General features: G+C 71.4%; 82 protein-coding genes and 1 pseudogene (1 of these 83 running past the window's edge). 49 read left to right on the top strand and 34 right to left on the bottom strand.

The annotated features are described in order from the left end of the window. The 16 genes from WME76_RS44725 to WME76_RS44650 all read left to right on the top strand — a co-directional run. On the top strand, positions 1-527 hold the 3' portion of the coding sequence (locus WME76_RS44725; protein WP_437962326.1) for a FecR domain-containing protein. Its footprint begins 1906 nt before the window's first position; 527 of the gene's 2433 nt are visible here — the last part of the coding sequence; the start codon falls outside the window, past its left edge; its stop codon occupies positions 525-527. Then, entirely contained in the window at positions 524-2053 is a 1530-nt protein-coding gene (locus tag WME76_RS44720; protein ID WP_437962325.1) for a protein kinase domain-containing protein, read from the top strand. The genes WME76_RS44725 and WME76_RS44720 overlap by 4 nt, the downstream gene beginning before the upstream one ends. 426 nt (positions 2054-2479) lie before the next feature. Continuing rightward, positions 2480-3556 carry a glycosyltransferase family 2 protein gene (locus tag WME76_RS44715; protein WP_437962324.1) on the top strand — a complete coding sequence of 359 codons (1077 nt, stop codon included), beginning with the start codon at positions 2480-2482 and terminating at the stop codon, positions 3554-3556. Between the two features lie 103 nt (positions 3557-3659). Next, entirely contained in the window at positions 3660-4298 is a 639-nt protein-coding gene (locus tag WME76_RS44710; RefSeq protein WP_437962323.1) for a methylthioribulose 1-phosphate dehydratase, read from the top strand. Further along, a complete protein-coding gene (locus WME76_RS44705; protein ID WP_437962322.1) occupies positions 4295-4837 on the top strand; it encodes a 1,2-dihydroxy-3-keto-5-methylthiopentene dioxygenase in 543 nt (180 codons plus the stop codon). The genes WME76_RS44710 and WME76_RS44705 overlap by 4 nt, the downstream gene beginning before the upstream one ends. Before the next feature lie 13 nt (positions 4838-4850). Further along, on the top strand, positions 4851-5552 hold the full coding sequence (mtnC, locus tag WME76_RS44700) for an acireductone synthase (RefSeq protein ID WP_437962321.1): 702 nt from the start codon (positions 4851-4853) through the stop codon (positions 5550-5552). A gap of 1174 nt (positions 5553-6726) precedes the next feature. Further along, positions 6727-7911 carry a fatty acid desaturase gene (locus WME76_RS44695; RefSeq protein WP_437962320.1) on the top strand — a complete coding sequence of 395 codons (1185 nt, stop codon included), beginning with the start codon at positions 6727-6729 and terminating at the stop codon, positions 7909-7911. 131 nt (positions 7912-8042) lie between these two features. Beyond that, the gene (locus WME76_RS44690; protein ID WP_061619694.1) at positions 8043-8306 is read left to right on the top strand and encodes a phosphopantetheine-binding protein; all 264 of its coding nucleotides are present in this window, start codon (positions 8043-8045) and stop codon (positions 8304-8306) included. 11 nt (positions 8307-8317) lie between these two features. After that, on the top strand, positions 8318-8998 hold the full coding sequence (locus WME76_RS44685) for an RraA family protein (RefSeq protein ID WP_437962319.1): 681 nt from the start codon (positions 8318-8320) through the stop codon (positions 8996-8998). Further along, on the top strand, positions 8995-10773 hold the full coding sequence (locus tag WME76_RS44680; RefSeq protein ID WP_437962318.1) for an ABC transporter ATP-binding protein: 1779 nt from the start codon (positions 8995-8997) through the stop codon (positions 10771-10773). The genes WME76_RS44685 and WME76_RS44680 overlap by 4 nt, the downstream gene beginning before the upstream one ends. After that, positions 10770-12548 (top strand): ABC transporter ATP-binding protein, encoded by a 1779-nt coding sequence (locus tag WME76_RS44675; protein WP_437962317.1) that lies wholly within the window; start codon positions 10770-10772, stop codon positions 12546-12548. The genes WME76_RS44680 and WME76_RS44675 overlap by 4 nt, the downstream gene beginning before the upstream one ends. Positions 12549-12561: 13 nt before the next feature. Beyond that, positions 12562-13821 (top strand): cytochrome P450, encoded by a 1260-nt coding sequence (locus WME76_RS44670; RefSeq protein ID WP_437962316.1) that lies wholly within the window; start codon positions 12562-12564, stop codon positions 13819-13821. A gap of 1 nt (position 13822) precedes the next feature. After that, positions 13823-14986, top strand: a complete 1164-nt coding sequence (locus WME76_RS44665) for a hypothetical protein (RefSeq protein ID WP_437962315.1) — start codon at positions 13823-13825, stop codon at positions 14984-14986. A gap of 36 nt (positions 14987-15022) precedes the next feature. After that, on the top strand, positions 15023-15607 hold the full coding sequence (locus WME76_RS44660) for an O-methyltransferase (RefSeq protein ID WP_437962314.1): 585 nt from the start codon (positions 15023-15025) through the stop codon (positions 15605-15607). Between the two features lie 30 nt (positions 15608-15637). Beyond that, positions 15638-16066 carry a DUF2000 domain-containing protein gene (locus WME76_RS44655; protein ID WP_437962313.1) on the top strand — a complete coding sequence of 143 codons (429 nt, stop codon included), beginning with the start codon at positions 15638-15640 and terminating at the stop codon, positions 16064-16066. Between the two features lie 83 nt (positions 16067-16149). Beyond that, positions 16150-17271, top strand: coding sequence for a hypothetical protein (locus WME76_RS44650; RefSeq protein WP_437962312.1), 1122 nt, complete (start codon positions 16150-16152; stop codon positions 17269-17271). A gap of 89 nt (positions 17272-17360) precedes the next feature. Here WME76_RS44650 and WME76_RS44645 read toward each other — a convergent pair whose 3' ends face one another. The 3 genes from WME76_RS44645 to WME76_RS44635 form a co-directional block, all read right to left on the bottom strand. Next, positions 17361-19256: a prolipoprotein diacylglyceryl transferase gene (locus WME76_RS44645; RefSeq protein ID WP_437962311.1), complete on the bottom strand. Its 1896-nt coding sequence runs from the start codon at positions 19254-19256 to the stop codon at positions 17361-17363. Then, a complete protein-coding gene (locus WME76_RS44640) occupies positions 19253-20677 on the bottom strand; it encodes a hypothetical protein (protein WP_437962310.1) in 1425 nt (474 codons plus the stop codon). Before WME76_RS44640 ends, WME76_RS44645 begins: the two co-directional genes overlap by 4 nt. Before the next feature lie 361 nt (positions 20678-21038). After that, complete coding sequence (locus tag WME76_RS44635) at positions 21039-21683, bottom strand: glutathione S-transferase family protein (RefSeq protein ID WP_437962309.1); 645 nt, start codon at positions 21681-21683, stop codon at positions 21039-21041. A 164-nt stretch (positions 21684-21847) separates the two neighbouring features. On the opposite strand from WME76_RS44635, the gene WME76_RS44630 reads away from it, so the two are divergent. The 4 genes from WME76_RS44630 (at position 21848) to WME76_RS44615 (ending at position 24258) form a co-directional block, all read left to right on the top strand. Continuing rightward, a complete protein-coding gene (locus WME76_RS44630) occupies positions 21848-22171 on the top strand; it encodes an ArsR/SmtB family transcription factor (RefSeq protein WP_437962308.1) in 324 nt (107 codons plus the stop codon). A gap of 71 nt (positions 22172-22242) precedes the next feature. Then, complete coding sequence (locus tag WME76_RS44625) at positions 22243-22734, top strand: SRPBCC family protein (RefSeq protein WP_437962307.1); 492 nt, start codon at positions 22243-22245, stop codon at positions 22732-22734. A gap of 88 nt (positions 22735-22822) precedes the next feature. Then, positions 22823-23407 (top strand): TetR/AcrR family transcriptional regulator, encoded by a 585-nt coding sequence (locus WME76_RS44620; RefSeq protein WP_437962306.1) that lies wholly within the window; start codon positions 22823-22825, stop codon positions 23405-23407. Between the two features lie 98 nt (positions 23408-23505). Next, positions 23506-24258 (top strand): SDR family oxidoreductase, encoded by a 753-nt coding sequence (locus WME76_RS44615; protein ID WP_437962305.1) that lies wholly within the window; start codon positions 23506-23508, stop codon positions 24256-24258. A gap of 225 nt (positions 24259-24483) precedes the next feature. On the opposite strand, the gene WME76_RS44610 is transcribed toward WME76_RS44615, so the two are convergent. Together WME76_RS44610 and WME76_RS44605 are read right to left on the bottom strand one after the other, a co-directional pair. Further along, positions 24484-25488, bottom strand: coding sequence for a hypothetical protein (locus WME76_RS44610; RefSeq protein WP_437962304.1), 1005 nt, complete (start codon positions 25486-25488; stop codon positions 24484-24486). A gap of 251 nt (positions 25489-25739) precedes the next feature. Then, entirely contained in the window at positions 25740-27362 is a 1623-nt protein-coding gene (locus WME76_RS44605) for a DUF1552 domain-containing protein (protein ID WP_437962303.1), read from the bottom strand. 579 nt (positions 27363-27941) lie between these two features. Between WME76_RS44605 and WME76_RS44600 the strand changes: the two genes are divergently transcribed. From WME76_RS44600 to WME76_RS44590, 3 genes are all read left to right on the top strand, one after another. Then, positions 27942-28352 carry a hypothetical protein gene (locus WME76_RS44600; protein ID WP_437962302.1) on the top strand — a complete coding sequence of 137 codons (411 nt, stop codon included), beginning with the start codon at positions 27942-27944 and terminating at the stop codon, positions 28350-28352. Positions 28353-28718: 366 nt separating this feature from the next. Then, the gene (locus tag WME76_RS44595) at positions 28719-29528 is read left to right on the top strand and encodes a hypothetical protein (protein ID WP_437962301.1); all 810 of its coding nucleotides are present in this window, start codon (positions 28719-28721) and stop codon (positions 29526-29528) included. Positions 29529-29680: 152 nt separating this feature from the next. Further along, entirely contained in the window at positions 29681-30352 is a 672-nt protein-coding gene (locus tag WME76_RS44590) for a hypothetical protein (protein ID WP_437962300.1), read from the top strand. A gap of 498 nt (positions 30353-30850) precedes the next feature. On the opposite strand, the gene WME76_RS44585 is transcribed toward WME76_RS44590, so the two are convergent. The 3 genes from WME76_RS44585 to WME76_RS44575 are packed head-to-tail and all read right to left on the bottom strand — an operon-like array spanning position 30851 to position 35200. Beyond that, positions 30851-32428, bottom strand: a complete 1578-nt coding sequence (locus tag WME76_RS44585; RefSeq protein WP_437962299.1) for a hypothetical protein — start codon at positions 32426-32428, stop codon at positions 30851-30853. Positions 32429-32462: 34 nt separating this feature from the next. Then, complete coding sequence (locus WME76_RS44580) at positions 32463-34076, bottom strand: hypothetical protein (RefSeq protein ID WP_437962298.1); 1614 nt, start codon at positions 34074-34076, stop codon at positions 32463-32465. 20 nt (positions 34077-34096) lie between these two features. Then, complete coding sequence (locus WME76_RS44575; protein WP_437962297.1) at positions 34097-35200, bottom strand: PEGA domain-containing protein; 1104 nt, start codon at positions 35198-35200, stop codon at positions 34097-34099. Positions 35201-35431: 231 nt separating this feature from the next. Between WME76_RS44575 and WME76_RS44570 the strand changes: the two genes are divergently transcribed. After that, entirely contained in the window at positions 35432-36577 is a 1146-nt protein-coding gene (locus tag WME76_RS44570; protein ID WP_437962296.1) for an RNA polymerase sigma factor, read from the top strand. Between the two features lie 245 nt (positions 36578-36822). Continuing rightward, positions 36823-37578 carry an RNA polymerase sigma factor gene (locus tag WME76_RS44565; protein ID WP_437962295.1) on the top strand — a complete coding sequence of 252 codons (756 nt, stop codon included), beginning with the start codon at positions 36823-36825 and terminating at the stop codon, positions 37576-37578. 398 nt (positions 37579-37976) lie between these two features. Here WME76_RS44565 and WME76_RS44560 read toward each other — a convergent pair whose 3' ends face one another. From WME76_RS44560 to WME76_RS44520, 9 genes are all read right to left on the bottom strand, one after another. Continuing rightward, positions 37977-43913, bottom strand: a complete 5937-nt coding sequence (locus WME76_RS44560; protein WP_437962294.1) for an FAD-dependent oxidoreductase — start codon at positions 43911-43913, stop codon at positions 37977-37979. A gap of 386 nt (positions 43914-44299) precedes the next feature. Beyond that, the gene (locus tag WME76_RS44555) at positions 44300-45886 is read right to left on the bottom strand and encodes a dihydrolipoamide acetyltransferase family protein (RefSeq protein WP_437962293.1); all 1587 of its coding nucleotides are present in this window, start codon (positions 45884-45886) and stop codon (positions 44300-44302) included. Between the two features lie 3 nt (positions 45887-45889). Next, the gene (locus tag WME76_RS44550) at positions 45890-46864 is read right to left on the bottom strand and encodes an alpha-ketoacid dehydrogenase subunit beta (RefSeq protein WP_437962292.1); all 975 of its coding nucleotides are present in this window, start codon (positions 46862-46864) and stop codon (positions 45890-45892) included. 172 nt (positions 46865-47036) lie between these two features. Continuing rightward, the gene (locus WME76_RS44545) at positions 47037-48227 is read right to left on the bottom strand and encodes a thiamine pyrophosphate-dependent dehydrogenase E1 component subunit alpha (RefSeq protein WP_437962291.1); all 1191 of its coding nucleotides are present in this window, start codon (positions 48225-48227) and stop codon (positions 47037-47039) included. A gap of 191 nt (positions 48228-48418) precedes the next feature. Further along, positions 48419-48988, bottom strand: coding sequence for a tellurite resistance TerB family protein (locus WME76_RS44540; protein ID WP_437962290.1), 570 nt, complete (start codon positions 48986-48988; stop codon positions 48419-48421). A 240-nt stretch (positions 48989-49228) separates the two neighbouring features. Beyond that, positions 49229-50374 carry a lipoyl synthase gene (gene lipA, locus WME76_RS44535; RefSeq protein WP_437962289.1) on the bottom strand — a complete coding sequence of 382 codons (1146 nt, stop codon included), beginning with the start codon at positions 50372-50374 and terminating at the stop codon, positions 49229-49231. Positions 50375-50610: 236 nt separating this feature from the next. Then, positions 50611-51747: an S-methyl-5-thioribose-1-phosphate isomerase gene (gene mtnA / locus WME76_RS44530; RefSeq protein ID WP_437962288.1), complete on the bottom strand. Its 1137-nt coding sequence runs from the start codon at positions 51745-51747 to the stop codon at positions 50611-50613. Continuing rightward, on the bottom strand, positions 51748-52080 hold the full coding sequence (locus WME76_RS44525; RefSeq protein WP_437962287.1) for a hypothetical protein: 333 nt from the start codon (positions 52078-52080) through the stop codon (positions 51748-51750). Positions 52081-52090: 10 nt separating this feature from the next. After that, entirely contained in the window at positions 52091-52930 is an 840-nt protein-coding gene (locus tag WME76_RS44520; RefSeq protein WP_437962286.1) for an SDR family oxidoreductase, read from the bottom strand. Positions 52931-53695: 765 nt separating this feature from the next. Between WME76_RS44520 and WME76_RS44515 the strand changes: the two genes are divergently transcribed. The 4 genes from WME76_RS44515 to WME76_RS44500 all read left to right on the top strand — a co-directional run bounded on the left by WME76_RS44515 (position 53696) and on the right by WME76_RS44500 (position 57481). Further along, on the top strand, positions 53696-54736 hold the full coding sequence (locus WME76_RS44515; RefSeq protein WP_437962285.1) for a CAP domain-containing protein: 1041 nt from the start codon (positions 53696-53698) through the stop codon (positions 54734-54736). A gap of 170 nt (positions 54737-54906) precedes the next feature. Further along, the gene (locus WME76_RS44510) at positions 54907-55716 is read left to right on the top strand and encodes an alpha/beta hydrolase (RefSeq protein WP_437962284.1); all 810 of its coding nucleotides are present in this window, start codon (positions 54907-54909) and stop codon (positions 55714-55716) included. A gap of 76 nt (positions 55717-55792) precedes the next feature. Continuing rightward, positions 55793-56926, top strand: a complete 1134-nt coding sequence (locus tag WME76_RS44505) for an AAA family ATPase (protein WP_437962283.1) — start codon at positions 55793-55795, stop codon at positions 56924-56926. A gap of 129 nt (positions 56927-57055) precedes the next feature. Then, positions 57056-57481 carry a hypothetical protein gene (locus WME76_RS44500; protein ID WP_437962282.1) on the top strand — a complete coding sequence of 142 codons (426 nt, stop codon included), beginning with the start codon at positions 57056-57058 and terminating at the stop codon, positions 57479-57481. Between the two features lie 59 nt (positions 57482-57540). Here WME76_RS44500 and WME76_RS44495 read toward each other — a convergent pair whose 3' ends face one another. Both WME76_RS44495 and WME76_RS44490 read right to left on the bottom strand, forming a co-directional pair. Next, positions 57541-58551 carry a hypothetical protein gene (locus tag WME76_RS44495; protein ID WP_437962281.1) on the bottom strand — a complete coding sequence of 337 codons (1011 nt, stop codon included), beginning with the start codon at positions 58549-58551 and terminating at the stop codon, positions 57541-57543. Continuing rightward, on the bottom strand, positions 58552-60213 hold the full coding sequence (locus WME76_RS44490) for a hypothetical protein (protein WP_437962280.1): 1662 nt from the start codon (positions 60211-60213) through the stop codon (positions 58552-58554). 585 nt (positions 60214-60798) lie between these two features. Here WME76_RS44490 and rlmN point away from each other — a divergent pair. Then, positions 60799-62001: a 23S rRNA (adenine(2503)-C(2))-methyltransferase RlmN gene (gene rlmN / locus WME76_RS44485; RefSeq protein ID WP_437962279.1), complete on the top strand. Its 1203-nt coding sequence runs from the start codon at positions 60799-60801 to the stop codon at positions 61999-62001. On the opposite strand, the gene WME76_RS44480 is transcribed toward rlmN, so the two are convergent. Continuing rightward, complete coding sequence (locus WME76_RS44480) at positions 61979-62884, bottom strand: DUF5995 family protein (protein ID WP_437962278.1); 906 nt, start codon at positions 62882-62884, stop codon at positions 61979-61981. The genes rlmN and WME76_RS44480 overlap by 23 nt on opposite strands. 565 nt (positions 62885-63449) lie before the next feature. Here WME76_RS44480 and WME76_RS44475 point away from each other — a divergent pair. From WME76_RS44475 to WME76_RS44465, 3 genes are all read left to right on the top strand, one after another. Next, on the top strand, positions 63450-66914 hold the full coding sequence (locus WME76_RS44475) for a nitric oxide synthase oxygenase (protein WP_437962277.1): 3465 nt from the start codon (positions 63450-63452) through the stop codon (positions 66912-66914). An 824-nt stretch (positions 66915-67738) separates the two neighbouring features. Then, entirely contained in the window at positions 67739-71605 is a 3867-nt protein-coding gene (locus tag WME76_RS44470; protein WP_437962276.1) for a hypothetical protein, read from the top strand. Positions 71606-71754: 149 nt separating this feature from the next. After that, positions 71755-72717 carry a serine/threonine-protein kinase gene (locus tag WME76_RS44465; protein ID WP_437962275.1) on the top strand — a complete coding sequence of 321 codons (963 nt, stop codon included), beginning with the start codon at positions 71755-71757 and terminating at the stop codon, positions 72715-72717. A 45-nt stretch (positions 72718-72762) separates the two neighbouring features. Here WME76_RS44465 and WME76_RS44460 read toward each other — a convergent pair whose 3' ends face one another. The 3 genes from WME76_RS44460 to WME76_RS44450 all read right to left on the bottom strand — a co-directional run bounded on the left by WME76_RS44460 (position 72763) and on the right by WME76_RS44450 (position 76063). Further along, positions 72763-73032, bottom strand: a complete 270-nt coding sequence (locus WME76_RS44460) for a hypothetical protein (protein ID WP_437962274.1) — start codon at positions 73030-73032, stop codon at positions 72763-72765. A 332-nt stretch (positions 73033-73364) separates the two neighbouring features. Further along, positions 73365-74819: a UdgX family uracil-DNA binding protein gene (locus WME76_RS44455; protein ID WP_437962273.1), complete on the bottom strand. Its 1455-nt coding sequence runs from the start codon at positions 74817-74819 to the stop codon at positions 73365-73367. Next, positions 74816-76063, bottom strand: a complete 1248-nt coding sequence (locus WME76_RS44450) for a putative DNA modification/repair radical SAM protein (protein WP_437962272.1) — start codon at positions 76061-76063, stop codon at positions 74816-74818. The genes WME76_RS44455 and WME76_RS44450 overlap by 4 nt, the downstream gene beginning before the upstream one ends. Before the next feature lie 255 nt (positions 76064-76318). Between WME76_RS44450 and WME76_RS44445 the strand changes: the two genes are divergently transcribed. The 3 genes from WME76_RS44445 (at position 76319) to WME76_RS44435 (ending at position 79332) form a co-directional block, all read left to right on the top strand. Then, complete coding sequence (locus WME76_RS44445) at positions 76319-77356, top strand: hypothetical protein (protein WP_437962271.1); 1038 nt, start codon at positions 76319-76321, stop codon at positions 77354-77356. A 320-nt stretch (positions 77357-77676) separates the two neighbouring features. Further along, on the top strand, positions 77677-78342 hold the full coding sequence (locus WME76_RS44440) for a hypothetical protein (RefSeq protein ID WP_437962270.1): 666 nt from the start codon (positions 77677-77679) through the stop codon (positions 78340-78342). Between the two features lie 135 nt (positions 78343-78477). Next, positions 78478-79332 (top strand): DMT family transporter, encoded by an 855-nt coding sequence (locus WME76_RS44435; RefSeq protein WP_437962269.1) that lies wholly within the window; start codon positions 78478-78480, stop codon positions 79330-79332. Positions 79333-79477: 145 nt separating this feature from the next. On the opposite strand, the gene WME76_RS44430 is transcribed toward WME76_RS44435, so the two are convergent. Then, on the bottom strand, positions 79478-80590 hold the full coding sequence (locus WME76_RS44430; protein ID WP_437962268.1) for a VWA domain-containing protein: 1113 nt from the start codon (positions 80588-80590) through the stop codon (positions 79478-79480). A 307-nt stretch (positions 80591-80897) separates the two neighbouring features. On the opposite strand from WME76_RS44430, the gene WME76_RS44425 reads away from it, so the two are divergent. The 8 genes from WME76_RS44425 (at position 80898) to WME76_RS44390 (ending at position 92241) form a co-directional block, all read left to right on the top strand. Further along, complete coding sequence (locus tag WME76_RS44425) at positions 80898-81443, top strand: response regulator (protein WP_437962267.1); 546 nt, start codon at positions 80898-80900, stop codon at positions 81441-81443. Continuing rightward, entirely contained in the window at positions 81443-83701 is a 2259-nt protein-coding gene (locus WME76_RS44420; protein ID WP_437289620.1) for a chemotaxis protein CheA, read from the top strand. The genes WME76_RS44425 and WME76_RS44420 overlap by 1 nt, the downstream gene beginning before the upstream one ends. Continuing rightward, positions 83694-84230, top strand: coding sequence for a chemotaxis protein CheW (locus WME76_RS44415; RefSeq protein WP_437962266.1), 537 nt, complete (start codon positions 83694-83696; stop codon positions 84228-84230). Before WME76_RS44420 ends, WME76_RS44415 begins: the two co-directional genes overlap by 8 nt. Before the next feature lie 56 nt (positions 84231-84286). Further along, positions 84287-84778 (top strand): chemotaxis protein CheW, encoded by a 492-nt coding sequence (locus WME76_RS44410; RefSeq protein ID WP_433934670.1) that lies wholly within the window; start codon positions 84287-84289, stop codon positions 84776-84778. Beyond that, on the top strand, positions 84775-86928 hold the full coding sequence (locus WME76_RS44405; protein WP_437962265.1) for a HEAT repeat domain-containing protein: 2154 nt from the start codon (positions 84775-84777) through the stop codon (positions 86926-86928). The genes WME76_RS44410 and WME76_RS44405 overlap by 4 nt, the downstream gene beginning before the upstream one ends. Continuing rightward, a complete protein-coding gene (locus tag WME76_RS44400; protein ID WP_437962264.1) occupies positions 86925-87866 on the top strand; it encodes a CheR family methyltransferase in 942 nt (313 codons plus the stop codon). Before WME76_RS44405 ends, WME76_RS44400 begins: the two co-directional genes overlap by 4 nt. Positions 87867-87959: 93 nt before the next feature. After that, entirely contained in the window at positions 87960-89042 is a 1083-nt protein-coding gene (gene cheB / locus WME76_RS44395) for a chemotaxis-specific protein-glutamate methyltransferase CheB (RefSeq protein ID WP_061605839.1), read from the top strand. A 346-nt stretch (positions 89043-89388) separates the two neighbouring features. Beyond that, the gene (locus tag WME76_RS44390) at positions 89389-92241 is read left to right on the top strand and encodes a transglycosylase SLT domain-containing protein (RefSeq protein ID WP_437962263.1); all 2853 of its coding nucleotides are present in this window, start codon (positions 89389-89391) and stop codon (positions 92239-92241) included. 110 nt (positions 92242-92351) lie between these two features. Here WME76_RS44390 and WME76_RS44385 read toward each other — a convergent pair whose 3' ends face one another. Further along, the gene (locus WME76_RS44385) at positions 92352-92693 is read right to left on the bottom strand and encodes a cupin domain-containing protein (protein ID WP_437962262.1); all 342 of its coding nucleotides are present in this window, start codon (positions 92691-92693) and stop codon (positions 92352-92354) included. 211 nt (positions 92694-92904) lie between these two features. On the opposite strand from WME76_RS44385, the gene WME76_RS44380 reads away from it, so the two are divergent. From WME76_RS44380 to WME76_RS44365, 4 genes are all read left to right on the top strand, one after another. Beyond that, positions 92905-93087 carry a hypothetical protein gene (locus WME76_RS44380; protein WP_437962261.1) on the top strand — a complete coding sequence of 61 codons (183 nt, stop codon included), beginning with the start codon at positions 92905-92907 and terminating at the stop codon, positions 93085-93087. A 23-nt stretch (positions 93088-93110) separates the two neighbouring features. Beyond that, positions 93111-95444: a protein kinase domain-containing protein gene (locus WME76_RS44375; protein ID WP_437962260.1), complete on the top strand. Its 2334-nt coding sequence runs from the start codon at positions 93111-93113 to the stop codon at positions 95442-95444. Positions 95445-95672: 228 nt separating this feature from the next. Next, positions 95673-97208 carry a serine/threonine-protein kinase gene (locus WME76_RS44370; RefSeq protein WP_437962259.1) on the top strand — a complete coding sequence of 512 codons (1536 nt, stop codon included), beginning with the start codon at positions 95673-95675 and terminating at the stop codon, positions 97206-97208. A 5-nt stretch (positions 97209-97213) separates the two neighbouring features. After that, the gene (locus WME76_RS44365) at positions 97214-99523 is read left to right on the top strand and encodes a protein kinase domain-containing protein (protein WP_437962258.1); all 2310 of its coding nucleotides are present in this window, start codon (positions 97214-97216) and stop codon (positions 99521-99523) included. Positions 99524-99676: 153 nt separating this feature from the next. Here WME76_RS44365 and WME76_RS44360 read toward each other — a convergent pair whose 3' ends face one another. Together WME76_RS44360 and WME76_RS44355 are read right to left on the bottom strand one after the other, a co-directional pair. After that, the gene (locus WME76_RS44360; protein ID WP_437962257.1) at positions 99677-101059 is read right to left on the bottom strand and encodes a hypothetical protein; all 1383 of its coding nucleotides are present in this window, start codon (positions 101057-101059) and stop codon (positions 99677-99679) included. A 342-nt stretch (positions 101060-101401) separates the two neighbouring features. After that, positions 101402-102442, bottom strand: coding sequence for a PEGA domain-containing protein (locus tag WME76_RS44355; protein ID WP_437962256.1), 1041 nt, complete (start codon positions 102440-102442; stop codon positions 101402-101404). 457 nt (positions 102443-102899) lie between these two features. Between WME76_RS44355 and WME76_RS44350 the strand changes: the two genes are divergently transcribed. Continuing rightward, a complete protein-coding gene (locus tag WME76_RS44350) occupies positions 102900-103088 on the top strand; it encodes a hypothetical protein (RefSeq protein WP_437962255.1) in 189 nt (62 codons plus the stop codon). A gap of 847 nt (positions 103089-103935) precedes the next feature. On the opposite strand, the gene tnpC is transcribed toward WME76_RS44350, so the two are convergent. The 7 genes and pseudogenes from tnpC to WME76_RS44315 form a co-directional block, all read right to left on the bottom strand. After that, positions 103936-105978: an IS66 family transposase gene (gene tnpC / locus WME76_RS44345; protein WP_437954404.1), complete on the bottom strand. Its 2043-nt coding sequence runs from the start codon at positions 105976-105978 to the stop codon at positions 103936-103938. A 271-nt stretch (positions 105979-106249) separates the two neighbouring features. Then, positions 106250-106573, bottom strand: a complete 324-nt coding sequence (gene tnpB / locus WME76_RS44340; protein WP_437954403.1) for an IS66 family insertion sequence element accessory protein TnpB — start codon at positions 106571-106573, stop codon at positions 106250-106252. Between the two features lie 222 nt (positions 106574-106795). After that, positions 106796-107956 (bottom strand): serine/threonine-protein kinase, encoded by a 1161-nt coding sequence (locus tag WME76_RS44335; RefSeq protein ID WP_437958957.1) that lies wholly within the window; start codon positions 107954-107956, stop codon positions 106796-106798. Positions 107957-110247: 2291 nt separating this feature from the next. Then, a complete protein-coding gene (locus tag WME76_RS44330; protein WP_437958958.1) occupies positions 110248-111345 on the bottom strand; it encodes a tetratricopeptide repeat protein in 1098 nt (365 codons plus the stop codon). Between the two features lie 148 nt (positions 111346-111493). After that, positions 111494-113080, bottom strand: a complete 1587-nt coding sequence (locus WME76_RS44325; protein ID WP_437958959.1) for a PGRS family protein — start codon at positions 113078-113080, stop codon at positions 111494-111496. A gap of 33 nt (positions 113081-113113) precedes the next feature. After that, complete coding sequence (locus WME76_RS44320) at positions 113114-114154, bottom strand: PEGA domain-containing protein (RefSeq protein ID WP_437958960.1); 1041 nt, start codon at positions 114152-114154, stop codon at positions 113114-113116. Positions 114155-114165: 11 nt separating this feature from the next. Then, positions 114166-115343, bottom strand: a pseudogene (locus WME76_RS44315) (hypothetical protein); the annotation flags it as partial.

Genomic DNA, 115343 nt, shown 5'->3' with positions numbered 1-115343 from the left:
GGCTCGGCGCGCGCTTCCGTGTCGTGCGCCTCGGCCGCTCGGCGTTCGAGCTCAGCCCCACGCTGCGCCTCGGCGTGCCGCTGGCCGACGCGGGCCCGCCCGTCCGGGTCGAGCCCGGGGTCGCGCTCGGCGGCGCGGCGGGCCGGCTCACGTGGGTGGTCGACGCCGGCGCCCGCATCCGCGTGGCCGACGGCGAGGGCAGCGCGGCCGGCGAGGGCAGCGCGGCGGGCGGCGAGGACAGCGCGGCGGGCGGCGCCGAGCTGGCCGCGCCGCCGGCGCAGGGCTTCCTGGTGGCGGGCGGCACGGCCGACGCGGCGCCGTGGCTCCGGCTGCACGGCGCGCTGGATCTGCACCTCGTGCACCGGGACGGCGGCGCGAACGACGTGCTCGGCGCGCTGTCGGCCGGCGCGGAGGCGGGCGGCGCGCTGTTCGGGGCGCTGTCGGTGCGGGTGAGCCCGTGGCGCGGGGCGGGCGAGGGGCCGGTGACCGCGCAGATCGCGGTCGGCCTCCGCGAGGCGCCGCCGTGAGCGAGGGCGACGGCGCGCGACGGCCGCCGGACGGGGGCGCGGGCGACGACCGCACCGCGCTGAAGGGCGCGCACACGCGCCTGCCGGGCACCGTGATGGTTCCGCCGCCAGGGGGGGCACCCGGGGGCGGCGCCGCGGCGGCGGAGACGCTCCCCTCGGACGAGCCCGGCGCGGGCTCGTCGTCGCGGGCGGGCGTCGGGCGGGTCCTTGGCGGCAAGTACAACCTCGTGCGGCTGCTCGGCGCGGGCGGCATGGGGGAGGTCTACGAGGCGGAGCACGTGCTCCTCGGCGTTCCGGTCGCGGTGAAGACGATGCACCCGTACATCGCGTCGCTGCCGGAGAGCCGGCGGAGGTTCCTCCGCGAGGCGCGCGCCGCGTCGCGGCTCGCGCACCGGAACGTGGTCAAGGTGCTCGACCTCGGGGGCGACGAGGACGACGACGACGGGGTGATCTACCTCGTGATGGAGCTGCTCAAGGGCCAGTCGCTCGCCGCGCGGCTCCGGGCGCCGCGCGAGCTCCCGGACCTCGCGGAGGTGGCGTCCATCTTCGCGGACATCCTCGACGGCGTGGGCGCCGCGCACGCGTGCGGCATCGTTCACCGCGACCTCAAGCCGGAGAACGTGCTGCTCGCGGAGCAGGACGGGCAGCGCGTCGCCAAGGTGGTCGATTTCGGCCTGGCGCACCTGGACGACCCGCTCGACGCGGGGCCGACGCTCACGTCGGAGGACATGATCGCGGGCACCCCGGAGTACATGAGCCCGGAGCAATGCCGCTCGCTCGCGGTGGGCCCGAGCTCCGACCTCTACGCGTGCGGCTGTATTCTTACGGTGTTGCTGCAAGGAAAGCCGCCGTTCTCCGGGCTGCCTGCGGTCGAGCTCATGGCGATGCACATGTTCTCGATCCCGCCGCCCCTGGTCCGGCCGCCCGGGGCGCCGCCGGTCCCGCCGCTCCTGGAGCGGCTCCGGCTGGATCTGCTGGCCAAGCTGCCGGAGCGTCGGCCGGAGAGCGCGGCGGCGGCGCGGTCGCGGCTCGACGAGGCGATGTCGCGGGACGCCGAGGCGCGGCGGCTCCCCGCGCGCAAGGGCGGCGTGCCTGTCGAGGGGCGGGGCGAGGGCGAGCCGGCGCGGACCGACGGCGAGGCGGCGCCGCACGAGCCCGCGCCGGAGCAAGCGGTCGCGCTGCTGCGGATCGCGCCGGCGGGGCAGGGGCTCAGCGAGGCGTGCGAGATCGGGCTCGACGCGCACCGGATCCACCTCGCCGAGGTGCCCGACGCCGCGGCGCTGGCCGAGCTGGGCCTCGGCGTCGTGGTGATCGACGCCGGCGCCGACGTGGACGCCGCGTGCGCGCTGCTCGAGGCGCTCGGCCGCGCGGCGCCCGGGGTGCGCGCTGTGGTGTGCGCGGCCGGGCTCTCCTCGGAGAGGATGAACGCGCTCGTCGCGGCGGGCGCGGCCGATGTGGCGCGCTATCCGGTCGCGCCGGACGTGCTGTCGCGCAAGATCGCGCGGGTGGTGCGCCGGGGACGGTAGCGCCAGTCGCACGGGTGCGTCCCTGGTTCATGAGAGAATTTGAACCACAGAGGCACAGAGGGCACAGAGGAAAGAAGAAGAAAGAAGAAGAGATTCATCTTCTCTCTCTCCCCTCTGTGCCCTCTGTGCCTCTGTGGTTCAAATCCTCTTCCATCACGGGGCCTGGGCCGGCCTCGGTGACACGGAAATGTCTGCGGCGTGGACGCTGGTCATGGGGTGAACCCCGGCCATCGACATCGATCCTCGCCGTCTCTCCCTCCTCGACATCGCTCGCTCGCTCTCCTCCTTGCTCCGGCGTGGGCCGTGGAGCGCAGTGCAGTTTGCTCCGGGCCGACCCATCGAGACCTGTTGGCCCCTCGCTTGTATCCACCTCCGCAGCCAGGCGTCGGGCCGATGCGGCCCGCGAGAGTCCCTGAGGGGGAGTCCATGAATCCAGCAGCGAGCGCGCCCCGGGGCGGGCGTCTCACGCTGCGGCCGCTCGCCGAGCGGCCGCGGTGCAGCATCGTCATTCCCTGTTACAACGAGGAGCGCTACATCGAGGACGTCCTCCGCGGCGCCCTCCGGCAACGTTATCCGGCGGATCTGCTCGAGATCTTCGTGGTCGACGGCGGCTCGCTCGACAGGACTCGGGAGATCGTCGCGCGCGTCGCGGCGGAGGACCCGCGGGTGACGCTCCTCCACAACCCCGCCCGGATCCAGGCCGCGGCGATGAACATCGGCATTCGCAGATCGCGAGGCGAGGTGATCGTCCGGATGGACGCGCACGCCGACTATGCAGACGACTACGTCGCTGCGTCGGTCGCGGCGCTCCGGAGGACGGGCGCGCTCAACGCGGGCGGCGCGGCGCGGCCGCGCCACCGGAACCGGTTTCAGCGGGCGCTCTGCGCGGCGCTCTCGAGCCCCCTCGGCGTGGGGGGCTCGGCCTACAGGGACCCGTCGCGCGAGGGGTTCGTCGAGTCCGTCTTCAACGGGGCGTTCCGTCGCGAGGCGTTCGAGATCGCCGGCCTCTACGACCCGGACGCGATCACCAACGAGGACGCCGAGCTGAACCAGCGCATCATCGAGGCCGGCGGCGCGGTCTACCTCTCCCGGGAGATCGTCGCCTACTACTACCCGCGGTCGTGCTTCGCGGCGCTCACGCGCCAGTACTTCGCCTACGGCGCGGGGCGCGCGCGCACGCTGCGCTGCCGACGGAGGCTCCTGTCGCTCCGGCCGATGCTGCCGTTCTTCATGGTGACGGCGTTCGCGCTGCTCGCGCTCGCCTCCGCGCTCCTGCCGCCCGTCCGCCCGGCCCTCGCGCTCGCCTCGCTCGCCTATGCGGCGCTCGTGATCGCCGAGTCGCTCCGGCTCGCGCTGCGCGGCTCGCCCCGCGATTTCCCGTTGCTCTGCGGCATCTTCCCCGCGCTGCACGCCGCGCACGGGCTCGGGTTCTGGGCCGGCCTGCTCCGCGGCGCGACGGACCGCGCTGGACGGCGCGAGGCCGAGCGCCTGCCGGCGCCGTGAGGGGCGCGGGCGGCGCGGACAGCGAGGCGCGCTCCGGACTCCGCGGCTCGAGCGGCCGGGCGGGCGCGTTGATCGGCCGCGGTGCGTTTGGTATCGTCGCGCGGTGAGCGCGCGCCGGACGTCGTTTGCCTCGTTCTCCTCGGTCGCGACCGAGCTCATCGAGCTGTCTCGCTGGTGCAGCGAGCGCGGCTGGACGCCGGCCACCAGCGGCAATTTCTCCGCCCGGCTCGGGGACGACACGCTCGCGATCACGGCGTCCGGGCGGCCCAAGGGCGCGCTCGGCCTGTCGGACATCGTCGTCGTCAACCTGGAAGGCCGCCTGACCGGGCCGTCCGCGGGGCGCCCGTCGGCCGAGACGGCGCTGCACTGCCAGCTCTACCGGCGCTCCCGCGCCATCGGCGCGGTCGCGCACACCCACTCGCGGGCGGCGACGGTGCTGTCGCGCCGGTGCGCGCACGAGGGATACGTGACCCTCGCGGGCTACGAGGTGGCGAAGGCGCTCTCCGGGATGACGACGCACGACGCCACGGTGCTCCTCCCCGTCTTCGTCAACACGCAGGACATCGGGAAGCTCGCCGAGGACGTCGAGGCGTTCATGTCGGCGCACCCGCCGGTGCACGGCTATCTCATCGCCGGCCACGGGCTCTACACGTGGGGAGCGGACACCACCGAGACGAGCCGCCATATCGAGGCGCTCGAGTTCATGCTCGACTGCGCGCTGCTGGAAGGGAGCATCTCATGAGCTTGCTGCGGGTCTACCGGGACAGCGATCCGACGAAGGCCGAGGAGTACACGACGCTCGCGGACATCGCCCGCGTCGCCGCCGCGTCGCAGATCCGCTTCGAGCGCTGGTCCGCCGAGCGCCCGCTGCCCGCGGGGACGCCGCCCGCGCAGGTGCTCGAGGCGTACGCCGGCCCGGTGAAGCAGCTCTCGGAGGCGTGCGGGTTCGTCACGGCGGACGTGATCTCGGTCTCGCCGGACACCCCGAACCACGCCGAGCTCCGGCGGAAGTTCCTGGACGAGCACATCCATACCGAGGACGAGGCGCGCTTCTTCGTCGAGGGGCGAGGGATGTTCTGCATCCACCAGGGGGAGCGCGTGCTCGCGTTCCTTGTCGAGAAGGGCGATCTCATCAGCGTTCCGGCCGGGACGCGGCACTGGTTCGACATGGGGCCGTCGCCGTCGTTCACCTGCATCCGGTGGTTCTCCGACCCGAAGGGGTGGGTCGCCGAGCACACGGGCTCCGATATCGCGTCGCGCTTCCCGCGGCTGGAGGCGTGAGGGAGGCGTGAGCGTGGCCGCGATCCCTGCGCGCGCGGTGCTGGTCGACATCGAGGGGACCACGACCGACGTGCGGTTCGTCCACGAGACGCTGTTCTCGGTGGCGCGGCGGGATCTGGCCGGGTACGTGTCCGCGCACGCCGGCTCCCCCGAGGTCGAGGCGGCGCGTGGGGCGGTCGCGCGCGAGCGGGGCGCGCGCGAGGAGGCCGTGAGCGACGGAGAGCTCGCGGCGGCGCTGCTGGCGTGGATCGACGAGGATCGCAAGGAGACGTCGCTGAAGGCGCTGCAGGGGAAGATCTGGCGCAGCGCTTACGAGTCGGGGGGGCTGCGGAGCCACGTTTACCCGGACGTGGAGCCGGCGCTGCGGCGGTGGCGAGGCCGCGGGGTGACGCTCGCGGTGTTCAGCTCCGGTTCGGTCGAGGCGCAGGAGCTCCTGTTCCGGCACACGACGGCGGGGGATCTGACCGGGCTGTTCACGCGGTTCTTCGACACGACGACCGGGCCCAAGCGCGAGGCGGGGGCCTACGAGAAGATCGCGGAGGCGCTCGGGGTGCATCCGGGCGAGGTGCTGTTCCTGTCGGACGTGGTGGCCGAGCTGGACGCGGCGGCGGCGGCAGGGATGCGCACGGCGCAGATCCTCCGGCCGGGGACGGCGCGGGACGCGGGGGGGCGCCACGCGGTCGCGGAGCGGTTCGACGAGATCGCGGTGGGGTAGGCCTCGCGGGCTGCAGCGGAGCCAGCGGGGGAGGGAGCGCGTCGCGGGGGGGGCGGCGGGGCGGTCCCACAAACTCGCGCCTTTTGGTGGCTATTGCCTCGTGAACGGGGGACGTGATCTGGGGGGGAGTCGCTGCGCTGCGGGCCGGCGCTCGGGTTTGTGGGGGCCTGCCCCGCCGCCCCCCCCGCGACGCGCTCCCTCCCCCGCTGGCTCTTTCTGGTGGGGAACGGGGGAGAAGGGGGGCGCGGGATGATGGCGTCGTGAAGGGGTATGAGTCCCGGTAGGCCGCTTTCGCGACGGCAGGCAGCGGAGAGGGCGGCGGGAATGACGTGGAGCGGGCATCGACTGATGGGGTCGACCTCGTGAATGGCATGACGCCGTGATGTGATGACCGTGCGCCAACGCACTGGCTGCTGGACGAGCGCCAGGAGATCAGCGATACATGGCTGCGTCGTGTATCCGCGTGATGGCACCATCGAGGTCAGGATGGGGGAGAGCTTCGACGAGCTTCCTCGCTGTCATGGGGAACCCGCCGTCGATCTGGGTGTCATGTCGACGCGTCTCAGGGGTACCAGGCGCGGGATGAGGACGCCCCTGCGCGACGTTATCGCCGCAACGTGGGACCGCGAGCGGTAGACCCGCGAGCCTGAGCGCGTATACGGACCGTCCGCGAACCGCTCGCGGACAGCTGAATAGAAGGGCGGAGCCGGCGTCCGTATCTCATCGAGCGAGCTGGAACCAACCGCTGGCACGTGGGCTGCATTGACACAGTCCCTGGCCGCGCCGGAAACCTGCTCAAAGGACTGAAGGAGCGCGTACCCGGAGGTCGTGCTCCGAGGCCGTCAGGCCCGAATCCTCATGAGATCGAGCGGTTGTTTCTTCCTCGTTGTTGAATGTTTCAATGATGCTGACGGGGGAGGCGGCTCAGGTACGCCGATGATGGCGGCCGGAGTCGATGGAAGCAGCGTTTCTCGGTCGAGCTGCGGCGCACTGTGCCGTGGCACAGCGTGACAGGAGGGTCGTGATCGTGAATTCGTCTCGAGACGTCGAAGGGAGGGTCGAACGAATCCGCACGATCGAATCGTCGAAAATTACACCTGATTCGTCTTCGGGAAAAGCATCTATGCCTGGGCGAGGACCGACCGATAGAGGGCGGGAGGACGGGCATCCCTCCGTGGCGGGGCCGGGATACCTGGAGAGAGATGCCCGCGAGTCCCTGGGGCGGCTGCCGGCCCTGATCCAGCCGCTGCTGACGTGGCTGACCGGGAAACCTCTGCGTCACCAGCAGCCGTTGTTTCGGATGACGCGGGCTGGCTTCCTCGCCTCGACGCTGCTCCAGCTCGCCTCGAGCATCGCCGTGAGCGCCCTGATCACCGGCGGCCCCTGGTGGTACTGGCCCGGCCTGCTGCTGTCGTGGATGCTGACGGCCGGCGCGGCCCGCAAGCTGCAGGTCACCGTGCTGCATCACTGCGTCCACGCCAATTTCTCCGGCTCCGGGCGGCTCGACCGCTGGATTGTAGAAGTCTTCTCCTCCGCCCTGCTGGTGATGAACTTCGAGTCGTACCGTCACGACCACGTGATCATTCATCACAGCAGGAAGCTCGCGACGCTGGACGACCCGGATCTCAAGTTCCTGCTGGCCCTCGGCTTCCTGCCGGGCGTGTCGCGCGAGGCGCTGTGGCGGCGGCTCGCGTGGACGCTCGTCTCACCGCGCTTTCACGCCATGTTCTTGATGGCGCGCCTCGAGTCCAACGTCACGCGCGCTGCGCCCTACCGCCGGCTCATGGCCCTGGGTCTGCACGCCGTCATCGTCGTGATCGTCGCCGCGAAGGGCGCGTGGCTCACCTGGCTGGTGGCCTGGGTATTTCCCCTGACGTTCCTTTACCATATCGCCGCGCTTCTACAGTTCATCTGCGAGCATCGCTGGCTGCGCGTCGCCGACCCCGGCCAGCCCGCCAAGATCGTGCTGGCTCGGCTGACCGCCGGACGCTTCATGGGCGAGCCGGCGCCGCCTCCGGGGCTGGCTGGCGTCCAGCGCGCCTGGGCCTGGGGCGGGTGGGCCGCCAGGATGCTCCTGGTCCATCTGCCATTCCGGCTCCTGGTCATGGTCGGCGACCTGCCGCAGCATGACTGGCATCATCGCCATATCCAGGCCCGCGACTGGCCCAACGCGGCCTATGCGCGCCAGCGAGATGTAGAGGCCGGCCACCCTGGCTGGCCGGAGCCGTACAGCGAAGTCTGGGGCCTGCTGCCGGCGGTCGACGCCGTCTTCGTCCTCTTGAGCTCCCTGCCTTCGCTCGCGCAGCCCTCGAAGCCGGCGCCCCCGGCCGACGCCGCCGACGTCGTCAGTGATGCGTAGCAGGAGATGCACTCATGGTGATGGGTTCGATCCTCGGTGTCTGACTCAACGATTCTGAATGAGCGTGCATGGGCGCCGTTTCATGGTATCAATCGTGACCTCGATGGAAAGGAATACAGGTGAATCGCTGTATGGACCGACAGAATTTTTACGCGAAGCTGCAGGGGTTTCTGCACGATCAGCATCGCCAGCGGCATCCGGACAAGGAGATCAAGCCGATCGCCGACACGGCCAACCTGTTCGACTCGGGCTACGTCGACTCGTTCGGGATGGTCAACCTCATCCTGTTCATCGAGGGCACGCTGGGCGTCGAGGTGCCGATCGAGAGCTACCAGCCGGAGATCTTCTTCAGCATGAAGACCATCTACGAGACCTTCTGCCCCGCGCCAGCATAGGAGATTGAGCGATGACGAGCGTCTTCCCCACGCTGGAGCGTGTCCGCGCAGTTCAGCAGAAGTTCCTGCAATTTGGCTGCGCGCAGCTCTACGATGCCGCGCCGGAGCACACCGTCGTCCTGGAGCTGCCGCTCATCGCCCGTACCCCGCGGAACCGCGTGGCGGGGCCGGTCTTCCCGGTGTCGACGGACAATGACATGCTGCCCTGCCTGCTCGGCCTCGCCGAGGCTCCGCCAGGGAGCGTGCTCTTCATCCACAACAGCGCCGAGAGGCCGCTGGCGGTGGCGGGCGACATCTACGTGATCTCGGCCCGCCAGCAAGGTCTCAACGGCCTGATCGTGGATGGGGCCGTGCGGGATGTCGATTTCCTTCAGGACCTCGACTTCCCGGTGTTCTCGCGGAGCGTCACCTATGTCGCGGCCAAGCAGACCGACCAGCGTCCGCCGGAGCTGCCCTGCGCCGTTCAGCTCGGGGACCTGCTCCTCGAGCCAGGCGACTGGATCTTCGGCGACAGCGATGGCCTGCTGCTGATCAAGAGGAAGAACCTCGGCGCCGTCTTCAACGGGGCGATCCTGGTCTCGCAGCGAGAGGAGAAGCTGAAGGCTGGCATCCTCGCCGGGTCGACGCTGGCCGAGCTGTCGGGGCTGCGCGAGTTCGTGTCGGGCACAGGGCAGCTGAGGTTCTCGAAGTGACGGAGTCCAGCCCTCGACAGGCGACCTGGCGCGAGATCGCGGCGTTCGAGCGGGGCGTCCTGACGCACAGCCGAGCGCAGCTGCTGGGCTGGCTGGGGATGCTGATCGCGGCGTCGATCGTGACGGTCGCGCCGCCGCTCCTGGTGGGCAAGCTCGTCGACGAGGCGCTGCCGGCCCACCACTTGCGCTTGGGCGTGGCGCTGGCCGCAGCCATCGCGCTGGCTGTGCTCGCGCGCGAGGGGGCCAAGGCCTCCGCGCTCTACTTCCTCGAGGCGCTGATCGTGGAGGGCATGTTCCAGCGGCGACGCGCGATCTTCGAGGCCATCCAGCGCAAGGAGATCAAGGCGCTGCGGACGCTCGGCGCCGACGACGTCTACCAGCGCATGACCGAGGGGACCACGAAGATCCTCGAGGCGATGCAGCTCTTCTTTGGCGAGTTTCTCTTCTACGTGATCGCCAGCGTCGTCGGCCTCTGGGTCGTCGTGCGCGTCGACCCCATCATCCTGGCCTTGTTGCTGGCCATCTACGTGCCGTACATCCTCGCTCGCAAGTACATCCTCTTCGCCAGGATGGGGCACCTCTTCGGCATCCACATCCCGAAGCAGGCGGGCATCATCCAGGCCGTGCGGGAGGCCCTGGAGGGGATCCGGCTGGTCAAGACGACCGACGCCGCGCACGTCGAGGTCGCGCGCCTCGAGGAGCGGCAAGGTGTCTACATGACGGCGCTGCGGGGGCATATCCGGGCCATGTCGGTGGGGGTCTTCCTCAACCAGATGATGTTCCTGCTGCCCGAGGGCATCGTCTATCTGTATGTCGGCAACAAGGTGCTCGACGGCGCCGCCACCATCGGCCAGCTGCTCGTCGTTATCGGCCTCTTCCCGCAGTTCCGGCAGCTCGTCTGGCATCTCTCGCGGATGTCGTTTCATCGCCAGGAGCATGGCCAGCACATCCAGCGCATCAACGAGGTCCTCGCGCTGCCGGACGAGGGGTACACCCTGGGGCGCTTCAACGCGCCGATCCGCGGCGAGCTCTCCTTCCAGGGTATCAGCTTCTCGTATGGGCCGAATGCGCCGATCCTGACCGACTTCTCGCTCACCATCCGGCCCGGCGAGAGCATCGGTGTCGTCGGCATCAGCGGCGCCGGCAAATCGACCCTGGCGAGCCTGATCGTCGGGCTCGAGGTGCCGGACTCCGGGCGTCTCTGTATCGACGACGTGCCGATCGAGGCGTGGGATATGGCCGGGCTGCGCAAGCAGATCGCCTATATCTCGCAGGATATCTACATGGTGAACGGGACCATCCGGCAGAACCTCGAGTATGGCCTCGGCGAGACCAGGGTCGAGGAGCTCGACGAGGCGCTGCGGGCGGCTGACCTGCAAGACCTGGTCGCCAGCCTTCCCGAGGGGCTGGACACGGTGATCGGCGAGCGCGGGCTGCAGCTCTCCGGGGGCCAGCGCCAGCGCCTCTCCATCGCCCGCGCCTACCTCCGGCAGCCGCGCGTCCTGCTCTTCGACGAGACGACCGCTTCGCTCGACCTGGAGTCGGAGGCGCGGGTCCAGGCAGCGCAGGCGAGGCTGCAGGGCGACCGTACCACCCTCGTGATCGCGCATCGGCTCGTCACGCTGCAAGGGATGGACCGGATCGTCGTGCTGCAAGACGGCCGCATCACCGAGGTGGGTAGCCACCGTGAGCTGATGCAGCGCGGGGGCCACTACGCGAGCCTGTATCAGGAGCAGTGGACGCCGGGCGAGCTGAAGGCGAGCGCCGCAACATGAAATGGACCCGGACGACGACGACGGTGCTTGTAGGGCTCCACGAGCTGGAGACCCTCGCCTATCCGTTCGTGGCGGGGCTCCTGGTCGAGCGCCTCGTCGAGCGCGACTGGCGCGGCTTCCTCGCCAGCACGCTCGTCCTGCTGACGCTGCCGATCCTGGAGAGCGCGCTCTACTGGGGGCGCGAGACGGGCTCCTTCCTGTGGAGCGAGTCGCGCGGCGCCCAGCTCCGGCGGCGGCTGCTGCAGCACCTCCTCCGCGTCCCGTACCTGCGCTTCCTGCAGTCCAGGACCGGCGACCTGCTCAACCGCTGCATCGAGGACGTCAGGCTGCTGACAGAGCAGGATCGGCTGAACCTCGAAGGGTTTCGCAGCGCGCTGGCGATCGCGGCCATGGCGGTCCTGCTCGCGACGCAGCACTGGCTGCTGGTGCTCACCGTCCTGGGCAACGGCGCGATCTACCTGCTCGAGTCCGCGGTGCTGACGCCCCATGTCCGGGCCCTCTTCGGCAGGAGCATTACCCAGCTCGACCGCTCCAACGAGTACCTGCGCGAGCGGCTCGAGATCTTGCCGCTCACCCGGTTCTCGGGCTCGATCGCCTGGGAGCTGCAGCAGTACGAGAAGATCCAGCGAGACGGCCTGGTCATCCAGCGGCGCCAGGCGCTGCTCAACCTGATCGTGCGCGCCGTCGCCGGCGCGACGCTCGCCCTGAACGCGCTGCTGGTCTACGCGGTCAGCGGCTTTCTGCTGGTGCGCGGCGAGATCTCGCTCGGCAGCCTCGTCATCTCGACCGCCTACATGTTGCGGATCGCGATGGCGAGCAGTCAGCTCTTCGAGTGGTACAGAAAGTCGGTCGCGGCGCGGCTGTGCCAGGAGCGGACCCAGGAGGTGCTCGACATGCCCGAGGAGGGCCAGCTCGACGCCGCCGGCGAGGTCGAGCGCCTGGAGACGCTCGAGCTGCAGTCGCTCGGCTTCGCGTACCCCGACCGCCCGCGCGTCCTGACCGACGTCTCCATGACGCTCGAGCGGGGTGAGATCGTGGCGCTGGTCGGCACCAGCGGGTCGGGCAAGAGCACCCTCGTCGACCTGATCCTGGGCCTGCACCCCGTCCAGGAGGGGCGGGTGATCATGAACGGCTCTGTCGCGCTGGAGGAATTGAACATCGGCGCCTGGCGTCGTCGTATCGCCTTTGCGTCCCAGTTCCCCTATTTCTTCTCCGACACCGTCGCCTACAACCTCTGCTATGGCCGCCCATCGCTGAGCCCCGCGGCGCTGGAGCAGATGGCGGAGCGCTTCGGGGTTCACGAGCTGATCCTGCGGCGCGCCGAGGGCTACCGCACGCGGATCGTGGCCCAGGCGGGCTTCTCCGGCGGGCAGCGCCAGCGGCTCGGCCTGGTGCGCACCTGCATGGTCGAAGATCCGCTGCTGATCATCCTCGACGAGCCGACGTCGGCCCTCGACAGCATGACGGAGCGGCGGGTGATGGAGATCATCGCCGAGCTGAAGGCCAGGGCGCCGGTATTGCTGATCGCGCACCGCCTGTCGACCGTCATGTACGCCGATCGCGTCGTGGTGTTGCACGAGGGGCGCGTCGTCGAGCAAGGCACTCACGTGGAGCTCATCCGCGCCAAGGGGCGCTATGCCGAGCTCTACGGCCGCGAGCTCGCCTATGCGCAGGGCCTCGCGGCGCGGGGCCTCGCGGCGCAGGAACGGAGCGCTCCTGTCGCCGAGGGGGCGCCCGGTGGCGCGGGGGTCGCAGCAGGTGGTCTGGCCAGGTAGCCAAGGAGCAGCAATGAGCATCGCCGCCATCGATCTGAACACCGAAGCATTCCAGACGAATCCATGGCCGGTCTACAGCGCCCTTCGCGCGCGGGATCCCATCCACTGGTCGGAGGAGAGCCGCACCTTCTACCTCTCGAAGTACAAGCACGTGCGCCAGGCCATGACCAGCCCCGACTTCACGGCCGAGTACCCCTTCCGCGCCAGCCGGATGGTCCTCGGCCGCACGGTGCTCGACCTCGAGGGGTCGCACCATCAACGCCTCCGCGGCCTGACGAGCGCCTGCTTCAAGCCGATCGCCGTCGATTCGTATGCGCGCGAGGTGATCGCGCCCGTCGTCGACGGGCTGCTGGAGCGGCTCGCGCGCCGGGAGCGGATCGAGCTGATGCAGGAGTTCGCCGTCCAGGTGCCCGTGCTCGTCATGTCGCGCATCCTGGGCATCCCCGACGAACATGCGGCGTGGATCCATGAGCAGCTCCGGCCGATCATCGGCTATCTCGAGGACCCGCGCACGAGCCTCGAGGGCGCTCGGGCGGCGCGACAGCAGCTGGAGGAAGCGCTCCAGCGCGTGATCGGGGACATCCAGAGGGACGGGGAGACGCGCAGCCTGATCGGCCGGCTCGCGCAGGCCCGCGCCGCCGATGCGCTGAGCCAGGCAGAGCTGCTCCAGTATCTGCTGCTCTTCCTCGCCGCTGGTACCGAGACGACGACCGCCGCGATCGGCAATCTGTTCGTCGCGATCCTGACCCACGAGGGAGGCTGGCAGCGGCTGCGCCGCGACCCGGGCGCCATCCCGGCCGTGGTCAAGGAGAGCCTGCGCTGGGAGCCGCCGCTTCACACGACGCTCCGCTTCACGACGAGGGAACTGCAGATCGACGGGGTCACGCTCCCGCGCGGCGCCCCGGTCCAGCTCTGCCTCGCGAGCGCGAACCGCGACGAGGACCAGTATGACGAGCCCGACCGCTGGCGGCCCGGGCGGCCGGAGCAGACGCTGCTGTCGTTCGGCGCCGGCAGCCACATCTGCATGGGGTTCAGCCTGGCGCAGAAGGAGCTCGAGATCGTCCTCGAGCTTGCCCTGCAGAAGGTCGACGACGTCACGCTGGACAGCGCCGATCCGCCGGCCATCGAGGGCCGTGTCTTCCGCGCGCCGCGGACCGTCCCGCTGCGGCTCCGTCCGCGCGCCGTCGCGCCCGGGGCGGCCGCGGCCGCGGCGCCCCGCCCGGCGATCCAGGGTGAATCACGCGATCATCGATGTCCGTTGAAGGGAGCTTGACGTGGAGCTGCATACGTTCACTTTGCGCACCAACCTGCGGCCGCGGGCGCTGGCTCTGTTCGAGACGCTGCTCGCCTACTGCGGCACGGGTCTCGAGGATCCCGAGCTGGTATCGGAGAATGAACGGCAGGCCGTGCGCTTTCGCGCCCGTCCGGGCGCCGACGTCGCGCAGATCAGGAGGCTGATGGAGAGCGCCGCCGAGCGCGCGAGGAGGGAGGTCGAGGCGCCGACGAAGCTCGTCTTCGAGGTGGCGGGCGCCCAGGACCTGCCGCCGGACCGTCACGCCGAGGTGGTCCGTCGAGAGTGCGTCGCCATCGACGAAGGGCTCTACATCTTCGGGCCCGCGTTCACGCGGCTGATGCGCGGCCTGGATCGGCTCTGCCTCGACCTGGCGCGGCGCCTCGGGGCGCAGGAGTACACCGTTCCCGCCTACACGACGTGGGAGGTGCTGGAGACGAGCAACTATGTCCGGCTCTTCCCCCAGCACCTCACGTTCGCCCATATCCTCGAGCACGACCTCGACACGGTCGAGCGCTTCGCCACCGCTCGATCCCGCGAGGAGCAGCAGTCGTTGACGCGGCCTTCGCCGCTGGTGATGCTGCCCGCGGCCTGCCTGCACTGCTACACCCTGAAGAGGTATCAGCGCATCGACGACCCGCTCCTGATGACGGTCGTCGGCCACTGCTCGCGGTACGAAGCCCGCAGGATGACCTATCCCGGCCGCCTGTGGAACTTCCACCTCCGCGAGATCGTGTACCTGGGCAGCCTCTCCGGCGCCGCCGAGTTCCGGCGGCAGATCGTCGAGGAGCTGTCCGCCCTGGCCCACCAGCTCGGGCTGCCTTGCCGGCTCGAGTCCGCGACGGATCCTTTCTTCACCAGCGCCCGCGCTGGTCTCGCCTTTTATCAGCACGCGTCTGACCTCAAGTACGAGCTCGTCGGCGTGCTGCCGGGCGGGGACAGGTCGCTCGCGGTGGCCTCGCTCAACTACCACCAGCAGCACTTCAGCCAGAGCTTCAACCTCCGCGACGCCGCGGGCGAGCTGCTTCACACGGCCTGCGTCGGCTTCGGCCTCGAGCGCTGGGCCTACTGGCTGCTCTCGCACCTCGGCGGCGAGGAGAGGGACTGGCCCGAAATCCTCCGCGTCGCGCAAGCCCGTGCTGTATAGTCGCGCCCGCTTGTTCGTACGAAGAAGGAGCCTCTCATGAAGGATATGGAGAACCTGAACCCGCCTGCGGTGCTCGACGAGATCGAGCGGGCCAGCGCCGAGATGGGCTTTACCATGGCGAGCGATCGACAGACAGGGTCGATCCTGCGCACGCTCGCCGCCGCCAAGTCCGGCGCCTTTCTCGAGCTCGGCACCGGCACGGGGATCTCGACGTGCTGGATCCTCGAAGGAATGGACGCCAGCTCCACGCTCGTCTCTGTCGAGAATGACGAGAAGGTCCAGGCCGTGGCGCGGCAGCACCTCGGAGGCGACCGCCGCCTGACGCTCAAGAACATGGATGGCGAGGCGTTCTTGCGCTCGGTCCGGGAGCAGCGGTTCGACTTCATCTTCGCGGATACGTGGCCGGGCAAGTTCTACGCGCTCGAGGAGGCGCTGAGCCTGCTCAGGCCCGGCGGGCTCTACATCATCGACGATCTGCTCCCTCAGCCCAACTGGCCGGAGGGCCACGCTCCCAAGGTGGCGGAGCTGATCGCCACCCTCGAGCGGCACGAGCGCCTCGTGCTGACCAAGCTCTGCTGGTCGTCAGGGCTGATCATCGCGACGCGCGTCGATCGCGCCTAGGCGTCGGCCACGCACGGAAGGAGCAGCGCCATGTATGCCGATAACGAGTACAAGTTCGTCGCCGTGCTCAACGAGAAGATCGAGCTGCCGAAGCTCCTGAACGCCCTCGGTCACATGACCGCAGGCCTGGTGGCGCAGCAGGAGGACCGCGAGAAGATGCGGTTCCTCCAGTACCACGACGGCGGCGGCGGCCTCCATCCGTCGATCAGCTTCTATCCGTTCATCGTCCTCAAGGCGCGCAACGGGAATCAGATCCGCGCGCTCCGCCAGCAGGCGATCGAGGCTGGGCTCGTCCATTGCGACTTCGTCGACACCATGCTCGGCGCCTCGGCGGAGGACCAGCTCGCGAAGACGCGTGCTACTCCTGAGCAAGACCTGAACTACTTCGGTATCTGCCTCTTCGGTGAGAAGGAGGTGCTCGGCGCCTTGACGAAGAAGTTCTCGTTGTTCAACTCGTGACAGGTCGTCTCCGCGCGCCGGGCCGGTCTGCTCCGATGCAGGTCGAGCCCGGCGCCGCGTTTCCAGCGAGAGGAGCGGTGCCCATGTCGGCGCGGTCGAAGGAGCTCAAGATCAAGCTGCAGCACGATGTCAATGTCTACTTGCATCATTCGCTGCCCCTGTGCGTCATCCTCGGGGAAGAGAGGCTCTTGCCCTGGTTCTACCAGCACTTCGTGCAGGTGATCTCGGACAGCGGAGAGTCTATCTTCCGCGGCAACTGGCCCTCGATCTGGGTGGACTTCCTGGAGGGCGACGATAGCTACCGGGAGGTCATCGACGATGTCTACCTCGACCGCGCCGTCCTCAAGGGCCAGTCCGACGTGCGCGGTATGTTCATCGAGTGCCTCGAGCGGGGCCACACCATGATCGTCAGCCTGGATGAGTACTACCTCCCGAAAAAGGCGTCGTACCAGACCAGGCACTACGTCCACCCGACGCTGATCTACGGTTACGACGACCATGCCCGAGAGTTCCTGGCGGTGGGGTTCGATGATCAGCGGCTCTTCTGCGCGCTCCGCTTCGGGTACGACGAGGTCCTCGCCGCGTACGCGAGCGCCTTCGAGTCGGACGAGAGGTCGATGGACTACCAGCAGCTCATCCGGCTCCTGAAGCCGCGCCCCTTCAGCCGGGCGTATCCGTTCAACGCGCGCAAGTTCCTGGCTCAGCTCCAGGGCTACGTCTCGTCGAGCGCCGATTTCTTCTCCGCTGGAGGTTATCGCGTCTCGCGCGATCTGCTCTCGATCGTGACGGAGGCCGAGCGCCTGCGGTTCGGCTCCTCCGTGTACGCGGACGTCGAGCGCTGCCTGGAGAAGCGGGTGCGCGGCGAGGCGGGAGGGATCACCTACCACTCCATCCACCTGCTCCACGAGCACAAGAAGGGGCTGGTCGATCGGCTGCGCTACGTGATGGAGCGCTACGGCCTCGCCGACGAGCTCGCGGGTCCTGTCGAGCGTCTCAAGCAGCTCAGCGGCTATTTCTATGCGGCACGACTGAAGTTCTTGAAGGCGGAGGCGGAGAGCTCCAGCGCGCTCCTGTCTCAGGTGCTCGCGCATGTCCGCGAGGCGAAGGCGCAGGAGGAGCCGCTCCTGCGGGGCGTGTGCCAGCAGCTCGAGGCTGCCTTCGCGGGGAAGGCGGCCGAGGCGGTTGCGCGCGACGCCTCGACGTGAGCGCCTCGCCGCGCTCGGTGTCCTGGCGGTGACGCTGCCGGGGGAGGGAGCTCATCTCGAGGAGCTCCCGGGAGCTCCGGCGACATCGATCACAGCAGTCCGGTGCCGACCCAGAGCCCGGGCTCGTACGCGACCAGCGCGTCCACGTCGTCCGACCCGAGCACGAGGAAGCTCGCGGGAGAGAGGCCGACGAACAGGTGCGAGCCGATCGGGAGCTGGATCCCCCAGGCGAGGCGGGCGCCGAAGGCGCCGACGCTCTCGAAGTAGGGTGATTCGAAGAAGATGCGGTGGTAGCCCGGCGTGATCCCGACCGACATCTCGACGTGCGGGCCGACCCCCATCGTGAATCGGAGCGGCACGCCGATCGCAAGCTGGTCGGCGTCGGGCGCAAAGAGGCCCCGGAGCTCGACGCCGATCTCGAGGCGGCGCGCATCGCTCACGGGGACGCGCGCCACGGCGCCGAGATCCAGAGACACCCCGTCCTCGACCGCGAACCGCGCCGGGACGAAGTAGCCGGACAGCCCGACCGAGAGCGCCATCCGGCGCGCGTTGGCCTCCGCCTGGGGGTTCGTCCCCGGCTTCGCGGCCGCGGGCTCCGGAGGCGAGTCCGGCGTGCGCCCGGACGGCGGTTCGGCGGCCGCGGGCGGTTGCTGTTCGCCGGCTGCGGGCGGGGGATGCGGCGGCGGGGGGTATGCGCCGGCCGGAGGCGGCGGGTATGGGTAGGGCGCGGGGTATGCGCCGGCCGGAGGCGGCGGGTAGGGTGCCGGGTATCCGCCGGCTGGCGGCGGCGGGTAGGGTGCCGGGTATCCGCCGGCTGGAGGCGGCGGGTAGGGGTAGGGTGCCGGATATCCGCCCGCTGGAGGCGGCGGGTAGGGATAGGGCGCCGGGTAGGGTGCCGGATATCCGCCCGCTGGAGGCGGCGGGTAGGGATAGGGCGCCGGGTAGGGTGCCGGATATCCGCCTGCTGGAGGCGGCGGGTAGGGGGTTGGCGCCGGGTACCCTGCGGGCGGCGGCGGGTATGCCGTTGGCGCCGGCGGCGGCGTCGCAGCAGGCGCTGCGCTCGCTCCCGCGGGCGGAGCCGCCGTCGGTGCTGCGCGGGGCGCCGGCTGGGCCGCGGCGTCGCCCGCGGCGAGGCCCAGGGAGGCGAGCGACAGCAGCGCGGCCGCCGTGGCTGGAGCGCGGCGCTCACGGCGAGCCCGCAGGGCGGCCGCCGCGAGCCCGATCAGGAGCGCCAGCGAGACGACCTGGGCGGTGCTGAGCCCGCCGTAAACGCCGCGCCCGGCGTCGCCGCGGAGCAGCTCGATCGCGAACCGCCCCGCGGCGTAGAGCGCCAGCCAGGTCCCGAACGCGCGGCCGTCACGGTGCCCCCGCGCGAGCCAGAGGGCGGCGATCCCGCTCGCCAGCGCCCCGAGCGCCGCCTCGTAGAGCTGCGTGGCGTGCACGGGCAGGCTCGGCGCGCCGAGGGGCACCCAGCCGGCCGCGGCGTGATCCTCCGCCGCGGGGCTGCCCGCGGGGAACCGGACGCCCAGCGCGCCCGCCGTGACGCGGCCGTAGTCGCACCCCGCGAGGAAGCACCCCGTGCGCACGCAGGCGTAGGTGATCCCGAGCCCCGGCACGAGCCGGTCGAGGAACGGGCGCACGGCCGCGCCGCGCCGGACCAGCACCAGGACCGCGACGACGACGCCCGCGATGAGCCCGCCGTAGGCGGCGCGGCCGGCGTGGAGCATCGGACCCCACGAGCCCCGCGCGAGCGCCTCGGGCGCGGCGCGCAGCGCCTCGAAGACGTGGCCGCCCAGCAGCGCCGCGACATACCCCGCGAGCAGCGCGCGGCCCTCGACGGCCTCGTCGCCCCGGTCCCGGCGCACGAGCCAGAAGAACGCCGCCGCGCCGAGGAGCCCCGCGACGGCGACCATCACCGCGTACGTCGGCGCGAGCCACGGCGGCAGCCCGTGGCGCCCGAGCCAGAGCATCACGGCGCCGCTCACGCGCGCCTCCGGATGCGCAGCAGCATGTAGCCCGCGGGCACCGCCCACCAGAACGCGGCGCCGAGCGGCAACGGCGCGCCCGCGCGGCCGCCTCCCGGATCGCCCCGGCCGGCGCTCACCTTGCAGCTCGCGCCCGATCCGGTGCCCGCCGAGGGATCGCCGTCCTTGCAGCTCTCGTCGCAATCGCGGCAGTTCTGGTTGCAGTCACGGCAGTTCTGGTTGCAATCGCTGCAGTTCTGGTTGCAGCCCGCGACGTCCTCGTTGCAGCCCTTGCAGCCGCCGCCGCAGCCGCTGCCGCCGCTGCAGCCGCTCGAGTCCGTCGTGCCGCTCGGCGCGCCGCTCGGGACGACCGTCGGCCCGGTCGGCCTGCCGTACTGGAGGCAGCGGTCGAGCACGGTCATGCAGCCGTCGTCCGCGGCGAACGCGAGCGCGCCCTCGCGGCCCGCGATCGGCAGCGCGGCGCACGCGCTGCCCGCGGAATGGACGCACTCCTTCACCCCCTCGATGCTCATCAGCGCGAGCACGCAGAGCGCCTCGGCGTTCAGCGCGTCGGCGTTCACCCACGCGCACTCCGCCTGGGCATCCGCGAAGGCCGGGTCCGTGCGGTCATGGTCGCAGGACCCGCCGACGGCGCAGGTGCACACGTCCCGCACGCCGGCGGCGCACTCGGCGATCGACCCGGGGAGGTGGTAGGGGTTGGCGTCCACGGATCTCGGCTCGATCCGGGGCCCTGTGACGATGGCGACGTCGCCGCCCGGGGAGGCGAGGCGCGCGGGCGTGTCCGGGGGCGAGAGGGCGCCCAGCGCGACAAGCCACGCGGCGTTGACGTACACCGTACGATCCAGGGCGACAACGCCCGCGGGCAGGCCTGTGACGCGGATGAGGTCGCGCGCGTCCGCGCGCCGCGCGAGATCCGCCAGGATGACGCCGGCGCGGCCGTCGAGCGCCGCCTCCTCGAGCCGCGCGGTCTCCGGCGACGCTGGCTCCCCCGCGAGGACAGGCCGATCGAGCGGCCCCTCGGGCCCGCGCTCCGCCGCGGTGGGCGCGACGGAGGAGGCGCGGAGCACGAACCCCTCTGCGGAGGGCTCGAGCGCGCCGAGGACGATCGCGTCCTCGCCCCGGTCCTCCCGCGCCGCGTCCGCGCTGCGGACGAGCGCCGGGACGCTGGCGATCTCCGCGTCGGCGATGGCCGTCTCTCCGCCCGCCGCGCGGTGCGCCTCCTCCAGCCGCACGGCGAGGTCGTGGAGGGCTTCCTCGGGCAAGGCCGCGAGGACCTCCGGCGCGGCGCTCAGCGCGTCGCGCAGCGGCAGGTCGTCGTAAGGCGGTGTCTCCGCGCCGCACGCGCCGAGCGCGGCGACGCCGAGCAGCACGGCAACACAGCGGATCGCCCTCTCGATCTCGACAACGACGCTTGTTCGCATGCCCCACCCTCGCTCCCCCGATCGCGCGGATCCCGGCGTACACGCCGCGCTTCGCCGCGCGAGCGTGCGTATCGCAGGCGAGGACACCGCCGCGAGGGGACAGGGATGAGCCTGCCAGAATCAGAGACGTTGGCACAAGGGGCTATCGCGGCGCGCGCCTCTCGCGCTCTCGATCGGAGCGCGAGAGACCTACACCGCGAGCGCCGTCCGACACGGCGGTCGCTCGCCAACCACCTTGTGGGACTCCGCGCCGGCCGCCGGCTCCCCGCCGCGCCGGCGCGGCGCGCCGCCTCCTGGATCGCCTTCCTGTCGTCGAGCGACGGCACACCCGCCGCGGGGCCGCCCGGCGCGATCTCCGCCGTCAGCTCGCTCGAAAGGGCTTCTTGTCCGTCGTGCGCACGCTCTCGCGGGACATGACCCGCTCGTGCCACGCGCGGAGGCGCGGGTGCGGCTCGAGGAGCGCCGCCTCGGGCGTGAGGAGCAGGTAGTGGACGAGCGGCGCGACCATGATGTCGGCCAGCGTGAACCGCTCGCTCGCGAGGAACGCGCGGTCGCCGAGGAGCCGGTCGAGCTGCGCGAGGCTCGTCCGCGCCACGGGGATGGCGGCCTGCACGGCCTTCTCGTCGGGCGGGCCGCCGCGCAAGGCGTCGGGGAACAGGCGGTTGAACAGGATGCCAGGAGCGACCGCCGGCCGGAAATACGCGTCGAAGATGCCGAGGATCTGGTTCATGCGCGCGGCCTCGCGCGGATCGCTCGGCTGGAGCGGCTCGCCCGGAAACACCTGATCGATATACCGGAGGATCGCCTGCGTCTCGTAGAGCGTGAAGCCGTCGTGCTCGATCACGGGGACCTTGGCGAAAGGGTGCCTGTCCAGGTGCGGCGACACCCGGTGGGCCCCGAAGGGGACGGCGGCGAGCTCGTAAGGGACCTTCTTCTCGACGAGCGCGATCTCCGTGCTCCAGGTGTACGACGATCCGGGCGTTCCGTGGACGACAAGGGCAGTCATGTCGAGCTCCTCAGACAAAGGGGAGCGGCCTCGACGTCACCGGCAAGGCGGCGCATGGACGTCGACGGGCCACTCCGATTGGTAAGTAAAAACTTACCATTGTTGTCCCGCTGGTCAAGCCATTTCTGCTTGCCGTGGTGGAGGCGTTTGCGCATGCTTACGGGGTGGACCCGGTAGGCCAGGTGCTCGCGGCGCTCGCCGATCCGACGCGCCGGCAGATCCTCGAGCGGGTGCGCGGGCGCCCGCTGTCGGTGGGGGACATCGCGAAGACGGTGAGCGTGAGCCGCCCTGCGGTCTCGCAGCACTTGCGGGTGCTGCAGGAGGCCGGGCTCCTGCGCTGCCACAAGAACGGGCGCCAGAACTTCTACGGCATCGATCTCGGGGGGCTCACCGCGCTGCGCTCGTACATCGAGGGCTTCTGGGATGACGTCCTCGGCGCGTTCCAGGCCGCGGCCGTCGAGGAGGCCGAGCGAAAGAGGAGGCACTGAATGGTAGACGTCACGGCAAGGCCGCCCGGCGCGCCGGCGCGAGGCGCCGCGGTCCACGAGGGAGGCGCGCGGTGAGCGTGCTCCCGCCCATCCGTCGCTCGGTGATCGTCCCGCTGGATCCGGCCTCCGCGTTCGACCTCTTCGCGCGGCGTATCTCGTCGTGGTGGCCTCTCGCGGCGCGCTCGGCCGGCGCGAGCCCCGCGGTCTCGTGCGCGATCGAGGAGCGCGTCGGCGGCCGCGTGGTCGAGCGCGGGAGCGACGGCAGCGAGACCCTCTGGGGGACGGTGCTCGCCTGGGAGCCTCCCGACCGGCTCGTGATCACCTGGCACCCCGGGCGAGCGGCGAGCGAGGCGCAGGAGGTCGAGGTCCTGTTCCTCGCGCTCGGCGCGCACACGCGCGTCGAGCTCGAGCACCGCGGCTGGGAGCGGGTGCCGAAGGACGCCGCCGCGCTGCGCGCCCGCTTCGAGGGCGGGTGGCCCTCGTTGCTCGCGCGCTTCGAGGCGCTGGCCTCGGGAGAGCCCATGCGCGAGGTGACCGGCCCCGGCTGCCAGGTGGGGCGGTGATCACGGCGAGCGCGTGAAGTAGAGCAGGGCTCACGAAGGGCTGACGTTGGTTCTGGACTTTGTGGTCCAGAATCGTCATGCTGTCTCCGTGGCCCGCCCCAAGGAGTTCGATCGCGACGAGGCGCTCCGGCGCGCCATCCCGGTCTTCTGGGAGAAGGGCTTCGCCGGCACCTCGACCGAGGATCTCGTCCGCGCGATGGGGATCGGCCGCCAGAGCCTCTACGACACCTTCGGCGACAAGCGACGGCTGTTCCTCGAGGCGCTCCGCGCCTACAACGCCGACAGCATCGCCGCGATCATGAAGAGGCTCCGGGCCGGACCGACGGCGCTCGCGGCGATCGAGCGTGTCCTCGTCGAGCTCGCCGAGGCGCGCGACGGGGCGCGATCGCTCGGCTGCATGGGCGTGAACGCCGTCTGCGAGCTCGCCCGCGACGACGACGAGGTGCGTGCGCTCACCGCGACCAGCGCCGCGCTGCTCGAGGCCGTGCTGAAGGACGCCATCGACGAGGGCAGATCGAAGGGCGACATCGGCCGCGGGATCGACAGCCGCGCGGCCGCTCGCTTCCTCGCGGCCACGCTCAGCGGAATGAAGGTGCAGGCCAAGGCCGGCGCGAGCGCCGAAGCGCTCCGCGACGTCGCGGCCTTCGCGGTGCAGAGCCTGCGCCCGCGCTGAACGCGCGGCGCCCGCTCGGCTCGCGCCATCGCCGCGCGCTATTTTGGACTGATTGTTCAAAAACGACAACGACAACTCACGATGCAAAGGAGCTGAACATGAACGACGACACGGGGCCGCTCGCAGGGAAGAAGACGATCGTCATCGGCGGGTCGCGGGGCATCGGCGCCGCGATCGTGAGGCGCCTCGCGCGCGACGGCGCGGCGGTCGCTTTCACCTACGTGAGCAGGCCGGATCGAGCGCGAGAGCTCGTCGCGACCGTCGCGTCCGAGGGCGGGCGCGCGATCGCGCTCCAGGCCGACAGCGCCGACGCGAGCGCGCTCGAGCGCGCGATCGCCGAGGGCGCGGCGGCGCTCGGCGGGCTCGACGTCCTGGTGAACAACGCCGGCGTCCTGATCTTCGGCAACGCCGACGAGTACCGTCTCGAGGATTTCGACAGGATGCTCTCCGTCAACGTGCGCGGCGTGTTCGTCGCCGCCAAAGCCGCTGCGCGCCACCTCCCGCGCGGCGGGAAGATCCTGGTCATCGGCAGCAACACGGCCGAGCGCGCGATGGGCGCCGGCTCGGCCGTCTACGGGATGACGAAGGCGGCGGTCGCGCGGCTCGTGCGCGGGCTGGCGTGGGATTTCGCGCCGCGCGGCATCTCGGTCATCAATGTCCAACCCGGCCCGACGACGACCGACATGAACCCGTCGGACGGTCCGCACGTCGACCGGGTGCGCGACGCGAGCCCCGAGAAGCGCATCGCCGATCCCGACGAGATCGCGCGTTTCGTCACCTATCTCGCCCGGCCCGAGTCGACCTACATCAACGGCGTGAGCCTGACCATCGACGGCGGCTTCTCGGCGTGAGCGGGCGGCGCGCGGTCATCCTCGTGACACCTGCATGCCGTCGATCTGCGTGAGGATTCCGAAGATGTTCGCCAGCCGCGGCGCGCCGCCTCCTTTCCGGGCTGCTCGTCGCCGACGCCTCGCTCGCCAGCACCTGAGCCGCTCGGGAGGATGCCACGGGGCATGAGATGCTTGTCGACGTGAGGCGTCAGGTGCTTGAGCGTCGTCGGCTCGAGGTCCGCGGCGTCAGGGGCACGTCGCCGAGTCGTCGTTGTCTATCAGGGTCGCTCGTGGAACGCCGGTCCGCTCGCGGAGCTCTTCCGCTTCACAGGTGGGGAGCTTCGGGTTCGTCGTGACCTCGAGACCGTGGTGGATCCGCTCGAGCGAAGAGAGCGCATCGATGCGGGTGAGCTCCGGGTTGTTCGAGATGATGAGATATTGCTCGATCGCCCGGAGCGCAGAGAGTCCATCGAGGGAAGCGAGCACGGGGTTGTTCACGATGTCGAGATCCTGGTAGATCGTCTCGAGCGCCGAGAGCCCCTCGAGGCTCTCGAGCTTCGCGTTGCCGGTGACGAGGAAGTTGGCGATCTGACTCAGGCCTCCGAGGCCTTGCAGGTTCTCGAGAGCCGCGTTGGACTTGAGCGTCACTGCGCCCGTGGCGGTCAGGCTGCGCAGCCCGGCGAGGCTCACCAGGGCGGGGTTGTCCTCGATCCGGATGCCGCCAGTGCGCACCGTCGTCAGGCTCTCGAGCCCGCCCAGGTCGGCGAGGCGGATGTTCGAATCGATGATCAACGCGCCCCCCACGGTCTTCAGGCCTTGAAGCCCTGTCATGCTCGCGAGCGCATCGTTGTTCTCGATCGTCAAGCCCGCCGCGATGGACTCGAGCCGCTCGAGCCCCTCGAGCGTGGTGAGGCTACGCGTGTACCGGATGGTGACCGTGCCCGTGACGTGGCGTAGACAGCCGAGGCGTTGCAGCCGGTTCACCCCTTCGCTGAGCATCAGGTCCCCCTGGACCTCCGAGATGGGCGGCAAGTCGTCGACATCGACCTGGTGCTTCAGATCGAGCGAGCTCGATCTGGGTCGGGCCGTGGCGCAGTCCAGCTCCGCGGGCGCCCCTCCGCTCCCGCCGGCTCCACCCGGAGCCCCGCCGCTCGTGCCGCCCGCGTCCATGCCGCCGGAGTTCGCTGCCGCGCCGCCGTCGCTCGACCCGGTCGAGTCGAGCAGGCCACCCGCGCCGGGGCCGTTGCCCATGGCTCCGCCCGCGCCGCGTCCTCCAGCGCCTCCTCCAGTCGCCCCGTCCCCGGCCGCCCCGGGACCGTCGACCTCGGAGGAGCTTCCCCCTCCACTGGCGCCCGCGACGCCTGGAGCGTCAGGGATCGTCCTGCCGCAAGCCAACGGGCCTCCTGCTGCGACGAGCCCTGCCGCCGCGATCGGCGCCCAATACCAAAACCGCCTGCTCCACACCGGCATCATCAACCCTCCGTTGCCCGGAACGAGACCGCTCAGGAGCCCGCCCTGAGCGCGGCGAACTCGCCTGGATCGTGGATGGTGGGGGGATTGATCCCGCCACCGATGAAGTCCTCCGTGCGGTCGTACATGCCGAAGTGGGTCACCGGCTCCGAACCGCCCGGCGCCGGGAAGCCGTCGCTGCCTGCCGTGACCCCGAGGGCGTTCATCAAGTTGCAGAAGTACTTGTTGATCGGCGCGTTGGCGAGCGACGGGTCGGTCCCCGTGGCCTGGGTGGTCCCGTCGACCTCGCTCGGAGCGCCGTCGGCACACACGATCTCGCTGTTGCCGGTCGTGAGATCGGGCGAGCCGTCCTCGACGTTCACGGCCCAGCCGGTCTTGAAGTAGCCGCCGGCGCTGCCGACCTGGACGATCGGCAGGTTGTTGAGGTTGCGGGCGCAGCCGTCCGACGCGTCCTGGAACCAGACGACCGCGCTGTTGTCGAGGAGCGTCCCGTCGCCCTCGTCGATGCGGTTGAGCTGCTCGACGAGGTGGGCGAGCTTCCTCGCATGGTAGTCGTCGATCGTGAGGAGCATGTCGATCACACCCGTGACGCAGGTGCCCTGCATGCCCGCATTGCCCAGGCGATACGAGAGACTGGCGCTCTCCATCGTCAGGCCGAGCCCTCGAAAAAGGAAGTTCGGGGGGTACTTCAGGAAGATGACGGGGGTCGCGTTGCACGCGGCCGCGAGCACGGCGAGGTTCGAATAGAGGTCCGCGCCGTCGAGACTGCCCGAGATTCGCCGAGTCAGCACGTCGTCGACGCTCGGGCGCGTGCTCGCCAGGTCGACGTTCTCCTGCGTCGCGCCGAGCGCCGTGGCGAGGGGCGTGTTGCACTGCGCAGAGGCGACGGGTCTCACGGTCTCGTGGAGAAGCGTCTTCCAGGCCTCCAGTTTGTTCCTGTCCGCCTGGCTCATGTCGAAGCGCGCGAGCGTGTCGAGATCGTCCCGCACGAGGTCGATGATGCTCTTGCCGCGGATGGCCTTGTACGTGTCCGGAGAGGGGAGGGGGTCCGAGAACAGGCCCGTGAGCTTGGCCAGGATCGCCGCCGGCGCGCCCAGACCCGAATACAGGGTCTCGGGCGCCGAGTACGAGATCGTCGAGGACGCACCGTCGCGGAAGTTTCCCACGTGCATGAGCAGCGGCTCGCCGTCCGGGCTGAGCTGTCGTGCGATGACGTGGTCCAGCGACGGACCGGTCGCTCTGGCGTTGAACTTCGTCGCCTGGTCGAAGCTGAACGGATCGTCGCTGTTGGGAGTGACCGGGTGGCACGTGAAGAACGACGCGTTCACCTGCAAGTGGCGATCGTTCCCCTGGCCCCGCTCCATCTTCGGCGTCCACTCGTTCATCGCGCGGATGCCTCGGGGCATGAGGAGCTTGTCGACGTACGGCGTCAGGTGCTTGAGCGTCGTCGACTCGAGGTCCGCGGCGGTGAGCGGGCCGTGCGACTTCCTCGGGAAGAACCGCGTCGTGATGCAGCCATAGTGCGTGTACATCACGATCAGCCGCCTCGGCGGCGTGGCCGGCTGCGCCTTCGCGGTGCGGTCGGTGATCGAGCTGAGGAACGGCGCTGCGACGCAAGCTCCGCCCAGCCCCCGGAGGAAGATTCTTCGGCTCACGCGCTTTGTCATGGTCGTATTTTCCCAGCCTCGATGAAAACGCCCGGCTGCCCCTCGGAACGCCTTCTGAATGCCCGCGTCGGCCGGTCTCGATCACTCTTCCGCCCGGGAGCAGCGAGGCGCCGCCGCCCGCGGCCATCTCCCGGGAGCCCGACCGAGGTTGCCGGGACCCTGACGGCGCGTCACCGGCGCGGGCGCCGGGCGCGACGCGACGAGCGTTGCATCGCCGGAACCGGAGATCCCGCGGAGCGGGCCCGCGATCCCGTGCTGGCCCGTCGCTGCCGCGGCCTGCGTCCAGCGCTGCGCTGAGCAGCGTTTGCCTCGCCAGGGCAACATCTGCGTTCTTCCCGGAGAGAGCTACGCAAGTTCTGCCGAGTCGCTCCGGCGCGCCCCGCGCTCCGCGGCATCTCTCGGCATCTCGGACTGGCCCGCGCATTGCTCTCCGCTCCTCGCGTCGCCGGGCGGAGCAGGCCTGAAGCCTGCTGGCCGCGCCGGCGTATCGCTGTGAGCTGCGGGAGCGCAGGCGCGCTCCTTGAACAGAGAGGGTATCTCATGCGCAAGATGATGAGTGCAGGGTTGTTGGCGATCTCCGGAGTCCTCGCGGCCTCGATGGGCTGCATCGCGCCGCCCGCAGACGAGCCGATCGCGGACGAGGGGGTGGCCGCCGAGGTCGGGGAGGCGGCGGCGGAGCCGACGGGGGAGGCCGCGGAGGAGCTGTCGGTGTGCGGCGGCGGGCTGGTGTGCCAGTGGGCCTTCGCGAGCGGCGCGCCCCAGTGTGAACAGTACCCTTCGGGCCCTCGGCTCTACTGCTGTCCGTCGGGGTACGGGCTCGTCAACAACACGTGCGTCCCGAAGTGCGGCTCGGGGCTCCAGTGCTCGGGCAGCAGCATCCCCGGCTCGCACTCCTGCACCTCGCGGGACACGGGATCGAGTGTCATCCATTGCTGCGAATCGGGCCAGCGCATCTCGGGCGGCCGCTGCGTCTGGTGAGGCTGTCGGTCTGACCGGCTCGCAGGCCGATGAGCCCGCGAGCTGGCTCGCCCTCGAGCGATGCGACCGCGGGCGGCCACCTCCACGTCATGGCGCGCCGTCGTCGAGCACGATTGACGTCCTCGCCCCCGCGGCCCCGCTGTAGCCACCCTTGCCGCCGCAGCCGCCGCCTGGGCGGCTCGACGCTCGCGCCGCCCGGCGCTGCGGTTGCCGCCGCCGCCCGCTCCGCCCCCTTGGCGGCGCGCTCCTGCGCGGCTTGCCGGCACCTCGTCTGCCGCTCGCTTGTGGTGGGAGAGCGCGCATGGTACGCGCCTCGACAGCTTGCTGGTGGCGGGATGCCGCCAGCCATGGTTCAGCGAGGGTGGGATGGCGAAGCGAGCGGCTCAAGGGCTTGTGGCGGTCGTGCTCGTGGGGCTGGCAGGGCATGCCGTGGTTCCCGGATGCGTCATCCGGGTGGGCCCGGGGGACGGGAACGGCGATGGGGCGTGGCCTGGCTCCGGTGACGGGGACAACGCCTCCGAGAACGGCGCGGGCGGCAGCGGTCCCGTCGACGACGGCACGGGCGGCAGCTGGCCCGTCGATGACGGTGCGGGCGGCAGCAGCCCCGTCGATGGCGGTACGGGCGTCAGCCCGGAGGAGCAGCATCTGGGCGAGGAAGCCTACGCGCAGCTCGATCCAGAGGAGTTAGCGTTCGCCTCTGCCCTGGCGGGGAACATGACGTGCGCCCTGGCCGGCGCGGTCGAGGCCGCGCAGATCGATCCGGCCGCGATCGACGACGAGACCCTCAGGGCGCTCCTGGAGCAGCACGCGCCGGGAGCGATGGACCAGGCGCGGGCGTGGCTTGCGGGCATCGACCCATCGACGCTCGCGTATACGGTGATGCCAAAGTACGAGTGCGAGGGAGACTACGGCTGCGAACGTTACCCACGGTGCCAGCAGGGCTACATACCTGCCCTGAGTCATCGTTGCATCATCAACGACTGCGGGAAGGCGAAGTGCCCCACGTGCCCGGACTTCGTGAACGAGCTCCTGCAGAACGTCGTGATACGAGCGTGGTGCTCCTATGTTTGCGTCAAGACCGGGACCTCGCCGCCGGAGGTTGTCGCCGTCGGTGCCGGCGCCATCTCGGCGCTCAGGAACAGCTACTTCGGACCCGTCTGTATGCCGTATCCGTGAGCAGCAGAGACGATACCGTGAAATCTATCCAACCGCGAGAGCCGCGCACCATCCGTCGAAGATCCGACCCTGACGATAAGGAGGGCGAAGCAATCAACAACGCCTTCGACCTGTTGCGTGAGATGACCTCGGCCCGCAGGCTGTCGACCCTCGTGCGACGACCGACTCGCTCGGAGGTCCTCCAGGCGGCCGACGACTACATCGCGTATTTCCCGCTCGAGCAGCCCCGCGAGCGCGCGCGCGAGCTCCGGGAGGCGGCGCTCACCTGGAGAGAAGCCGAGGAGGTCCCGGTAGCGGTCTACGAAGCGGCCCGGCATTTCTGTCTTTCGCTCGGCGTGCGGGAGCCCGCCGGCGGCTGGGATAACGACGACGGCTACCAGGTCCGAGCGATCGACCGCGACACGGACGACGCGGAGCCGCCGCCCGCGGCGGAGTCCGCGGCCGCGCCCCCGAGCTACAGCGATGCGTCGAGGAAGGCGGCCCGGCTGGCCCAGGCGGTCGCCGGCGCCGTGAATATCGCCGGCGCGCTCGCCTCGCCGAGCTCGTGGGCCAGGGCGACGTCGTGGCCGTCGCGGGAGCACCTGGTCGAGCACGTGGACCACCTCCTGTCCGCCTTCGGAGCGGAGCTCGACCAGCAGCGATTCGCCGCGCCTGCCCGGAGGCTGCGCGCGCTGCTGTCGGCCTGGGAGCCGGGGCCCGAGGTCCCCGCCGACGTCTCGGAGGCCGCCCGCGATCTCCTCGCGGCGTTGGGAATCGAAGAGCCTCCCGGCGGGTGGGACGCGCCCGAGGGGCCGCCGGAAGGGCCGAGCAACGACAACGGGTAGGGCCTGCTTGCCGGCTGCGCTCACGTGACCCGAGCACACGAGGCGCGGTGAGAACAAAACTCGAGAAGTTGCTCGGGATGAGCGGCGGCTACTTGCTGGACTTTTCGAACAGGACTCTTGAGGGGTTCGCTCTGCAGAGCGTTCGGAAGAACATCTACGACGAAGGCTACGACTACGCCTCTGGATCGAAGGCGAATCGCGTCCGTGCGTTCTGGGACAGCGAACCCAATGGCGTTGTCGGTAAGCTACGCAAGGTGTGCGCGGGAGAGTTGCGGAGGCGCTGTTGCGTACGACGCTGATCGCGCCTGGGTATGTCGCATTGATGTGCGCGGTACATCTTACGTAGATCAGCTTGCGACCGCTGACGGTGCGGTCGGCGGTGGGATGGCTCTCGTTGTACGATGACCGCTCGCGCGGAACAAGCTCAAGGCGAGCTCGCTAGTCCTGCCCTGCTCCCGCTCGGGTAGGGGAGCGGTTGCGGCAATCCCGCGCGCGAACCTACGGCGCGAAGCGCATCATCTCGGCGGCGAAGCCGTCGCTGCCGCGGTTCGCCTTGTCGCGCGTCTCGTCGAACACATCCGCGACGCCGCCCGGGCCCCCTGGGCCGATCTCGAACGTGACGCGATGCAGGGCGAACTGCTCGTCATCGGCATACGCGATGCCGATCGAGGGCCCGCCGGAGCCCCCGCCGCCGTAGCCGCCGGTGCCGCCCCAGCCGCCGTAGCCGCCTCGGCAGGCGCGTTCGCCGCCGAGGTCCGGCGCCTGCCCCGGCGGGCCCCCTTGGACGCCTTGCCCGCCCATCTGGCCTTCACCCCCTCTGCCTCCGGCGCCGCCCGGGCCCGTGATGACGCGCGTTTCCCGCAGGGTCAGCTTGCTGCCCGCATGGGCGAAGATCGCGATGCTCGCGCCGCCCGCGCCGCCGCCGCGGCCGCCCGTGCCGCCGCAGCCGCCGCCGCCGCCCGAGCCGCCCGACGCGCCGCCCAGCGCCGCGTTGCCGCAGGCGCTCCGGCCACCCGGCGCGCCGCCGCCCCCGCCACCCCCCTGGCCGGGCGCTCCCGTGCCGCCCTGGATGCCGGGCACGCCTTCCCACCCGGCCTCGGTAAGGCGTCCACCCTGGCCGGCTGCGCCGGGCGCGCCCGGCGCGCCCTCTCCCCCACGGCGGCCGTCCTGGCACGGGGCGCCGTCCTTCGCGCCCGCGCCGCCCAGGCCTGCGTCCCTGGAGTTCGAGGCCGGCAGCGGCTTGCCGTGCTCGGCATCGCCACCGCGGTCCGGGGTCCCGTCGCCCCCTTTGCCGCCCGTCGACACCATGTCGCCGCAAACGGTCGTCACGGCGGGCGCGCCGGCCACGGTCGCTGCCGAGCAGGCGTCCCTGCCGATCGCTCCGATCTCCCCGTACGCTGGCTGCGGATCAACGTAGACCGCATCCTGGCCGTCTTCACCTTTCTGGGCGCCATCCGCCTCGATCACGCTCCGGAGCACCTCCACGACCGCGCCCGGCCGGAGCCTCATCGCGATCGAATGGAAGTCCTGCAACCTCCACCGCTGCTGCACGTGCATGTCCACGATCGTCGATACACCGTCGGTGGCCCACTCGCCATCGTCCTGCGCTGCCTCCACGGTGATCGGGGGACCCCCGGCGTCTGGAGAAAGGAGCGTTACCACCCCGCTGGCCGACCCTTCCGTGTAGTGGGGCCATCCCGCCCAACAAACGAAGCCGCCCCAGAGATCGATGCCGGACCGCAACGTGAGGCCCTCGGCATAGGAGTCGGTGCAGGCGAACACCCGCCCGCGAGCACGCGGCGCGAGCGCGACCGCACGGGCGAGCGTCTTCACCGGTTTCTCCATCGTGCCGGGATTGCTGTCGTCTCCAAATGACCGGCTCGCGAATACCCCGCACCCGGCCTGCACGCGCAGCGCGGCGAGGCCCTCGAGACACTCCTCCTCCGAGGGCGCGACCGCGAGCTCTGGGTCGCAGGTGACCCCCTCCGCGCACGGTGGGGTGAACGGCTCCGCTCCGCACCCCAGGGCGGCCGGAGAGGACAGCAGCACGAACCATGCAGCGGCTGTGATCTTCATGATCTTTTCTCTGCCCGCCCCCGCGCGAAATCCCTCATTGGGGCGGCACAATCAGCTCCGGGAACTCCCATAGGACGGCGGTCTGGCCGTCCTCACCGATGGCTCTCTTGTCGCTCGGATCGCCTCCGACTCCCCCAGCACCAGGGGCTCCCCAGGCCCAGTTGGCGCTCTCCGTGAGGTGAACACTGCTGTTTACGAGCGCGACGGCGATGGAAACGCCCCCGAGCCCTCCGCCGCCGTGACCGCCGTTGCCTCCCGCGCCACCGCGACCCCCATCGCATGCAAAATAGGCCGCGGGTGCGATATATCCAGCGGGGCCGCGTGGCCCGCCGAAGCCACCCTGTTGCCCCCTCCCTCCGTTGCCGCCGCGCCCCGCATCGCCGACGATGATGTTGGTCTTGTCCACGATGACGTGCGCATGCAGCGCGATGATCCCGAAGCTACCGCCCCCGTAGCCGCCGCCTAGGCCGCCGCGCCCCCCGCAGCCGCCGCCCGAGCCCGAGCCGCCGGACGGTCCGCCCTGCGGATCCACTGGGCGGCACTTCCCGTTCGGTCCGACACCACCCCCGCCGCCGCCGCCCTGGCCAATCCCCCCGTTCCGGCCGTCCTGCCCCGAGAAGCCGTACCAGCCGCGCGCGCTGATGGTTCCGTACTTGAGCCGGTCCTCCAAACCCGTCCCGCCGCCGACCCCGTTCGCGCCCGGCTCCCCTGGGTGGCCGTCATCGCCGGGCGTACAGGTCATCGCCCCGCCGGTTCCCCCTTCACCGTCCTCCATCGACTCAGGCCCCGGTGCCACGCCAGCAGCCGGTGCGCCGGGCTCACCCTCGCCGCCCGAGGTGACGTCGCCATCGCCGCCCGCGCCCCCGATGGACCTCGTCCCATCCTCGCACACGGTCACCGCTGGCGGAGCGCCCTCGGTCCAGTCCGCCAGACACCCGCCCGCGCCCGGATGGCCATGCGCCCCATCCGGCGCCCTCCATCCTTGCGGAGCGCTCTCCCCGTCCGCCCCATCCGCGCCGTTCCCCGCCAGGATCTCGCTCGACACCACCTCCACCGCGGCGCCCTCCTGCACGATCATCCCGATGGCCGACCCGCTCGGCCGCACCGCATCCGCCGCCGCGAGCCGCACCCCGAACACCACCGACGTCATGCTCGTCTGGCGCGCCTCCACGGTGAGCGGCACCCGCCCCGGCTCGGGCGCGATCCCGGTGAAGCTCTCCGCGCCGCCCCAGGTCCAAGCCGCCGCGCCGCAGTCCCGGCCGCCCCAGATCGCGACCCCCGACGGCAGCACGACCGCCTCCTCGAAGTCCTCCGCGCACGCGTACACCCGCCGCGTCCCCCCGGGCTCCGCCGCCTTCTCCACCGCGCGCCGCAGCGTCCTGACGGGCGCTTCCCTCGTCCCGTCGCTCGCGTCGTCCCCGTGCCGCGTGACGAACACCCCGCACCCGTCCTTCGCCGGGCTGGTCGCGGGATCGCCGTCGCACGGCGACGCCGGTAGTGCCGGAGGCGCCTCGCCGGGGAGCGGCGCGCAACTGTACGTCGTCGCGCAGTCCTCGGCATAACACCCGGCGCCCCCCGCGGCGCTCCCGCAGCCGAGCGCGATCACCGCGACCGAACGCAGCGCTCCTCGACCTCGCCCCCCGCGCATCCCCATCGCCCCTCTTCGCCTCACCAGACGCCCTGAAGCACGAGCCCGGCCTGCGTCCCCGTCGCGCTCGGCGCCACCCGGACGCCTCCGCGGGCGGGCGCCTCGTCGAGGATCCACCCCTCCGCGAGGAACGACGCCGCCGTCGCCATCCCGAACACCGCCCCCGTCGCCAGCGCCACCTTGCCGAGCGTGGCGAACAGAGCCCGCTCCGCCACGTCGTCGCGGATCTCCGCGCACGCCTCGGGCGCGTTCGGCCACCAGCACGTCGACGACGTCCAGCCTCGTTGCCGGCGGAACACGACGTCGCGCTCGGCGAGGTTGTCGTGGACCACATCGGCCCGCAGCAGGAACACCGTGCCGGCCGCCAGCGCCGCGGTCGCCAGCGCCGCGCCCCCGATCCGCAGCTCCGTCAGGGGGAGCGCCGCCCGCGCCGTCGCCCGCGCCGCCGGACCCACCGGCTCCGCCGCCCGCACCGGCCCGACCCCCGCCGCCCCCGCCTCGCCGCGCTCCGGCGCGCGAGGCAGCTTCAGGGTCAGCGAGCTCTCCTTGCCGGCCTGCCCCTCGAACGTGCTCACCACCTCGGTGTGGCCGTCCAGCCGCGCCCGCACGGTGTGGTGTCCCGGCTCCAGGAACAGCTCGTAGGTCGGCGCCGGGCGCCCCAGCGCCTTGCCATCGACGGAGACCTCGGCGTCCGGTGGGCTCACCCCCAGGTAGAACGTCACCACCCGGCTCTCGGCCTTCTTCAACCCCTCTTCGGCCCGCCTCGCCAGCCCGCCGCCGAGCGCATCACGGTGCCTCAAGCTCTGCGCCAGGTGGTCGGCCGCGTCTCGATACATGGCCAGCGCGAGCTCGCACAGGCCGAGCTCCGCGGCGATCTCGGCGCGCTCTGCGTCAGTCGTCCACGCCGCGTCGGCCGCCTCCAGCGCAAGCTCGTATGCCGCCTCGGCCTCGACCCAGCGCCCGGCGTCGCGCGCCTGCCGAGCACGGCGCAGCAGATCCTCGGCGTTCGATACCGCCTGCGGCCCGGTGACCCCCTGGGGATCCCTTGCGTCCGCGACGCCCTCCAGCGCCGCCACGACGCCGAGAATGGCGCACGGCAAGAAGGCGAGGAGCGCAGGGCGCACGCTGCCCTGGATACTCCTTCGAGCAACACCATGTCAACGCGCCGCGCCCCGGGACCGCCGTGCCTTCTCGTGCATCCGTCGGGTGCACCCGGGTGCTCACGAAGGTCGGGAGTCGTCATCAAGCCACCAGGTGCATGAGAACTTCGGCCATGATGACGGAACGTGTGGCGCCGATCCGGGCCTCGGTCGATTCTTTGACCGTCTTGCCGCGCGCGGATCGTCTGCTGGATCGTGGATCGAGACCGAACAACGCCGACCTACCCTGTGTCCGCCCGCGTCAGGTCGCTGGTCAGCTATGTCGGGGTGCCCTCGCGGGACCTCGACGACGTCATGCAGGACGCGATGGTGCGGCTGTGGGAGAAGCGAGAGCAGGCCCGATCGGCCACGAACCCGAGCGCCTTTTGCGACAGCGTCGTCCTGAACACGGCCCGCGATCACCAGCGGGCGGCGCGCAGGCGCGAGGAGGCGCTCACGGGCCTCGACGAGGCGGCGCTCTGGGACGAGCGCCAGAGCCCCGAGGATCACGCCATCGCTCGCCAGGAGGCGGCGCTGGTGCGGCAGCTCATCGATCAGATCGGTGAGCGGTGCCGCGGCGTCTTCATCGCCTGCGAGCTCCTGGAGCGGCCGATCGCCGACGTCGCCCGGGAGCAGGAGATCCCGCTGGAGACCGCGCGAAGTCGCCTGCGTCGGGCCTGGGAGGAGTTCGAGGCGGCGGCGGCGCGCTGGGAAGCGCGGCAACGAGGTCGCGGCGCTCGCCGGCTGCGCGCCGTGCTGTTCCCGCCCTGGCTGCTGGAGCTGCTGGAGCGGCGCTCCTTTCGGCGTGGTGGTCCCGCGCGCTGGGTGGCACGAGGCTTCGCCATCGCCTGTGCGGCCGCGCTCGGCGCGCTGGCGGCGCTCGGCACGCTGGCCACGGGCCCGATACAGTCCGTCACGCCGCTCCGCACCGCCATGACCACCCTCGTCTCCAGGAGGACGACCGGGCCGGCGACCGCGCACGCAAGGCGCGATCCCGCCGAGACGGCGCGCGTCGGCCATGCGCCGGATGACGCGGTGACGATCTCTCCCACGCTGCACGGGACGTTGACGACGCCGACGACGCCGGATGGGGCGGTGACGACGCCGACGACGCCGGATGGGGCGGTGACGTCCCCGGCCGCTCCGGCCGCTCCGGCCGCGCCGCCACGCCGGCCAGCGGCGCAACGCCCGGCGATCAGCTCCCGCGAGCGAGGGCTGGTCGCGCGCGCGCGGACGGCCGTGGCGGCCGGTGATGTCGTGTCGCTCGTCGAGGCGCGGCGCCTGCTGGAGGAGCACGGGCGGAGGTTCCCGCGCGGCCGCCTGGCGGGGGAACGCGAAGCGCTGCTGGACCAGCTCAGGTGAGAGCCGCGCAGTAAGGCCATCGCTGAGCGCGAGGAGGCCTTCGAGACGATGGCGGGGCTGGACCACCGTGGTGCGTCGCCGCGCCCTGGGAGATCGAGCGCCTCCTGAGCGGGCGTCGCTCGGCGCGTGACGCCCGCTCAGGAGCGGTCGTGTCCGCGCGCGGCGCGTGGGATTCGCGCGGAGCATTCACGTTTCACCTGGAGGCGAGCCATGGAGCTCCTGGCGCCGCCCCCACGAGGGCGATCATGCATTCTACCGGAACACGCGTCATCGCCGTGGAGTCGGCCCCTGTGGCGCGACACGACACGGGGGCTCGTCCGAGCGCACCCGGCGCGGCGCGCGTCGCGGCGCGCGCGGCGGCTCGGCCCGGATCTCGGCAGCACGCGGCGAGGCCGGCGACGGGCCGCGAACGGGCGCACGCGTTCCACCAGCTATTTCAGGAGGAGACGGCTCGGCGCGTTTCCCGGTGGCTCGCGAAGCTCCGTGTGCCCCAGCGCGATCGGAGCGACCTGAGCCAGGACGTCCTTCTCTTGGCGCTCACGCGCTTTGGCAGCTATGACCCTTCGCGCGGCGAGGTCGCGCGCTGGCTCAACGGCATCGCCGTTAATCTGGCTTCGCGCTATCACGCCAAGGCTTCTCAGCGGCGCGAGGTCATCACGGATCCCGTGGCGCTTTGCGAGGCCGGCGACAGCGCGACGCCCCTTGAGCTCCTGCTCGCGGCGGAGCGGCGGCGCCTGCTGAGGTCTCTCGTCCTGGAGTTGCCGTTCGAACTGCGCTCGGTGCTTTTCCAGCACGACCTCCACGAGATCTCGATGCGCGACATCGCCGAGACGAGGGCGATACCCCTCAGCACAGTCTACAAATGGCGCACGAGGGCGCTCCATGGCGCACAGGAAACGCTCGCGAGGCGCCTCGCTGCGGAGGAGGAGCGAGGCGCGAGACGCCGTGGGGTCCCGGGCGCCTTCGCGCGGCCCGGTTCCGTGCCACAAAATGTTGCGTAGCTCACGTCAGGGCGCTCGTAGGAGAGGGGAAATATTGCGTAGCTCACGTCCTGGCATGCGCAGGAGGGTACCGGGGCCACGCAGGAGGGTACCGGGGCCATGCAGGAGGGTACCGGGGCCACGCAGGAGGTGCCGAGGCGGCGCAGCAGGGGTGATGGCGGTGCGCAGGCGTCAAATGCTGGTTGCGTAGCACACCAAAGGGGACGCGCAGGAAGGCGCCGTGGCTGCGCAGGACCCGCGCAATTGTGACATAGGACACGTGGTGGGCTGCGCAGGAGGGCGCCATGGCTGCGCAGGAGGGGCGCCGTGGCTGCGCAGGAGGGGCGCCGTGGCTGCGCAGGACGGGCCCCGGGTCTATGCAGCGTGGCGTCAGAGCCGCGTGTCAAGCGACAGTAACTTTACTGACGCTCTACAGATGCTCGAAGTGGCGCGGCGCCAGAACCCGCGGCACCACTGGAGGGAGCGCTCCGGTTTAACCGGAACCCGAAGAAGGTCGGCCCAAACCGGATCTCCCCCGGCTCAAGGCGTGGCGGCTGGAGGTGCTCGTACGATACATCGGCGCATGCGAGGACCACCGTGGGGGGGTCCAGGGCGACCAGGTGCCTGGCGATCTCCCAGACCTCCATGAGGTTATGATTGGGGCGCAGAAAACGCTCGTACGGGAGTGAAAACGCGTCCATCGCAACGCGAATCACGATCACGCTGCCTGGATGGCTGAGGCGCTCCACTGGGCTCGCAATCTCCCCCAGGATTTGCCCGCCTTCCTCGCGGCCGAGTTCGCAAGCCCAGGTGAGGCGGGCGCACGCCCACGCGAGGACGTCTTCGCCTAGATCCGACTCCGCGTCCAGGTCGAGGCATCGGGGCGTCTTGAGGAACGCCTGTAGCGGCCCCAATCGCGGCGCTGTGACACCGGCCAGGGCGTCGCGCGCGCGCGCGACTGACGGCAATTCACGCACCGCATGGGCCGGAGACAGGTCCCCGGCCCCAAGAGCGCGGGCGGCGGCTGTCCGGACAGCTCGCTTGTGGTCATTGTGAAGGCGATCGCGCAAGGGGTCGACGGATTCAGGATCGGCTCTAAGCGCGTCGATGATCTGGAAGCGCAGCGCCTCCTCCTCCTCCATGTGCAAGCGGTCCCGCAGGAGGCGCATGGCCTCGGGGCTGCGATCCCCAGACACGGCACGGATCGCCGCTCTGCGCACTTCCTTGTCTTCATTGTCCAGCAGTGCGCGAAACGCGGTCCGAAGCTCTGGAGTGTCCTCGAGCGCGTCGGCCGCCGCTCTCCGCAGAGTACCCAAATCTCGCCATCGGTAGATCTCGTATGTCATGTCTGTGTCAGACCCGCGCGGGAGGGAGGGATCAGCCGCGAGGGCAGCGACGATTTTGCTGCGTGCCGGCTCGTACGCTCCCAGAGCACGCATGGCCGCGCCTCGAACATTCACAGAGGAGTGGTCGAGCAACTCGAGGAGCCTCGGGCGCGCCGGAGGATACTCACGGAGCATCGGCGCCACGAACGCCAGGACATGCTCCTCATCGCTGGCGAGGTAGGTTGCCAGGATAGGATGTGCTTCTGGATCACCTTCGAGAACGCTGGGCAGGCTGCTTCGGTAAAACGGTGAGCGGCTCTCCAGCGCTTTTTCGTGTATCCACTCGACCCTTCGAGCTCGTTCGCGCAACTCCTGGCGCATGCGGCGATCGTGCCGCAGCAGTCGCAGGGCTTGCTCACGGACGTGCTCGGACTCGTCGTCGACAAGCGCACGAACCAGGTCTACCGAGCTCGGGTCCCTCATAAGCGGCCCGATCATCGTGGTCCGCCAGTCATCCGGGGTGTCCGTCGAGGAGAGCATCTCCTTCAATCTCTCGCGGTCCGCTACGTGATCGATGAGATAACGAAAGGCGGAGAACCGGAGTGCCCGGAGATCCGTGTTCAAGCATCGTAGGAGGTGATGTCTGACGAATGTGTGCTCCGACATCCGCTCACAGAACGCATCGTATTCCTCATACTCATGAGCTCTGGAATAAAATTGCTGCTGCAAGCGGCCCGTCATCGCCGGGTCGCCCGCTAGCGCCCTCACGGCAGCGGCTCTCACGTCAGAATGCGGGTCGTCGAGCGAGCTCTCGACCAGGCCACGGTATCGCGGATCACCAGTCAACGCGTCGAGGATCTTCGCGCGGATCACCCCGTGGTCAATATAATGACCAGGACGCCCCATCTCGCCCCAATCCCGCTCGATGTCAGGACTCGAACGTGTCTCATCGAAGTACTCTCGAAGTGCTGCGAACGCGATCGGATGCGCAGAGAGGACAGTGACGGCGGTCATCCGCACCTCGCCGTCGGGATGGCGCAGGAGGTTGTCTCGAATGCTCACGAGGGATGCCGCGTCGTGAATCGGAGCCTCGGCGGCAGCGATGCGCTCTTTGGGAGACCTTGTCAAAAAAGGTTTGATCAGTGCCTCGCTAGAAGGGTATCGCCCTAGGGCCGTGATAGCTGCAGCGCGCACCTGTTCATCCTCGTGCTCGATCAGGCGCACCAGCCGTGAGCGGTCGGCGCGCTCGCCGAGCGCCTCGATCGCCGCATGTACAATGTCGCCGCGGGGGCTGTCGAGCAGCTTGCTCAGGGGCTCCTCGGCCTCCGGAACTTCGGCAAGGACCTTGACCTCGTCCCTCCTCACATCCGGCGAGCTCAGTCTCTGAAGCAGCACCCTGCGCCACTGGGGCAGGCCGATGAGCCTCTGTAATGTGCTCTCCTTGTCATAAGGGAACTTCTCCGGAGTGCTAATGTACGTCCGGATCAGCTCCTCAGACTCGGGATCATCCGCCAGCGCCCGGATAGCTGCGCTCCGGAGCTTCAAAAAGCCACTGAACAGAGGATAACGGAGCGGCACAGCCAGGATGTCGCGGATCACCTTGCGAGAAGGAGGGTCGTCGGCCAGCAGGTCGACCACCGCCGCCCGCACCTCATCGCTAGGGTCGTGCGCCAGCATGTACCGCAAGCGGGGCAGGTAGATAGTCCGGTGCGCCAGGTTTCCGGCCAGCTCCGCCACACAACGTTCCCGCGTATACCGGTCCGCGTCGCCGAGGCGCTCACGCCAGTCAGGTTCTGCGCCTGCATCGCTGGCCAGGTCCTGGGTCAGATCTCGGCGCACCAGATCATCGTCATGATACAGTAGCGGTCGCAGGCGAGGGTGAAGCTCCCGATATTTGGCGAGATGGCCGGCCGCATGCCCCTGATATTGGGTGTCCGCCCCCTGCGTGAGCTCCAGTATCCCTTCGATGCCAGCGTTTGCTCGCACCAGCACGCGGGCTTGCCGCTCGACCGTGGGCCACCATGTCGATTCGCGCCGCTCCGGTACGCGAGCCCCGAGGATCCAGGTTGCCACGTGGGCTTCGGTCCCGACGCCGCCGGGTAGCCGCAGTAGCCGCGTAAATGCGCGGTCGACCTCCACGCTGTCGACCAGCCCGCGCATGGCCAGGAACGCCCGCTCTGTGGCGTCCATCAGCGCCAGTTCGGCGTCCCCGAACCGTCCGCTTGGCGCGTCGAGGCGCTCCGCGACCAGGCGGATCACCTCGCCTGCGTGGGTGGAGCAAAATTGCTGCACGCCCTGACCGCCATACCCTAGGGCGCGCAGCAGGAGCCGAAGCAATCTATGATCGGAGAGATCTCGCTCTCGCGCCTCGGCGAGCGCATCCTGGAGAACGGCCGTTCCCCGGATGGCGTGCGCCATCGGCACGATCTCTAGCGAGCTGCCTTCCGGCGCCTGCTCCGGGGTCGCAAGCAACTTTGTGCGTTCCAGCTGGAGGTCGATGTCGGCCTCGGCGGCAAGGTACTCTCCGAGCGTTAGGTGGGTGAAGCGGAACCGCGAGCCGCCCGTGAAGAGTCCAGTCAGCTTGTAGAGCTCCTCCCGACCATAGGGCACCTCGGCCGATTCGAAGATAACCCGCGGTGCGCCTCCCCTGGGGAGCAGGCGGTCGCGCGCGAAGGTCTGGAGCTCCTTTCGCAGCGCACCGCCCGAATATTTGAGAGGCAGGCGCTTTGAGCGCAGAAGATGATCGACGGCGCGGCGATACAGCTCGATTGTGGCGCGGGGAAGTGCCCTGTCCGAGCGGTACAGCGTTGCGGCCAGCCCGAGGAGCACCGGCGTCTCCAGCCACATCTGACCGTCAGGCAGGCCCCGCATCTCCTCGATCAACCCGTCCACCCAGGCTTCACCGGGGAAGTACCTCTTCAGGAGCTGCTGCGCGGCGATTCCAGGGATGCCGTGCAGCGTCACGGTGACGACGTCGCTCACGGGGGCAGCGCCAAGCAGGGGCCGGGAGGCGAGGACTACGCGGCCTTCCAGCCTCGCCATCCACTCTGCCGCATGTTCCTGCTCGACCATGCTGGACTCGTCCAGGCTGTCGATCAGCAAGAGCGCGCGGCCCGAGGTGATGGCCTCGCGGATGGCCTGGTGTGCTTCCGAGGGGCCCTCATCCAGCTTCACGCCCGCGACCGCTCGCTTCGCGAGCGCGCCAGCTAGGTCTTCCTCGAGATCCCCGTGCGGCGGGACGCTCCGGAGCCAAACCGGGATCCTTCCCTGAGCGTCTGACTCCCGGTGCCTGGCCGCTTCGCACGCTAGCCAGCGAAGGAGCGTCGACTTCCCCGTGCCGGCTGCTCCGACGATCAACGTTCGATGCGCGAAGTCCAGCAGGTCTTCTGCGGGGATGGTCTCGGTCAACCGCCTCCACGGGGCGCTCTTCCGTCGACGCAGCTCGGTGTGCAGCGCCTGCCGCTCGCCCGGCGGTTCACTCGTCTCGCGGTCGTCCTCCTCGGCGCGCTCTTGGCCGTCGACCGCGCCGCCACGAGTGACCTCCAGCTCCACGAATACATCTTGAAGCGGGCGGGCCTCGACGTCGCCGGCCAGCGTGACCTGCCCTGCTGTTTCGCGGATGCGCGCAAGATAAGTCGCCAGGGTCGGCCCAGGGGCCGCTCGCGGTGCCGGAGCTTCCTCCGCGGGCTCCGCGCCGGAGCCTGGGTCGCCAGATCCGGCGATCGGCGCTCGCCTGAAAGCATCGCCGTAGATCGGCCAGCGCGTCTGATCGAGGTCGGCAAGGTTCCTCAGCTTGCCAGCGCAGGTCTCCCACGCCTCGGGGAAACCTGGCTCCAGCGCGCCGCTCGGACCATGGCGGCAGATCACACGGTCGAAGTCCTGAGGCGCTCCGAGCTTGAAGCGTACCTCATAGCCCGCAAGCTTCTTCTTGAGCGTGAACTCGCCGGGGCGGTACTGAAGGTTGAGGCCAAAATGGAGGCGTGAGATCAAGAAGCGGCTCAGGATCGATGCTCCGAGGGAGAACGGGCTGGGATCCCTGCCGTTCAGGACCACCGTGACGTCCTTGCGGAGGAGTGTCTTGAGCTTGGCATCCACTGTCCTCGAGAGCACCTCGGCATGATCCTCCGCGAGCTTCGTATAAGCCTCGAGGAGGTGAACGCTCCCGCTGTCCTTTCTTCTTCTCTCCTGCGCCAGTGCCTCGTCCTCGATAGCAAGGAGTCGTTTCTTCACCGGGTCGAGCTCAGGGTCGCCCACGAGGTCCTCGATCATCCTGTCGTGCCGGAAATCGCGCACGCTGGCGCGCAAGGCGTCGATGAGGCCACCGTCGCCTGTCCCCGAGATCAGCGTGCGGCCGAGGCTGTTGAGCGGCGCCTGGTCCAGCGGGTCGTCCTGCCAGTAGGAGTGGAAGTCCACGCCCTCGACCTTCCGCTCCAACCCGAAACCGACGGCGAGGATGACCGCCGAGGCGCGCCTGTGGTGTGCACGCTCCGCGTGCCACGTCACGAGCCGATCGGAGCCCCTGCCGAGGTCGGTAATCTCCGCGCCGAAGTGGATGTCGATGCGCTCGCGCTCATCCTCGGGTAAAACATGGTAGGCATCGAGAATCTGCCGCACGACCTCGCCGGCCGGCGCGGCTTTCCACCGGAGGAGCGGGACAGTGGCTGCAGGCTCAGTGGAGCCGGCCGCAGGCCAGTCGTAGATGTGCGGGTGGATCCAGCGCTTCATGTTGTTGCGCTGGAGGTGGAGCAGCTCATGGGCGTGTTCGAGGAGGGTGACCTTGAACCCGAGCCGCGCGGCGCCTGCCGCCGCCGTCAGCCCCGCAACGCCGCCGCCGACGATGAGGATCGCATCGCCCGGAGACACGATGGCGAGCTCGCGCAGGGAGTAGACCAGGTTGAGGGCGCGGATCTGCTGCGAATGGAGCGTGACCCGTCGCTCCAGACACCCGAGGACGTATAGCCCATCCTCGACGCGCATGTGGGCGTGCAGGTCTTGCGGCTGGATCCCTCTTGTGACGCGGGGCTCGGTCATGGGCGGTGGGAGTATACACCGCTTTAGAACGGGGTCGGCCCCGAGGGATGCTCGCCGCTCGGGCGCTACCGGCAGCCGAGCAACCATCCGAGCGCCTCGTGAACAACCCGGGCCGCCTGCTCGTCCCCGAAGGCGACCGCGTGGCTCAAGGCGCCGGCGAGCGATGCCACCACAGCGGCTCGAGGCGACGGGTCAGCCGGCAAGAACGCTCTGAACCCGCGGCTCGCCAGTTGGGCCTGCGTTGGGTCCACACCTTCAAGGGGTAGCGATCCGTTGTCGCGCCACTACGAAATCCTGGCGGAACCCACGGAACGTGCCGTTTCGCCGCCGCAATTCGTCCTTGGGCGACGCGGTGCGAGGCCCGGCGGCCGGGCCTTTCGTTCAGCTCAGCTCATCTCCAGGAACAGCCGATCCGGATCCTCCAGATACCCGATGACCTCGTAAGCGAACGCCGCCCCCACGTGACCATCGATGATCCGGTGGTCGAACGACAGCGACAGCAGCATCACCTCGCCGATCACGATCTGCCCGTCGCGCACCACCGGCTTCTGCTTCATCTGGTGGATCCCGAGGATCGCCACCTCGGGGAAGTTCAGGATCGGCGTCGCGAACAGGCCACCTTGCTGGCCGAGCGACGTGATCGTGAACGTCGAGCCGCCGAGATCCTCCGGCTTCACCCGCCCCGACTTCGTGTCCTCGCCGAGCCGCGCGATCTCCTTCGCGATGTCCAGCACGCTCCGGCGATCCGCGTCGCGCACGACAGGCACGATGAGCCCGGCCTCGGTCGCGGACGCGATGCCGATATGGTAGCTCTTCTTGACGACGATCTCCTGCGAGGCCTCGTCGAAGGCGCTGTTCAGCGTCGGGTGCCTCTTGAGCGCGGCGACGACGGCCTTCACGAAGAAGGGCAGGAACGTCAGCTTGACGCCCGCCTTCTCGGCCAGCGGCCGCAGGCGCGCGCGGCGCTCCTTCAGCGCGGAGACGTCGCACTCCTCGACGAAGGTGAAGTGCGCCGCCGTGTGCTTCGACCGCGACATCGCCTCGAAGATCCGCTTGCGCACGCCCCGCAGCGGGACGCGCTCGTCGCCCGGCGCCCCGGGCAGCCCCCGCGCGCGCTCCCCCTCGGGCCGCGGCGCCCCGCGCCCGCGGTCCTCCTCCAGCAGCTCGGGCGCCGCAGCCGCCCCGCGCTCGACCGCAGCCCTCGCGCGCTCGACCGCAGCCCCGGCGTCCGCCGCGCGCGCCTCGGCGCTCGCCGCGCCGGCGCCGCCCTCGCCCCGCGCCCCCGCCGCGCCGGCGCCCCGCGCGCCCGCCGCACCGGCCCCCAGGGCCGCCCCCGCGCCCCCGGGCGCCGCCGCCCTTTGCGCCATCGCAGGGAGCAGCGGCGTCGTCTCGGCCTCGACCTCGGGCGCCTCGAGCGCCCGCACGTCGTCCTTCGTCACGCGGCCGCCCGGGCCGGTCGGCGGCACGCGCCGCAGGTCCACCCCGAGATCGCGCGCCAGCTTGCGCGTCGCCGGCGTCGCGAGCGGCTTCTCGTTGAAATAGGCCGCCGCGCCGGCGCCCATGCTGCCGTTCATCCACGCGGCCGGCGCCGGCGACGGCGCCATCAGGTTCATCCCCGGCAGGTCCTCCTTGATGTCGCCGACCGCCGTCGCCGCAGGCTCCGCGGGGCCCGTCTTCGCAGCGGACTGCCGCATCCCCGTCCCCGACGCGGGCGACGGCGCGGCGGGCCGGTCGTCGAGGTCGAACACCACGAGCACCGAGTGCACAGGGACGACCCCGCCCACCTTGCCCCGCGTCTCCACGATCCGGCCCGAGCGCGGCGACGTGATCGTCACCGTCGCCTTGTCGGTCATCACCTCGACCATCGGCTGGTCCTCGGCGACGACGTCGCCCGGCGAGACCAGCCAGGTCACGATCTCCCCCTCCGTGACGCCCTCGCCGATGTCCGGAAGCCTGAACTCGTACTTGCCCATGCGTCAGTACCTCGCCGTCTCGAGGATCGCCGGAAGGATACGATGCGAGAGCGGGAGGTACTCGTTCTCGAGCGTGTACGGGAAGGGGGTGTCGAAGCCCGTCACCCGCACCGGCGGCGCCTCCAGGTGCAGGAACGCCTTCTCGTTGACCAGCGCGACGAGCTCGGCCCCGAGGCCGCAGCTCTTCGGCGCCTCGTGCACCACGACGACCCGGCCCGTCCGCTTCACCGACTCGATGACGGTGTCGATGTCGAGCGGCCACAGCGTGCGCAGGTCGATCACCTCGCACTCGACGCCCTGCGCGGCCGCCTGGTTCGCGGCGTCGAGCGCCTCGTAGAGCATCGCGCCCCAGACCACGAGCGTCACGTGCCAGCCCGGCCGGACCACCTTCGCCTTGCCGAGCGGGACCGTGTAGTCACCCTCGGGGACGTCGCCCTTCGCCGCGCGGTAGATGCGCTTCGGCTCGAAGAACAGCACCGGGTCCGGATCCCGGATCGACGAGAGCAAGAGCCCCTTCGCGTCCGCAGGGTTCGAGGGGCACACGACCTTCAGGCCCGGCACGTGGATGAACTGCGCCTCCGGCGACTGCGAGTGGTAGTGCCCGCCGCGGATGCCGCCGCCCACCGGCGTGCGGATGACAAGCTTCGACGGGTACTCGCCCCCCGAGCGGTACCGGTACTTCGCCAGCTCGGACACGATCTGGTCGTACGCGGGGTAGATGAAATCCGCGAACTGGATCTCCGGGACCGGCACGAGGCCGTAGAGCGCCATGCCGATCGCCGCGCCCACGATGCCGCCCTCGGAGAGCGGCGTGTCGATCACCCGGTCGTCCCCGAACTCGTCGAACAGGCCCTGGGTCACGCGGAACACGCCGCCGACCTTGCCGACATCCTCGCCGAGCACGACGACCCGCGCGTCCCGCCGCATCTCGTGGCGTAGCGCGTCGTTGATCGCCTGGACCATGTTCATCTGAGGCATGCTCTTCGTCTCCGTCTCTCGGCCAGAAGGTGGGAGTGCTACCTCACGGGCGCCCCCGCTCCCCTGGGGACCCCGTCGATCGCGGGCGGCGGCGCCACCCCGGCCTCACCGGCGCCGGAAGGCGAGCCGCCCCGCCCACGACGCCGTCGTCCACGCCGCGCCCGCACGCGCCCTAGTGGCCGCCGTGGCCCTTGGGCCTCGGGCCCGCCTTGAGCTGCTCCCGCTGCTCGACGAGGTGCCACGGCGGCTCCGCGTAGACGTCCTCGAACATCGAGTCGAGCGACGGCGGCGCCACCTTCTCCGAGGCCGCGATGCAGGCCTTGACCTCGGCGTCGACCGCCGCCTCGATCTCGCGATCCTGCGCCTCGGTCCAGCCCTGGGTGCGCTCCAGGTGCCGCCGCAGCCGCGCGAGCGGGTCGAGCCGCCGCCACGGATCGAGCCACGCGTCGGGGCGGTACGCCTTCGGGTCGTCGCTCGTCGAGTGGCCCGACAGGCGGTACGTCATCGCCTCGATCAGCGTCGGGCCCTCGCCCCGCGCGGCGCGCGCGATCGCGTCGCGCGTCACCTTCACGACCGCGAACAGGTCGTTGCCGTCGACCCGCACGCCGGGGACGCCGTACGCGACGCCCTTGCTCGCGAACGTGTTGCTCGACGTCTGGCGCTCGGTGGGCACGCTGATCGCCCAGCCGTTGTTGCGGCAGAAGAACACGACCGGCACCTTGAACACGCCCGCGAAATTCAGCCCGCTGTGGAAGTCCGACGAGCTCGTCGCGCCGTCGCCGAAGTAGACGAGCGTGGCGAGCTCGTCGCGCTTCAGCTTCGCGGCCCACGCGAAGCCCACGGCCTGGGTGATCTGCGTGCCGATCGGCGAGCTCACCGAGCCGAAGTGCCCCTCGCGGTAGGTGTAGTGGTCCGGCATCTGCCGCCCCTTCACCGTGTCGTTCGCGTTGCCGAACATGTTGTCGATGTACCGCTGGAGCGGCAGCCCCCGCCAGAGCGCGGCGCCGAACTCGCGGTAGCACGGGAACACCCAGTCCTGCGGGCGCGTGGCGGACACGCTGCCGAGGACCGCCGCCTCCTCGCCGAGCGAGCCGATGTGGAACCCGATGCGTCCCTGCCGCTGCAGCGCGACGAGGCGCTCGTCGAGCTGGCGCACGCGCACCATGGTCTTGTAGAGGGTGACGACCTCCGACGGGTCGAGCTTCGGGTCGTGCGCGGGGTCGAGCGAGCCGTCGTCGCGCAGGACCTTGATCACGTCGTCGGCACACGTGTCGAGCGGGTGCCGGGCGACGGCGGCCTGCGGCTCCAGGCTTGCCCCTGAGACGTTCGGCGGGCGGTCGGTGGAGTACGTCGCGGTGCTCATCGGCTCGCGGGACACTAATCAAAGGCGCTGCCCGAGACCAGTGCCGAGACGCTGCGGTCGCTCATTCGCTGTGCGCGCGACGTTGACTCGTCGCAGCGATCGCGCCGTCCGTTTGACTCGCCGCGGCGAGCGCTCGCGCATCCTCCCGCGGCGCACGTCGCGCGGCGCACGTCGCGCCGCGGATGTCCTGGCTAGACGCCCACGTGCCCGGCCGCCTGCGTGATCGCCTCGTCGACCGCGGCCATGTCGAGCTTGAACCCGCGCGCGAGCTGCTCGAGCACGCCGCGCTCCGGCGCGCTCACGCCGCTCGATGCGTGCGCCATGTACGCCGCCACGCGGAGCACCTCGCGCTGGTGCTCGGTCCGCCCGATCGTGCGGGCGACCATGCTGACGCGCTTCTCCATCCCGTCCTCGGCGAGCATCTCGCACAGGTCGGCGATGAGCGCCTCGAGCTGCTTCTCGTGGACGAGGTTCTGGCAGGCGTCGACGACGATGGCCTGGAAGCGCGCGCGCTCCTCCTCGTCGAAGTGGCCGTCGGCGTTCGCGACGAGGAACGAGGCCTCGATGATCGTCTCGAAGAGCGCCACGGCGGCCGGATCGAAGCCGGTGGGCATCGTGATGTCTTCGATCGGCGGACGCGCGCTGTAGGCCCTCGCCGCCTGGGAGAGGATCGACGCCACGCGCGCGCGCGGCGCCTCCGAGCCGAGCCGCGGGGCGCCTGGAGCAACGCCGCCTGGGCGCCTGTCGATGGGAGCGGACATCGTGGTGTCGGACCCTCCTGCGTAGGTCACGCTCGGCCAACCGCCGGGGAGCGTCAAGGCGCTTGGTGCTGCGCCCCCCCGCCCGCAACCCCCAGCGCGGTGAATTTGTTCAGCCATCACCCGCCCCGCCCGCTGCGGATACGGGCCCACCTCGACGTCTTCGGTGCTCGGCGCACTGGAGTGCGCCTGTGCGCCGAAGACGCCGATCTGGGCCCGTCTCCTGTGCGGGCGGGCCCCGCTTTAGCGGCGGACGAGGGAGGCGGCGGGAACGAGGCGCGCGGAGCTGGCGGATGCGGCGGCCTGGGCGTCGAGAGGGCGGGGCTCGTCCGGATCGAGCTCCGCGGTGAGGCGGGCGGCCTCGCGCCGCGCCACGGCGAGGCGCTCCTCGAGGAGCGCCTCGACCTGCGCGGCGTCGGCGGCGCCGTCGGCGCCGACGGACGCGGCGCCGGCGGGCAGCGCGGCATCGTTGCGGTCGATGAGGCTGCGGACGAAGACCTCGGCGGCCTTGTAGCTCGACCGCACGAGCGGCGCGCTGGCCGCGTAGAGGAAGCCCATCTCGAGCGCCGCCCGCTCGTACGCGGCGAACGTCGCGGGCTCGACGAACCGCTGCACGGGCGCGTGCTTCGACGAGGGGCGCAGGTACTGGCCGAGGGTCACGATGTCCACCCCGACCGCGCGCAGGTCGCGGAGCGCCTCCAGGACCTCGTCGTCGGTCTCGCCGATGCCGACCATGATCGAGCTCTTGGTGAGCCGCCGCGGCGCCGGCGCGCCGCGCTCGGCGGCGTCCGCGGCGAGGCGCCGCTGGCGCTCCTTCGCGCGCCGCAGCACGGCGAGCGACTGGTCGTAGCTCGACCGGACGTCGCGGATGACGCGGGTGATGCGACGGACGACCTCGACGTTGTGGGCGAAGACGTCGGGGCCCGCGTCGACCACCGTGTCGACGCCGCTCATGTGCCCCTGGAAGTCGCCGACCAAGGTCTCGATGAGCAGGTCGGGGCGGAGCGCGTGCAGGCGGCTCACGGTGCGCGCGACGTGATCGGCGCCGCCGTCGAGCAGGTCGTCGCGGTTGACCATCGTCATCACGACGTACTGGAGCGAGAGCCGCGCGATCGCGCGGGCCACGTGCTCCGGCTCCCGCACGTCGACGGCGCCGCGCGGGTCGCCGGTCGTGACCGCGCAGAAGCGGCAGCCGCGCGTGCACACGTCGCCGAGGAGCATCACGGTCGCCGTCCCCTCGCGCCAGCACTCGCCGACGTTCGGGCAGCGCGCCTCCTCGCAGACCGTGTGGAGATCGAGCTTGCGGAACGTCTCCTTGAGGTGGTGGTAGGTGTCACCGCCGGGAGCGCGGACCTTGAGCCACTCGGGCTTGGGCGAAAACTGCGCCATCAGGGCTGTCCTTAGCCCATGCGCCGGGGGAGCGCGAGCTGGACGGTACCTGGTCCCACGCGCCAGGAGCCCGGCCAAGGGGCCGGAGAGATTTCAACGCCAAGGCGCCAAGGCGCAAAGACGCAAAAAGGCAATAATTTCATCCTTTTTTGCGTCTTGGCGCCTTGGCGCCTTGGCGTTGAAAATCCCTCTCCGCTCGCGATGCAGAACCCCGGCAGGATGTGTGACCCGAGGTGCTAGGCGGGCGGCGGCACGGAGCGGCTGATCTCGCGCGACGTGAGCTTGCCGCGCTCGGTGAAGATCGCGGTCACGAGCTCGGCGGGGGTGACGTCGAAGGCCGGGTGGCGGACGGGCACCCCGGGCGGGATGACGCGGCGACCGCCGACGACGGCGACCTCGTCGCGGCTCCGCTCCTCGATCGGGATCGACGCGCCGCTCTCGGTCGCGAGGTCGATCGTGCTCCACGGGGCGGCCACGTAGAACGGCACGCCGTGGTGGCGCGCGAGGCAGGCGAGGCCGTAGGTCCCGATCTTGTTCGCGACGTCGCCGTTCCGCGCGATGCGGTCGGCCCCGACGACGACCGCGCCGATCTCGCCCTTCTGCATGAACCACGCGGCCATCGAGTCGGAGATCACCTCGACGGGGATGCCGTCGCGCTGGAGCTCCCAGGCCGTGAGGCGGGCGCCCTGGAGGTACGGGCGGGTCTCGCACGCGAGCACGCGGATCGTCTTGCCCTCGGCGATCGCGGCGCGGATGACGCCGAGCGCCGTGCCGTAGCCGCCGGTCGCGAGCGCGCCGGCGTTGCAGTGCGTGAGGACCGTGCCCGACTCGGGCAGGCGCGCCGCGCCGGCGCGGCCCATCTGGTGGCAGGCGGCGACGTCCTCGCGGTGGATCTCGCGCGCGAGCGCGGCGAGCTCCCGCGCGCGCTCCTCGCCGCGGCGCCCGGCGTGCTCCAGGGCCGCGGCGACGGCGCGCCGCACCGCCCACCCGAGGTTCACGGCGGTGGGCCGGGCGGCGGCGAGGTGCTCTCCCGCGGCGCGCATGGCGGCGACGTACCCGGAGGCGACCTCGCCGCGGGCGGCGCGCGCGGCGAGCGCCATCCCGTACGCGGCGGCGATGCCGATCGCGGGGGCGCCGCGGATCACCATCGACCGGATGGCCTCGGCGACGCCGGCGACGTCGGTCGCGGTCACGTAGCGCTCGCGCTCGGGCAGCTCGCGCTGCTCGAGGAGGAACACGCGGTCGTCGCCCTGCGCGAGCTCGACGGCCGAGTAGTCGGCGCCGGAGATGGCCTCGGCCGGCGCCCAGGGCGGCGTCGTCCGCGCGCCGTCGGCCGCCTGGGACCTCTGCTCTGCTTCGAAGCTCATGCTCATTCAGCGCCTCCCGTTCGAGCGTGACGGCTCCCCCTGCGCTCCCGCGTCCGTCCCCGACCCCTCGGCGCTCGCGGCGAGCCGGCCGCGGATCTCCTCGGCGACGGTCGCGAAGTCCTCGGCCGCGTCGGCCTTGCGGTCCGCGAGGTAGGCGCGGAGCGCGTGGGCGGCGAGCAGCGCGATGCTGGCGTTGATCCCGCGCGAGGTGAGCGCGGAGATGACGTCGCCGTTCTTGAGCAAGGTCTCGAGGTCGTCGAAGACCGCGGCGAGCTCTGGCCCGGGATCGATGCCGCCGCCGGCACCGGGGCGCTTCTCCTCGTCGTCGTCGCGGCTCACGGATCGCGCCTCATTTCCTGGTGGTCGTCGCCTTGGGGATGGCCGAGAAGGGGAAGTGCGGCGGCTCGACGCCGGGCACGCACTGGTACCTGGAGAAGTCGGTGACGCCCTCGTCGCGGAGCAGCGCCTCGTCGATCCACGCCTTGCCGCGCCGGGCCGACGGCTCGCGCGAGAGCAGCGCCAGGGTCGCGTCGGCGATGATGTCCGCCTTGCGCCAGAGCTCCGGGCCGCCGAGGCCGAAGTTCATGGTCGCGTAGCTCTCGATCGCCGTGGCGGGCCAGAGCGCGTGGGCCGTGATGTTGTGCTCGGCGTACTCCTCGGCGATGGCGTGGGCGATCATCGTCATGCCGAATTTCGAGACCGCATAGGCCCCGTGGTGGGCGCACGACGCGGCGTCGACGGGGGGCGACATCATGAGGATATGGCCGTACCGCTGCGCGATCATCTGGGGGAGGACGGCCTGCGAGAGGGCGAACGACGCGCGCACGTTGACGCCCATGATGAGGTCGAACTTCTTCATGGGCGTGTCGACGACATCGGCCCACCAGAGCGCGCCCGCGTTGTTGACGAGCGCGTCGACGCGCCCGAGGCGCTCGACGGCGGCGGCGACGGCGGCCTTGCAGGCCTCGTCGTCGCGCACATCGAGCTTGAGGGGCAGGGCGCGGCGGCCGAGCGCCTCGACCTCGCGGGCGACATCGTGGATCGTGCCCGGGAGGCGCGGGTTCTCGGCGACCTCCGTCTTCGCGGCGACGACGATATCCGCACCTTCTCGCGCGCAGGCGAGGGCGACGGCCCGCCCGATGCCGCGGGAAGCTCCGGTGATGAAGACAACGCGGTCTTTGAGGCGCATGGGAGTGCGGTCATAGCACATGCGCCAGCGCGGGGGCGGCCCGGCGTTTTCGCCCCTCCGGGCAGCCGTCGCGAGCGGAGCGAGGCGCAGGGCCAGGCTCTGCCGTGGACGGCAGCGGCCGAGGGCGCTGATCGGGCGCGCCGCGCGGCCTCGCGACGACCGGGGCGCCAGGCTGGGATGTCAGGGAGCTCGCAGAAACCGAGGCGCCGCGCCGCGCGCTGGACCGCGCCGCGAGAGGGCGCGCCGAGCCGCGACGCCGGCCGCGCGGCGCGCGGCGAGGGCCGGACGCGACGCGCCTGACAGCGCGCTTCGCGGTCGCTCACGTGGCTTTGCTGACGCCGGGCGACCGCTCGGCCGCGGGTCTCCCCTCGGAGCACGCACACCCACCCTTCGGCTCAAGGGAGATGGGGTATCCCACTGGCACCCTGCTGCGCGCCGACCTCGGAGTGAAGAAATCCTCTCTCGTCGAGTCACGCGCAGATCGGTTTCACGGCTTTTGGAAAGATCCAGCGATGGAGCGGTAAATCATGCGTGCTTGATTGTTTCGTCTCTGGACATGGCCGGGTTCAGGTGACACCGTGTTGAGCGCGAGCTTGAGGGAGGCGTTGCGCTGCGCTGAGACGCGCAGGGCGCTGTTCGGCCCCCTGAACAACGCTGTACTGGGTGGCCTGTCGAGGCGACGGCGCCCTGGCGTGTCTGTCGGCGCGAGCCGCGACGCCGGTGCGAGCCGGGCCGGGACAGGCTCACAGAACAAGGAGCCTTCAAATGAGTGCTTTGCATCGGACGCTTGTCCTCGCCTTCATCGCTGGTGTTTCTGCCGTGGGCTGTCTGGGCTCGACCGGCGTCGACGAGGAGCTGTCTGATCAGAAGTCCGAGCCGGTGGAGGGGGCGGTCTGCGACACCGCTGCAGAGAACTCGGACGTCACGCTCTCCTGCCCGGCGGGGGAGGTGATCACGGCGATCGAATTCGCGAGCTATGGCCGACCTCGAGGGGTCTGCGGCGGCTTCCAGGCCACCTCGTGCAACGCCTCGACGTCGAAGGCCGTGGTGGAGCGCGCGTGCGTCGGGCAGTCGAGCTGCACCGTGCCGGCGAACAACGCGACCTTCGGCGATCCGTGCAGGAGGACCACGAAGCGGCTCTACGTCCAGGCGGCGTGCGCCCCCGCGCCGGGCGGCGGCGAGGGCGGTTCGACGAGCGGCGGGGGCGGCTCGACGAGCGGCGGCGGAGGTTCGACGGGCGAGGGGGGCTCGACGGGCGAGGGCGGCTCGACGGGCGCCGAGGTCTGCGGCAACGGCGTCTGCGGCGCGGGCGAGGACTGCTCGAGCTGCGCGAGCGACTGCGGCGCTTGCCAGACCTGCCAGGGCGCGGGGCCCAGCACCACGCCGCTCGACACCGAGGAGCAGGCCTTCCTTCGCCTCATCAACCAGTACCGCGCGGAGAAGGGCCTCGGCGCGCTCTCGGCCTGCACCTCGATGAACCGCGCCGCCCAGGGGCACAGCGAGGACATGCGCGACAACAACTACTTCTCTCACTCGAGCCAGGACGGCCGGACGCCCTGGACCCGCATGTGCAACGCCTGTTATGAGCTCGGCTGCGGGGGGACCGCCATGGCCGAGAACATCGCGGCCGGCAACTCGGGGGCGCAGGGGACGTTCGACCAGTGGAAGAACTCGGACGGCCACAACAAGAACATGCTGGGATCGAACTTCAAGGTGATCGGCATCGGGCGGGCGACCGGCGGCGGGACCTACGGGTCCTACTGGACCACGGTGTTCGGCGGCAGCTCCGAGGCGAGCTGCAACTGAGCCGCAGCGCGCCTGCTCGGAGCAGCCTGTCACGCGTGAGGCGTTCCGCTACAGCGGTGCGGCGCGGTCCGGGTGCCAGCCTACCCGATCCGCGCCGCGCGCCCCGGTGAGGGCGTCAGCCGCGTCGCGGCCCGGCGATTGCTACATGCCGGGCCGGCTTCGAAACAGACATGGCTGAACACATCATCTATCTCCTCGGCCCGTATCGGATCCCCGGCTTTCAGGGAGAGCGCAACGTCCGCGTCTACCTGCCCAGCGAGGGCGCGAACGCCGAGCCCTCCCCCGCGCTGTTCCTGTTCGACGGGCAGAACGTCTTTCACGACGATCCCTCCTTCAGCGGCGGCTGGCACCTCCACGAGGCGGTGCGCGAGCTCGCGGAGCGGGGCCTCGTGGCGCCGGTCCTCGTGGGGATCGATCACGGCGGGAGCGAGCGGCTGACCGAGCTGTCGCCTTTCCCGGGCGACGGCAGCGACGGGCGGCTCGACGATGTCCTCGGCTGGCTGACCTCGGAGATCGTGCCGGCGGTGCGGGATCGCTTCCCGGTGCGGCGCGACGCGGCCGGCACGGCGATCGGCGGCTCGTCGATGGGGGGCCTCGCGGCGCTCTACGCCCATTTCCGCCGCCCCGACGTGCTCGGGGCGGCGCTGTGCATGTCGCCCTCGCTCTGGTTCGCGGAGCGCAGGATCTTCGATTTCATCGCGGCGCAGCCGGTCCCGGCGAGCTCGCGGCTGTACGTCGACGCCGGCGCCCAGGAGGACGACGGGTCGGTGCTGCGCGACGCCGCGCGGCTCGTCGAGCACCTGCGCGGGCGGGGCTACGGCGAGTCCAACCTGCTCTTCTGCCCGGACGAGGCCGGGACCCACAGCGAGGACGCCTGGCGCCGGCGCGCCCCGGGAGCGCTGCAGTTCCTGTTCGCCGAGGCGGCCAGGGAGCAGCCGGGGGGCGCCGGGGCGCCGGAGGGGTCGCAGCAGGCTGCCTGAGCCGAGGGACGGCGCGCCTGCGGAGCCGAGGGAGGACCGAGCCTCACCGCCGTGATACCTTGCGCGCGGCAGGCTCATGCTCACCAGCGTCCTCATCCACAACTACAACTGCTTCGTGGACTTCACGATCGAGCTTCCACGAAGGCTCTTGATCGTCGGCAGCAACGGGTCAGGAAAGACGAGCCTGTGGGAGGCGCTTGCCGGTCTTCAGGACGTGATCGTCCGGAGCACCGAGGCAGCGAGCGCATTCCCCACGCGCTCGCTCACTCGCTGGCTACACGGCGACCCTGTGCAGCGGTTCGCGATCGACTTGAAGCTCAACGCCGAAACATATCACTACGAGATCGAGATCGTTCACGATGTCGCCCGCCAGCAGGCGTCAATCCGTCGCGAACAGTTGACCGTCGATGGAAAGGCGCTCTACGAGGCGCTCGATGGCGACGTGCACCTCTATGGTGACAGCCCGACCGGAGCTCCGCTTGCGAGCTTTCCGTTCGGCCGCAAGCGCTCCTTCCTGCCGGACATGGAGCCCCGCCACGACAACAAGCGCGCGATCGCCTTCCGCGAGGCGCTCGCGAAGGTCTGGCTCCTCGCGCCCTCTCCGCGGCGGATCGAGCCGACCACGGCAGGCGAAGCGCCCTGGCTCGATCGCGACGGCAGGAATTTCTCGTCGTGGTTCCGCGGCGTCCTCGTCGAGAGACCCGGGCTCGGCAACGCGCTGTTCGAGGCGCTTCGCCCGACGTTACCGGGTTTACGAAACGTCGCGTTCGAGCGCATCAGCAGCGAGGTGCGCGAGCTCATGTTGACCTTGTGGGCCGAAGGAGCGGACTACAAACTTTCCGCAGGAGAGCTCTCCGACGGTCAGCGTTCGCTGGTCCTGCTCTATGGCTTCCTCCTCGGCGCGCTCGACCACGCCACGCTGGCGTTCCTCGATGAGCCGGAGACTGGCCTCGCGCCTCACGAGATGCAGCCCTGGCTCGCCGCGATGTCGACCGCGCTTGAGAAGCACGACGGCCAGGCCCTGGTGAGCTCACATCATCCTGCGGTCATCGACTACATGGCTCCATCTCGGACCGTACGATTCTCGCGGCCGGGCGGAGGGCCGGGGCGCATCGACGAGGTCACGCTCGAGACGGCCGGCGGCGTTCGTGTATCCGAGTGGCTCTCGCGTCCATGGGCGTACGAGGACGAGCATGAGGAAGCGTCGTAGGCTCCACGTCCTCTGCGAGGACGCGTTGCAGCAACGGTTCGTCGAGCGCCTCGCCGACCGCTGGGGATCGGACCGAGGCAACGGAAAGTAGACGCCTCACCCAGGGCGCGTGGATCCGCAGCGCAGTATGTGCTCGAGCGCTACGTCGACGCGGTGAGGCAGTGGAGGGCAGAGAGCCACGACGCGAATGTCGGGCTCCTCGTCCTGGTCGACGGCGACGAGCACGGCGTTGCACGGCGCCGTCAGCAACTCGCGCAGAAGCTCAAGGAGTCGAAGCAGGAGCCGATCGCTCCATCCGATCCCGTTGCCGTCATCGTTCCCACCTGGCACATCGAGACGTGGATCGCCTGGCTGTGCGGGCATCGCCCGATCGACGAACAGACTCGCTACAAGGAGGACGACGAGGATGGGCGGGCCGTCGCCCGCAAGATCGAGCACGGCGAGTACTCACCGCAGCGCGCCATCGGCGCCTGGGCACCTCCCGCGACTGACGAAGAGGCTCATGTCCCTTCGCTGGCGGACGCTCGCGGCGAGGTTCGCCGGCTTGGCGTCTGAGCCGAGGACCGGAGCCCTCCCCGAGGACTCTCTGGAGTCGCCGCGCGCGGCCGCCCCCTCTACCGCCGCCCCTTGCTCCGCTTGCGCGTCCCCTGGACGATGCGCGCCGCGTCGCGCGGGGGCGGGGCGCTCGCGGAGAGCGCGGCGGTGAGCCGGCCGGTCTCCGCGTCCGAGAAGGACCCCTTCCGGAGCGCCGCGATCGCCTGCGCCACCACGTCGCGCGACTCGGGGCGCTCCGCCTGCGTCTTCTCCTCGAGCCAGCGCACGACCTCGGGGAAGCGGGCCGTGAACGTCGCGATCTGCGCGGGCATCCCCTGCCGGAGCAGGCGCAGCCCCTGCAACCGCTCGTCGGCGCGCGGCGAGCGATCCGAGATCGCGAACGCCTCCTCCAGCCGCGCCACCACCTCCGCGCCCGCCGACAGCCCGGTGAGCAGCGTGCGCTCCGCGAGCGCCTCGAGCGCGACGTACGCCTGCAGGTAACCGTCGGTCCAGGACGAGAGCTCGCCGATCGCCGCGTCACCCCGCGCCGCGATCACCGCGCGGAGCGCCGCCACGACGCCGTCGCGCACGAGGCGCCGCGGATCCTCGGCGATCTGCTCGAGCTCCGCCAGCGGATCGAGCCCGCCCCGGGCGCCGCGAGCCCCGCGACCGCGCTGCCGACCTCCCGCTCCGCCCGCCCCCGCCGCGCTCCCCGACCGCTCCGCCTGCGCCTCCCGCGTCGCGAGCGCCGCGAGCGCCTGCGCGGCCACGATGAGCGCGTACTCCTCGCCGCTCGCGCAGAGCGCCCGCAGGAGGCGCTCCGCCGTCGCGCCGCGGTCCGCGATCGACGCGCCGACCGCGCGGGCGAGATCCAGGTTCACGCGCGGCAGGGGCGCGTTCGGGCCGAGATCGGGGCCGGGCGCGCGCCCGCCGCCGCGCCGGGCGGGGAGCCCGGAGCTGCGATCGAGCAGCGCGAGCAGCTCGGCCGGATCGCCGAGCTGCGCGGCGCGCTCGATCGCCGCCTCGATCTTCGGGTTGCGCAGCGCGCCGGGCGGCGTCGCGCCCCGGCGCAGATCCGACGGATCGGCCATTCAGAACCCCAGGGAGAAGCCGACCTCGGGAGAGAGGACGGCGGTGACGGCAGGAAAGGTGAGGCCCGCGCGGAGCGCGAGGTTGAGCGATACGGCGTCGATCGGCGCATAGGCGACGCCCACGCCGGCCGACGCGAAGCCCTGGCCCGCCTGCCGGGTCGCGGCGAGCGTCTGCTGCCGGGGCTCGAGGCGACCGCTCCGGCCCGGCCTCGTGCACGGGCTCGTGATGTCGGCAGCCGCCCCGCACGCGGCCGCGTCCTCGAGGACGTGCACGTCGACCTCGGCGTCGACCTGCGCGACGCCGGCCGCGGCGAGCACGAACGGGCGGGCGCCGAGCTGCTCGAACGGTCGCGCCGCGAGGAAGTACTGCGCGCGCGCCTCGAGGTGGAGCGGCAGGAACGAGGCGCCGCCGCCCGTCGTGCCGCCCGCGGCGAAGCCGACGCGGCCGCCGACCGTGAGGTTGTCGAGCACCAGCCGATCGTAGGCGATCGCCACCCGCAGCGTCGCGAGCGCGAAGCCGAGGTTCACGTCGTTCGCGACCCCCGGCGTCGGCGTGCCGTCGTACCGGGTCCCGTCGCCGCGCAGGCAGACGTAATGGTCGCTCGCCTGCGACCCGACCGCGCACACGTCCCGGCCGGAGAACAGCGCGACGTCGGGGGAGAAGGTCAGCGCGACCCAGTTCCTGCGGACCTCCGGCGCGCCCTCCGCCGCGGCGTCCGACGCAGGTCGCGCGACGCACGCGCCGCCGACGCAGGCGAGCCCCCGGCTGCACTGCCGGTCGTCGAGGCACTGCGGCGGCCGCTCCTTCTCGGGCGCCGCGCACGTCGCGGGGGGCGCGTGGCCGGGCCAGCGCGGCGGCGCCGAGGTGAGGCTCGCCTTGATCTGCGTGGTCAGCGGGGCGTCGCGCGCGCCCGCGCTCGCGAGGATCGCGCCGTCCCCGTCGACGGCCGCGACGTGGTAGCGGAGCGGCCCCTCCCGCCCGAGCACCTCGCACGGCACGTTGATGCCGAACCCCTCGCCCCGCAGCTTCTTCATGACCAGCGGGCGGAACTCGTCCTCGCCGGGCGGCTGGTACCAGACGGTCACCTGCTCCACGCTGGGCAGCAGGTCGTCCGGGACCTCCACATAAAGAGGGACGGGCGTGCGGACGCGCTGCTCGGGCGGCGGATCCATCCGGAGCCGCGCGCTGGCCGCGTCGGGCGCGCCGGACGTCGGCGACGCCCCGACGCCGGTCGCGGCGCGCGCCTGCTCGAACGCGGACGAGACCTCCCGCGTCGCGAGGCGCGGGTCCAGCTTCGCCGACGGATCGACGCGGAGGGCGTCCGCGAAGGCGTCGCGCGCGTCCCCCAGCTCCTTCCTTGTCTGGGCGAGCACCGTCCCGAGCGCGACGTGCAGCCGGGCCTTGATCGCCGGCGAGCAGCCCGACGGGCCGCAGGCGTCGATCGCGGCCCGGAGCTTGCGCTCGGCCTGATCGAACCGGGTCTCGAGGTAGTCGGTCCCCATCGCCTCGTTCAGGGCCGCCTCCGCCTGCGCGTCCCGCGGCAGCGCCTGCGCGGCCGCCGCGCCCGCGGTCAGCCACCCGGACAGGCCGGCCGCAGCGATCGCGAGCAGCGCGCGCGGCGCGCGCGGCGCGCAGGAAGCGGGGCCGTTGCGTACGGGCATCGGCCCGCAACGTAGCCCACCGGTGTGTCCACGAGCTTCACAAAAGCTCCGGAACCCGGCCTCCCGCTCGCGCGAACGACGCCCGCCAAGGGCGCAGGACGGGCAAGTAATCCACAGGTTGTTCCCAGCTTGTGGAAAGCCCGCACGAATTTCCTGGCGCCTTCAAGGAAGCTGCCCGGTCACTCGTTTGCTCGTGCGGGCGACAGCTCCTCCAAGCCCCGGCGCCGGCAACAGCCGACCCGGGCATGGACGCGCCGTCCACACCGATGCCACCGATTTTCTGCGATCTCGGGCACTCCGCGGCCCGACGCGCCGCAGAATTTCCGGGGGCTAAACTCCCTCCTCCGGCACCGATCCGCAACCCAAAAATCACGCGTTTGAGCCGGGTTTGGCGGTCCACAGGGTTGTCCACAGGTTGGTCACCCGATGGCCCCAGGCGACGCGCAGGTTCCGTCCATGCCCGGCGGATCCTGACCCGGTTCGCGGGTTCTCGTTGACAGACACGCGACGACATGGAGGGGCATGGACGGTGAGCGACGGTCGCTGGACCGCGCGGCGCCGCGCGGGGCGTGCTAGCTGGTGCGCATGCGCGTTCCGGAAATCCCCGAGGAGATCGCGCCGGCCTTCCGCGCCGGCGACCCGCCGGCGCCGGCGCAGGTCGCCGCTCGCCCGCTGATCCGGAGGAGCGCGCGCGTCCCACGTTCGCGCGTACGGCTCGCCGACCACGACGCGGCCTCGCTCGCCGAGCTCCTCCGCAACGCCGGCGGCACGGCGTCGGCGGCGCGCGCCGTCTCAGGCAAGGTGGTGCGCCACGCGTTCGGGGCGGAGCCGGGGGCGCCCGCGCCGGCGTGGGACGCGCCCGCGCTCGCCGCTTTGGGCGTCGGGGCGTGGGCGCACGAGGCGCTGCTCGCGCTCGACCCCGGTCTGTCGCTCGAGATCGCCGAGCAGGCGCCCTCGACGGACGACACGCTCCGGCTCGTCCTGCGCGCGCGCGACGGCGCGCTCATCGAGTCGGTGCTCATCCCGGGGCCGGCCCGCACGACGCTCTGCGTCTCGAGCCAGGTCGGCTGCGCCCGCGCGTGCGCCTTCTGCGAGACGGGGCGGCTCGGGCTCGCGCGCCAGCTCGCCGCCGGCGAGATCGTCGATCAGGTCCGGATCGCGCGGGCGCTCGCGGCCGAGCGCGGCGGCGCGCCGCTCCGGAACCTCGTCTTCATGGGCATGGGGGAGCCGTTCGACAACCTCGGCGAGGTGCTCAAGGCCATCCGGCTGCTCACCGACCCGCGCGCGTTCCGGTTCGCGCCGTCGCACGTGACCGTGAGCACCGTCGGGGTGGCGGACAAGATCGAGCCGTTCTTCCGCGAGGCGCGCGCGGAGATCGCCGTCAGCCTCAACGCCCCGGACGACGCCCGGCGGCAGGCGATCATGCCGGTGAACGCGCGGTTCCCGATGGCGGCGCTCAAGGAGGCGCTCGCGCGATCGCTGCCGCAGGGCCGGCGCGTGCTGTTCGAGTACGTGCTCTTCGACGGCTACAACGACGCCCCGGAGGACGCCGACCTGCTCGCGGCGTACGTCGCCGGGCTCCGGTGCCGCGTGAACGTCATCCCGTGCAACCCCGGCCCCGATCCGGCGCTCCGCCCGCCGTCCGCGGCGCGGCTCGACGCGTTCGTCGCGCGGCTGTCCGGCCACGGCGTGACCACGCTGGTGCGTCGGCCGCGCGGGCGCGACGTGGGCGGCGCCTGCGGGCAGCTCGCCGGGATCGCCCGCCTCAGGCCGCCATCGCCAGCGTGAGGGCGGCGCTCCGGAGCCCCGCGGCGCCCGGCACGACCGCGCGGAGCGCCCCGTTGCCCGCCGAGAACGTGCGCGCGACCTTCCCGGCGTGCTGGTTCATGCGCGCGACCACCGCGCGCCGGTCCGCCTCGCGCTTCTGCGCGAGCAGGGAGAGCAGGTCGTCCCAGACCCTGTCGCGCCACATCTTGAGCATGAAGAGCACGGCGCTGGAGACCGTGCGCTGCACGTCCCGGGTAACGGTCGCGATCCGGGCGAGCGGGCAGCCGTAGCGCTCGCTCAGGATCGCGAAGATCTCCGGCATCGCCGCCGCGAGAATTTCATTCACAAGGTCGTGGTCGTGGCGGTAGCGGGCGAGGAGGCGGGCGTCCTGCTCCGCGCCGTGCTGGACGATGTTCTGGTAGAGGCCGAGGGCCAGGTCGTAGTTGATGTGCGCGTTGATGCCGAGGAGGGCGTGCACCGCCGCCGCCGTCCCGCGCGCGCTGTTGCACTGGAACGCCACGTCCCACGCCTCGACGCCCGTGGAGCGCCCGTCCAGCGAGGCCGCGAGCGCCTTCAGGTAGTACTCGCAGAAGATCCCGGCGAGCCGCGAGATCCACGCGGGCTCGAGGAACCTGTCGTCCGTGCCGTCGATCACCGCCTCCTTCACGCGGCGCGTGATCACGGCGTACACGTCCGGGAACACCGCGCGCGGGTCGTTCTTCTCGCGCAGCCGCGCGGCCACCGTCTGCAGGGCGACAAGCGCCTCGGCGACGTTCACGGGCTTCATCGTCACGCCCTCGAGGACGGCGTGACGCGCGGTGTCCATCGCGGGACGGCACGCGGCCGACGACCGCGTCTGCTTGCTCATCATCGCCAGGGGCCGCTCGGAAGTAAGGGTGTTCATGGCTGCGCTCTGAGCGAGCGAATTCAAGGATCGTGCCCGTATGTCCGGTTCGCAGTCGTACACTTCGCGTCACCACCTCGGAGCGCGCAGCGCGGAGCTCGAGCGCGCGCCGGCAGGCGCGGCCGCGTCGGTGCGCCCCGCGCGATCGAGGCGAATTTCCCGCAAATCCAGCAAAGATCGCTCGCCGGAACACCCGGGTGAGGGCGCTCGATCCACGGCGAGGGTCAGCGGCTATCCAGATCGCGCCCGATCAGGAGTCGCTACATGGACGGCATCTCCCGACAAGGTGAGAAAGCTGACCAGAGCGCCAAACTGCCCCATGGGGCAGATTGTTACGCGCAGACGGATTCCCTTCAGGAAAAATGCGGGAGCTCCTGACGCCGCGCGCCGTTTCAACGACTTGACGCGACGGTGTGCGGCGTTCGGGCTTGCATCTGGAATCTCGGCCCGCGGGGCGCTGCCGCGTATCCTGGACGGAGCGATCCGCGCGTCCGCGGCGCATCCCGTCCATCGACCGGCGCGCGGGAGCTCAACGGCTCCCCTGCGGCCGCCACCGCCGAGCACCATGAGCTTCCTCAAGATCGTCTGCTCCGAGCCGACCAACGACCTCGCTTCCTTCCTCCAGGCCCTGCCGTTCGAGCCCGCGGAGCCGGCCATCGCGCTCGTGCTGAGCACCGCGGATCTCGCGTATCCGCTCGTCGCGGCGCGCACGCTCCTCGCGTCGGCCAGGGAGAGCGGCGCGTCACACCTCCTCTGGGTGGCGCCGTACCTTCCTGCCTCGACCGGCGTGGGGCGGCAGATTCGCGACGCTGAGGCATTTCTCCGCGGCGCTGGTCAGCGGCTGACCGTCGTCTCTCACGGACCGTTGCTCAGCGCCCTCGACCTCTGGCGCGACGACATCCGGCTCCGTCGCACCTTGCCGCTGCCGCTCGGCGACGGCGCGCTGCCCTGGGTGGCGCCGGCCGACGTGGCCCGCATGGCGCAGCGCGCGCTCGAGCAGCCCGGCGCCGCGCCGCCCGTCGTCTGCGGCCCCGCCGCGTGCACGGGCGCGCAGGTGGCGGCCGCGCTGTCCCGCGCCGTCCGGCTCGGTCTCGCGAGCGAGCGCTTCGCCTGGCGGCGGTTCGAGGAGATCGATCGCGACCACAACCGCGCGCTGAGCGAGGACGAGATCCTGCCGTACCTCACCGGCCTCGGTGTCCCGGCCGACGAGGCGAGGGCGCTGCTCCACGCGGCGGACACGACAGGGGACGGGACGATCGATTTCGAGGAGTTCACCGCCGGGTTGCGGGGACGGCTCGACAACCTCGTCCAGCAGCTCCTCCGCGAGGACAGCTTCGAGATCCGGTACGCGGACACGCCGGCCGACGCGGCGGTGGCGGCGCTGGTCCGGACGGGGCTGCGGAAGGCGGCGGCCGAGGCGCTGATCGAGGGCTGGACGGGCCTGGTGAGGGAAGGGATCCCCGAGGGGGCCCGCGGGGCCGACGAGGCCTGGCTCGAGCTGCCGCCCGCGAGCGTCGACGCGTGGGCCGAGCGGCGCGCGCTCGATCACGTGAACGTCCACCTCCTGCCCGGGCAGGGGCTGCTCTCCCTGCGCGAGGGGCTCGTCGAGAGCAGCGCCGTGATGGGCGCGCTGGCCGGCAAGGCGGCGGCGATCTCGAAGGTGGTGGACGGTAGCGGCCGGATCCTGGCGCTCTCCCGCGCGCTCGACGGGAGCGGCGTCGCGGCGCGGTGGCTGGACGCGCCGCCCACGAGCCTGCGGTGGGTGGTGTGCGGCGACCGCGACAAGCGCCGCGCGCTGCTCGTCTCCGACGGACAGCTCGTGGGGGTGCACGTCGAGGGCGAGTGGCAGGGCCTTCCGTCCGCGATGCGGCTGCTGATGGCGCGCGCCTCGCTGCCCGGCTGGCAGCTCGCGACCTTCCGGGAGCTCGGCGAGCTGAAGCTCGATCAGCCCGCGGCGCTGTTCGAGCCGGAGGAGGTCGTGTGCAACTGCGCCGGGGTCAAGCGCGGGCAGATCTCGAGCCTCATCGAGGCCGGGTGCGAGAGCCGCGCCGCGCTGTCGGAGCGGACGCGGGCGGGCCAGATCTGCGGCGGGTGCGTCCCGGCGATCGAGGAGATGTTCGGCGGGTCGAGCCTCGTGCAGGCCGAGGTGAAGGGGGCGCAGGAGCTCTCTCCTGGGATCTTCCAGGTCAAGCTCGCGCCGGTCGGCGGCGCGCCGGCGGCGTCGGTGCCCGGGCAGCACGTGCTCGTGCAGGGCTACCTCGATCGGCGCTGGGTGGCGCGCGCGTACACGCTCTCGGCGCCGGCGGTCGCGGGCGGGGAGTACGAGATCACGGTGAAGCGCGAGGAGCTCGGGGTGTTCTCGCGGTGGCTGTGCGAGCGCGCCGCGGCCTCGCTGCTGCGCGCCTCGGCGCCGCGGGGCAGCTTCGTCCTGCCGGGGCCGCCGGTCGACCGGGTGGTGTTCCTCGCGGGCGGGATCGGCGTGACGCCGGCGATGGCGATGCTGCGGGCGCTCGACGGGCGGGCTGCCCGCGCCGATCTGCGGGGGTTCCTGCTGGACTGGTCGGCGTCGCACGCGGCGGACTTCCTCTATTTCGAGGAGGAGCTGCGCGCGATCGCCGGCCGCGCGCCCGGCGTCGCGTTCCGCCTGCGCGCGACGAAGGCGGAGGGGCGGCTGTCGCGGGGGGACGTGGCGGAGCTGTACCCCTACCGGCCGGGGTCGCGGGCGCTCGTGTGCGGGCCCGAGGGGTTCATGCGCGACGCGCACGAGCACCTGCGCGCGGCGGGCTGGCCGGAGGACGCGATCCAGCGGGAGCTGTTCACGTCGAACGTCGACACCGGGGGCGCGATCCGGCCGATGCCGCTCCGGCGGGCCGGCGCCGCCCGCGCGGCGGGCGGGGTCTGTCCCGTGGAACACGGCTCGTTCCACCTGACGCCCACCGCGCCGGCGGCGATCCTGACCGAGGCCGAGGCGTTCCTGCGCCAGTGTTATGCGGAGCTCGGGGTGCCCTCCGCCGCGGAGGAGCGCTGGCAGGAGGTGCGGGCGAGCCTGGAGAAGACCGGGACCTACGCGCACCTGCCCGACGAGCTGGCGTACGGGGCCCGGCTGGCGTGGCGCAACAGCTCGCGGTGCATCGGGCGCTTCTTCTGGTCGACGCTGCACGTGCGCGACCTGCGTCACCTGAAGACGGAGGAGGAGATCTTCGGGGCGCTGGTCGAGCACCTCGACATGGCGACGAACGGGGGCGACATCCGGGCGATGATGTCGGTGTTCAGGCCGGGGGAGCCGCGGATCCGCATCTGGAACGGGCAGCTCGTCCGGTATGCGGGCTACCGGCTGCCGGACGGGGGTGTCCTCGGCGATCCGGCGAACGTGGAGCTGACGGAGCAGGCGCTGGCGCTGGGCTGGCCGGGCGGGGAGCGGACGCGCTTCGACCTGCTGCCGCTGATCGTCCAGATCGGCGACGCCCGGCCGCGGTGGTTCGAGCTGCCGCGGGATCGGGTGCTCGAGGTGCCCATCGTGCACCCGCGCCACGCGTGGTTCGCCGAGCTCGGGCTGAAGTGGCACGCGCTGCCGGCGGTCTCCAGCATGGCGTTCGACGTCGGCGGGGTGCAGTACACGGCGGCGCCGTTCAACGGCTTCTACATGGGGACCGAGATCGGCGCGCGCAACTTCAGCGACGTGACGCGGTACAACCAGCTACCGCTCATCGCGGATCGGCTCGGGCTCGACCGGTCGCGCAGCGACACGCTGTGGCAGGACGCCGCGCTGGTCGAGCTGAACATCGCGGTGCTGCACTCGTTCCGGCAGGCGAAGGTGCGCATCCTCGATCACCACGCGCTGTCGGAGTACTTCAAGAAGTTCGAGCAGCAGGAGCGGGAGTGCGGGCGCCCGGTCTACGCGGACTGGACGTGGATCGTCCCGCCGATGTCGGCGTCGACCATGGCGGTGTTCCACACGAACATGGAGAACAAGATCCTGAAGCCGAACTATTTTTATCAGGACGACGCGTGGAAGCCGCAGAAGGGGTAGGTCTTGCCAAGACGCCCGACGTGCACCCCCTCCCGGGGCCTACCGCGAACGCAGAACCGCGAGGAACTCAGGCGCACGGTATCAGCACGGCCACCGGCAGAGACGGCCGTGATCGAGGGGTCGCGGAGGGGGCGCGCGACGGATCGGATCCGTTGCGAGGAGGTGGCGACGGGGGGGGGCGCGACGGATCGGATCCGTTGCGAGGGGGTGGCGGCAGGGGGGCGCGACGGATCGGATCCGTTGCGAGGGGGTGGCGGCAGGGGGGGCGCGACGGATCGAGTGGGCCGCGAGGGGGTGGCGACGGGGGGGGCGCGACGGATCGGATCCGTTGCGAGGGGGTGGCGGCAGGGGGGCGCGACGGATCGGATCCGTTGCGAGGGGGTGGCGGCAGGGGGGGCGCGACGGATCGAGTGGGCCGCGAAGGGGTGGCGACGGGGGGGGCGCGACGGATCGGATCCGTTGCGAGGGGGTGGCGGCAGGGGGGCGCGACGGATCGGATCCGTTGCGAGGGGGTGGCGGCAGGGGGGGCGCAACGGATCGGGTCCGTTGTGTGGGATGGCGGCAGGGGGGGCGCAACGGATCGGGTCCGTTGTGTGGGATGGCGGCAGGGGGGCGCAACGGATCGAGTGGACCGCGAGGGGGTGGCGGAGGGGGCGCGACGGATCGCATCTGCTGGGAGAGGCAGGTGCCAGGGAGGTCGGACGACCGCATGCCGAGCGCGACCGCCTCGATGGTGAAGGATCCGACGTCCGCCTGGCTCGTTCGCTTGAGCGGGCGACGTCCGGCGTTCGCTGTCGCCATCCTCTCGATGGCGGGGGACTTCGTTGACCCGTGAGGCGTCGCCGGCCCATAGTCCCAGTGTGACTCGCGACCCCCTCGGTTGGACGGACCTCAAGGTCGACCATCTGGAGGCGCTCGAATCCGACCAGTTCGAGCAGTTTTGCTTCGATCTGATCCAGTTCGAGGCCTATGAGCGGCACGACGGTCCGGAACTCGACGGTCCAGCGGGGCGGAGCGTTGCGGATGGGGGACGCGACATCCTGCTCACCGTGAAGCGGTCGCCCGTCACTCCCAAGATCGATTACCAGAAAGCGCATATCCTGACCCCGCTCACGGAGGACGGGCAGGTCCGCACGGCCTACAGCTGCAAGACCGGGGAGAACTGGCCCAAGCTCGCGCTGCGGGACGTGCATGATCGCAAGGGCCCTGGCAGGGTGATCGAGGTGCTCCTGGAAGGCGGCTATTTCAAGCTGCTCATCAACACCATCGGAAAGCGTGACTACGAGGTCGAGAGGAACGGCGTCAAGCGAACCCCCCACAAGCACCTCGCCGCAGCGCTCTGGGACCGCATGAAACAGGAGCGGCCGGACGCGGAGGACCCCAGCGCGCGCATCGAGATCCTCGACGCCCACGCGCTCACCGGCTTCTTGCGCGCGCGCCAGCCAGAGGGCGGGAGCATCGCCGCGTGGGCCGACCGCTTCGGCCTCGTCCCGCTGCTGCACGGCCTCGACGCGTGGCGCGTCCAGCACCGGGAGGACAGGAACAGGGACGAACCGGCATTCACGGACGACGCCGCGCGTGCGACGTTGCGCGACGCGCTCCTTGCGTTCGTCCGGCGCGCCCCGTCCGCGCCCCGCGAGGTCTCGGCGTGGCTCGTCGGCCCCCCTGGGGTCGGCAAGACGCGCTTGGTGCTGGAGGCGCTCGCGGGCGACCTGAGCATCGCGCAGCGCGTGCGGGTCGCTTGGAGCCCGGAGGAGGCGCTCGATGCGCTCGGCCCAGGACGGCTCTTGGCTCGCCACCCGACTGTCGTCTTGATCGTGGATGACTGTCCAACGATCCAGGTCGACTCCCTCGCCGCGCGCTTCGTCGCCGCCGCAGGGCCGCACGCTTCGGCGCGGCTCCTCGTCGTGACGCCGGCGCCAGAGCAGGTGTTGGCAATGGCGAGGCTCTCGCCGCGCTGGTACCTCACGCCGCTGGACTCGAACGCCACCCGGGCGCTCGCTGCCGATGTGCTCGGAGGACCCCCCGATGCCGAGAGAGTGCACGACATCGCCCGGCTGAGCGAGGGCTATCCCTGGTTCGTCGCCCTGCTCGCGCGCGAGTCGCTCGTCGAGGGGCGGCCGCCGCGCGACCTCCACGAGGCCGCGCAGTGGGCGCTCGCTGCCTCCTGGGAGGCGGATCGAGGTCCGGAGATCGAGGCGCTCCGCCTCCGCCGTGCGCGCTGCCTGCTCGCCGCGTCGATCACGCGACGGATCGACTGGGGCGAGCTCTCGCCGGCGCAGCGGGAGGAGGTGGCCCGCGCCGTCGGTCTTGAGCGCGGCCAGGACCTGTTCGACGTGGCGGTTCAGTGCGTGAGGCGCGGGATCCTCCGGCGCAATCAAGGCTGGAAGTACAAGTACGTGACACCCCTCGTGCTCGAGCGGGAGGTGATCGCGTGGCTCCTCGACCCGGACGGGGGACACGACCCGGGAGGCCGGACGCTGGTCCAATACGGCCAGCTCTACCTGGACGACTTCTTCGAGACCCTGTTGCGGCTCGGGCTCCCCCGCGAGCTCCTCATCGGCATGGCTCGGGTCGGCGTCGAGGATCTGGAGCGGGCGCCGGCGGACTGGGGGGAGCTCAGGTCCCTCGGCCTGCTCGGGCCGCGCCTCCGGTTCGTCGCCCGGCATGCGCCAGGCGCGACCGGGCGCGAGCTCCGCCGGCGGATCGAGGCGTCGAGCATCGACGAGTTGCGCGTGCGCGTCGAGGAGCGCCGCGGGATCGTGTTCGCCCTGGAGGAGCTCGCGACCCGCGCGGACGCCTTCGAGGACGCGGAGGCCGCGCTGCTCCGCCTCGCCCAGGCTGAGAACGAGTCGTACGCGAACAACGCCACGGCGACCTGGGCGGGCCTGTTCCTCGTCGAGCTCAACGCGACGCACCGATCGCTCGCCCAGCGCATGGCCCTCCTGGAACATCGCCTGAACGATCCCGATCCCGCCGTGCGCACGGTCGCCCTCGAGGGCATCCAGGCGGTCCTGGCGACGAGGGCGTTCCGCGTCGCGCACGAGGCGATCGACGGCGCCTGGACAGCACCCACGGGTGAGGAGGCCCGCCTGGCCCGAGCCCAGGCCTGGACGCTCCTCGGCGCGCGCTTCGGCGATCCCCATCCGTACGTGGCGGCCAAGGCGAAGCGAGCGGTCGCCGATGAGCTGCGCGGCGCAGTCCGGGCCGGGATGGGCGACCACGCCATGGCGACCCTCGCCGCGCACCTGGACGATTTCACGGAATCCGAGCGCGTCCAGCTCCGCGATGTCCTCGAGGCCGTGCGCGCCTACGACGCGGACTGGCTCGCGCCCGACAGCGCGTACCCCGGGCGGCTCGAGGCGCTGCTCGCGCCGTCATCGTTCAGGGAGCGCCTTCGCCAGCGCGTTGGGGCGTGGGGACCGGCCGCGCTTCGCGAGGACGACGACGCGCTCGACGATGCGCTCGCGCGCGAGGGGCTCGCGGGTGACGTGCCCATGTTGGACGAGCTGGACTGGCTTGTGTCCGACGAAGCCGTACGCGCGCATGTGTTCGCTTACGCGCTGGGCCGGTGCGACGAGCGCGGGATCCTGTTCGCGGGACTCCGCGAGCGGGCGAGGGCGTGCCACGGGGTGCGGGCGTGGAGGAAGCGAGCCGTCTTCGCGCGCTACCTGGGCGGCTGGGCGCAGGCGGGCCGAGGCGCCGCGGCGGAAGCGGTCCTGAGCGATCTGAAGCTGGACGCGGCCGAGGCGCCGCTGCTCGCGCTGGCCGTCATGGAGCTGGGCGCGACGGACGAGCGCCTCGCCTGGGTCCAGCGGGCGGTGCAGGGCGGCCTCCTCGATGAGGCCTGCGTGCTGGAGCTGGGCCGGCGTCGGCGCTGGCTGCTCCAGGTGAGCGAGGCGGCGTTCGCCGCCTTCGCGGGGGCGCTCGTCGAGGGGACGCCGATCGAGCATGCCGCGGCGGCGCTGGAGCTACTCGTCGAACGCATCCAGGACCGACCCGAGCGCGTGGCGCCTTTGCGAGCGCTCCTGCTCAGGGCGCTCGAACGCCTTTCGCCCCACCGCGTGCACGGCATAACCGACCACTTCTGGGAGCGGGGGGCGCGGCTCCTCGTCGAGCAGGGGGAGGCGGCGCCCGTCGCGGACCTCGCGCTCGTCGCGCTATCGCAGCCTCGTGGCGCCAAGGATCATGCGTGGAAGGCGCTGCACGCGGCCGCCGCGCGTGACGCCCGAGCGGCGTGGGAGGCGGTCGCGGCGGCCCTGGACCGGCGCGACCCCGCGGCGGGGCGCCTGCAGATGGCGTTCATGTTTCATCATCGCTCCTCGTTGGCCTGGCCCGCGGAGGACGTCCTCGCATGGGTCGGGCAGGACGCGCGCCGAGGTCGCACAGCCGCAGCGATCATGCGCCCCAGCGCGCCCGAGCTCGATCCCATCTGGCGGGCCCTTGTGCAGCGGTTCGGGCCGCGGAGCTCGGTCGCCGACGAGATCATCGCCCGTATCCACAGCACGGATGGATTGGTCGCGAGCCTGGCCGAGCACGACGTCGAGCAGCTCGAACGCGCGCGCGCGTGGCTCGCCGACCCCGATCCGCTCGTCCGCGCCTTTGCCGAGCGGCTCGTCGAATCCCTGACGCGCAGCCACGAGCGGCACGCGGCGGACGAGGAGGACGAGCGCCGCCGCTGGGGCACGTAGGGGGCCGGAGGAGCCGCGCGAGCCTCGGTGGAGCCGGCGCCCGCGTCCAGCGTGGAGCCCCGCTCTCCCGAGCCCTCGCGGCGAGCCTCTGGCCGCGCGGCCTTTCGTGATCGTTCCTGGTGAAGCGGGTGGTACCCTCCGCATCCTCAATGGACGACGAGGAGCTCGCGGCGCAGCGCGTCGGCACGCGGATCGGCACCTGGACGGTGGAGCGCGTGCTCGGGGGCGGCGGGATGGCGAGCGTCTTCCTCGGCCGGCGCGCCGACGGCCAGGTCGCGGCGGTGAAGGTCCTTCACCCGTCGCTCAGCCAGATCGACGAGCTGCGGAAGCGGTTCCTGCGCGAGGGGCCGATCGGCAGCGCTCTGGCCGCGGTCGGCCCGCTCTGCCAGGGGCTGCCGCTCGTGCTGGAGTCGGGCGTCGCGGGCGACGGCGCCGCGTACCTGGCGATGGAGGTGCTCGAGGGCGAGACGGTCTTCGATCGCATGGCCCGGGCGGGGACGCTCCCCGCGGGCGAGGTGCTGGCGCTGGCCGAGCGGGTCCTCGATGTGCTGGTCGTGGCGCACGCGCACGGCGTCATCCACCGGGACATCAAGCCCGAGAACCTGCACATCGGGTACGACGGGCGGGTGAAGGTGCTCGATTTCGGGATCGCGCGCGTGCTCGATCCGCTCCCGTTCGGCATGGGGGAGCTGCCGGACAAGACGGCGACGAAGACGGGGGTGGCGCTCGGCACGAGCGAGTACATGGCGCCCGAGCAGGCGACGGGGAACGTGCGCGAGATCGACGGCCGGACCGACGTCTTCGGGCTGGGCGCCACGATGTTCCGGCTGCTCTCCGGCCGCGCGATCCACGGCGAGGTCGCCGACGCGCGCCTGCTCATCGCCGCGGCGACGGAGCGGGCCCCGTCGCTCGCTGCGTGCGCGCCGGCCGTGCCCTCCGAGGTGTGCGACGTCGTGGATCGCGCCCTGTCGTTCCACAAGGCCGAGCGCTACCCCGACGCGGCGACGATGCGCGCCGACGTCCGCGCGGTGCGGGCCGGCCGGCTGCCGCCGTACGTGGTGGCCGTGGAGGAGGGGCGGATCCCGGCGGGGGCCCCGCTTCCGCGTCGCTGAGGGCGCCCTCCTCGCGGAGGGCGCCCTGTCCGGCTGCGACGCGCGTCAGCGGCGGCCGGCGCAGCGGAGCTGACCGTTGTCGTTCATGATGTCTCCGCGGCACCGCCGGAAGTCCACCATGCGCGTCCTGTGGAAGTTCCCCCTCCGGTCCGCGCACCTCGCGAACAGCGTGCCTCGCTCCGTCCGGACTTCCCTGCACGTCCTGAGATAGGAGCCCTCGGGTGGCCGGCGTTGCGCTTGCGCCACATCGCTGCTGGACATCACGGTGGACAACGAGAGCGCGCCGAGGACCAGCGCGACGAGCGAATTCTTCATGATTCCCCCCTTGGCGCAGCGCTTTGCGGGGCGATGCGTTGCTGAGCTCATGGGGCCGGGGCGCCGGGGGCGCAATCCTGCCAGGACGGCGAGGGGTGAGGGGTAAATGGGAAGAATTGAACCACAGAGGCACAGAGGGCACAGAGGGGAGAGAGGGAGATAAAGAGTCAGGCATATGGTTCTCCATCCTTTTTTTCTCTCCTCTGTGCCCTCTGTGCCTCTGTGGTTCAATCTCTGCTGTCTTCCACGATGTATCGAGTCGATCGAAGGGCCGCTGAGCTCATCGCGGACCGTCGTCGACATGGGCAGGTACTTCAGCGTCCGCTACGCCCCTATCGGCTCCCGTGCTCCTCGCCCGCGAGCAAGCTCGCCGCCTTCGCGAGATCCGCCTGGAAATGCGCCCGCGCCCCCGCGCGCGCCGCCTCGTCCGGCATGCGCAGGAGCGCCGCCGGGTGGTAGGTCGCCATCCACGACTCCGCCCACGGCGTCTTGAAGACCTGGCCGCGGCTCTGCGTGACGCTGAACCGACCGCCGAGGAACGAGCGCGCCGCCGTCGCGCCGAGACACACGATCACGCGCGGCCGCACCGCCTCGACCTCCGCCTGGAGCCAGGCGCGACAGGCCTGGATCTCCGGGCCGACGGGCTTCGCGTGCAGCCGGCGCTCGCCGCGCGGCTCCCACTTGAAGTGCTTCACCGCGTTCGTCACGTAGATGCCGCCGCGCGACAGGCCCGCTCCGGCGAGCGCCTCGTCGAGCACGCGCCCCGCTGGCCCGACGAACGGCCGGCCGCAGAGGTCCTCCTCGTCTCCAGGCTGCTCCCCCACGAGCATCAGCGCCGCGTCCGCCGGACCCTCGCCGAACACCACCTGCGTCGCCCGCTCGCACAGCGCGCACGCCTGGCACGACGCCGCCGCCTCGCGGAGCACCGGGAGCGCGCGCGAGCCGGGCACGTACGCCTCCGCCGCGCTCGCCGCCCCGCTGCGGCCCGCCTGCATCGCGTCGACGCGCGACGCCGCGTCCCGCACGAGCTCGCTCATCACCGAGAGCTCCGGGAGGGTGCTCCAGTGCTTCACGGGCATCTCCGCGCGCATCGCCCGGAGGTTCACCCGCGCGGGGTTGTAGATCGCGCGGTAGTAGGTGCGGAACAGCTCCTCCAACTCGTCCTCGCGCGGCGCCGCCTCGCGCGGCAGCCCGGGGCCATAGCGGAGCTCGGCGCCGTCCCAGTGCGCCGACTCGTCCGGGGTCAGGATCGACCACGCCATCGACGGGAAGCGCCGCTCGAAGAACGGCGCGCCCAGGCGCACGATCCGGTGGTCCGGGCGGTACCACGCGACGTAGCGCTCGCCGCCACCCTCGTCCTCGACCCGCCGGAAGCGCACGAACGCGTGCAGCTTGTGGACGTCGCGCCGCACCGCCTGCTCCAGGGCGCGCAGCCGCGCCACGTCGGGATCGGCGGCGAGCTCGAGCAGGTAGGGCTCGCCGTGGGTCAGGCGGAACAGCGCGCGGTAGAGCAGCGCGAACCTCGCCGCGTCGCGGTGGCAGGCGACCGCGGCCGCGAGGCGCATGTAGGCGGCGGGGACGCGCTGGCGCGGCGCGGCGTCGGACGCGCCGGGCGCCGCGCTGACGGGGGCGGCCGGCGCGCCGGGCGCCGCGCCGAAGAGGACGCCCTGGCCCTCGGCCGCCACGTCTTCCCAGAGGACGTCCTCGGGCGGCGCCTCGCGGGCGAGCAGCGCGCGGGCGGCGTCGCGGAAGGCCTCGAACGTCGGCGGGATGGGCGCGCGGATCACAGCTCCCCGGAGCGCGCCACCTCGCGCGCCTCGAACAGGCCGAGCTGCGCCGGCGGGCGGACCCGCTGCGCGAGCCCGGCGCGGTCGAGATCCCGCGCCGCGCTGCGGTGCTCGTCGGCCGTGACCAGGAACGGCGCCGCGCGGGCGACCGGGACGCGGAGCCGCGCGAGGTCGGCCATGCGGACCGCGCGGTGGCGGCGCATCGCGAGCACGCGCTGGACCGTCCGCACCCCGAGCCCCGGGACGCGGAGGAGCGCCTCCCGGGGCGCGGTGTTCACGTCGACAGGGAAGAACTCGCGGTGCGCGAGCGCCCACGCGAGCTTCGGATCCATCGTCAGATCCAGGTTGGGCGACGCCGCGCCGAGGAGCTCGCCCGCGGAGAAGCCGTAGAACCGGATCAGCCAGTCCGCCTCGTACAGCCGGTGCTCGCGCGCGAGCGGCGGCGACTCGGCCGGGAGCCGGGCGTCGGCGTGCGGGATCGGGCTGAACGCGGAGTAGTAGACGCGCCGCAGCCCGTGCGCGGTGTACAGCCGGGAGGCGGTGGCGAGGATCTCCCGGTCGCTCGTAGGCGTCGCGCCCACGATCATCTGCGTGCTGTGCCCCGCGGGCGCGAACGCGGGCCTGCGCGGGCTCGGGTCGTCGCGGGCCTCGACGATCCGCGCGTGGATCTCCGTCATGGCGGCCTCGATGGCCGGCATCGTCTTCTCGGGCGCGAGCGCCGCGAGATCCCGCTGCGTCGGCAGCTCGACGTTGACGCTGAGCCGATCGGCGTACCGCCCGGCCACGTCGAGGAGCTCGGGCGAGACGCCGGGCGCCGCCTTCAGGTGGATGTAGCCGCCGAACCGGTGCTCCTCGCGCAGCGACCGGGCGACCGCCACGAGCTGCTCCATCGTATAATCAGGGCTCTTGAGGACTCCCGAGCTCAGGAACAGCCCTTCGATGTAGTTCCGCCGGTAGAAGTCGAGCGTGAGCGCGACCACCTCCCCGGGCGAGAACCTCGCGCGCTCCACGTCGCTGGACAGGCGGTTCACGCAGTACTGGCAGTCGTAGATACAGACGTTCGTCAGCAGGATCTTCAGCAGGGAGACGCAGCGGCCGTCCGGCGTGTAGCTGTGGCAGATGCCCATGCCTTCCGTGCTGCCGATCCCCTGCGGCAGGGCGGGGCGGCGCGAGCCGCTGCTCGCGCACGAAGCGTCGTACTTTGCGGCGTCCGCGAGGATCGCGAGCTTTCGCTTGAGCTCCATGAACCGGACCAACCTTGGGGACTCCCCCCCTCTTGGCAAGGCCCGCGCGGCGCTCCGGGCGTCGAAAACGCACGTCAGGCAAGCGGATTTCGGCCGCGTGGCCCTCGTGATCGCCTCCCTGTCGATGCGCCTCGTGACGCGCTGCGCGCGACAGATGAGTCGACAGATGAGTCGGCTCGTTCATGCTCGCTCGCTGCGACCGTCGTGTGTTACTCCGGAGGAATGCGAACTTTCTTGAGGAACGCAATCGTCCTCATGTCGGCTGTCGTCGGCTCGAGCCACGTCGGCTGCGGCGACGATGGCGCTCCCGCGGTAGGAAGCCAGTCCGGGTCAGGCGGCCTCGGCGGCGCCGGCGGCAGCGGCGGTCTCAGCAGCAGCGAGGGCAACGGCGGTCTCGGCGGCGGAGCCGGCGAGGGTTCGTCTGCATCGAGATCGAGCAGCGCCGAGGTGTCGAGCTCGACCGGCGCCGGGGGCGGGGACGCGGCCCTCATCGACCGGTTCGGGATCGCGATGCTGCGGCCCACGCTGCCTTCCGGCAAGGCGTGGTTCTCGACCTGGGACAACGGCGTCGCGCGCACGTTCTCGGGGATCGACCCGGCCGACGCCTGGTTCGACGCCGACCATGGCGATGCCTCCTATGAGACCGACGGCCAGGGAATCCTCGCGATCAGCGGCGACGTCCCGCGGATGTACGTGCACGATCCCGCGCTCGCCGACCCGTGGACCGACGTCGAGGTGACCGTGTATTTCCTGCGCGCCGACGACGACGGGACACCTTATGGCGGCCTCGTCGCCATGGCGCGCACCAACCACGGCACGATCGGCGACGAGGACGTCAACAGGTGCGATACGCGAGGGATCGCCGCCCGCATGCGCTACGACGGCAAGATCGATTTCGAGAAGGAGACGAGCCACCCCGCCTCGACGGCCATCCTCGGAAAGACGCGCTGGGAAGGCGGCATGCCAGAGCAGGTATGGATCGGCTACAAGCAGCTCGTCTACGACCTGCCGAACGGCGATGTGAAGCAGGAGCTCTGGATCGATGAGACCGACGGCGCGAACGGCGGCGCCTGGGTGAAGATCCACGAGCACGTCGACCAGGGGACCGACTTCGGCGTGGGGGGCGAGCCCTGCCAGCCCGGGATCGATCCCGCCATGCGGCTCACCCGGGAACCGACCCGCCCGGGCTCGGAGACCGGCAAACCGAACCTCAGCGTCTACTTCCGGAGCGACGGGGTGGGCCCCGACGGTCTCCTGTACAAGAAGGGGAGCATCCGGGAGATCGTGCCCTGACCGGCGCGCGCGGGCTTGTCGGCGCCCGCGCGTCGAGGCCAGCGCGGCTTTCGCGCGACGCCGGGATCCCTCGAACGGGCGTCCCGGTGGGGCTTTACGCACGGCGCGACTTCGCCGATCCTTGTGCAATGCACCTACGTCTCGTTCCTGCTCTGGCTTTCGCTGTTGCGCTTCATGGCTCCGGGTGTTCGGACGCTGGCTCCGGGGATCCCGTCGGCCCCCCCGCCGGCTCCGGCGCCGGGGGCGCGGGGGGCGGTGGCGGGAACGATCTCGGTGAGATCGCCGGGGGGGTCGGTGGGGGGAGCGGGCTCTCGACCGACGTGAGCGTGATCATCACGGCCGACAACGCCTATGGCTTCGGCTACGGGACCGGCGACAAGCTCCTGAATTACTTCGGCGGCGTCGAGAACCTCCTCGCGGACGAGATATTCTCCTGTCCCGTCGGCCACGGGCCCGAGTCGTACACGGTGCCGGCCCGGTCCGCCGACGCCGGAAGCTATCTCTACATCGTCACCTACGCCGACATCCTCACGACGCAGGGCGTGCTCGGCCAGTTCTTCCGCGAGGGCGCGGATCCCGTCTTCACCGGCGACGGCGCGTGGGAGGTCTGCGCGACCGGCGAGGACTACGATCTCGGCTCGCGCGGGCCGACGCTGGAGACCGTCAACCAGCACATCGCGCGCTGCAACGGTGGAGATCTGGATCCGCAGACGACCAGCGGCGGCTGGGTGACGACGGAGGTGTCCGACCGCGGTCATGTCGTGTTCGGCGAGGCGAACGACACCCCCCGCGACGACCCGCAGCCCGGCAACGAGTTCCCGATCGTCTGCGGCATTGACGAGGGGGCCCGGTGGATGTGGTACGAGTGGGACCCGAGCCGCAGCACCGGCAGCCCGTTCCTGTGGCCCGGCGGCAGCAGCAACGTCATCAGGGATTTCTTGATCTTCCGGCTCGGCGCCGAGTTCATCCCCGAGCCGCCGCGCTGACCGACTGCCAGGCTCACGGGCCAGGGTGATCATGAGCCGTCAGGACGCCAGGAGCGCCAGGAGACGAGGCGTTCTCTCCTGGGTGCCCCCTGAGCATCGCGTCCATGTTCCGCTAGGCTCGGCGCCCGCACCCTCATGGTCCGCGCTCGGCTGATGATCCTCGCCGCCGCCGTCCTCTGGTCCACCGGAGGCGCGGCCATCAAGCTGGTCTCCCTCGACGGGTGGCAGGTCGCCTCGGGCCGCGCGCTGGTCGCGGCGCTCGCGCTGGGCCTGGCCATGCCCGGCGCGCGCCGCTGGCCCTCGCGGCGCGCGCTCGCGGCCGCGGCCGTCTACGCCGCCGTCATGGTGCTGTTCGTGCTGGCCACCAAGCTGACCACGGCCGCGAACGCGATCTTCCTCCAGTCCACCGCGCCCGTGTACGTCCTGCTGCTCAGCCCCTGGCTGCTCGGGGAGCGGCCCTCGCGCGGCGAGAAGCTCGCGGCGCCCGTCTTCATCGTGGGCCTCGCGCTCTTCTTCCTGGACCAGCTCTCTGCCGGACAGCTCCTCGGCAACGCCCTCGCGCTCCTCTCCGGGCTCGCGTTCGCGCTGTGCGTGATGGCGTTCCGCGCGACCCCGGACGACAACCCCGTGGTGCTCGTCTGGGGCAACCTCCTCGCGTGCCTCGGCGCGCTGCCGATGGCGCTCGGCGGCGCGGCCCGCCCGGGGCCGCTCGACCTCGCGCTCCTCGTGTTCCTGGGCGCGGTGCAGATCGGCCTGTCCTACGTCCTGTTCAGCCGCGGCATGCGCCACACGCCGGCCGTCGAGGCCTCCTTGCTGGCGCTGGTGGAGCCGGTGCTCAACCCCGTCTGGGCGCTCCTCTTCGTCGGAGAGCGCCCAGGGCTCTGGTCGACGGCGGGCGGCGCCGTCATCCTCGGCGCCACCGTCTGGCGGACCGTGCACGCCGCGCGCGCCGCGCCCCCGCAGGCGCCGCTGCCGAGCTCACGCGCGTGAGCGCGGTGGAGAGGGGGAGTGGGGAAGTGGCGGGAGTGGGGGAGAGAGGCGCGCCTCGCCGGGACGCGCGCCTCGGTGAATCAGGCTCGCCGGGCGGCGCAGCCGGTTCGCGGCGCCGCGCCGCGATGCGCGGCCGCGACGCCGGTCACTTCGCCTCGACCTTCACGCCGGCGCTCGCCTTGAAGTTCGCCTTCGCGCCGCCGCCGCCGTTGCCGTCGCCGTCCACCGCGGGCGCGGTCGCCTTCAGATCGAACGACGGCGGCGTGTTGGGATCGCACTCCGGCGGCGGCCCGAACCCGTCGGCGTTGAACTTCCACGAGACCGAGCCCGACGCCGAGGGATCCTTCCGGATCGCCTTGATCTCCACCTCGTGCTCCCCCGCGCGCGCCGGCGTGCAGTACGAGAACAGGTAGAAGCGCTTCATGTGCGCCTCGATCTTCGCCGCGATCTTGTCGAACGACTCCTTGACCTTGGCCTGGTCCGCCGCGAGCTCGGTGCCGTCGCGCCCGATCTCGTCGAGCCGCGCCTTCTCGATCTCGGCGCCGACGCCGACGACGAAGATCTGGTAGTTCTCGTACTCTTCCTTGTCGAGCTCCTTGAGCATGTCCTCCCGGCTCACGCGGTTCGCGCGATCGGTGCCGTCGGAGAACACGACGAGCGTGCCGAACTTGAGCGGCCGCCGGTCCCTGTCGAGCTGCTTCTTGAGCTCGCGGATGCCCTCGACCACGCCGCCGTGGAGGTTGGTCGACGTGTCCCGCGGCTTGTAGGTCCGGAGCCCCTCGAGCCCGCCCTGCACCGAGCCCTGCGCCTCGGTGAACGGGACGACGGAGTGGATTTTTACCTCGCCATCGAACGCGTAGACGCCGACCTTCTGGCTCTTGCCCACGCGGTCGCTGAACGACTGCGCGGCGTCGACGAGCGCGTCGGCCTGGCCCGACTCGGTGATGCTGCCGCTCATGTCGACGAGCAGCATCGTGTACATGACCGCCGCGACCTCGGGGTTCTGGATGGTCTGCTTGCTCTCGAACTTCGAGACGAGGTCGCCGTCCTCGTAGATCTCGAAGTCCTCGGCCGTCAGGCCGCCGACCGGCTCGTCCTCGCCGGCGTCGACGCTGAAGAACACCCAGACGTTGTTCGGCTTCTTCTGGGCGGAGTTGATCCGGGTCACCCGCAGTCCGCCGCCGCAAGCGACGCTCGAGAGCGCGAACAGGGCGGCGAGCAGGATCCGGAACGCTGGAGAACAAAGGAGAATTTTCACGGCCGGGATTAGCGCGCATCGGGCGCCGCCGTGTCAATTCACTGCGCGCAGGCAGGCTGCCTGGCGGCGGTCGCGCCGGGCGGGCACGGCCGGGCGGGAGCCGGGGGAGCCGCTTCCACGGCCGGCGGCGCCGCGCGCGGCGTCCCCCGCGGCCGCCTCCTGTCCGCGCCCGGGGGCCACCGCGCCGGTTTACACCGGGAAGGAGACCGCCGTACATAGGCCGGCGCACCTCCGAGGAGCGCGCCGGCCGCCCCCCGCCGTCAGCGAGTTGCTCCTACCCAGCGGATTTCCGTTACCCTGTCGCCGCATGGCACGCATCCTGATCGTCGAGGACTCGCCGGCAATGCGAGCGTACGTACGCTCGACGCTCGAGGACTGCGTCGTGGGGCTCGCGGGCGACGTCGACATCGTGGAAGCCATGAACGGCTTCGACGCGCTCCGGCTCCTGCCGCGCGGCGCGTTCGACCTCGTGATCACCGACATCAACATGCCCGACATCAACGGGCTCGAGCTCATCCGCTTCGTCCGGCAGAGCGACCGCTACCGGCGCGTCGGCATCCTCATCATCTCCACGCAGGCGGCCGAGCGCGACATCCAGCGCGGGCTCCGCCTCGGCGCGGACCTCTTCCTCCCGAAGCCGTTCACGCCCGAGGCCCTGCGCGACGCGGTGGTCGCCTGCCTCGACGGGCGCGCCCAGCGCGTGGCCGACGGCGACACCGACGCCGCCGAGCTCGCCGGCGACGCCCCGCTGACAGGCCTCGCCGGCGACGTCCGTTCCCCGCCGCCTGATCGCGCCCCGGAGCCGGTGACCCGCACCAAGCAGCCTGGCTCCGGCGAGGAAGGCGGCGGCTGATGGTGGACAGCGGCGATCGCGCGCGCGAGGAGTTCTTCTCGGAAGCGCAGGAGATCGTCGAGGGGCTCGGGCGCGACCTGCTCGCGCTCGACGAGGCGGTGCGGACCAACAAGATCGACCCGGACGTCATCAACGACGTCTTCCGCGCCGTCCACACCCTGAAGGGGCTCGCCGGGCTCTTCGGCGCGACCCGGATGGCCACCCTGTCGCACGAGCTCGAGGAGCTGCTCGACAACCTGCGCCTCGGCCGCATCGAGATCAGCGCGTCCGTCCTCGACCTGCTGTTCCGCAGCGTCGAGCTCTACGGGCGCATCCTCCAGAACGAGAAGGACGGGCGCGACGCGCCCATGCCCGAGGTCGACGACCTCCTCCGCCAGCTCCACCAGGACGCCGGCCCGAGCGCGGCCGGCCTCCCGGACGACAACTACGACCTCGATCCGGGGCTGCTCTCCGTGCTCACCGAGTACGAGGAGCACCGGCTGCGCACGAACATCGCGAGCGGGATGACCCTGTTCCGGCTCCGCGTGCAGTTCCACCTCGCCACGATCGACCAGGCGCTCGACGACCTGAAGATCACCGCGAAGCCGTACGGCGAGATCATCACCTACCTGCCGACGGGCGCCGGCGCGGACCAGGACTCGATCGAGCTCGACATCCTCATGGCGTCGCGCGCGCCGCTCGAGGAGCTCCAGCGCGCCCTGCACCAGGCCGGCGCCGCGGTCGAGGAGATCCCGCGGCGCAACAACAACGGGCACGGCCGCGTCGCGCCGCCGGGGATGCCGTCGATGTCGGCCGCGCTCCGCGGCGGCGCGCCCACGGGCGTGTCGCGCGCCGTCGACCTGACCGGCTCGATGGCGGCGAGCCCGCCGTCGAGCGCGCGCGGCAACCGCAAGGGAGAGCTGAGCTCCATCCGCTCCGTCGCGCAGACGGTGCGCGTCGACATCCACAAGCTCGACCGGCTGATGAACATCGTCGGCGAGCTCGCCCTCGTCCGATCGGCGCTCGGCCGCCTCGTCGAGCGGCTCCGCGCGGCGCCGACCGAGCGCGAGCTGAGCCTCGACCTCCACCGGCTCCAGCGCACGTTCGACCGGCACCTCGCCGCCATGCAGGCGGGCATCCTCGAGGTCCGGATGGTCCCGCTCGGGCAGGTCTTCGACAAGCTCGCCCGCGTCGTCCGCCAGATCAGCCGCGACGCCGACAAGCTCGTGAACCTCGTCATCACGGGCGCCGAGACCGAGGTCGACAAGCTCATCGTCGAGGAGCTCAGCGACCCGCTCATGCACATGATGCGCAACGCCATCGACCACGGCATCGAGTCGAAGAGCGTGCGCGAGGCGGTGGGCAAGCCCGCGGTCGGCACGATCGCGCTGAACGCCTTCCAGAAGGGCAACCACGTCGTCATCGAGATCGAGGACGACGGCAAGGGCATCGACGTCGACAAGCTCCTCGACGCCGCCCTGCGCCGCGGGGTCATGACCCCGGAGGACGCGCGCACCACGAGCTACCGCGAGGTCCTGAACCTCATCTTCCAGCCGGGCATCTCGACGAAGACCGACGTGAGCGAGATCTCGGGGCGCGGCGTCGGGATGGACGTCGTGAAGACGAACATCAGCAAGCTCGGCGGCGTCATCGACGTGCACAGCGAGCCCGGCATCGGCACCAAGATGACGGTGACGCTGCCGATCACGCTGGCGATCATCAGCGCGCTCATCGTCCGCGTCGCCGACAGGCTCTTCGCCATCCCGCTGACCAACGTGCAGGAGGCGGTCGCGCTCGACGAGGCCACGGTGCGCCAGATCGACGGCCGCGAGATGATCACGCTGCGCAACAGCACGCTCCAGCTCTGCTACCTCGCGCGGCTCTTCGGCCTGAACGAGGAGGAGGAGCTCAGCGCGCGCATCGCCGGCCTGCTCGGCGGCGCGCGCGGCGGCTCCGCGGCGCGGCCCGCCGTCGGCGGGCGGCGCGGGTCCGACGGCCGCGCGACGCTCGGGCTCCGGGAGGGGAGCAAGCGCAAGTACATCGTGGTGGCGTCGGTCGGCGCGCGCCGGCTGGGGCTCGTCGTGAGCACGCTCATCGGCCAGCAGGACGTCGTGATCAAGGCGCTCGGCCCGTCGCTCTCGTCGGTGCGCGGCTTCTCCGGCGCCACGGAGCTCGGCGACCAGCGCATCGCGCTCGTCCTCGACGCCCCGGCGCTCATCGAGGAGATCCTCCACGGCGGGGACCGGCAGCGCAACGATCCGCGGAGCACCCATGGCTAACCTCTCCCGAAGGCACGCCCGCGTCCCTGTGTCGAAGCGGAACTCGCGCGCGCAGGCGACCGGCCCGCGGACCGAGTACCTCGCGTTCACGCTCGCGGGCGACACCTACGCCGCGCCCGTGTCGCTCGTGCGCGAGATCCTGAAGCCGCCCCCGCTCACGCCGGTGCCGCGCGCGCCGGACTCGACGATGGGCATCGTCAGCGTCCGCGGGCAGCTCGTGACCGTCATCGATCTGCGGCGGCGGATGCGGCTGCACGAGGGCGCGCCGCAGCGCCGGGCGCGCATCCTGCTCGTCGACGCGGCGAACGGCGAGACGCTCGGCCTGTTCGTCGACGAGGTCCAGCAGGTCTACCGGCTCGCCGACGCCGAGATCGAGCACGCCGCGACGGCGCTCGGCGGCGACGTCGCGGGCCACATCGCCGGCATCGCCCGGCCCATGCACGGGGCGACCGCGTCGGACGGCGCCCAGGGCGAGGCGCAGCCGCGCGTGATCATCCTGCTCGACCTGCAGGCCATACTCGCGTCCTAGAGGACGATTCGTCCGCGCCCGGGCGGCTCGAAGAGCCCGGGCGCTCGGAGGCTCAGATGCCGTTAACTGGAGAGCGAAGCCGTCCCGACCCGCAGAAGAGCCTCGTCGGCTTTGTGGTCGGCGACGTGCATTACGCGATCGACATCACGCGGGTGCGCGAGATCGTGAACCCGCTGTCGGTGACCACGCTGCCGCACACGCCGCCCGAGGTCGCCGGCGTCGCGAACCACCGCGGCGAGGTGGTGCCCGTGATCGAGCTCCGCGTGCGCTTCGGGCTCCCCCCGGTCGAGCCGAGCCGCAGCACCAAGTGGATCCTGGTCGACGTCGGCACGCACACGGTCGGGCTCGTCGTCGACGCGGTGACGGAGGTCTTCGGGACGAGCGGCGACTACCGCCCGACGCCGCCGGTGGGCGGCAGCAGCGATCTGCGCGGCATCGTGGGCGTGACGACGCACGACGAGCGGATGATCTTCGTGCTCGACGTCGGGCGCTTCATCGAACTCGCCCTCGCGCTCGCCGCGTCCGGCGCGCTCCTGGAGGCCCCGTGAGCCGCGCCTTCGACGACCTGGGTCCGTACGGCGACCCGCGCGTGAGCGACGCGGGCGCCTGGCCGACCGAGCCCGAGTCCATCTCGCCCAGCGTGCGCAGCACCCCGATGCCGATCTCGGCCATCGCCGCGGCGCTCGCGGCGGACGACGCCGAGGAGCGCCGCCAGGCGGCCGCGCGGCTCGGCCGGGCGGACGTCGCGGAGGCGCTGCCGCTCCTGCTCCGCGCGCTCGGCGATCCCGACTGGCGCGTCCGCAAGGAGGCGACCTACGCCTGCCACCGGCTGATCCAGCAGACCTCGCCGTCCGCCGCGGCCGCCGAGGGCGAGCGCCCGGCCGCGGCCCAGGGCGGCGCCGAAGGCGACCGCCCGCCCGCGGCCCAGGGCGCCGAGGCCGAGCGACCGTCGGCCTCGCAGCTCCTCGTCGGGGCGCTGCTCGACGCGCTGCGGACCAGCGACGACGTCGGCCTCCGGAACGCGGCCATCGAGGTGCTCGGCTACTGCGGCCGCGACGCCACGCCGGCGCTCGTCGGCGCGCTCGGCGAGCTCGCGGGCGACGAGCGCAAGCTGGTCGTCGACGCGCTCGGACGCACGCGGGACCCGGCGGCGCTCGACGCGCTCTACGCGACGCTCGGGGAGAAGGACGACAACCTGCGCCAGAGCGCGATCGAGGCGATCTCCGGGATGGGGCTCATCGCGCGCGAGCGGGTGACGGACATCCTCTACGAGCGCCTCGCCGACCGCGATCGCTTCGTGCGGCTGACCTCGCTGAACGGCCTGAACGGCCTCGAGGCGCCGGTGCCGTGGCGGGTGCTCGCGCCGCTCATCGACGACCCGATCCTCCGCTCGTCGGCGCTGGTCGCCGCCGCGCTCGCGGAGAGCCCCGAGGCGCCGCGGGCGCTCTGCGCGGCGCTCGCGACGGCGCGCGGCGGCGCGTTCGCGCAGCTCGTGCGGGCGCTGGCGCGGCTCGCGGAGGGGCCGCTCGCGTCGCACGTCGTGACGTCGCTCCGGGCGGCCCCGCTCGAGGTGGGCGCCCGCCTCGTGCAGGCCGCCGCCGCGCAGGGCTCCGGCGGCGCGGAGCCCCCGTCGTGGCGCGGCCTCGGCGCCGATCCGGTGAGCGGGCGCGCGCAGGCGCTCGTGCTCGCGGCGATGGCGCGCGCGCCGGGCGCGGCCGACGCCGCGGTGCAGGCGATGATCGAGCCGGCGCTCGTCGAGACGGCGCAGCGCGCGCTCGGCCTGCTCGGCGAGGAGGCGCTGCCCGCGGTGCTCGCCTACCTCGAGCGCCACGTCGATCCCGACCCGGATCTCTGGGAGGGCCTCGACGACGCGACGGCCGCGCTCATCGACGGCGCTGTCGCGATCGCAGAGCAGCGCGGGCGCGGGGGCGATCCGGCGCGGCCTGCCCCGGACGCCGCGGCCGATCCGCCGCTCGACGAGCTGCTCGGCGCGGTGCGCCGGTCGGTCAAGAGCCCCTCGACGCTCGTGGCGACGAGCGCGCTCTACGGCCTCGCGAAGATCGGGACCGCGGACGATTTCGAGCTCGTCGTGTCGCAGACGCGCGCCATCTCGCTGCCGGTCGCGCGCGCGGCGGAGAGCGCGCTCGCGGGGCTCTCCGAGCGCTACCCCGAGGCGGCGCGCGCGCTCGCGCGGCAGCTCATGCAGGCCGAGCGGACGCACCTCGCCGCGGCGATCGTGATCGAGGCGCTCGGCTCGGCGGATCCGGAGGAGCTCGCGTTCCTGAGGAGCGCCGCGTCGGCGGGCGACGTGCGCGCGCGCCGCGCGGCCGTGACCGCGGTCGCCGCGGCGGCGGGCGTCGCGGCGCTCGACGTGCTGAGCTTCTCGCTGGCCGACGAGGAGCGGGAGGTCCGCCTGGCGGCGGCGCGCGCGCTGGGCCGCCTGTACGCGTCGCTGTCGGACGCCGGCCCTGCCGGCGGCGAGCGGGCCCGCGCCCGCGAGCTGCTCGGGCTGGTGCGCGCCTCGGGCGAGCCCGAGCTCGTCGCGGCCGCGGCGCAGGGCGGCGCCCCGTTCCGCTCGGATCCCCCGTGGGGCGAGGCGGGGGATCGGCTGAGCGCGCCCGTCTCGATCGAGGTCGGCGAGGGCGCCGTGTCCACTCCGGGGATGTCCGGCGGGCCGCCGTCGGGGAAGGTGCCGTGAACCGGCGGCGGGACGACGAGATCCGCCTCTTGCCCGACGAGTTCCAGCGGCTGCGGGACCTGTTCAACAAGCACTGCGGGCTCCAGTTCGGGCCCGAGGCGCGGACGTCCATGGAGCGCCGGCTCCGCGAGCGGATCGTGGTGCTCGGCCTCTCGTCGTTCGCGCAGTACCACGAGTACCTGCGCTTCCACAGCCGCGGGCGCACCGAGCTCGACGAGGCGATCGAGCTCATCACGGTCAACGAGACGTACTTCTTCCGCGAGGACTACCAGCTCCGCGCGCTGACGACCGAGATCGTGCCGATGATCGTGAAGGCGGGCGGCGCCAAGAGCCGGCTGTCGATCTGGAGCGCGGGCTGCTCGACGGGCGAGGAGGTCTACTCGATCGCGATCACCGCGCGGGAGTCGGGCGCCGCGGATCGCCGCGAGGTCCGCGTCTTCGGCAGCGACATCTCGCGCCGCTGCGTGGTGGCCGCGCGCAAGGGGGTGTACGGCGCCTCGTCCTTCCGCGTGACGCCCCCCGAGCTCAAGCGTCGCTACTTCACCGAGCGGCCGGACGGGTTCCACGTGGTGGACGAGCTGCGGTCGCTCTGCCAGTTCGGGCACCTGAACCTGCTCGACTCGTCGCGCGCGGCGGTGGTCGGGCGCGTGGACGTCATCTTCTGCCGCAACGTCCTCATTTACCTGGACGAGGAGTCGCGGCGCCGGGTGATCGACATCTTCTACGAGCGCCTCTCGCCCGGCGGGTTCCTCCTGCTCGGCCACTCCGAGTCGCTGCTGAACGTCACGACCGCGTTCGAGATCGTGCACCTCCGGGAGGATCTCGTGTACCGCAAGCCGGCGGCCACGCTGCGTCTCGGGCTCGCGGAGGGCTCGCCGGAGCGGGGGGGCCCCGAACGTGGGGGGGCCGGCGGGGGGGCAGGGGAGGAGGGCGGATGAGGCGCCGAGGAAGTCGAGGCTGTACAGGCGACGGGTGGTCCCATGGCGCCCCGGGTGGGTTAGAATGAACCTCCGGCGGAAGGTTTTGCGCTCATGACATTCGCTCCCCTGCGCGTGCTCGTCGTCGACGACTCCGCGTACAACCGGCGCAACATCGCCGAGATCTTGAGCGGAAGCGACGAGATCGAGGTCGTGGGCAAGGCCGGTGACGGCGACGACGCGCTCCGTCAGGCCGCGCAGCTCAGGCCGGACGCGATCACGCTGGACCTCGAGATGCCGCGCATGGACGGCTTCACGTTCCTGCGCATCCTGATGGCGCGGCAGCCCACGCCGGTGATCATCGTCTCCAGCTACAGCCACAAGGAGAACGTCTTCAAGGCGCTCGAGCTGGGCGCGGTCGACTTCGTGGCGAAGCCGGACCGGCAGTTCACGGCCGACGCGCAGATCCGCCGGGAGATCATCCAGAAGGTCCTGCTCGTGCGCTACCTCCGCCCCCGCTCGCCGATGCCGGCGGCCGCGGCGCCGGCCCGCGCGTCGCAGCCCACGGCGCAGCGCGCGGCGCAGGAGCCGTCGCGGCTCGGGGTCTCGCTGCGCCACCTCGTGGCGGTCGGCTCCTCGACCGGCGGGCCCACGGCGCTGCTGGAGATCTTCAACCGGATCCCGGATCGTTTCCCCGGCGCGATCCTCATCGCGCAGCACATGCCCGACAAGTTCACGCGCACGTTCGCGGAGCGGCTCGATCGCAAGGGCGGGCTCCGCGTCGTGGAGGCGCAGAACGGCGACCAGGTGGTGGCCCGCAAGGCGTACGTGTGCCCGGGCCGGATGTGCATGGAGATCGCGGTGACGCCGGGCAGCGGGGTCGGTCTGAGCGGCGACATCCGGATCCGGGTGGGCGCGCCGGCGCCTGGCGATCGGTACGTGCCGAGCGCGGACCGGCTGTTCCGGAGCGTGGCGCAGGTGGGCGGCAGCCGCGCGGTGGGCATCATCCTGACGGGGATGGGCGACGACGGGGTGAACGGCGCGCGGGCGATCCGCGCGGCCGGGGGCACGGTGGTGGCCGAGAGCGAGGACTCCGCGGTGGTCTACGGCATGCCGGGCGCCGCGGTGCGGGCGGGGGTCGTCAACGAGAGCCTGCCGTTCACGGCGATCGGCGACTTCATCGCGCTGCTCTCGTAGCGGACGCGGCGGTTCCTCGAGAACCCCGAGAAAATAAAACCACAGAGGGCACAGAGGGCACAGAGGGAGAGAATTTTCTGCCCCTCTCCGATCGGAGATCGCCCTGCGATTGGAGCGCTCCGAGCTCTTTTTCTCTCTGTCCTCTGTGCCCTCTGTGCCCTCTGTGGTTCAAATCTCTCCCTTCATCACACATACCTCTGCTCTGTGCTCCAGCCACCTGAACCGTTGGCACTGCAACGGTTCCCGGCTGACTGCCAAAGTTGACCCCTCGGGCGCATCGTGAGACAGGTCGGTCGCTGACATGCGGATCCGACGCGCCGCACGCAGGCTTGTTTGTCTTGTCTGGATGGCCGCCCTCTCGGGCGTCGCGTTCGACGGCCTCGCTGCGCCCGCGGAGGGCGCGGCCGAGCCGCCGAAGGCCGAGGCGAAGAAGGACGGGGCGGCCGACGGCAAGGCGGAGAAGCCTGCCCCGGCCAGGTCGGCGGCGTCGAGCGGCAAGGGCGGCGCGAAGCGCGTGGCCGCCAAGGCGCCGGCGAAGCCCGCGGCGCGGTCGAAGCCGGCGAAGAAGGGCGCGGGCAAGATCGCGCGCAAGCCGGGGGAGCCCGGCGCCCCGGACGAGGCGGCGCGGCGGGTCATCGCGGGCACCGCGACGCCGGCGGGGGCGAGCGTCGCCGAGTCGCCCGAGCTCCGCACGATGCGCGAGATCGACCAGGCGCTCTTCCCCGGCGCCGCGCCGACCGCCGGCCCGGCGTGGCCGGTCGACGGCACGCTCCTGCTCGGCGCGGGCGAGCCGCGCCTCGAGGCGTCCGGCCTGCCGCCCTCCGGCCTGACGGCCGCGCCGGTGCAGGCGGAGGAGACCCGCGACATCTCCTGGCTGCGGCAGCTCGAGCTGCCCGAGATCCCGGTCCGCTGGGACGGCCGGGTCGTGCGCTACCTCGAGTACTACAAGGACGACCCGCGCGGCCGCTCGGCCGTGGCCACCTGGATCAAGAAGAGCGGCCGCTACGGCGCCGCGATCCGCCGCGTCCTCCGCGAGCAGGGGCTCCCGGAGGATCTCCTCTGGCTGTCGCTCGTCGAGAGCGGCTTCGACCCGACCATCCACTCCCCGGCCGGCGCCGCGGGCCTCTGGCAGTTCATGCCCGAGGGCGCGCGCATCTACGGCCTCACGGTCGACCGGTGGATCGACGAGCGCCTCGACCCGGAGCGCTCGACGCTCGCGGCGGCGCGGTACCTCTCGGATCTGCGGCGGCGCTTCGGCGGCTGGGAGCTCGCGTTCGCGGCCTACAACATGGGGTACGGCGGGCTGCTCGCCTCGATCCGCAAGTACAACACGAACGACTTCTGGGAGCTGTCGCGGCTCGAGGCGGGGATGCCGCTCGAGACGGCGCTCTACGTGCCGAAGATCCTCGCGATCGCGATCGTGGCGCGGAACCTGAAGGTCTTCGGCTGCGACGAGCTCGAGCTCGACCCGGCGGTGACGTTCGACAAGATCTCGCTCGGCTCCGGGGTGTCGCTCCAGTCGGTGGCGTCCGCGACGGGGGCGGGGGCGCCGGAGATCGAGGCGCTGAACCCGCAGCTCGTGGCGAAGCGCACGCCGCCCTCGCCGGTGGACGCGAAGGAGCAGGCGCGCTGGGAGATCCGGGTGCCGGCGGGCGCCGGGGCGCGCGCGGCGAAGTCGATGCCGAAGCTCCTCGAGCGCGAGCCGAAGCTCGAGCGGTACCTGGTGCGCTGGGGCGAGTCGCTCGACGACATCGCGACGTTCCGCGGCACGACGCGGTGGACGCTGCAGTCGCTGAACGGCCTGCGGGCGGGCGAGCCGGTGCGCCCGGGGACGCTGCTGTTCGTGCCGGCGGCGGAGGGCGTCGGCGTCGCGGCGGCGGAGCACCTGCTCGCGAACGGCGCGCCGCTGTCGTCGGAGGCGAAGCCGGTCGTGGTGGTCCCGGCGCAGCGCTTCTCGTACGAGGGTCGCCGGCGCGTGTTCTACCGGGTGGTCGCGGGCGACGCGCTCCGGGATCTCGCGGCGGTGCTGTCGGTGACGCCGGACGAGATCTGCCGCTGGAACACGCTCGCGCCCGGGGCGTCGCTCCACGAGGGCATGACGCTCCAGCTCTTCGTGCCGCGATCGCAGCGCCACGAGGGGGTGTTCCTGCTCGACGAGGCCGACGCGCGGGTGATGGAGGTCGGCTCGGAGCAGTTCTTCGCCCACTTCGAGGGGCTGAAGGGCCGCAAGCGCATCGAGATCGCGGTGCGCGAGGGCGACTCGTTCAGCACGCTCGCGACCCGCTACGGCCTGAGCGTGGGCAGCCTCGAGCGGATCAACCAGCGCTCGCGGCGGAGCGTGCTGATGCCGGGCGACCGGCTGGTGGTGTACGTGCCGACGTCGCATCGGGACGATCCGCCGCCGGTGGAGCCGCGCGAGGACGACGTCCGCGTGGCGTCGGCCCAGGCCGCGGGCGCGGTGGACGACGGCGACAAGGCGGCGGCCGCCGTGCCGGTGAAGCCTGCGACGGCCGCCGAGCCGGTGAAGGCGGCGGCGGCCGAGCCGGTGAAGAAGGCGGCGGCCGAGCCGGTGAAGCCTGCGACGGCCGCCGAGCCGGTGAAGGCGGCGGCGGCCGAGCCGGTGAAGAAGACGGCGGGGGCCGAGCCGGTGAAGCCGGCGGTGCTGGCGACGTCCGGGACCGCAGCAGGCGCAGGCGAGACGAAGCCGGCGAAGGTCGAGGGGAAGGCTGCCGAGGGGGCCGCGGAGACGAAGTCGGCGAAGGCCGAGGCCGGCGCGGGCGAGACGAAGCCGGCGAAGACCGAAGGGAAGGCCGCCGAGGGCGCGGGGGAGACGAAGCCGGCGAAGGCCGAGGCCGGCGCGGGCGAGACGAAGCCGGCGAAGGCCGAAGGGAAGGCCGCCGAGGGGGCCGCGGAGACGAAGCCGGCCAAGGCGGAGGGGAAGACCGAGTCCGGCGCGGGCGCCACGAAGCCGGTGCGGGCCGAGGGCGCGAAGGCCGAGGCGGGCGCCGGGGAGAAGCCCGGCGGCGCGGGCGCGGCGGGCGCCGGCGATCGGGCCGGCGCGGCGGCGGAGGAGAAGAAGGCTCCCGAGGGCGAGAAGAAGCCCGCGCCGAGCGGCGCGGACGAGAAGCCCCCGGCGGGGCGCGCCAAGGGCGCGCAGGACAAGGAGAAGCCCGCGACGGGCGGCGGCACCGCACTGTGATGTCGCGTGGCACGGCAGCCGAGCTCAAAGCGAGCTCGGCTGTTGACGGGAGCTGTCGAGGGGAGCCGAAACCACCCCGCGTCGAGATCGGGTCTCGCCAGCGTGGTTTCTCAGGTCTCGTCCCGCCCGTGGACGCTGGCCGGAGGGCTGGTCGCCTCGACCGCGGTGAACGGTTCAGTGATTTTGTAGAAATGTGATGCCCCTTTAGGCACCGTCCACGAGTCGCCGGGCTCGAGGCGCACCATCTGCCCCTCGAGGTGCAGCTCGGCTCGCCCCTCGATCACGAACCCCACCGTCTCATAATCGCGTGCGGTCGGCTGTTTCTCCTCGCCGGGCGGCTCGCGCTCCCAGAGTCGCATCGAGACCTGGACTCCGGAGGCCAGGTACTTCTGTCCCATCTGCCCTCTCGGGGAGCGGCCGGAGGAGACCTTCATGATGGTTGTGTCGCCCATGTGCGCCTCGCTTTCGTCCTCGATCGACTCGTCCGGTCACTCGCCTGGTCTGTCCCGGAGCGCGGGCGCGATCGTGGGTGCGAGCCTCGCTGACGCGGATCGGGCTTCTCCCTCTTTCCTCGTCCGTCTTTGCTCGTCGGTCTTTCGTTGCAGAGAACGTATCCCGCCGGTCCGAACTCCTGTAGGATGGATCTCACTGGAGGCGCGTCCCGTGGACCTGGGATCTGGATCGTACGTCGCGCGGGAGCGCGCGCAGGATGGGTCGAACGGGGCGAGCGCGGGGCGGTGGGTGCAGGGGGAGCGCGGCCCTGTCACCGGAGCGACGCTGATGGACGTGGTCGTCCGGGCGCGCTCCGTGAGGGCCAGGCGCGCCGCGCTGCCGGGAAGTCGCTGATGTCGTCGCCGAAGAGTCCGACCTTGCTCTCAGCCGGCGTGCTGATCGACAGGAAGTACCGGCTCGTGCGCCAGATCGGCGAGGGCGCGATGGGCGTCGTCTGGTCGGCGGTGAACGTGGCGACCGCGCGCGAGGTGGCGCTGAAGCTGATCCACCGCCCCGAGGCCGAGTTCCGGCTGCGGCTGCAGCGCGAGGCGCGCAACTGCGGGGCGCTGCGGCACCGGAACGTCATCGACATCTACGACATGGGGGAGACGGAGGCCGGGGAGCCGTTCCTGGTGATGCAGCTCCTCACGGGCGAGACGGTGGCCGAGCTGCTCGCGCGGCGGCGCAAGCTCGAGCCGCCGGTGGCCGCGTCGATCGGGCGCGACGTCGCGAGGGGCCTCGCGGCCGCGCACGCGATGCACGTCATCCACCGCGACCTGAAGCCGGCGAACATCTTCCTGCACCGCGAGCCGGACATGGACGAGCCCGTGGTGAAGGTGCTCGATTTCGGGGTCGCCAAGAACCTCTCGGTCAACGACGGCCTGCACACGGTGCAGGGCGGCGCTGTCGGATCGCCGCTCTACATGAGCCCGGAGCAGGTGAGGGCGGAGCCGAACGTGGATCACCGGGCCGACATCTGGGCGCTCGGGGTGGTGCTGTTCGAGATGCTGACCGGCATGCGCCCGTTCCAGGGGGACGCGCAGTCGGTGTTCATGGGGATCCTGACGGGCGAGATCCCCACCGTGTCCCGGTACCTGAGGCGGGTGGACCAGGGCCTCGTCGATCTGATCGCCCGCTGCATGCGGCGCGAGCGATCGGAGCGGATCGGCTCGGCGGCGGAGGTCGCGGCGCTGCTCGACCGGTACGCGGCGCGGGGCGTGGGCGCCGACGCGGCGCTGCGGCAGACGGCGGACGCGCCGTGGCCGCAGCCGGGCACCGGCGGCGCGGCGGCGCAGCCGGGCGCTGGCGGCGCGGCGGCGCAGCCCGGCTCGGGGAGCTCGGGCGCGGGCCTCGCGGCGCCGGCGTCGATCGCGGATCCGATCTCGGTGAGCGTGGGCAGCGCGGGCAGCGCGGGCGCGCTCCCGCTGGCGCTGCTCGGCGGGGGGCCGCGTGCGCCGGTGCCGGTGCAGGAGCTGCCGGGCGCGGGCGGGGCGCAGGCGAGCGCGGGACAGGCGAGCGCGGGGCAGGCGGTGTCGCAGCGCCAGGGCAGCTCGGCGCAGCTCACGGCGCCGCCGTCTGCGGCGCGTGCCCCGTGGGACGACGACATGCCGACCTTGCCGATCACGCGCGGGAGCGCGGAGGCGGCCGGGGCGGCGCGGCAGCGCGCGGGGTCGGGGCAGTATCCCGCGGCGGGGCCTGCCGCGGCTGCGCTGGTGACGCCGCTGCCGTCGGCGGTGGGGTCTGCTGCGCCCGGGCTGGCGCATCCAGGGCTGGCGCAGGCGGGCGCGGCGCATCCCGCGCCGGGGGTGATCCCGGAGCGTGGGGCGTGGGGGAGCACGGTGCGCATGAGCTCGCCGTCGGTACCGGAGCGAAAGGTGGGGGCGAGCGCCGGCGGTCCTGCCGTGGGGGCGAGCGCCGGCGGTCCTGCCGTTGCGCCGGGCTCCGGGAGCTACGTCGCTCCGTCGAGCTCGGTCGCGGAGTCGACGGTGAAGCTCGGGGCGGAGGCGGGCGCTGGCGCCTCGGACTCGAGGCCGGGCGCGACCACGGCGACGGGCGCCGCCGCGGCGTCGAGCACGTCGGCGCAGGCGGGGAGCTCGTCGACGACGCCGCTCGTCTCGAACCATCCGTCGGTCCATCAGACCGGCGCGTACAGGGCGCAGGAGGCTCAGAACGCGGCCCCGCAGGAGGATCAGCGGCGCCGGCGGACGGCTGCGACGCTGGCGATCGCGGCCGCCGCCGTGTCGCTGATCCTGGTGGGGATGCTCATCGCGATGCGGTCCGGGGGGCCGTCGCACGCCGCGCCGGAGGAGCCCGGGAGCGTGGCGCCGCCGGTGAACAGCCCCGGCGGGGACACGGGCGCGTTGCCGGAGCGCGGGGGTTCGCCGCCGCCGAACGAGGCGCCCCCGGCGCGACCCGAGGAGGCGCCGCCGGCGTCCGCGTCGCCCGAGGTGCCGCCGGCGCCGAGCGCCGCTCCGGTGAACAGCGCTGGCGCGGCGCCGAGCGGCGGTACGGGTACAGCGCCGAGCGGCGGTACGGGCGCGGCGCCGAGCGGCGGCGCGGGGGCGGCGGCGGGGACAGCGAGCAGCGCGAAGCCGATCCGGACGCAGCCGTCTCCTGCGGTGACGTCGCAGCCGGCGAAGCCGCCGGCGACCTCGTGCGCTCATCTGAGGTTTCTTGAGCGGAAGCAGTGCGAGGCGAAGCTCAAGAAATAGCCGTTCTCTCGGCGGATCCATCCAACTACACCTGCCGGAGCCAGGGTCGTCGCGGCGTTGGCCTCGAGCGTCGCGGCGGCGACGAACACGTGTGCTGGACGCATGCCGTGCTCGAGGGCCGGGCGCCCCGCCCACGCCTTTGCTTGACGGTGCGCTGCCTCACCTGCGACAATTCTTCCCAAGCGCCCTCGATCTGCCGCTGCATCTGCCCTCACGCGAGCTCACTCCATGCAGTCTCCCTCGCCTCCTGCCGCGCCGCCGCCAGGTGCGCTCGTTTGCGGCAAATACCGCCTTCTGCGCCGGATCGGCGAGGGCGCGATGGGCGTCGTCTGGGCAGCGCACAACGAGGCCACCTCGCGCGAGGTGGCGCTCAAGCTGCTGGTGCGGCCCGATCCGGAGCTCCGCGCCCGGCTCCTGCGGGAGGCGCGCGCCTGCGGCGCGGTGAGCCACCGGAACATCGTCGATATCTACGATGCTGACGAGACCGACAGCGGCGATCCGTTCCTTGTCATGCCGCTGCTCTCCGGCGAGACGCTCTCGTCGTTTCTCAAGCGCAAGCGGAAGCTGGAGGTTCCAGAGGCCTCGCGCATCGCGCGGGACATCGCGCGCGGCCTCTCCGCCGCGCACGAGCGCGGCATCATCCACCGCGATCTGAAGCCGTCCAACATCTTTCTCCACACCGAGCCTGGCGACAGCAATTATGTCGTCAAGATACTCGACTTCGGCGTGAGCAAGTTCATCACCGGGCCTCAGCAGATGCGGACCGCGACAGGCATCCTCATCGGCTCGCCTGCGTACATGAGCCCGGAGCAGGTGCGGGCGCAGGGCGACATCGACCCGCGCGCGGATCTCTGGGCGCTCGGCGTGGTGATGTTCGAGATGCTCACGAGCCGCCGGCCGATCCAGGGCAGGGCGCATGAGCTCCTGAGGAACGTGCTCCAGGGCGACATCCCGTCGGTGTCGCAGTTCGTCTGGCAGATCGATCCCGGCCTCGACGCCCTGGTGACGCAGTGTCTCCAGCGCGATCGCGAGCGGAGGCCGCGCTCGGCGGCCGAGGTCGCGGCGGCGCTCGAGTCGTTCGTCACGCCGTCGGCGCCGCCGCGCGTCGCCTCGCCGCCGGGGTCGTCGCCGGAGCTGCGTCATGAGATACCGCAGCACCTGGGGAGAGGATCGTGGGGCGGGGCTTCGTCTGGATCGGCGCCGGCGACCACGACGCCGCTCCCGCTGTCCATGGCCCATCTGCAGGCCCCGCACGGGCACGGGGCGGCATCGCCGCGAGGCGCGGGCGCGCCGCCGGGGCCGCCGCCTCCGGCGGGCGGGGGCGCGGTGACGCCGGCGCAGCGGAGGTCGATGTCGAGCCATCCTCTGCTGGGCGAGCACGGCACGATCAAGCTCACCCCGGATCAAGCGGACGTCCATCGGGCGGCGCTGGCGTCGTCTCCGGCTGTTCCGAGCGCGAGCGCGCCCGCGCCGAGGCCGGCGACGCCGTTCGGTGGCACCGTGCCCCTCGAACCGCTCCCTCCACCGAGGCGATCGTCTCCTGAGCCCGCCCGGTCGCCTGTCGTGTGGGTCGCGATGGCGGTGCTCGCGGCGGCGCTGCTCGTGGGGATCGGCATGGCCGCGGGGTACCTCCTGTTGCGCGCCGGCGTGGAGAGCCCGGGGGAGCGCGGCGCAGGGCGTGCTACCTTCGATGGCGTCCTTTGGTTGGCTGTAGATAATGAGATCTCGCGCGCCGTCGTGCTGCGCCTCGAACAACCCTGCTGAGCTCGATGTCGAAGTCTTTCACGCAGATCGCTCCCGGCCTGGTGATCGCCGAGAAGTACAAGCTGGTGCGGCGGCTGGGAGAGGGGTCCATGGGTGTGGTGTGGGCGGCGCTCAACCTGTCCACGTCGCGCGAGGTGGCGCTGAAGCTGATTCACCGTCCGGATCCCGAGCTCCGGCGGCGGCTGCAGCGGGAGGGGCGGAACGGCGGGGCGCTGCGGCACCGCAACGTCATCGACATGTACGACATGGGGGAGACCGACTTCGGTGAGCCCTTCCTGGTGATGCAGCTCCTCACCGGGGAGACGCTCGCGGAGCTCCTCCAGCGCCGGCGCCGGCTCGACGCGGACATGGCGGCGTCGATCGGGCGCGACGTCGCGCGGGGCCTGTCCGCGGTGCACGCGCTGCACATCGTCCACCGCGATCTGAAGCCGGCGAACATCTTCCTGCACCGCGAGTCGGACGTGGACGAGCCGGTGGTGAAGGTGCTCGATTTCGGGGTCGCGAAGAACCTCGCCGTGAACGACGGCGTCCGCACGGCGACGGGCGGCGCTGTCGGATCGCCGCTCTACATGAGCCCGGAGCAGGTGAGGGCGGAGCCGAACGTGGATCACCGTGCCGACATCTGGGCGCTCGGGGTGGTGCTGTTCGAGATGCTGACCGGCATGCGCCCGTTCCAGGGGGACGCGAGGGCGGTCTTCACCGGGATCCTGACGGGGGAAATCCCGAAGGTTTCCCGGTACGTGCGACGGATCGACCCGGGGCTCGTGGAGCTCGTGGCGCGGTGCATGGCGCGCCATCCGGATGAGCGGATCGGGTCGGCGGCCGAGGTGGCGGATCTGCTCGACGGGTACGCGGGCGCGGGCGGGAGGGCAGGCGTGGGGGCGGGCGCCCCGGTGGGGGGCGGGGGGATCGGAGGGATCGGCGGGATCGCGGGCGGGCCGATGCCGCCGGCGGAGGTGCCGGGGTTGCCCGGGGCGGCGTCGGCGGGGGCGCCGCTGTCGCCGAGGGGCGGCGGGGGGATGCGGGCGGCGGGGACGCCGCTGCCGGGCGAGATGGCGCCGGGGGCGCCGCTGGCGCCGCTGGGCGGCGGGGGGATGCGGGCGGGGACGCCGCTGCCGGGCGAGATGCCGCCGGGGGCGCCGCTGGCGCCGCTGGCGCCGCTGGCGCCGCTGGGCGGCGGAGGGATGCGGGCGGGGACGCCGCTGCCGGGCGAGATGCCGCCGGGGGCGCCGCTGGCGCCGCTGGCGCCGCTGGGCGGCGGAGGGATGCGGGCGGGGACGCCGCTGCCGGGCGAGATGGCGTCGGGGGCGCCGCTGGCGCCGCTGGGGAGCGCGGGGTTCGGCGTGGCGCCGTTCTCGCCAATGCGCAACGGGGGGCCGGGAGGGGCGCCCCCGGTGCGGGTGGCCAGCGCCGCGCCGGCAGAGGCGCCGCTGTCGCCCAGGGGCAGCGCGGCGTCGGAGCCGGTGTGGAACGCCGAGCTCACCCAGAAGCTCGATTTCGACGCCATACCACCGGCTCCGGAGGCCGGGACGGGCGCGCCGCCGCTGCCAGCGTGGAGCCAGGACGAGCCGGGGAAATCGACGACCGCGCCGCTCACGCCCAGCCCGGAGGTGAGCCGGGCGGGGCAGCCGGGGCAGCCGTCGCCGTGGGCAGCGCGACCGACGCCGCTCCCTCAGCCGACGGCGCTGTCGACGGCGCCGCGGCGACAGGAGATCTGGAATCGCCTTCCCCCTCGTCCGGTCCTGGCGGCGCTGGCCGCCGGCGCGGCTGGCTTGCTCGGCGTGGTGCTCTTCTTTGCGCTGCGCTCGCCAGCGCCCGAGGAGAGCGCCGCCGCGCCCGAGGTGCTGCCGGAGGCGGGCATCGAGAACGACGTGAGCGCCGCCAGGCCGCCGGAGACGCCGCCCCCGCCGGCGGCCACTGCGCCTCAGGCTTCGGCTGCGCCGGAGCCGTCCGGGATCGACGAGCGTGCGGATGCGGGCGCGGCGGACACTGCGGCGGGCGCGGCGAGCGCGGAGCCCGCAGGCGCGGAGCCCGCGGTGGCGGAGCGGAATCAGCCGGCGGCGCCGGCAGTCTCGGTGAGCGCGGCGCCGCTGCGGACCCCGGCGCCGCAGCCGGCCCCGGCGCCGATGCGGTCCGTCGCTGCGGCGCAGCCCGGGGTGAAGCCTGCCGTGGAGCCGGCGGCGGCGCCGTCGCGATCGGCGCAGCAGCCCGCGGCCCGGCGGCCGGCTCCAGATCCCTGCGCGGGCAAGACGGGGTTCATCCGGACGAACTGCCTGCGGGAGCAGGCGAGGAAGAAGGACCCTTACGCCCCCTGAGCGGTGCCAGGCGGGCGGGCGAGTGGAACGGACGAGGCGACCGACGTCGAAGGGTCGCGTCTCACCGGCTCGACGCGGGAGCGACTGCGGTGGCCGGCAGCGCCGAGAACGCGGGGGCGAGGTGCGTACCGAGGCGACGACGTCGGCGAGGCGTCATGGCGCCGGAGCGCGCTGTGGAGACGAGAAGTCCAGCATCTCGCTGGCCTGACCCGCGTCGCCGTTCTGCCCGCTGCTGCCCGTGCCCGCGGGGCCCGGGTCGCCGAGCCGAAAGGTGGCGCCGTCGAGGGACGGGAGGGTGTCCGGAGTGCCCTGGAAGGCGATGCCGAGGGAATGGCCGCCCTGACCGCCGCCGCCGCGTCCGCCGGTGCCTCCCTGGCCCCCCATGCCGCCGGTGCAGCCATCCCGCATGCCGTCGATCAGAGCGCCGTTGACATCGCGCCCACGTAGTCCGCCTCTGCCGCCTCCGCCGCCCTGTCCGCCGGTCTGGCCTTCGGAACCATCGCCACCCTCGCCGCCGTTGCCGGCGATCAGGAGGACCTCACGGAAGGTGAGCTTTGCGTTGAGGCTCAGCAGGGCGATGCTCGACCCACCAGGAAAGCCGCCCTTTCCGCCAGCGCCGCCGCAGCCGCCAGCGCCGCCGTTGCCGCCACTGGCGCCACCGTTGTTGGAAAGAGGGCATGAATAATTCCCGCGGGCGCCTCCGCCACCCCCGCCGCCCTGGGCGGTTCGCCCGTTCTTGCCGTCCTGGCCGCGTACACCGGCGTAACCCATACTGGAGAGCTGGCCGATGCCGCGTCCCGCTGCGCCTGGCTCGCCGGGATCACCGTTTCTCCCCGGCCCGCCGTTGCTGCACGTCGTGCTTGCTGCGTCGTAGTTGCCAGCGTTGGGATAGAGCGCCTCGCCGGGAGAGCCGCTGAGGGCGCCTCCCCCGCGGTCCAGGAAGCCATTTCCGGCCCGTCCGCCGAGCGAGTCGTCGGAGGTATCCGGTGTGCCGCAGTCATTGGGCAGCGGCGCTACGGTTGACACCGTCTCTGCCGAGCATGCGTCATTACCGGGGGTGCCGTCGTTGCCTGGCTCGCGCTGCGCAGCAGGACCCGCTCCCGAGGCTCCGGGCGCCGCATCGCCCGCCTCGACGGTGCAACGAACCAGAGCGACCTTGCAGCGATCGGCGATCGCCGCAATGGCGGACTTTCCTGCGTCGGTCGGATCGATCTCCGGAGCGAAGATGTGGACATCCTCGAGGCGCACCGTGTCGCCCACAGCGCGCATCGTCAGAGGCACGACCCCGGGCGACGCCGTGAGGACCGTCCGTTTCTCACCATCCCATCGCCAGTTTGACTTGCAATCAAGCCCACCATGGATGGTCACGCCCGCGGTCACCGTGACCGCTTCCTCGAACGTCTCCGCGCACGCGTACACGCGCCGCGCGGCTTCATCCTCTTTCGTCACGGCGAGCTGGATGGCCTGCGCGAGCGTCTTCACCGGCGCGTCGGGCGTCCCCGCTCCGTCGTCGCTCCCCGTGCTCGACACGAACACTCCGCAGCTCTCGTCCGCGGTCCAGCTCTGCCCGTCGCTGGGCGCGCACCCCACCGGCGTCGGCTCTCCCCCTGCACCGCCTGTCCCGGTCGCGCCCCCGGTCCCTGTGGCGCCGCCTGTCCCCGAGCTGGTTGTCCCTACGGCGGTCATGCCGCCTGCTCCCCCTGTACCGCCCCCGTTCTCGCTACAGTACATGGGCTTGTGCTCGCAATCATCGTGGAGCGCGAACGGGAAGCAGCCGGCCAGATCGAGGCTGGCGGTCACGGTCCCGAGGACGAGCAGCGCGGCGGTACGAGCAGTCCGAGGCATCATCCATTCTCCGTCGTCTTGAGGTCACCGTCGTCAGAACGCCCCGCCAACCGAGAGCCCCACGTCGTGGATTCCCACCGTGGGCGTCACCCGCACGCGAGCCTCGGGCTCCGATGGCCCGCTCACGAGGCCATAGAGCAACGTCCCGAGGCCGACCGTCCCGGCTCCGACGAAGCTCCAGAACGCCACGTTGCTGTAACGCGCGCTCTCGTCCAGCGCCTCGCTCTGCTGCATGCACGCCGCCGGTCGGGGCGTGTTCGTGCACCCGTTCAGACCTCCGGTGGTCAGCTCACTCTTCAGCCGCTCGGCCTCGCCGGCCCTGTTGTTGGCCAGCACCGTGAAGAGCACGCCCGCCGCGGCGCCGACGCCGGTCGCGATCCCGCCCCCGACGAGCACCGCCGTCCGCCCGCCGTCCCGCGACACCCCGGGCGCCGGCGGGACGTCCGAGCCAGCGCCGGCGCGCTTCGCGTCGGGCGCCGGGGCGCGCTTCAGCTCGAGGACGACCGTCTCCGTGCCACCCGCGGTCGCCGCGACCGGCTGCGCCTGCGGCACGTACCCGTCGAGCTTCGCGCCGACCTCATGCCGGCCGGGATCGAGGAACAGTGGATCGGCGAGCGGCGCTCGCCCGACGCTCGCCCCGTCGACCGTCACCTCGGCCCCGTCCGGCGCGACCCGCACGGTGACGGCCGCGACCTGCGCCCGCGCCTCCTGGAGCGACGCCTCCGCGCGCTGCCGCTCCTGGACCTTCGTCGCGGGGACCTCGCGGAGGTAGAGCGTGAGGTACTCGGCCGCGTCGCGGGGCTTGCCCACCCGGAGGGAGGCCACACCCAGGTTGGAGGCGATCTGGTAGTGCGGCTTGATGGCCCACGCCGCGAGGAACGCCGCATGCGCGTCGTCCCACTTCCCGGCCTTGGCCGCCTTCACCCCGTCCTCGAAGAGCTGGCGCGCCTTGTCCGTCAGCGCGTCGCTCTCCTGCGTCTCGGCCCGAGGGGCCGCCTGCTGTGCACCGGCGACGGGCGCCAGCAAGGTGATGGCTACGCTCAAGGTCCACAGCAGCGGGCGCTTCGTCGTCATGATAAGTCCGGCGTTGCTCAGGGAGCTGCGGTTCAGGAGAAGGTTACCGCAGCACTTTACCCACCCTGGAGCTCGAACCGTACCCCTTCCGAGCGGTGACGGAAGCTTTTGTGGTCCCGTTCCATACGGGGTGCGATGGTGCAGCGGTGCCGTATGGGCCCGCTCTGTTGCGGCCACGGCATCGCAGCGGGCTCTGGCCCGCGGTGTCCCGCGCGAAAAGAGGAGCGCCCGGAGCGCCGGGGAGGGCGGGTGGCCGCCCTCAGACCGCGCTCAGATCCCCCATTTCGGCTTCGTCTCCTTCGTCTCCGCCGAGGGCTGCCGCGTGCTGGTCCTTGGCGGCTGGGGCTGCTGAGGCGCTGCTGTGTCGGCCGGCGGGCGGAACCGAGGCTGCGTGCCGGTGGCTGCTGCGGGGGGGCTGCGATCGACGGGGGGCGCGCTGGTGCGACCCAGAAGAGCCGTGCTGGTAGAACTGGCAGCCGGTGCGCTGGTGGCATCGGTCGACGGCGTGCTCGTGGCACCGGCAACCGGTACGCTGGGCGGAGCGGACCCCTGCATTGCTGATTCCGCGGGCAAGTCCGAGCCGGCGTCCATCAAGGGCGCGGATGGCACGATGAGAGGTGCAGCACTCGACGGCTCCGGGAGCTGATTGGCCGAGGTCGACGGGGTCGATGACGGAGCGTCGCCGGTCGCCCCGGGGTTGGAGGGAGCGAGCTCGGTGGTCGCCTGGGCACCTGCCGGGGAGGGATGCTCGGCATACCGGCCGTAGAGCGCTCCCATGGTCACGCCGATCCCGCTGAGCGCGACCGCTGCTCCCGCGACGAGGACCCATGTCGCCCGTGCGGAGGAACGGCGTCCACCCGAGGGCTTGGCGACATTGAGCGAGCCCGTCAGCGTGCCCGCCGAGACAGGACCTGCCAGCGGCGGCACCGGAGGGAGCGGCCCGGCCGGGGTCGTGCCACCCGGGCCAGGCGGCATTCCGGGAAGGGGCGTCGCGGTGCCCGCGACGAAGCCGGTGGGGGCGGCCACGTGCGTAGAGTCGCGATGCGATGACGAAGCGACGGAGCGGGGACGCAGGCGCCGAAGTCCCGAGCCTGACGACGGCGGTGCTGAAGCTGTCGGCGCCGCATGTCGCGTGGCAGGGCCGCGAGGACGCCCCCGCCCGCGCGAAGGGGCGCCCGCGTCGCGCGGCCTCGCAGCAGGAGCGCGCGGGAGTTGCCGAGGCCGCCGGCGTGCGGCGCCGCAAGACCGCCGCCCAGCCGTTCGCGGAGGAGGTGGGCGAACGGCCGCCGACCGGAGGCGCGGACAAGCCGCGCCGAAGCGAAGCGACCCGAAGGCGCCCCGCCAAGACGAACTCGACGGTGGCGGGGCGAAGCGACGACAGCACCGGCTCGACGAGCCGACGCACCTCGGCGCGGAGAGGACGCGCGCCCCACTCGGCCGCTCCGGACGCGACGAGCGCTGTGGGCGCGACGGAAGCGGGCAACGCCGCACGATCAGCGGTCGCGGAAGGCGAGCCGCGAGCCGGTGATCCGAGCCAGGTCCAGGTACTTGAGCCGCCCCTCGGCGATGAGGCGTTGTCGCGTCGCGACCCAGTTCTTGGGACTCAGGTCGAGGATGCGACGGAGCGGGTAGCTCGGAGCCACGGTCAGGATCTCCTGCAAGTACAGCTCGGGGTCGAGCCCGTGCATCTGGCAGGTCGCGATGAGCGACGTGATGGCACACGCCCGGACAGCATGCTCGTCGCTGCCGTGGAACAGCCAGTTGCGCCGTCCCTTGACGACGCGGCGCAGAGCCCTCTCGCTGGCATTGTTGTGGATGGGGATCTCCCCGTTGGAGAGGAACTCGCAGAGCGCCTCCCTCTGGTTGTGCAAATAGACCAGCCCCTCGCGCAACGGCGAATGCTCCGGGACGACCTGCCGCTGCGCCTCGGCCCAGGCGAAGAGCTTCTCGATCAGCGGTGCGGACTCGCGCTGCCGGATCGCGAGGCGCTCGTCCGGGCTGCACAGGGCGCATTCCTCCTCGACGCGGAAGAGCGCCTGGAGGGTCTGGAGCGCGAACGCCGCCTCCTTGCCCGCCCCGGCCTTGAACGCCTTGAAGAAGCGCCTCCGTGCATGGCTCCAGCAGCCGGCCTCGCGGGCCTTGCCCGGCCCGAACAGCACGTTGTGGTTGGCCGAAGCATCGGCGACGAGCGTCCCCTGGTAGCCGCCGAAGAGCTTCGCGACGGTGAGGCCGTCGTACGTCGGTGTATAGCGGAACAGCACGCCATCGCCTGGCGCGACCAGGACGAAGACATGCCCATAGCGGTGCTTCTCCTTGGCCCGGATGGCGGTGCCCGTCGCGTCCATGGCGAACCACGACCTCGAAAGCGCGTCGCTCCACATGGCATCGGCAATGCGCATCGCGATGCCGCCGCAATCGTACTGCCAGCGTGTCATGTTGCTGCGGCCGATGCGAAAGCCGTGGCGATCCGACTCCACCTCTTGCCGGTAGTAGGGCATGTGGTAGTCGAGCTTGTGGACGAACAGGTGGGCCAAGAGGCTCGGATCGGCAAGGCACCTGTCGATCGGGCGCTCCGGCAGCGAGGCGATCTTCACCGGTCCGCCGCTGTCCTCCTCAGCGTCCGATTCGGGCGTGTAGCGTACGAGGACGCCGTCGACGAAGGGGCTTTGCTTGAAGCCCGTGTCCGTGGGGATCCCCAGGAACTCGTGCTCCCGCAGGACGAGGGGCTCGTCGAGCTCGCGCGTGAAGGCCGACCCTACGGCTGGCAAAGAAGCAGGCTCCTGGCCCGCTGCGCGGCTCGCCGCCGGTACCTCCGCCTTGGCCACGTACTTGGGTCGACGCCAGACGATCTCCACGGGGCCGCCGCGCCGGTGGCCGATAACCGAGCTGTCTTCGACGCCCACACGCTCGAAGCGCTCGATGCCCTGGAGCAGCACCTCCGGCGGCAGCGTCTCGATGATCACCCTCGGGATGACACCGATGCGACGGCGCCCGTGCTCGTGGCGCTTAACTCGCTTGCCACCTCCGGGATCGGAGCCGGAGGAGGACTCTGCCGTCCCCCCACGCTCCGGCGGCCTCGCGGGGTCCGGCGGCGGGCTGCTGCCCTCGCTCGGGTCCGCTTCGGGCGAGGTGCCGAGGCTCTCGGCCTGCGACGCGGGAGCCGGACAGGCGCCTGGCTCACCGGCCAGCGAAAGCCGCAGCTGGTCAGGCGAGATCTGCTCGGAGACGTGGCGCCGGAACCCGATCTCCAACGTCCGAATCGTCTCCTGCAGCTGTCGATTGTACGCCTTGAGCGACTCGACGGAGCGAGCGAGCTCTTGGGCCTGCTGCTCCGCCGTCGAGAGCTCGGTCAGCCTCGCCTCGAGCTCCTGCACCCGCCGGAGCAGCGCGTCGACCGCCGACGCGGGGTCGGCGGGGCTCCCCTGTCCTTGTCCCCTGGCCTGGAGATAGCCGAGCACGAGCGCCGCGCCGTCAAGGCGCTCTGTCTCCGCCGACTGCGGCAGCTCGGTCCCACCGGGTCGTGTCGTCGAGGTCAAAGCGCGCCATGGATGCCCGCTCCGCTTGCTCCTGGCAAGTACCTTACGTAGACACTTTCCGCTGTTTTTTGATGAGAATATTTTGTCGAAAGTGGGAACGCGGAACAAGCGTGATGCGCCCTCGGCGCTGCGCTGTCGCGAGGTCTTCGGGATGATGCAACTCGCGCCCTGCTCCACCTCGGCATCGGGCTGAGCCGGCCGCCATCGGGCCGCGCTGGCGCCCGTAGCGCGGTGTCCGGCAGCGCGGTGGACGAGCGCCGGCGCAGACACCTCAGTGCACCACGCGGCGGCGGCTTGCCAGCTCTTCCACGGGTAGACCGGCGAGCAGCTGCGCGAAGTCCTGTGCTGACAGCTCTATACACTTGCCGTCGGCCTCGGTGAACGAGGGCAGAGCAAACGCACCCTTCGAGAGACGCTTGTACAGAATTGTGTATCCGTTGCGGTCCCACCAAAGTGCCTTCAGCCGGTTGCGCCTCTTGTTAAGGAACAAGAACAGCGCGCCGCTGGCCGGGTCCAGGCACAGCACCTGCCGGGTGATCGCGGCGAGCCGGTCGAACGCGCCACGCAAGTCCACTGGTCCGACCGCCAGATACACGGCTATCGTCGCGGGCGTCACTGCCCCCTCCGCAACGCTTCGATCGCTTCCACGAGGTCGCGCGCGCCTATCCCACGTACCTGCATCCGTGTCCCATCGGCAAATGCGACGTTGAGCCGCAAAGGCGGCGCCTCTCGGCGCTCCGGGCGCACCACGACGGGTAGGAACGAAACATGCTGAGCCGCCTTGATGGTCGCTGGCAACGCCCCCTCATCTGCGCGCTCACCGCCAGCCACCCATCGGTCGGCCGTCATCTTGTGGACACCGAGCTCCGTGGCGATCTCGGTCGGCGTCGCCCCCGCCCGGGAACGCTCCCTGGCGTACGCCTCGGCTCGCTCTCGCAGCTCGCCCGGGTACTTCCCACGGCTCTTCTGCTCTCGATACCTCGACAGCTCCGCACGCAGCTGCACCAGCTCCCTGCTTCCTGGCATCGCTCGCTCCTCTTCGCTCGACGAGGGCACGGCCCTCATCGGACGCCGCGTAGCGTGCAACCGAAGCTGGCCAGGGAAAAGACGCGGTCTGCGGAGCGGCTACGCCCGCGATGCGCGCGAACTCGGCGACCATCTCGCGGACGGTCTGGAACCGGTGGGTCCGGTCGCGCGCCAGCGCCCGGTGGAAGAAGGCGTCGATGGCCGGGGGCAGGTCGGGGGCGAGCTGGGTCGCGGAGGGGATCGGGTCGACGAGGATCCTGGTCATGACATGCGCGAGCACGTCGCCCGGGAAGGGGAGGTATCCCGTGACCATGCGAAACAGGATGACCCCGAGGGCCCAGAGGTCGCTGCGCGCGTCGAGGTCGCGCTCGGCGCGCAGCTGTTCCGGGCTCATGTAGTGGGGAGAGCCCATCACCTCGCCGGTCGTCGAGGCATCGGCCACGAGCTTGGAGGTCGTCTCCTTGGCGATGCCGAAGTCCAGGAGCTTCACCATATCCTCGTCCTCGCCGTCGACGCGCGCGAGGAAGAGGTTGGCGGGCTTCAGATCGCGGTGGACGAGGCCAGCGTCGTGCGCGCTGCGCAGGGCCTTGCCGGTCTGGGCGAGGATGCGATGCGCTTCGAGGAGCGGGAGGCGGCGGCGCCGCTGGAGGCGCGTGTTGAGGTCCTCGCCCTGAAGGAGCTCCATGACGAGGTAGGGGACGCTCTCGTGGATGCCGAAGTCGTGCACCTGCACGACGTGCGGCGTCTTGAGCTGCGCCGCCGCGCGCGCCTCGCGCTCGAAGCGGGTGCGGAACGCGGGGGAGCTGGCGTAGGCCGGGTCCATGAACTTGACGGCGACCGGCGTGCCGAGCTGCAGATGGTGCGCGACCCAGACCGAGCCCATGCCGCCGCGAGAGAGCGGGCGCTCGAGGCGATACTTGCCGATGAGGACGGAGCCGGCGCCGAGGTGCATAGGGAGGCGGGAGGAGAGGGCGGGAGCAGCCTAGCGGATCCGGGGGCGGGGGAGGAGGGGATGGGGATGGGCGGGGGGAATTTTGGTGTGAGGGAGGGCGGGGGGCCTGGCGCCGGCATTCGAGGAGGGCGGTCTATTGACCCTGTCGCGGCCGCTGCCGGAGCCGCCTCTGTCGGGGCTCCGGCAGCGATGGTCACGCCGTGCAGCGAGAGCTCGGTTCCGTGGAACGCCAATCCACTTCGGTTCCCGCTGAGTCCGTCGTCGTTTCCGCCATCGCTGCCTGTGCGCTCGGAACCGCCATAGCAGACGTCGGTAGAGGAGTTGGTCGAGTCGTCCGTCTGGGACGCTGCTACTCTATCCCCCTGTGTCACTTCGGCGGCTTGTGGAGGCCGCCGTTACCGGATCTGCCGCAGGCGCAGTTCTTGAGCGTGACGTCGTCGAAGCAGACCGGTTTTGGGGTTGATGAGAGCCGTCGCCGGGACCGTGATCTTCACGGCATGTGCACGGAACTCCGAAGCTGACGGAGCTTTCGCGATGTACGCTTCGGCATTGTCCAAATGCCGATGGCGCATCCTGCGATCGTTTCTCGTGTACGATGAGGTGGTACGCGCCACGGGCGTCGAACTGAGACGACCCGATCGGTTCTGCATCACTCATGCGTCATGAATACCGATCACGGCTGAGCTGTCATCGGGCAAGCCGTGCTCTCGGCAAAGTTCCAACATTGGGCGACAAGGCCGTCGGCACCACTTGCCCCGTTGTCCGGTGCGGTGCCTCCTCCCGGGGCGCCTGTACCTGCATTGCCGAGCGTGAATGAGCTGTTGCTGATTTTCCGCAACTCTCCCCCACGAAAGGCGATGCCGAGCGAGTGACCACCGTGGCCACCGCCACCCGGGCCGCCATTGCCGCCTGCGCCGCCGCGCCCGCCCGCGCAACCGATCTTGGCATCACCTGCAGGGGCCCCCGGTTCGCCGCCCGCGCTCCCCTCTCCGCCTGGCTGGCCTCCTCCTCCGGGACCGCCGTCCCCAGCGTTGCGAGCAACAAGGCTTACTCCTTCGAGGGAGACCGTAGCGTCGACGACAACCAACGCGATGCTGGAGCCCCCGGGATGTCCCCCGTGGCCCCCTTGACCCCCACAGCCCCCGCTGCCGCCCGAGCCGCCGCTGGCGCCAGGCAGCAGAACCTCGTTGCTGCCCCCGCACGTCGCTGCTCCGCCCCTGGCGCCACCTCCGCCGCCCCCGCCTTGACCGGGCTTGCCAGCGCCACCTCGCTCTGCGGGCGCTCCGGTGTAGCCATTCGCGTCGATGGTGCCCAGGCCTTCGGAAGGAACGGCTGGTTCACCGGGAGCACCTGGCGCTCCCGCGGCCCCACCGGTGCACGCCTGGCCAGCTTTTTCGCCGGTGCCGCCTGTTCCTTGGGCCGGCTGTGATGTGGCCGGCTTCCCAGACGAGCCGTTGCTGGCAGCGGAGAGTATGGGATTTTCGACAGTGCCCGTCGCCTGCCCGCCATCGCCCCCTTTCCCTCCTTCGGATTGCCCGCCAGCGCACCGTATGGCTGGACCTGCTGGACCCTCGTGCGTAACTCCTGGGCTGCATGCCGCCAGGCCTGCCTTGCCATCGATGCCGTCGAGCATCGGATCCTTCGCCATGGTCCCCGCCTGCGCTCCGCTTGTCGCATCACCCGCGATGACAGTTCCATTGACGATGGTGACATTCCCCCCATTCACCAATAGCGCGATCGACGACTTCCCTGGGGAATTGTCGTCTGTAGCGCTGGCGTTCTCTGCGGTGATATGGAGATTCTCGATCCGGCTCTCGCCGCCGTTTAGTGTCAGAGGAATTGTGTCGGGTGGTCCCTTGAGTTCCGCGTTCGTCCGTGATGACCAGCTCCAGGTGTTCTCGCAGTCCGTGAAGCCAGCGTAGATCTTAACTCCATCCCTGAAGACTACGCCAGCGTCCTCGGTGTATAGCTTCGCGCATGCATAGACTCGCTTCGGGCTTGCTGTGGCCGCCTCGGCGAAGCGCTGGAAAGGTTGCGCTTTTGTTCCTGTTCCGCCAAGGGCGGCATTGGGATTTACGAAGATGCCACATCTGTCGTCTGGAGATTCGCCGTTTTCGCTTGGCTCGCAATGCCAGGTGCAACTATCGCTCTCACAGGTGTCGCCTAGCTCATAGCGGTCGGGTATGCATCCGGCCCCGTTTGTGACCACTGATACCGTGGCTATAAAGAACACAGAAGCTAGATGGCGACGATGACGCATCGTGACTCCCCAGGATTGCGTGCTCGCAAGATCAAAATGTTCCACTCAGCGAGAGCCCGGTTGCGTTCTCTTGCCAAAGCGGTGCCACCTTTACGCCGGAGATTGTTGTCGGAGTTCCGGATGTTGCAATTCCATAGATCAGTGTGCTTGCGCCGATCGCGCCCGCCGCTACGAAGCTCCAAAATGCCGAATTTGTGAGTTCGACTTTGGTGAGCACAGTGCTCTTTAGCTCTGCGCATTTTGATGGATCTATATTGGGGCATATCGCAAAACCATCGCCTTGCGCGATGAGTTCATGCCTCAATTTCTCGGCGTCGCTCGCTCGTTCATTGGCTATAAGGGTGAGGACGACTCCTGTCGCAATCCCGAGCCCAGCAGCTGCGCCACCGCCGATAAGTACCGCAGTCCTAGGCAACGCGGCCTCGTGCGATATAGCTGCACCATGAGGTCCCCCACCGGACCGACCGTTCTTCTTGTCGTCGAGATGAAAATTCTGTCCAGCATCGGCATGCGGTGCCGCTACTAGTGGCAGCGCATCTACCTCCGCTTCGTTGATCTCAACTCGTTCTCGTGCCCCTTCCACTAAGAAAATTACTCTTGTTAGCGGGGTACGCCTGGGCACACGAACAACCAAGGTGTGTCGGCCTGGATCACGTTGCACGGGACCTGAAAGCGAGACTAGTTCCTCGTCAAGCGTTATGTCTAATGCCTGAAGCGCGGCCCCAGTTAACACGACCTCCACGGTCGGTATGCGCGGCTCCAAGGCAGCGAGCTCCTTCTTGGCATCCGTCTTGGCTTCTATGAACTCGGGGGGCACGCCGGTGGCAATCTTCTCATTCACGACGAGTTGATATGCGGCTCGGGCGTCGAGCAAGCGTCCCAGCTTGACGTGGCAGCGGGCCATCATGAGCAGGAACGCGGGCGCATGGGTTTTCGCCTCGGCCTCACGAAAGGCGCGGAGCGCCTCTGTGTAGCGGTGAGCCTCGTAATGTTCCCAGCCCCGCTCGGCGAGCGCGACGGCGACTGCCTTGTCCTGCTGCGACGAGGTCTGCGCCGTTTGCGCCGCCGCAGAGGATGCGCAAAGCATGCCGGCGAGGAGCAGGTAGAATCCTACCGAACCATGCCTCATCTCAACCTCGATTGTAGGAAGGGCTCATGCATGACGACCGGAGCACCGGGTGTCGTTATCGCATCGCGATGGCATGGCACGGCATCATTCTCGCAGCGCAGACTTGTCCCAATCTTCGAGCGGATCGCTGGCGCAGGATAACCCTGCTCTACAACGGGAGTCTGTCAGCCTTCTCCCCGTTCGCGCCGGCGTGAGCTTCCTCGATGGAACCGCCGAGGCCGGCCGCGCCCAGCTCGAACGTCACCCCCTGCAGAACGGGCGCCGCGCCCTGAAATGCGATCCCGATGGAGTGACCGCCGCGTCCTCCGCCACCAGGGCCGCCCTTGCCGCCCGTGCCGCCCGGACCCCCGTCGCATCCGTGCAGCAGGTTGCTCGTGCTGTCACGAGGGGCTTCCCCGCGCGGGCCACCCATTCCCCCCATTCCGCCGTCCTGTCCAGGGCCGCCGTCGCCGCCCTTGCCCCCGTTGCCCGTCTTGATCGTGACGTCATCGAAGGACAGCCCGGAGCGGATGCTGATGAGAGCAATGCTGGCGCCGCCCGGGCCGCCTCCTCTGCCGCCGGCCCCGCCACAGCCGCCCGCGCCGCCAGAACCGCCGCTGGCTCCACCGAGCGGCGGCGTGCCATCTGCGCACGAACGCGGCGGACTGGTTGGCGTCGTCGGAACGCCGCGCGCGCCGCCCCCGCCCCCGCCACCTTGCGCCGTGGTTCCGGGAGCACCGGGACCGCCGGATACACCGATGTAGCCCTCGGATGAGATGCTGCCGTCGTCTTTGGCACCGCTGCCCGGCTGGCCGTCGCTGCCGTTTTCTCCCGCGATACCGGGCGCACAGGAGGCCGCGCCTACTTGCCCGAGACCGCCGTTCATCGCTACTTCGGGATACCCTGATACTCCAGGATCACCACTGGCATGCCGACCCGCCCCCCCGGCGCCGCCGATGGAGTCATCGGTGTCCTCGGGGGTGCCACAATCATTGATCGCCGCGTCGCCGCCGACAACGGTGCTCCCTTCGCACGCATTCTTCCCTGGGTTACCGTTTGCACCCGCGCTGGCAAGCTTCTCGTAGGCCTCCCCATCGAAGCCAGGTGCCGCATCCCCGGCTTCAAGCGTGCAGTGCCTCAGCTCTACCCGGCTCACGGATTCTGCCACTGCGGCGATCGATGACATCCCTGGCTCCGCCGAGTCATCTTGCGGGATCGACCTTGCTATGACATCGACATTCTCCAGGTGAACGACTTTCTGGCTATTCCCTCCTGTGATCTTCAGCGGGATCGTCCCCGCTGGCGCCGTGATGGTCGTTCGTGTCTTGTCGTCCACCCATTGCCAGACGAGGCCATCCTCGCCTTTGTCGCAGGTGAGGCCACCGTACAGCGTTGTTCCGGCTGGGACCTCGACCGCCCCATCAAACTCCTCGCGGCATGCGTACACGGGCTTCGACCTGGCCTCTGCGAGGATGAGCGCTCTCGCAAGAGATTTCACCGGCATCTGAGACGTGCCGTCGTTGTCGTCGTCACCCTGCCCGTCCGATACGAACACGCCGCAGGTCTCTGCTGCGGTCCAGGTCGCGGGGTCGCTGGGGTCACACCCCTCAGGCGTTGGATTCTCGACAGGAGCCCCAGAGTACTTCTCGTTCGAGTCGCCCTGCGGGAACGGAAAGTCGATGCATCCAGCGTGACTGGCGCCCATGGCCATCGCTGTTAGAAAGACAATGGAAGCGAGGTGGGCACGGCGGCGCATGGTGCAGTCTTCTCCCTGTCGACTCTGGTGAGGTCAAAAAGATCCGCTGGCAGACACCCCGGCCGTGTGCGGCCCCCAGAGGGGCGTCACCTGTACGCTCCGGCTCGGCCCGGTAGATTCCATCGTCACGAGGCCATAGATGAGCGTGCCAATTCCGACCGCTCCGCCCGCCACAAAGCTCCAGAACGCCGAGTTGCTGTGGTCTATCCTGGCGTCCACCGCGTTGCTCAGATCTGCGCACTTCGTCTGATTCACCGTGGGGCACTTCTCCCCTCGTTCATCTTCGGCGACCAACTCGGCCCTCAGTCGCCTGGCGTCGCTGGCCCGCCCGTTGGCGAGCACCGTGAAGAGCACGCCTGCACCCACGCCGATGCCGGCCACGACGCCACCCCCGACGAGCACCACCGTCCGCACGTTGTCCTGCCGCTGGATTGGCGCCGTCGTCCCCACTGGGCCGGGACCCATCACCACCTGAGGTGCCGGCGTGCGCTCGAGCTGGAGCACCACCTTCTCGGTCCCGCCCGCTGCGGCGACAATAGGTCGTGTGACAGACACGTGCCCGTCGAGCCTCGCGCCGACCTCGTGCCTCCCCGGGTCGAGGAACAGAGGATCCGCGAGCGGCGCCTTCCCCACGGCCGTCCCGTCGACCGTCACCATGGCCCCTGCCGGCGCCGCCTGCACCGTGACGGACGCGACCTTCGCGAGCGCCTCCTTCAACGAGGCTTCCGCGCTCTGCCGCTCTTTCACCTTGGTGGCAGGCGCCTCGCGAAGATACCGCGTCAGGTACTCTGCCGCCTCGCGGTTCCGGCCCAGCTTCAGGCAGGTCACCCCCAGGTTCGACGCGATCTGGTAATGCGGCTTGATCGCCCACGCCGCGAGGAACGACGCGTGCGCATCGGCCCATTTCCCTGCCGCCGCCGCCTGTCTCCCCTCTTCATAGAGCTGCCGCGCCTTGTCCGTCAGCGCGTCAGTCTCCTCAGAGACGGCCGGCGTGGCCGCCTGCTGTGCGCCGGCCGCCGGCGCCGTCAACGCCACGGCCACGCCCAAGCCCCACAGCAGCGGACGCTTCTTCATCGTCAGAGTCATCAGAAGTCTGGCTTCCCTTCGGGGAGAGGCGGCTCGGCGGTGCTCGACGCGGGCACCTTACCCCCTCGGGGTTTTGGTTCAAAGCGCCCCGTCGCGGCCCCACCCGCCTTGGTATTCCTGGTCCGCCCCGATGACTGCGTCTTCGGCTGCGGCTCGTCCTGCTGCGGCTGCTCTTGCCCCGCCTGCGGCTTCGCTGTCTCTGCCGGCAGCGCCCACGGCGACGGCAGCGCCGTCGCGGAGGGCGCGCCGGTCGCCGCCGCGCCGGTCGCCGCCGCGCTGGCCTCGCCGCTCGGCTCCGGCGGTGCTGTGCTCCCCGAGGACGGCGGCGTCACGCCCGCTCCCGTCGCGTCGGGCACGGCAGACCCCACCCCGGGGACCCTCTGCGTCACCAGCACCGCCACCACGCCCGCCACCGCCGCGAAGCCGAGCCCCGCGACGGCCCACATCCACTTCCGCGACGCCGCCGGCTTCTCCACGATGACCGGGATCTCGTCGCGCTCCTCCCCCGCGCCGCCGGCCGGCAGCGGCGCCCCCGCCGCCGGCGCCCCCCACGCCCCCCACGCCCCGCTCGCCGCCAGCCCCGCTGCGCCGCCCGCCGGCTGCCCAGGAACGGCGTTCCCCAGGCCCGCCTGGCCCATCCGCACGGGCCCCGTGCTCCCTGCCTCCACCCCCGCCGACAGCGCCGCGCCCCCCAGGAGCTTCTCCGTGTCGATGACCAGCGTCCCCTTCGGCCCGACCTGCTGCGCCGCCGACACCGACGCCGGCCCGCCCGCCGCCCCCGTCACCCCAAGCCCCGCCGCGGCGCCGGCGCCCGCCTCCGCCAACCCGCCGCCCGCCCTGCCGGGCGCGTCATTCCACCGGAGCCCCACGGCCCGCTGCGACGGCGGCGCACCCCCCGCAGCCCGCCGATCCAGCTCCTGCAGCGCCCCCGCCGGTGCCGGTATCGTCGGGCCAGCGCTCGCAGCCCCGCCGTACCGCGCCGGCGCCCCCAGCGGGGCCGTCCCGCCCTGCTGCGCCGCGAACCGCTCGCGCCACCCGCCGAACTGCGGCTTCTCCTCCAGCTCGCCCTGCGGCCGCGCCCCGAACATCCCCCGCGCGATCTCCCCCTCGTCCTCCGCGACATCCTCGATCCGGAGCATCACCCCGTGCCGGTGGTCCTCCATCGTGACGTCGCGCT

The sequence above is a fragment of the Sorangium sp. So ce119 genome (genome assembly GCF_051524405.1).
In the GTDB taxonomy this organism is placed as follows: domain Bacteria; phylum Myxococcota_A; class Polyangia; order Polyangiales; family Polyangiaceae; genus Sorangium; species Sorangium cellulosum_G.
This window is presented reverse-complemented; position numbering and strand designations above follow the sequence as displayed.

Excerpts from the sequence above, each read along its gene's own strand:
- WME76_RS44445 (WP_437962271.1), top strand. The coding sequence starts at position 76,319 with ATGTCGGCTGTCGTCGGCTCGAGCCACGTCGGCTGCGGCGACGATGGC.
- WME76_RS44580 (WP_437962298.1), bottom strand. The coding sequence starts at position 34,076 with ATGCGCGGGGGGCGAGGTCGAGGAGCGCTGCGTTCGGTCGCGGTGATC.
- lipA (WP_437962289.1), bottom strand. The coding sequence starts at position 50,374 with ATGGCGCAGTTTTCGCCCAAGCCCGAGTGGCTCAAGGTCCGCGCTCCC.
- WME76_RS44415 (WP_437962266.1), top strand. The coding sequence starts at position 83,694 with ATGGCTAACCTCTCCCGAAGGCACGCCCGCGTCCCTGTGTCGAAGCGG.
- WME76_RS44490 (WP_437962280.1), bottom strand. The coding sequence starts at position 60,213 with ATGCCCGTACGCAACGGCCCCGCTTCCTGCGCGCCGCGCGCGCCGCGC.
- WME76_RS44365 (WP_437962258.1), top strand. The coding sequence starts at position 97,214 with ATGTCGAAGTCTTTCACGCAGATCGCTCCCGGCCTGGTGATCGCCGAG.
- WME76_RS44540 (WP_437962290.1), bottom strand. The coding sequence starts at position 48,988 with ATGTCCGCTCCCATCGACAGGCGCCCAGGCGGCGTTGCTCCAGGCGCC.
- WME76_RS44480 (WP_437962278.1), bottom strand. The coding sequence starts at position 62,884 with ATGAACACCCTTACTTCCGAGCGGCCCCTGGCGATGATGAGCAAGCAG.
- WME76_RS44585 (WP_437962299.1), bottom strand. The coding sequence starts at position 32,428 with ATGAAGATCACAGCCGCTGCATGGTTCGTGCTGCTGTCCTCTCCGGCC.
- WME76_RS44640 (WP_437962310.1), bottom strand. The coding sequence starts at position 20,677 with ATGCGAACAAGCGTCGTTGTCGAGATCGAGAGGGCGATCCGCTGTGTT.
- WME76_RS44425 (WP_437962267.1), top strand. The coding sequence starts at position 80,898 with ATGGCACGCATCCTGATCGTCGAGGACTCGCCGGCAATGCGAGCGTAC.
- WME76_RS44520 (WP_437962286.1), bottom strand. The coding sequence starts at position 52,930 with ATGCGCCTCAAAGACCGCGTTGTCTTCATCACCGGAGCTTCCCGCGGC.
- WME76_RS44385 (WP_437962262.1), bottom strand. The coding sequence starts at position 92,693 with ATGGGCGACACAACCATCATGAAGGTCTCCTCCGGCCGCTCCCCGAGA.
- WME76_RS44335 (WP_437958957.1), bottom strand. The coding sequence starts at position 107,956 with ATGCACCTCGGCGCCGGCTCCGTCCTCATCGGCAAGTATCGCCTCGAG.
- WME76_RS44450 (WP_437962272.1), bottom strand. The coding sequence starts at position 76,063 with ATGGAGCTCAAGCGAAAGCTCGCGATCCTCGCGGACGCCGCAAAGTAC.
- WME76_RS44545 (WP_437962291.1), bottom strand. The coding sequence starts at position 48,227 with ATGAGCACCGCGACGTACTCCACCGACCGCCCGCCGAACGTCTCAGGG.
- WME76_RS44670 (WP_437962316.1), top strand. The coding sequence starts at position 12,562 with ATGAGCATCGCCGCCATCGATCTGAACACCGAAGCATTCCAGACGAAT.
- WME76_RS44610 (WP_437962304.1), bottom strand. The coding sequence starts at position 25,488 with ATGGGCAACGGCCCCGGCGCGGGTGGCCTGCTCGACTCGACCGGGTCG.
- WME76_RS44435 (WP_437962269.1), top strand. The coding sequence starts at position 78,478 with ATGGTCCGCGCTCGGCTGATGATCCTCGCCGCCGCCGTCCTCTGGTCC.
- WME76_RS44330 (WP_437958958.1), bottom strand. The coding sequence starts at position 111,345 with ATGAGGCATGGTTCGGTAGGATTCTACCTGCTCCTCGCCGGCATGCTT.
- WME76_RS44505 (WP_437962283.1), top strand. The coding sequence starts at position 55,793 with ATGCTCACCAGCGTCCTCATCCACAACTACAACTGCTTCGTGGACTTC.
- WME76_RS44475 (WP_437962277.1), top strand. The coding sequence starts at position 63,450 with ATGAGCTTCCTCAAGATCGTCTGCTCCGAGCCGACCAACGACCTCGCT.
- WME76_RS44495 (WP_437962281.1), bottom strand. The coding sequence starts at position 58,551 with ATGGCCGATCCGTCGGATCTGCGCCGGGGCGCGACGCCGCCCGGCGCG.
- WME76_RS44320 (WP_437958960.1), bottom strand. The coding sequence starts at position 114,154 with ATGAAGAAGCGTCCGCTGCTGTGGGGCTTGGGCGTGGCCGTGGCGTTG.
- WME76_RS44325 (WP_437958959.1), bottom strand. The coding sequence starts at position 113,080 with ATGCGCCGCCGTGCCCACCTCGCTTCCATTGTCTTTCTAACAGCGATG.
- WME76_RS44660 (WP_437962314.1), top strand. The coding sequence starts at position 15,023 with ATGAAGGATATGGAGAACCTGAACCCGCCTGCGGTGCTCGACGAGATC.
- WME76_RS44675 (WP_437962317.1), top strand. The coding sequence starts at position 10,770 with ATGAAATGGACCCGGACGACGACGACGGTGCTTGTAGGGCTCCACGAG.
- WME76_RS44355 (WP_437962256.1), bottom strand. The coding sequence starts at position 102,442 with ATGACGACGAAGCGCCCGCTGCTGTGGACCTTGAGCGTAGCCATCACC.
- WME76_RS44560 (WP_437962294.1), bottom strand. The coding sequence starts at position 43,913 with ATGACCGAGCCCCGCGTCACAAGAGGGATCCAGCCGCAAGACCTGCAC.
- WME76_RS44420 (WP_437289620.1), top strand. The coding sequence starts at position 81,443 with ATGGTGGACAGCGGCGATCGCGCGCGCGAGGAGTTCTTCTCGGAAGCG.
- WME76_RS44515 (WP_437962285.1), top strand. The coding sequence starts at position 53,696 with ATGAGTGCTTTGCATCGGACGCTTGTCCTCGCCTTCATCGCTGGTGTT.
- WME76_RS44565 (WP_437962295.1), top strand. The coding sequence starts at position 36,823 with ATGCATTCTACCGGAACACGCGTCATCGCCGTGGAGTCGGCCCCTGTG.
- WME76_RS44650 (WP_437962312.1), top strand. The coding sequence starts at position 16,150 with ATGTCGGCGCGGTCGAAGGAGCTCAAGATCAAGCTGCAGCACGATGTC.
- WME76_RS44550 (WP_437962292.1), bottom strand. The coding sequence starts at position 46,864 with ATGCCTCAGATGAACATGGTCCAGGCGATCAACGACGCGCTACGCCAC.
- WME76_RS44370 (WP_437962259.1), top strand. The coding sequence starts at position 95,673 with ATGCAGTCTCCCTCGCCTCCTGCCGCGCCGCCGCCAGGTGCGCTCGTT.
- WME76_RS44555 (WP_437962293.1), bottom strand. The coding sequence starts at position 45,886 with ATGGGCAAGTACGAGTTCAGGCTTCCGGACATCGGCGAGGGCGTCACG.
- WME76_RS44690 (WP_061619694.1), top strand. The coding sequence starts at position 8,043 with ATGGACCGACAGAATTTTTACGCGAAGCTGCAGGGGTTTCTGCACGAT.
- WME76_RS44460 (WP_437962274.1), bottom strand. The coding sequence starts at position 73,032 with ATGAAGAATTCGCTCGTCGCGCTGGTCCTCGGCGCGCTCTCGTTGTCC.
- WME76_RS44390 (WP_437962263.1), top strand. The coding sequence starts at position 89,389 with ATGGCCGCCCTCTCGGGCGTCGCGTTCGACGGCCTCGCTGCGCCCGCG.
- WME76_RS44615 (WP_437962305.1), top strand. The coding sequence starts at position 23,506 with ATGAACGACGACACGGGGCCGCTCGCAGGGAAGAAGACGATCGTCATC.
- WME76_RS44685 (WP_437962319.1), top strand. The coding sequence starts at position 8,318 with ATGACGAGCGTCTTCCCCACGCTGGAGCGTGTCCGCGCAGTTCAGCAG.
- WME76_RS44655 (WP_437962313.1), top strand. The coding sequence starts at position 15,638 with ATGTATGCCGATAACGAGTACAAGTTCGTCGCCGTGCTCAACGAGAAG.
- rlmN (WP_437962279.1), top strand. The coding sequence starts at position 60,799 with ATGCGCGTTCCGGAAATCCCCGAGGAGATCGCGCCGGCCTTCCGCGCC.
- WME76_RS44595 (WP_437962301.1), top strand. The coding sequence starts at position 28,719 with ATGGCGAAGCGAGCGGCTCAAGGGCTTGTGGCGGTCGTGCTCGTGGGG.
- cheB (WP_061605839.1), top strand. The coding sequence starts at position 87,960 with ATGACATTCGCTCCCCTGCGCGTGCTCGTCGTCGACGACTCCGCGTAC.
- mtnA (WP_437962288.1), bottom strand. The coding sequence starts at position 51,747 with ATGAGCATGAGCTTCGAAGCAGAGCAGAGGTCCCAGGCGGCCGACGGC.
- WME76_RS44715 (WP_437962324.1), top strand. The coding sequence starts at position 2,480 with ATGAATCCAGCAGCGAGCGCGCCCCGGGGCGGGCGTCTCACGCTGCGG.
- WME76_RS44705 (WP_437962322.1), top strand. The coding sequence starts at position 4,295 with ATGAGCTTGCTGCGGGTCTACCGGGACAGCGATCCGACGAAGGCCGAG.
- WME76_RS44635 (WP_437962309.1), bottom strand. The coding sequence starts at position 21,683 with ATGACTGCCCTTGTCGTCCACGGAACGCCCGGATCGTCGTACACCTGG.
- WME76_RS44410 (WP_433934670.1), top strand. The coding sequence starts at position 84,287 with ATGCCGTTAACTGGAGAGCGAAGCCGTCCCGACCCGCAGAAGAGCCTC.
- WME76_RS44510 (WP_437962284.1), top strand. The coding sequence starts at position 54,907 with ATGGCTGAACACATCATCTATCTCCTCGGCCCGTATCGGATCCCCGGC.
- WME76_RS44465 (WP_437962275.1), top strand. The coding sequence starts at position 71,755 with ATGGACGACGAGGAGCTCGCGGCGCAGCGCGTCGGCACGCGGATCGGC.